At 46.0% G+C, this 115,343-nt stretch carries 100 protein-coding genes (1 of these 100 running past the window's edge); 15 read left to right on the top strand and 85 right to left on the bottom strand.

The window, feature by feature from the left end; genetic code table 11:
* The 17 genes from C0033_RS11610 to C0033_RS11530 all read right to left on the bottom strand — a co-directional run.
* Positions 1 to 1,287, bottom strand: the 5' portion of a protein-coding gene (locus tag C0033_RS11610) for a cell wall-binding protein (RefSeq protein WP_103228042.1). Its footprint begins 174 nt before the window's first position; the window shows 1,287 of its 1,461 coding nt (coding positions 1-1,287); it begins with the start codon at positions 1,285 to 1,287; its stop codon lies beyond the left edge, outside the window.
* A 93-nt stretch (positions 1,288 to 1,380) separates the two neighbouring features.
* Positions 1,381 to 2,619 (bottom strand): HAMP domain-containing sensor histidine kinase, encoded by a 1,239-nt coding sequence (locus tag C0033_RS11605; protein WP_103228041.1) that lies wholly within the window; start codon positions 2,617 to 2,619, stop codon positions 1,381 to 1,383.
* A complete protein-coding gene (locus tag C0033_RS11600; protein WP_103228040.1) occupies positions 2,616 to 3,293 on the bottom strand; it encodes a response regulator transcription factor in 678 nt (225 codons plus the stop codon). Before C0033_RS11600 ends, C0033_RS11605 begins: the two co-directional genes overlap by 4 nt.
* A gap of 170 nt (positions 3,294 to 3,463) precedes the next feature.
* On the bottom strand, positions 3,464 to 6,055 hold the full coding sequence (clpB, locus tag C0033_RS11595; protein ID WP_103228039.1) for an ATP-dependent chaperone ClpB: 2,592 nt from the start codon (positions 6,053 to 6,055) through the stop codon (positions 3,464 to 3,466).
* Between the two features lie 199 nt (positions 6,056 to 6,254).
* The gene (locus tag C0033_RS11590) at positions 6,255 to 6,959 is read right to left on the bottom strand and encodes a hypothetical protein (RefSeq protein WP_103228038.1); all 705 of its coding nucleotides are present in this window, start codon (positions 6,957 to 6,959) and stop codon (positions 6,255 to 6,257) included.
* A gap of 31 nt (positions 6,960 to 6,990) precedes the next feature.
* Positions 6,991 to 8,304, bottom strand: coding sequence for an MATE family efflux transporter (locus C0033_RS11585; protein WP_103228037.1), 1,314 nt, complete (start codon positions 8,302 to 8,304; stop codon positions 6,991 to 6,993).
* A 14-nt stretch (positions 8,305 to 8,318) separates the two neighbouring features.
* The gene (srtB, locus tag C0033_RS11580; RefSeq protein WP_103228036.1) at positions 8,319 to 9,215 is read right to left on the bottom strand and encodes a class B sortase; all 897 of its coding nucleotides are present in this window, start codon (positions 9,213 to 9,215) and stop codon (positions 8,319 to 8,321) included.
* A gap of 107 nt (positions 9,216 to 9,322) precedes the next feature.
* Positions 9,323 to 10,555, bottom strand: coding sequence for a phenylacetate--CoA ligase (locus C0033_RS11575; protein ID WP_103228035.1), 1,233 nt, complete (start codon positions 10,553 to 10,555; stop codon positions 9,323 to 9,325).
* Between the two features lie 9 nt (positions 10,556 to 10,564).
* On the bottom strand, positions 10,565 to 11,158 hold the full coding sequence (locus C0033_RS11570) for an indolepyruvate oxidoreductase subunit beta (protein WP_103228034.1): 594 nt from the start codon (positions 11,156 to 11,158) through the stop codon (positions 10,565 to 10,567).
* 16 nt (positions 11,159 to 11,174) lie between these two features.
* Positions 11,175 to 12,989: an indolepyruvate ferredoxin oxidoreductase subunit alpha gene (gene iorA, locus C0033_RS11565; RefSeq protein WP_103228033.1), complete on the bottom strand. Its 1,815-nt coding sequence runs from the start codon at positions 12,987 to 12,989 to the stop codon at positions 11,175 to 11,177.
* Between the two features lie 19 nt (positions 12,990 to 13,008).
* Positions 13,009 to 13,755, bottom strand: a complete 747-nt coding sequence (locus C0033_RS11560) for an energy-coupling factor transporter transmembrane component T (protein WP_103228032.1) — start codon at positions 13,753 to 13,755, stop codon at positions 13,009 to 13,011.
* Between the two features lie 4 nt (positions 13,756 to 13,759).
* Entirely contained in the window at positions 13,760 to 14,575 is an 816-nt protein-coding gene (locus tag C0033_RS11555) for an energy-coupling factor ABC transporter ATP-binding protein (protein ID WP_103228031.1), read from the bottom strand.
* Positions 14,576 to 14,604: 29 nt separating this feature from the next.
* Positions 14,605 to 15,441, bottom strand: coding sequence for an ABC transporter ATP-binding protein (locus C0033_RS11550; RefSeq protein WP_103228030.1), 837 nt, complete (start codon positions 15,439 to 15,441; stop codon positions 14,605 to 14,607).
* 16 nt (positions 15,442 to 15,457) lie between these two features.
* Entirely contained in the window at positions 15,458 to 15,997 is a 540-nt protein-coding gene (locus tag C0033_RS11545) for a tryptophan transporter (RefSeq protein ID WP_103228029.1), read from the bottom strand.
* A 490-nt stretch (positions 15,998 to 16,487) separates the two neighbouring features.
* Positions 16,488 to 17,981: a tripartite tricarboxylate transporter permease gene (locus C0033_RS11540; RefSeq protein WP_103228028.1), complete on the bottom strand. Its 1,494-nt coding sequence runs from the start codon at positions 17,979 to 17,981 to the stop codon at positions 16,488 to 16,490.
* A gap of 12 nt (positions 17,982 to 17,993) precedes the next feature.
* The gene (locus C0033_RS11535; protein WP_103228027.1) at positions 17,994 to 18,446 is read right to left on the bottom strand and encodes a tripartite tricarboxylate transporter TctB family protein; all 453 of its coding nucleotides are present in this window, start codon (positions 18,444 to 18,446) and stop codon (positions 17,994 to 17,996) included.
* Positions 18,447 to 18,485: 39 nt separating this feature from the next.
* Positions 18,486 to 19,598 (bottom strand): tripartite tricarboxylate transporter substrate binding protein, encoded by a 1,113-nt coding sequence (locus tag C0033_RS11530; protein WP_180994688.1) that lies wholly within the window; start codon positions 19,596 to 19,598, stop codon positions 18,486 to 18,488.
* 381 nt (positions 19,599 to 19,979) lie between these two features.
* On the opposite strand from C0033_RS11530, the gene C0033_RS11525 reads away from it, so the two are divergent.
* From C0033_RS11525 to C0033_RS11515, 3 genes are read left to right on the top strand one after another with little or no spacing between them, the layout of a single operon-like run.
* A complete protein-coding gene (locus C0033_RS11525; RefSeq protein WP_103228025.1) occupies positions 19,980 to 21,104 on the top strand; it encodes an ROK family transcriptional regulator in 1,125 nt (374 codons plus the stop codon).
* A 36-nt stretch (positions 21,105 to 21,140) separates the two neighbouring features.
* Complete coding sequence (locus C0033_RS11520; RefSeq protein WP_103228024.1) at positions 21,141 to 22,598, top strand: sulfatase-like hydrolase/transferase; 1,458 nt, start codon at positions 21,141 to 21,143, stop codon at positions 22,596 to 22,598.
* 36 nt (positions 22,599 to 22,634) lie between these two features.
* Complete coding sequence (locus C0033_RS11515) at positions 22,635 to 24,161, top strand: sulfatase-like hydrolase/transferase (protein WP_103228023.1); 1,527 nt, start codon at positions 22,635 to 22,637, stop codon at positions 24,159 to 24,161.
* Between the two features lie 144 nt (positions 24,162 to 24,305).
* Here C0033_RS11515 and C0033_RS11510 read toward each other — a convergent pair whose 3' ends face one another.
* The 4 genes from C0033_RS11510 to C0033_RS11495 form a co-directional block, all read right to left on the bottom strand.
* Positions 24,306 to 25,952, bottom strand: coding sequence for a hypothetical protein (locus C0033_RS11510; RefSeq protein ID WP_103228022.1), 1,647 nt, complete (start codon positions 25,950 to 25,952; stop codon positions 24,306 to 24,308).
* Between the two features lie 17 nt (positions 25,953 to 25,969).
* Positions 25,970 to 26,812, bottom strand: a complete 843-nt coding sequence (locus tag C0033_RS11505; RefSeq protein WP_242984480.1) for a TPM domain-containing protein — start codon at positions 26,810 to 26,812, stop codon at positions 25,970 to 25,972.
* A gap of 38 nt (positions 26,813 to 26,850) precedes the next feature.
* Positions 26,851 to 27,909, bottom strand: coding sequence for an ATP-binding protein (locus C0033_RS11500; protein ID WP_103228020.1), 1,059 nt, complete (start codon positions 27,907 to 27,909; stop codon positions 26,851 to 26,853).
* Positions 27,910 to 27,996: 87 nt separating this feature from the next.
* Positions 27,997 to 29,247, bottom strand: a complete 1,251-nt coding sequence (locus C0033_RS11495) for an SPFH domain-containing protein (protein ID WP_103228019.1) — start codon at positions 29,245 to 29,247, stop codon at positions 27,997 to 27,999.
* 1,065 nt (positions 29,248 to 30,312) lie between these two features.
* On the opposite strand from C0033_RS11495, the gene C0033_RS11490 reads away from it, so the two are divergent.
* Positions 30,313 to 31,527 carry an IS256 family transposase gene (locus C0033_RS11490; protein WP_103228018.1) on the top strand — a complete coding sequence of 405 codons (1,215 nt, stop codon included), beginning with the start codon at positions 30,313 to 30,315 and terminating at the stop codon, positions 31,525 to 31,527.
* Between the two features lie 304 nt (positions 31,528 to 31,831).
* On the opposite strand, the gene C0033_RS27040 is transcribed toward C0033_RS11490, so the two are convergent.
* From C0033_RS27040 to C0033_RS11390, 22 genes are all read right to left on the bottom strand, one after another.
* On the bottom strand, positions 31,832 to 31,996 hold the full coding sequence (locus C0033_RS27040; protein WP_180994687.1) for a hypothetical protein: 165 nt from the start codon (positions 31,994 to 31,996) through the stop codon (positions 31,832 to 31,834).
* A 7-nt stretch (positions 31,997 to 32,003) separates the two neighbouring features.
* The gene (locus C0033_RS11485; protein ID WP_103228017.1) at positions 32,004 to 33,095 is read right to left on the bottom strand and encodes a M42 family metallopeptidase; all 1,092 of its coding nucleotides are present in this window, start codon (positions 33,093 to 33,095) and stop codon (positions 32,004 to 32,006) included.
* On the bottom strand, positions 33,088 to 34,074 hold the full coding sequence (locus tag C0033_RS11480; protein ID WP_103228016.1) for an ATP-binding cassette domain-containing protein: 987 nt from the start codon (positions 34,072 to 34,074) through the stop codon (positions 33,088 to 33,090). Before C0033_RS11480 ends, C0033_RS11485 begins: the two co-directional genes overlap by 8 nt.
* A 2-nt stretch (positions 34,075 to 34,076) precedes the next feature.
* Positions 34,077 to 35,144, bottom strand: coding sequence for an ABC transporter ATP-binding protein (locus C0033_RS11475; RefSeq protein WP_207656871.1), 1,068 nt, complete (start codon positions 35,142 to 35,144; stop codon positions 34,077 to 34,079).
* A 10-nt stretch (positions 35,145 to 35,154) separates the two neighbouring features.
* Positions 35,155 to 36,195, bottom strand: coding sequence for an ABC transporter permease (locus C0033_RS11470; RefSeq protein ID WP_103228014.1), 1,041 nt, complete (start codon positions 36,193 to 36,195; stop codon positions 35,155 to 35,157).
* Positions 36,188 to 37,129 (bottom strand): ABC transporter permease, encoded by a 942-nt coding sequence (locus C0033_RS11465; protein ID WP_103228013.1) that lies wholly within the window; start codon positions 37,127 to 37,129, stop codon positions 36,188 to 36,190. Before C0033_RS11465 ends, C0033_RS11470 begins: the two co-directional genes overlap by 8 nt.
* A gap of 76 nt (positions 37,130 to 37,205) precedes the next feature.
* Positions 37,206 to 38,918 (bottom strand): peptide ABC transporter substrate-binding protein, encoded by a 1,713-nt coding sequence (locus tag C0033_RS11460; protein ID WP_103228012.1) that lies wholly within the window; start codon positions 38,916 to 38,918, stop codon positions 37,206 to 37,208.
* Positions 38,919 to 39,269: 351 nt separating this feature from the next.
* Positions 39,270 to 40,166, bottom strand: coding sequence for an ABC transporter permease (locus tag C0033_RS11455; protein ID WP_103228011.1), 897 nt, complete (start codon positions 40,164 to 40,166; stop codon positions 39,270 to 39,272).
* Positions 40,156 to 41,106 (bottom strand): ABC transporter ATP-binding protein, encoded by a 951-nt coding sequence (locus C0033_RS11450; protein WP_103228010.1) that lies wholly within the window; start codon positions 41,104 to 41,106, stop codon positions 40,156 to 40,158. Before C0033_RS11450 ends, C0033_RS11455 begins: the two co-directional genes overlap by 11 nt.
* Positions 41,106 to 43,610, bottom strand: coding sequence for a hypothetical protein (locus C0033_RS11445; RefSeq protein ID WP_146043759.1), 2,505 nt, complete (start codon positions 43,608 to 43,610; stop codon positions 41,106 to 41,108). Before C0033_RS11445 ends, C0033_RS11450 begins: the two co-directional genes overlap by 1 nt.
* A gap of 16 nt (positions 43,611 to 43,626) precedes the next feature.
* Positions 43,627 to 44,727 carry a HAMP domain-containing sensor histidine kinase gene (locus C0033_RS11440; protein WP_347501096.1) on the bottom strand — a complete coding sequence of 367 codons (1,101 nt, stop codon included), beginning with the start codon at positions 44,725 to 44,727 and terminating at the stop codon, positions 43,627 to 43,629.
* 34 nt (positions 44,728 to 44,761) lie between these two features.
* Positions 44,762 to 45,466, bottom strand: coding sequence for a response regulator transcription factor (locus tag C0033_RS11435; protein WP_103228008.1), 705 nt, complete (start codon positions 45,464 to 45,466; stop codon positions 44,762 to 44,764).
* A gap of 286 nt (positions 45,467 to 45,752) precedes the next feature.
* A complete protein-coding gene (locus C0033_RS11430; protein WP_103228007.1) occupies positions 45,753 to 47,888 on the bottom strand; it encodes an RNA degradosome polyphosphate kinase in 2,136 nt (711 codons plus the stop codon).
* Positions 47,889 to 47,891: 3 nt separating this feature from the next.
* Entirely contained in the window at positions 47,892 to 49,412 is a 1,521-nt protein-coding gene (locus C0033_RS11425; RefSeq protein ID WP_103228006.1) for an exopolyphosphatase, read from the bottom strand.
* A 114-nt stretch (positions 49,413 to 49,526) separates the two neighbouring features.
* Entirely contained in the window at positions 49,527 to 50,795 is a 1,269-nt protein-coding gene (locus C0033_RS11420; protein ID WP_180994686.1) for an ATP-binding protein, read from the bottom strand.
* Positions 50,796 to 50,813: 18 nt separating this feature from the next.
* On the bottom strand, positions 50,814 to 51,950 hold the full coding sequence (pheA, locus tag C0033_RS11415) for a prephenate dehydratase (protein WP_103228005.1): 1,137 nt from the start codon (positions 51,948 to 51,950) through the stop codon (positions 50,814 to 50,816).
* Positions 51,947 to 52,684 (bottom strand): lysophospholipid acyltransferase family protein, encoded by a 738-nt coding sequence (locus C0033_RS11410; RefSeq protein ID WP_103228004.1) that lies wholly within the window; start codon positions 52,682 to 52,684, stop codon positions 51,947 to 51,949. Before C0033_RS11410 ends, pheA begins: the two co-directional genes overlap by 4 nt.
* Before the next feature lie 426 nt (positions 52,685 to 53,110).
* Complete coding sequence (locus tag C0033_RS11405; protein ID WP_103228003.1) at positions 53,111 to 53,566, bottom strand: hypothetical protein; 456 nt, start codon at positions 53,564 to 53,566, stop codon at positions 53,111 to 53,113.
* A 620-nt stretch (positions 53,567 to 54,186) separates the two neighbouring features.
* Positions 54,187 to 55,506, bottom strand: coding sequence for a hypothetical protein (locus C0033_RS11400; RefSeq protein WP_146043758.1), 1,320 nt, complete (start codon positions 55,504 to 55,506; stop codon positions 54,187 to 54,189).
* Positions 55,507 to 55,850: 344 nt separating this feature from the next.
* Positions 55,851 to 57,887: a hypothetical protein gene (locus tag C0033_RS11395; RefSeq protein ID WP_103228001.1), complete on the bottom strand. Its 2,037-nt coding sequence runs from the start codon at positions 57,885 to 57,887 to the stop codon at positions 55,851 to 55,853.
* Between the two features lie 409 nt (positions 57,888 to 58,296).
* Positions 58,297 to 58,470: a hypothetical protein gene (locus tag C0033_RS27035; RefSeq protein WP_180994685.1), complete on the bottom strand. Its 174-nt coding sequence runs from the start codon at positions 58,468 to 58,470 to the stop codon at positions 58,297 to 58,299.
* Between the two features lie 43 nt (positions 58,471 to 58,513).
* Entirely contained in the window at positions 58,514 to 58,897 is a 384-nt protein-coding gene (locus tag C0033_RS11390) for a type II toxin-antitoxin system HicB family antitoxin (protein ID WP_103228000.1), read from the bottom strand.
* Positions 58,898 to 59,108: 211 nt separating this feature from the next.
* Here C0033_RS11390 and C0033_RS11385 point away from each other — a divergent pair, with 211 nt between their 5' ends.
* Positions 59,109 to 59,297 (top strand): hypothetical protein, encoded by a 189-nt coding sequence (locus C0033_RS11385; RefSeq protein ID WP_103227999.1) that lies wholly within the window; start codon positions 59,109 to 59,111, stop codon positions 59,295 to 59,297.
* A 519-nt stretch (positions 59,298 to 59,816) separates the two neighbouring features.
* Here C0033_RS11385 and cls read toward each other — a convergent pair.
* The 12 genes from cls to C0033_RS11325 all read right to left on the bottom strand — a co-directional run bounded on the left by cls (position 59,817) and on the right by C0033_RS11325 (position 69,031).
* A complete protein-coding gene (gene cls / locus C0033_RS11380; RefSeq protein ID WP_103227998.1) occupies positions 59,817 to 61,322 on the bottom strand; it encodes a cardiolipin synthase in 1,506 nt (501 codons plus the stop codon).
* 1 nt (position 61,323) lies between these two features.
* Positions 61,324 to 62,820, bottom strand: coding sequence for a GspE/PulE family protein (locus C0033_RS11375; protein WP_103227997.1), 1,497 nt, complete (start codon positions 62,818 to 62,820; stop codon positions 61,324 to 61,326).
* Complete coding sequence (locus C0033_RS11370; RefSeq protein ID WP_103227996.1) at positions 62,817 to 63,380, bottom strand: hypothetical protein; 564 nt, start codon at positions 63,378 to 63,380, stop codon at positions 62,817 to 62,819. The genes C0033_RS11375 and C0033_RS11370 overlap by 4 nt, the downstream gene beginning before the upstream one ends.
* Positions 63,358 to 63,714 carry a prepilin-type N-terminal cleavage/methylation domain-containing protein gene (locus tag C0033_RS11365; protein WP_103227995.1) on the bottom strand — a complete coding sequence of 119 codons (357 nt, stop codon included), beginning with the start codon at positions 63,712 to 63,714 and terminating at the stop codon, positions 63,358 to 63,360. The genes C0033_RS11370 and C0033_RS11365 overlap by 23 nt, the downstream gene beginning before the upstream one ends.
* On the bottom strand, positions 63,692 to 64,189 hold the full coding sequence (locus tag C0033_RS11360) for a hypothetical protein (RefSeq protein ID WP_103227994.1): 498 nt from the start codon (positions 64,187 to 64,189) through the stop codon (positions 63,692 to 63,694). Before C0033_RS11360 ends, C0033_RS11365 begins: the two co-directional genes overlap by 23 nt.
* On the bottom strand, positions 64,186 to 64,752 hold the full coding sequence (locus C0033_RS11355) for a hypothetical protein (RefSeq protein ID WP_103227993.1): 567 nt from the start codon (positions 64,750 to 64,752) through the stop codon (positions 64,186 to 64,188). The genes C0033_RS11360 and C0033_RS11355 overlap by 4 nt, the downstream gene beginning before the upstream one ends.
* Positions 64,749 to 66,185 (bottom strand): pilus assembly protein PilM, encoded by a 1,437-nt coding sequence (pilM, locus tag C0033_RS11350; protein ID WP_103227992.1) that lies wholly within the window; start codon positions 66,183 to 66,185, stop codon positions 64,749 to 64,751. Before pilM ends, C0033_RS11355 begins: the two co-directional genes overlap by 4 nt.
* 21 nt (positions 66,186 to 66,206) lie before the next feature.
* On the bottom strand, positions 66,207 to 67,394 hold the full coding sequence (locus C0033_RS11345; protein WP_103227991.1) for a type II secretion system F family protein: 1,188 nt from the start codon (positions 67,392 to 67,394) through the stop codon (positions 66,207 to 66,209).
* Between the two features lies 1 nt (position 67,395).
* Complete coding sequence (locus tag C0033_RS11340; RefSeq protein WP_180994684.1) at positions 67,396 to 67,860, bottom strand: A24 family peptidase; 465 nt, start codon at positions 67,858 to 67,860, stop codon at positions 67,396 to 67,398.
* A 100-nt stretch (positions 67,861 to 67,960) separates the two neighbouring features.
* Positions 67,961 to 68,356 carry a prepilin-type N-terminal cleavage/methylation domain-containing protein gene (locus tag C0033_RS11335; RefSeq protein ID WP_103227989.1) on the bottom strand — a complete coding sequence of 132 codons (396 nt, stop codon included), beginning with the start codon at positions 68,354 to 68,356 and terminating at the stop codon, positions 67,961 to 67,963.
* A gap of 39 nt (positions 68,357 to 68,395) precedes the next feature.
* Positions 68,396 to 68,836: a prepilin-type N-terminal cleavage/methylation domain-containing protein gene (locus C0033_RS11330; protein WP_103227988.1), complete on the bottom strand. Its 441-nt coding sequence runs from the start codon at positions 68,834 to 68,836 to the stop codon at positions 68,396 to 68,398.
* A 15-nt stretch (positions 68,837 to 68,851) separates the two neighbouring features.
* Positions 68,852 to 69,031, bottom strand: coding sequence for a DUF4250 domain-containing protein (locus C0033_RS11325; RefSeq protein ID WP_103227987.1), 180 nt, complete (start codon positions 69,029 to 69,031; stop codon positions 68,852 to 68,854).
* Between the two features lie 196 nt (positions 69,032 to 69,227).
* Between C0033_RS11325 and C0033_RS11320 the strand changes: the two genes are divergently transcribed.
* The gene (locus tag C0033_RS11320; protein WP_103228129.1) at positions 69,228 to 70,235 is read left to right on the top strand and encodes an asparaginase; all 1,008 of its coding nucleotides are present in this window, start codon (positions 69,228 to 69,230) and stop codon (positions 70,233 to 70,235) included.
* A gap of 84 nt (positions 70,236 to 70,319) precedes the next feature.
* Here the strand turns inward: C0033_RS11320 and C0033_RS11315 are convergent, their stop codons facing one another.
* Both C0033_RS11315 and C0033_RS11310 read right to left on the bottom strand, forming a co-directional pair.
* The gene (locus tag C0033_RS11315; protein ID WP_103227986.1) at positions 70,320 to 72,926 is read right to left on the bottom strand and encodes a cation-translocating P-type ATPase; all 2,607 of its coding nucleotides are present in this window, start codon (positions 72,924 to 72,926) and stop codon (positions 70,320 to 70,322) included.
* Positions 72,927 to 73,242: 316 nt separating this feature from the next.
* Complete coding sequence (locus C0033_RS11310) at positions 73,243 to 74,238, bottom strand: Gfo/Idh/MocA family oxidoreductase (protein ID WP_103227985.1); 996 nt, start codon at positions 74,236 to 74,238, stop codon at positions 73,243 to 73,245.
* A 168-nt stretch (positions 74,239 to 74,406) separates the two neighbouring features.
* Between C0033_RS11310 and C0033_RS11305 the strand changes: the two genes are divergently transcribed.
* Positions 74,407 to 74,889 (top strand): S-ribosylhomocysteine lyase, encoded by a 483-nt coding sequence (locus tag C0033_RS11305; RefSeq protein WP_103227984.1) that lies wholly within the window; start codon positions 74,407 to 74,409, stop codon positions 74,887 to 74,889.
* A gap of 192 nt (positions 74,890 to 75,081) precedes the next feature.
* On the opposite strand, the gene C0033_RS11300 is transcribed toward C0033_RS11305, so the two are convergent.
* Genes C0033_RS11300 through xth form a run of 3 tightly spaced genes read right to left on the bottom strand, consistent with a single transcriptional unit; the run spans position 75,082 to position 79,500 of the window.
* Positions 75,082 to 76,926 carry an alpha amylase C-terminal domain-containing protein gene (locus tag C0033_RS11300; protein WP_103227983.1) on the bottom strand — a complete coding sequence of 615 codons (1,845 nt, stop codon included), beginning with the start codon at positions 76,924 to 76,926 and terminating at the stop codon, positions 75,082 to 75,084.
* A gap of 19 nt (positions 76,927 to 76,945) precedes the next feature.
* Positions 76,946 to 78,748 carry a ribosomal protection-like ABC-F family protein gene (abc-f, locus tag C0033_RS11295; RefSeq protein ID WP_103227982.1) on the bottom strand — a complete coding sequence of 601 codons (1,803 nt, stop codon included), beginning with the start codon at positions 78,746 to 78,748 and terminating at the stop codon, positions 76,946 to 76,948.
* Positions 78,745 to 79,500, bottom strand: a complete 756-nt coding sequence (gene xth / locus C0033_RS11290) for an exodeoxyribonuclease III (protein ID WP_103227981.1) — start codon at positions 79,498 to 79,500, stop codon at positions 78,745 to 78,747. Before xth ends, abc-f begins: the two co-directional genes overlap by 4 nt.
* 264 nt (positions 79,501 to 79,764) lie before the next feature.
* On the opposite strand from xth, the gene C0033_RS11285 reads away from it, so the two are divergent.
* Positions 79,765 to 81,159 (top strand): aspartate ammonia-lyase, encoded by a 1,395-nt coding sequence (locus C0033_RS11285; RefSeq protein ID WP_103227980.1) that lies wholly within the window; start codon positions 79,765 to 79,767, stop codon positions 81,157 to 81,159.
* 355 nt (positions 81,160 to 81,514) lie between these two features.
* Here the strand turns inward: C0033_RS11285 and C0033_RS11280 are convergent, their stop codons facing one another.
* The 6 genes from C0033_RS11280 to C0033_RS11255 all read right to left on the bottom strand — a co-directional run bounded on the left by C0033_RS11280 (position 81,515) and on the right by C0033_RS11255 (position 88,198).
* Positions 81,515 to 82,354: a nucleotidyl transferase AbiEii/AbiGii toxin family protein gene (locus tag C0033_RS11280; RefSeq protein ID WP_103227979.1), complete on the bottom strand. Its 840-nt coding sequence runs from the start codon at positions 82,352 to 82,354 to the stop codon at positions 81,515 to 81,517.
* A complete protein-coding gene (locus tag C0033_RS11275; protein ID WP_103227978.1) occupies positions 82,354 to 82,947 on the bottom strand; it encodes an abortive phage infection protein in 594 nt (197 codons plus the stop codon). The genes C0033_RS11280 and C0033_RS11275 overlap by 1 nt, the downstream gene beginning before the upstream one ends.
* A gap of 305 nt (positions 82,948 to 83,252) precedes the next feature.
* Positions 83,253 to 84,899 carry a glycoside hydrolase family 43 protein gene (locus C0033_RS11270; protein WP_103227977.1) on the bottom strand — a complete coding sequence of 549 codons (1,647 nt, stop codon included), beginning with the start codon at positions 84,897 to 84,899 and terminating at the stop codon, positions 83,253 to 83,255.
* A 27-nt stretch (positions 84,900 to 84,926) separates the two neighbouring features.
* On the bottom strand, positions 84,927 to 85,769 hold the full coding sequence (locus C0033_RS11265; protein ID WP_103227976.1) for a carbohydrate ABC transporter permease: 843 nt from the start codon (positions 85,767 to 85,769) through the stop codon (positions 84,927 to 84,929).
* Positions 85,762 to 86,655 (bottom strand): sugar ABC transporter permease, encoded by an 894-nt coding sequence (locus C0033_RS11260; protein WP_242984479.1) that lies wholly within the window; start codon positions 86,653 to 86,655, stop codon positions 85,762 to 85,764. The genes C0033_RS11265 and C0033_RS11260 overlap by 8 nt, the downstream gene beginning before the upstream one ends.
* Positions 86,656 to 86,767: 112 nt before the next feature.
* The gene (locus tag C0033_RS11255) at positions 86,768 to 88,198 is read right to left on the bottom strand and encodes an extracellular solute-binding protein (RefSeq protein WP_103227975.1); all 1,431 of its coding nucleotides are present in this window, start codon (positions 88,196 to 88,198) and stop codon (positions 86,768 to 86,770) included.
* A 212-nt stretch (positions 88,199 to 88,410) separates the two neighbouring features.
* Here C0033_RS11255 and C0033_RS11250 point away from each other — a divergent pair, with 212 nt between their 5' ends.
* A complete protein-coding gene (locus C0033_RS11250) occupies positions 88,411 to 89,328 on the top strand; it encodes a LysR family transcriptional regulator (RefSeq protein ID WP_103227974.1) in 918 nt (305 codons plus the stop codon).
* A 608-nt stretch (positions 89,329 to 89,936) separates the two neighbouring features.
* Here C0033_RS11250 and C0033_RS11245 read toward each other — a convergent pair.
* The 8 genes from C0033_RS11245 to C0033_RS11210 all read right to left on the bottom strand — a co-directional run bounded on the left by C0033_RS11245 (position 89,937) and on the right by C0033_RS11210 (position 101,185).
* Positions 89,937 to 91,574: an ATP-binding cassette domain-containing protein gene (locus tag C0033_RS11245; RefSeq protein WP_103227973.1), complete on the bottom strand. Its 1,638-nt coding sequence runs from the start codon at positions 91,572 to 91,574 to the stop codon at positions 89,937 to 89,939.
* Between the two features lie 641 nt (positions 91,575 to 92,215).
* The gene (locus C0033_RS11240; RefSeq protein ID WP_103227972.1) at positions 92,216 to 94,744 is read right to left on the bottom strand and encodes an HD domain-containing phosphohydrolase; all 2,529 of its coding nucleotides are present in this window, start codon (positions 94,742 to 94,744) and stop codon (positions 92,216 to 92,218) included.
* The gene (locus C0033_RS11235) at positions 94,741 to 96,378 is read right to left on the bottom strand and encodes a GH3 auxin-responsive promoter family protein (protein WP_242984478.1); all 1,638 of its coding nucleotides are present in this window, start codon (positions 96,376 to 96,378) and stop codon (positions 94,741 to 94,743) included. The genes C0033_RS11240 and C0033_RS11235 overlap by 4 nt, the downstream gene beginning before the upstream one ends.
* Positions 96,379 to 96,392: 14 nt before the next feature.
* Complete coding sequence (locus C0033_RS11230) at positions 96,393 to 96,974, bottom strand: hypothetical protein (protein WP_103227970.1); 582 nt, start codon at positions 96,972 to 96,974, stop codon at positions 96,393 to 96,395.
* 129 nt (positions 96,975 to 97,103) lie between these two features.
* A complete protein-coding gene (locus tag C0033_RS11225) occupies positions 97,104 to 97,865 on the bottom strand; it encodes an amino acid ABC transporter ATP-binding protein (RefSeq protein ID WP_103227969.1) in 762 nt (253 codons plus the stop codon).
* Positions 97,866 to 97,879: 14 nt separating this feature from the next.
* A complete protein-coding gene (locus C0033_RS11220; protein ID WP_242984477.1) occupies positions 97,880 to 98,542 on the bottom strand; it encodes an amino acid ABC transporter permease in 663 nt (220 codons plus the stop codon).
* Between the two features lie 120 nt (positions 98,543 to 98,662).
* On the bottom strand, positions 98,663 to 99,583 hold the full coding sequence (locus C0033_RS11215; RefSeq protein WP_103227968.1) for an amino acid ABC transporter substrate-binding protein: 921 nt from the start codon (positions 99,581 to 99,583) through the stop codon (positions 98,663 to 98,665).
* A 243-nt stretch (positions 99,584 to 99,826) separates the two neighbouring features.
* Positions 99,827 to 101,185 carry a hypothetical protein gene (locus C0033_RS11210; protein ID WP_103227967.1) on the bottom strand — a complete coding sequence of 453 codons (1,359 nt, stop codon included), beginning with the start codon at positions 101,183 to 101,185 and terminating at the stop codon, positions 99,827 to 99,829.
* 312 nt (positions 101,186 to 101,497) lie between these two features.
* On the opposite strand from C0033_RS11210, the gene C0033_RS11205 reads away from it, so the two are divergent.
* From C0033_RS11205 to C0033_RS11185, 5 genes are all read left to right on the top strand, one after another.
* Positions 101,498 to 101,908 carry a VOC family protein gene (locus tag C0033_RS11205; protein WP_103227966.1) on the top strand — a complete coding sequence of 137 codons (411 nt, stop codon included), beginning with the start codon at positions 101,498 to 101,500 and terminating at the stop codon, positions 101,906 to 101,908.
* Between the two features lie 175 nt (positions 101,909 to 102,083).
* Positions 102,084 to 102,716, top strand: a complete 633-nt coding sequence (locus C0033_RS11200) for an HAD family phosphatase (RefSeq protein WP_103227965.1) — start codon at positions 102,084 to 102,086, stop codon at positions 102,714 to 102,716.
* Between the two features lie 185 nt (positions 102,717 to 102,901).
* Entirely contained in the window at positions 102,902 to 103,378 is a 477-nt protein-coding gene (locus tag C0033_RS11195) for a hypothetical protein (protein WP_103227964.1), read from the top strand.
* A gap of 102 nt (positions 103,379 to 103,480) precedes the next feature.
* Positions 103,481 to 103,894 carry a hypothetical protein gene (locus C0033_RS11190; protein WP_103227963.1) on the top strand — a complete coding sequence of 138 codons (414 nt, stop codon included), beginning with the start codon at positions 103,481 to 103,483 and terminating at the stop codon, positions 103,892 to 103,894.
* A gap of 51 nt (positions 103,895 to 103,945) precedes the next feature.
* Positions 103,946 to 104,146 (top strand): hypothetical protein, encoded by a 201-nt coding sequence (locus C0033_RS11185; RefSeq protein ID WP_103227962.1) that lies wholly within the window; start codon positions 103,946 to 103,948, stop codon positions 104,144 to 104,146.
* 109 nt (positions 104,147 to 104,255) lie between these two features.
* Here C0033_RS11185 and C0033_RS11180 read toward each other — a convergent pair whose 3' ends face one another.
* The 11 genes from C0033_RS11180 to C0033_RS11130 all read right to left on the bottom strand — a co-directional run bounded on the left by C0033_RS11180 (position 104,256) and on the right by C0033_RS11130 (position 114,477).
* Positions 104,256 to 104,519 (bottom strand): CD3324 family protein, encoded by a 264-nt coding sequence (locus C0033_RS11180; protein ID WP_103227961.1) that lies wholly within the window; start codon positions 104,517 to 104,519, stop codon positions 104,256 to 104,258.
* 234 nt (positions 104,520 to 104,753) lie between these two features.
* A complete protein-coding gene (gene malQ, locus C0033_RS11175; RefSeq protein ID WP_103227960.1) occupies positions 104,754 to 106,253 on the bottom strand; it encodes a 4-alpha-glucanotransferase in 1,500 nt (499 codons plus the stop codon).
* Positions 106,254 to 106,267: 14 nt separating this feature from the next.
* Positions 106,268 to 106,687 carry an HIT family protein gene (locus C0033_RS11170; RefSeq protein ID WP_103227959.1) on the bottom strand — a complete coding sequence of 140 codons (420 nt, stop codon included), beginning with the start codon at positions 106,685 to 106,687 and terminating at the stop codon, positions 106,268 to 106,270.
* Positions 106,688 to 106,738: 51 nt separating this feature from the next.
* Entirely contained in the window at positions 106,739 to 108,013 is a 1,275-nt protein-coding gene (locus C0033_RS11165) for a dihydroorotase (RefSeq protein ID WP_103227958.1), read from the bottom strand.
* A gap of 19 nt (positions 108,014 to 108,032) precedes the next feature.
* Positions 108,033 to 108,728: an MBL fold metallo-hydrolase gene (locus C0033_RS11160; protein WP_103227957.1), complete on the bottom strand. Its 696-nt coding sequence runs from the start codon at positions 108,726 to 108,728 to the stop codon at positions 108,033 to 108,035.
* 27 nt (positions 108,729 to 108,755) lie between these two features.
* Positions 108,756 to 109,142 (bottom strand): zinc ribbon domain-containing protein, encoded by a 387-nt coding sequence (locus tag C0033_RS11155; protein WP_103227956.1) that lies wholly within the window; start codon positions 109,140 to 109,142, stop codon positions 108,756 to 108,758.
* A gap of 244 nt (positions 109,143 to 109,386) precedes the next feature.
* Complete coding sequence (locus tag C0033_RS11150; protein ID WP_103227955.1) at positions 109,387 to 109,602, bottom strand: DUF378 domain-containing protein; 216 nt, start codon at positions 109,600 to 109,602, stop codon at positions 109,387 to 109,389.
* A gap of 109 nt (positions 109,603 to 109,711) precedes the next feature.
* Entirely contained in the window at positions 109,712 to 111,220 is a 1,509-nt protein-coding gene (locus tag C0033_RS11145; RefSeq protein WP_103227954.1) for an AAA family ATPase, read from the bottom strand.
* 33 nt (positions 111,221 to 111,253) lie between these two features.
* Positions 111,254 to 112,639, bottom strand: coding sequence for a VWA-like domain-containing protein (locus tag C0033_RS11140; protein WP_103227953.1), 1,386 nt, complete (start codon positions 112,637 to 112,639; stop codon positions 111,254 to 111,256).
* Positions 112,636 to 113,523 carry a leucine-rich repeat domain-containing protein gene (locus tag C0033_RS11135; protein WP_103227952.1) on the bottom strand — a complete coding sequence of 296 codons (888 nt, stop codon included), beginning with the start codon at positions 113,521 to 113,523 and terminating at the stop codon, positions 112,636 to 112,638. Before C0033_RS11135 ends, C0033_RS11140 begins: the two co-directional genes overlap by 4 nt.
* A gap of 240 nt (positions 113,524 to 113,763) precedes the next feature.
* Entirely contained in the window at positions 113,764 to 114,477 is a 714-nt protein-coding gene (locus C0033_RS11130) for a hypothetical protein (protein ID WP_103227951.1), read from the bottom strand.
* 595 nt (positions 114,478 to 115,072) lie between these two features.
* Here C0033_RS11130 and C0033_RS27030 point away from each other — a divergent pair.
* On the top strand, positions 115,073 to 115,303 hold the full coding sequence (locus C0033_RS27030; RefSeq protein ID WP_180994683.1) for a hypothetical protein: 231 nt from the start codon (positions 115,073 to 115,075) through the stop codon (positions 115,301 to 115,303).
* Positions 115,304 to 115,343 lie beyond the last annotated feature (40 nt).

The raw sequence follows: 115,343 nt of genomic DNA, 5'->3' as shown, positions 1-115,343 counted from the left end.
GGATTCATTTACCAGATAAAACTTACCGTCCACCTCAAACACCTGGAAATCAGAATCGTCATCCGCTTTCACCAGTTTGCCTTCATAATAGAGATAATTATCTTTTACGCCTGAATATCCGCCTCCTTTATTGCTTCCTGATGTATTAAAATAATAAGTACCCTTTTCGTCATTGCCGTCATAAACAGAGGTCTGTTTCCCAGTTCTCATGACCGCATCGTCCTCAGAGGTGCCAAAATATACCGCATAAACAGTGCCGTCAAAATCCAGTCCGATCAGTCCTGTCTGCATACAGCCGTACTCATCAAAGAAATAAGAAGTACTTCCTACCTTGCCCACCGCTGAAGAAACCGTGGCCGCAGTGGAGGACAAGTATTTTGGCGTGCCGTCGGTATCAAAATAATACCAATATCCATCCCCATCCTCCGGTTTATCCGTGCTGCCTGTTGTCATTTCCTCTGAATCGTCGGAATCTGTGGGATGTTCTGTCAGATACTTCCAGCCTTTTGCCATGGCTCCGTCATTGTCATCGCCAAAATACCTGAATTTGCTGATCCCGGTGGAATCTCCCTCTTCGGCCTCGTCCTCAATAGCCGCCCAGCCGGTCAGCATCACGCCGTTCTCATCAAAATAGTATTTGGAACCGTTAATGGATTTCTGCAAGTAAGAACTGCCGCTGTCCGCAGCCACCATCTTACCGCTGGACTGGAAATAGAACCACTTCGCGTCATCGCCTGCGCTTTCTGCAGTTCCGATATCCCCCTCTTCGGGTTCGTCATCCTCATCGTATTCCAAACAGACCCATCCGGTCTTCCTGCTTCCGTCCTCGCCCAGATAATACACATAATCATCGTCAAAATGCCATCCTGTGTACATTCTTCCGTCATCATCAAAACAATAATACTTCCCGTCGATCAGTTCCCAGCCATCCGTCACCGCTTTTCCGGTGCTGCTCAGGTAAAACCAGCCCTCTTCCTCACTGGACGGAGATTCCTGTCCTTCTTCCATATAGATCCACTGGTTTTTTAGCAAAACACCGTCTTCATTCACATAATAGGTATCGTCAACCCAGCTGTCTGTAACAATATACCCGTCAGATCCCAGATAGTAAGACTGGTCTCCCGACTTCTTCCATTCGTTTGTCACCCTGTTTCCACTGGAATCCAGATAGATCCAGCTGTCTCCTTCACTGCTCCAGCCGGATGCGGCCATTGCCATAACTGTACTTCCCATCGAGATCAATGCTGCAGCGGATAAAACTGCTGCCCATTTATATGTTTTCTTCATAAGATTCACACTCCTTTGTATTTTTTAGGATGATAGAATCTTAACCAATAAACCTTGAATCAACCTTGAAGACGGGAAATTGTATTTTGTATTTTACAGATGGATTATAAAAGAAGCATACGTTGTTTCATCGCTTTTGACTTCCACCTTTCCATGGTGGCGGTCTATGATTTCTTTCGCAATGGAAAGGCCCAGACCGTATCCGTCCGTCTCTCTGCTGTGGGAGGTTTCTTCCCTGTAAAAGCGTTCAAAAACCTGGTCTTTTGCGTTGTTGGCAATGCTGCTGCCGGTATTGTAAACTTCGATGCTAAGGCCCCGCCGCTCCTTTTTTACGGTTATTTCCACTTTTCCACCGGCCCCTGAATATTTAAATGCATTGTCCACAAAGATATGAAGCATTTGGCTCAATGCGTCCTGGTTTCCATGATATGTGATATCCGGGTCCACCAGATAGCCGAATTCTTTCATCTGTTCATATGCCATGCTTTCGTAGGAAAGCAGAATCCGGGTTGCCATTTTGCTGAAATCAAAGGATTGTTTTTCCATCTTCACCTCCGGCCGTTCCATCATAGCCAGTCTCAGCATATCGTTAATCAGACGTCCCATGCGCTCCACCTCCTCCCCAATATAGCCGGTCCACTGGCTTTTTCCGTAAATTCCCTCCAGCACGCTGGTATTGGAAGAAATCACGGCCAGCGGCGTCTTTAATTCATGGCCCGCGTCGGCAATAAATTGTTTCTGCCTTCTGAATCCTTCTTCCACCGGTTTCACCGCCCATGCGGAAAACCGCAGCACCAATACAAACAGCAGAATGATCCCAACCGCTCCGGCGGTCAGGCAGATGACCATCAGACGGTTCATATTACTCTGTTCACGGCTGCAGTCCAAAAATGCGATAATCGTGCCATAAGGCGTCTTTTCGGTCTGATACCTGTGGTTGCGTATCATTCCCTCCGTTTTCGGCCCGCTTCCTATCTGCTTTGCCAGTTCACTGATCTCATCCTCAGTCAGGCTGGAGCTTCCATTATCAATAATTGTCAGAATCTCTCCATTTTGATCCATTTTCACTGCAAACGTCCTCTTGATTCCGGAAATTCTGGCAATCCGTTTTCGGCCCTGGGGATCTTTATTCTCTTTTAGTGATTCAGGCTGGTCTCCATGTTCCGGGATCATCCTTCCATCCTCCCGGATTACCCGTTCCAGTATGGCGGCCGCTTCCCTCTGATTGCTGATATTCATGGAAATGTTGATGACCAGAAGATTCAGCAGAAAGATCGCTCCGACGCATGCCATCGCAATGCAGATAAATTTGCATCTCATTTTCTTTATCATGATCCATCATCTCCTAACAGATATCCCCTTCCGCGGACCGTCCGAATAGCGGCTTTGCTGTTCAGATATGTCATCTTCTTTCTTAAAAATGATATGTATACCTCCACGCTGTTATATTCCGCCTCACAGTCATATCCCCATATTTTTTCCACAAACAGTTCTTTTGTTATAATCTGCTGCCGGTTTGAGATCAGCAGTTCCATAACCTGATATTCCTTTGTTCCTAAGCTGACTTTATTATCGTTACACCTCAGCTCCCCGGTATTTTTATCCAACTCCAAATCCCCAAAAGACAGGATATCTCCCACAAAATTCCCCTGACGCCTTCCCATCGCCCGAACCCGCGCCAGCAGTTCCGGCACTGCAAACGGCTTCGTGAGATAGTCGTCCGCCCCGGCGTCCAGCCCTTTTACCCGGTCATCCAGCTCCGATCTGGCTGTCAAAAGCAGCACCGGAGTTTGGACCATTTCTTTTCTCAGCTCCTTAACCACGGTCAGACCGTCCTTCTTGGGAAGCATAATATCCAAAATGATCACATCATACAGTCCCGTCAAGCCATAATCCAGGCCATCCTCGCCGTCATATACCACATCTACACTATATTTCTGCTGTTTCAGCAACTCTTCCATGGCTGCCGCCAGCCGCATCTCATCCTCTACCAGTAAAATCCGCATCAGAACCTCCTGTTTTGTTTCATTCCATCCTTCTATTCAATCAGAGGTTCTTGAAATTTTGCTGAAAAAAGTATGTTTATTCTGTGAAATATAAAAAGACAAAAAAAGGAGAAGCAGCTTCGGCTAAGTTCCTTACTGCTTCTCCCTTTTCAATAATTCATACATTATTACTATTCCGCATAAGCGATCAGCTGGTTTCCATCTTGTGAAACGTCGATCATAATCGTATTTCCGGTATGAACTCCGTCGCTCAGAATCAGCTTGGCGGCCAATGTTTCCACATGTTTCTGCAGATAACGTTTCAGCGGCCTTGCTCCGTAAACCGGATCATAACCGTGTTCGCATACAAATTCCTTAGCTTCATCCGTCAGAGCAATGGACAGTTCCTTATCGGCCAGACGCTTATTCACATCGGCGATCAGCAAGTTCACAATGCCTCCGATATTCGCCTTTGTAAGCGGTTTGAACAGGATCGTCTCATCCAGACGGTTTAAAAACTCAGGCCTGAAATGCGCCCGCAGATCGTTCATAACCATGGTTTCCGCTTCCGGCCTGATGCTGCCGTTTTCATCAATTCCATCCAGCAGATACTGGGAACCGATGTTGGAAGTCATGATCAGAATTGTATTTTTAAAGTCTACCGTCTTGCCAGTGGAGTCTGTAATACGTCCGTCGTCCAGCACCTGAAGAAGCACATTGAATACATCAGGATGAGCTTTTTCCACTTCATCGAACAGAACTACAGAATAAGGTTTCCTGCGCACCGCCTCAGTCAGCTGGCCACCTTCATCGTATCCCACATATCCTGGCGGAGCTCCGATCAGACGGGATACGGAGTGTTTCTCCATATACTCGCTCATATCAATTCGGACGATATTGGATTCATCGTCAAACAAGCATTCTGCCAAAGCTTTGGCTAGTTCCGTCTTACCTACGCCGGTTGGGCCTAAGAACAGGAAGGAACCGATCGGCTTGCTTGGATCTTTGATTCCGGCTTTGGAACGGATAATGGCTTCTGTCACCTTTTCCACGCCTTCGTCCTGTCCTACCACCCGTTTATGCAGTTCTTCATCCAGATGAAGGGTTTTGCTCTTCTCGCCTTCAGTCAGTTTGGATACCGGAATATTAGTCCATTTGGATACGATTCTGGCGATCTCCTCATCGGTTACGCTTTCATGCACCAGGCTCAGATCCTGGTTCTTCACGCGTTCTTCTTCCTCAGCCAGCTGTTTCTGAAGCGCCGGAAGTTTACCGTACTGAAGTTCAGCCGCTTTGTTCAGATCATACTGCTGCTGAGCTTCCTGAATCTGGCGGTTCAGATTTTCAATCTCTTCACGCAGGGTGGACAAGCGGTCTACGGAAGCTTTTTCATTCTCCCACTGGGCCTTTTGACCTGCAAATTCGTCATGGAGTTCGGCAAGCTCCTGCTGAAGGGCTGCCAGACGCTCTTTGCTCAGATTATCCGTCTCCTTCTTGAGAGCCGCCTCTTCGATCTCCATCTGCATAATCTTTCTGGACAGTTCATCCAGTTCGGTTGGCATAGAATCCAATTCCGTCTTAATGAGTGCGCAGGCTTCATCCACCAGATCGATGGCCTTATCCGGCAGGAAACGGTCTGTGATATACCGGTCGGAAAGTACGGCTGCGGATACCAGGGCGGAGTCCGTAATCTTAACTCCGTGGTAAACCTCATAGCGCTCTTTCAGGCCGCGAAGGATGGAAATCGTGTCTTCCACTGTCGGCTGATCCACTAATACAGGTTGGAAACGGCGTTCCAGCGCAGCGTCTTTTTCAATATATTTTCTATATTCATCCAATGTGGTTGCGCCGATGCAGTGAAGCTCGCCGCGGGCCAGCATCGGTTTTAACATGTTGCCTGCGTCCATGGAGCCTTCCGTTTTGCCGGCTCCGACAATGGTGTGAAGCTCATCGATGAACAGGATAATCCGTCCCTCGCTTTTCTTCACCTCTTCCAATACCGCTTTCAGACGCTCTTCAAATTCACCGCGGTATTTGGCTCCTGCTACCAGAGAACCCATATCAAGGGCAAATAACTTCTTATCTTTCAGCCCTTCCGGCACGTCTCCGCGCACAATACGCTGGGCCAGCCCTTCTACCACTGCGGTTTTACCAACGCCGGGTTCACCGATCAGCACCGGGTTGTTTTTTGTCTTTCTGGAAAGAATTCTGACCACATTCCTGATCTCGCTGTCACGGCCGATTACAGGGTCTAACTTCTGATCCCTGGCCCGTTCTACCAGGTCATATCCATACTTTTCAAGGGTGTCATAAGTCGCTTCCGGGTTATCGCTCACCACCCGCTGATTCCCTCTGACCGTCGATAAGGCCTGTAAAAATGACTCTTTCGTAATCTGATACCGGCGGAAGAGTTCTTTCATATTCTTATCCGGCTGTTTTAGCAGGGACAAAAACAGGTGTTCCACAGAGACGTATTCGTCTCCCATAGCCTTGGCCTCATCCTCGGCATTGATCAGCACTTTGTTCAGATCGTTGCTGACATAAAGCTGCCCGCCGCCGCTCACTTTAGGCAGCCGCTCCACCATCTGCTCCGCTTCGTTGACAAACATCTCTTTCTGTATGTTCATCTTGGTCATCAGTTTTAAGATCAAACTGTCTTCTATTGTCAGCAGGCTGTACAGCAGATGCTCTTGTTCAATCTGCTGATTGCCGTGCTCATACGCCAGTTTTTCACAGTTTTGAACTGCTTCAATTGATTTTTGTGTAAATTTATTAATGTTCATAATACTTACCTCCTAACGGTAATATTAATATCTTATATCTGTTATAGTCGTACTATAACACATGTTGTTAGCACTGTCAATAGATGAGTGCTAAATATTATTGTTTTTTTTAATGAGATGTTTTTCCATAAAAACATATGGGGTAGCCATCCACTGTAAAAGTGGCTGACCGCCCCATACTCTCGTCTGTCCCTTTTGATTATTTGATACTTTCTTCAACAAATACCATATCGATCTGCATTTGTGCCTTCGCAATCGCAAAATCCTCTAAATCATCCAAATATCCATCTATGGACTCTAAATCACTGCCTTGCACAGTTAATGGCAGCGCTTCTATTGTTTTTAGAATATCTTCCTTTAAAGAAGAAAGTTCCGGATAATCAGCACACAGTTCGACAGATTCATTGTACTTCTCTTTAGCCGTTTCATAATATTCAAATCCTTTATTAATATTATTGTATAAATCAGTCCCTGTTAACTGTATCACTAAAGCGAGGTCAGTCTGCGCATTGGCATACTGAAGATTATCCAGAATTTTTACAACCGATTCCTTTCCCTGATACTCTCCGCATCTTTCACAGATTCCAATCTCTGTCGAATGCCCTAATGCCTCCACGCCTGTCTCTTTGCAGACCGTACATATTTCCGGTTCCGTACAAGTTGCCTCCGTATAAGAGTGTCCCAACGGTTCTCCTTCCACGGCCCCGCAGACCTTACATGTTTTCGGTTCCGTACAAGTGGCGTCTGCATAGGTATGCCCCAAGGGTTCCCCTTCTGTAGCCTCACATTTTGTACAGGTTTTTGGTGTTGTGCAGGTTGCATCCGCATAGGTATGCTCATGGCCGCATGCATTCATGCTGGCCGCACACAGAACTGACAATAATAAAATCACAGCTTTCTTCATTTTCCCTCTCCCTTTTCTCATTATTTCTTTGTTATGCTTTAGGCCCTTTCGACCTCCGAAATCTCCATATAAACATAAACGACCGGAAAATCCAGTCAATAAACATCCCATACCAGATCCACATAATACCGCATCCCATCCCCTTAACGAACAGATATGCAAATCCAATCCTGAACAGCCACATGGACGCCACCGATACCATCATAGTATAAGACGCATCGTTGCTGGCTCTCAGATAATAAGGAATGGTAAATGACAGCGGCCAGATAACCATGGCAGCGCTGTGGGCAAAGACCATCTGCCCCGCCGCTTCTGAAGCAGCTCCCGACAAATTATAAATCCCCACCAGATCATGCCGGAAAATGATCATCAAACTGCAGATAACCGCCAATATACAATAATCCAGCACCATCAGTTTTTTCGTATAAGACTTGGCCTCGTCGATCTTTCCTGCCCCCACGCATTGCCCTACAATGGTGATTAAACCCAATCCCAGCGCATTGCCCGGAAGATACTGCAAAGTAACCAGGTTGCTGGCAACCGCATATCCGGCGATCGCCGACGTTCCCAGAGAAGAGACAAGGCTCTGAAGGGTAATTTTACCAAACTGGAACATGCTGTTTTCCAAGCCGTTGGGAATCCCGATCTGCAGAATCTTTTTAATCATGGCGCCGTCAAGCCGCAGCTCTCGAAAGCTCCTGATCCGAATGATATTATTGGGATTCTGGATCAGGAAAAACATCAGCATGGCCGCCACAATCCTGGAGACCAGGGTCGGTATTCCAACGCCTTCCACGCCCATGTGAAGGCCGTAGATACAGATCGCATTTCCGGTGATATTGATCATATTCATCACAATAGACGCCATCATGGACACCTTAGAGTTACCCATGGAACGGAACAGAGCCGCGCATGCATTGTAAAGAGCCAGAAACGGATAGGAAAGGGCTGATAAGAAGAAATACTTCATCGCATCCCTCATGACCGCATCTTCCACCTTACCGAATATCACGCTGAGTAAATGACGGTTTCCTATAAGGGCCGCCGCTGAAATCACAAATGATACCATCAGAGTGATCAAAACCAGCTGGCCTGCCGATTTACATGCCTGTTCCGGCCGTTTCTTGCCCAGATACTGAGCCGATACCACCGCGCCTCCGGTAGCAAGGGCGGCCAAAAGCTGAATGATCAGCACGCTGATGGAATCTACCAAAGAAACGCCGGAAACGGCCGTCTCCCCGACAGCCGCCACCATCATAACATCCACCATGCCCACCAGCACGGCCAACACCTGCTCCACAATCAAAGGAGCTAAAAGTTTAATTAAATCTTTTCTTGTAAACATAATTTGCCTGTCCTTTAGTTTGCCGTACTCTCAGCAGCAGTTTCCGCTGATGTGCTTTCCGTTGACGGAGATTCTAAAAATCCGCCCTGCGGATCTTCCGACGCGATCACATTGCCGTCTTCATCCACTTCAACCGCAAACAAAAAGGTTCTGGCATCATCCACCTCATAACTGCAGGTAACCAAGATAAATAAAGAATCGATATCCACATCCGGAATCTGAGCATAGCTGCAGGGTGCAAGCATCTCCTGTACAAATGCATTATAAGATTCCCTGGTCTTAAATCTGGTCTTTCTCACAATGGGCTGGGCCTTGTCATAGTAGGCCGATACCGCCTTCAGATGTATCGTCCGCTCCGGTGTGTAAATCTCAAAATACGGATGGGCCTCAAAATACTCTTTATCTTTATATTTCACCACGTCCTTAAACATGGTTCCATTTTTCATGTGATGGCCATACAGAATGTTGTTTCTTCCGCTGAAATCAGGGGTGCTGTCCATATCCAGATAGATGGCTCCGGCCTGGCTGCTGTTGCCTTCAAAGTCGGTGTGAAGGTAAGTGTCGTTATCCCCTTCTTTCCATACGATCGGATAGTCCACATTGGTATCCGGGATCTTAATCCATCCTACGGTGTCGGGATTGATCTCTTTAAGAGCTTCAAAGTCAATCGGCGAAACATAGGCCGTTGTCTCTTCCGTCTCCGGTTCTGTTTCCTTGGTCTCCGGCTGGGTGGTCGTTTCCTCTGTGGTCTGCACCATGGAAGCCAGACTTTCATATTTATCCTCAGTCTTTTTTCCGTCCAGATATTCCTTCAGCATTCCCACACAGCTGATAATGATGATAATTACCAGCACTCCGACTATGATCCGGTGGGTCCAGCTGTTTCCTCGTTTTTTCTTTTTTTCGTCCATAATTGCTCCTCATACTGCCGTTTATCAGCCGAAATACCCGGCCGGCGGTCTATTTCAAAAGTCCAAAAATTCTCCCCCGGCATGCCGGGGAAGAATTTGGGCAAAACTTAATATCTGTTATCAAATACTCTTGTTGATTTTTTCTCACTTCTCGGAAGCTCGCCGATCTCCACCAGCTTAACCACAGGAGTCAGACCGATCTTATATTTAAACTGCTCTCCGATCTCGCTTTCCAGAAGATAATGGTTTGTACCCGGATTTGCCTCCACAAACAGAGTCAGAATATCCTTTCCATATAAATGATCCACCATTACCTGATATTCGCTGGAAGCTCCCTTTATATTCTGAAGCATCTCCTCGATCTGGCTTGGGAAGATATTAACGCCTTTCACCTTCAGCATATCGTCGGTACGTCCGATCAGCGTATCGATTCTCGGGTACTGGGAACCACATGGGCATTCGCCGGTCATAATTCTGGAAAGGTCATGGGTTCTGTAGCGGATTAACGGAGCGCCCTCTTTTTTCAGCGTGGTAATTACGATCTCGCCCACTTCGCCGTCAGGAAGAACTTCCCCGGTTTTCGGATCTACGATCTCTATGTACACATAATCATCCCAGTAGTGCATTCCGCACTGGCTGTCACAGCTGATCGCAATGCCCGGTCCGTAAACTTCGGTCAGGCCATAGATATCATACAGGGAAACGCCCAGCTCATGAGCGATACGGGCACGCATTTTCTCGCCCCATCTCTCGGAACCGATAATTCCTTTTCTCAGGTGAATCTTTTCTCCGATTCCTCTCTTATCGATCTCCTCCGCTAAAAGAAGGGCATAAGAGGAAGTTGCGCAGAGCACCGTAGACTCCATATCCATCATCATGCGCAGTTGTTTATCCGTATTGCCCGGCCCCATGGGAATTACCATGGCGCCTAATTTCTCAGCGCCGTTTTGGAAACCGATTCCTGCAGTCCACAGCCCATATCCGGGGGTAATCTGCACACGGTCCCTGTTGGTCACACCCGCCATCTCATAGCAGCGCGCAAACATCAGCGCCCAGTCATCCACATCCTTCTGGGTATAAGGAATGATCACAGGGATTCCCGTAGTTCCTGAAGAAGAATGGATTCTGACAATCTCTTCCTCCGGTACAGCCATCAGCCCAAGTGGATAAGCTTCCCTTAAATCGCCTTTCCAGGTAAATGGAAGTTTTTCAAAATCTTCCTGTGACTGAATGGAATCCACATCAATTCCTTCCAGTTTCTGCTGGTAAAAACACTCTTTGCTCTTCAATTTCTTTAACTGCTCCTTGATAACAAGGAATTGTGACTCTTTCATCTTCATGTGGTTACCTCACCGTTTCATATTTGACACGCTGGCCGCTCCCAGTTGCAGCGCCTTGCGGTTCATATCCTTTAATTTATCCGGAACGCGGTTCATCACCGCATTTTCCATCTCTTCTATGGTAATTCCAAGCATCCCGCCTGCTGCCGCAGCTCCCAGCAGGGCCACATTCAGCACCTTTGGAGAGCCGCATTCCTTACAAATGGACGTTCCATCCACCAATACCAGGGATTTTACATGTTCTTTCAGATATTCCACCGCTTTGGTTCCCGAATACCCGCCGATCCCAAGGGATGCGGTAACCGGTAAAATGGCGTCCGGGCACACGATCATGCTGCCGCCTTCTTTCAGATACGGGATCGCCCGCATCGCTTCTCCCGGCTCAAATGCCATGATAACGTCCGCCTGCCCCATGGGAATTAAAGGGCTGTAAATCTCCTGTCCGAATCTTACATGGCTCACAACGCTTCCGCCTCTCTGGGCCATGCCGATCGTTTCCGCACTTTTTGCTTTCATGCCCTTTTCCATCGCCGCCTGAGCGATCAGTTTGGATGCAAGAACAGTACCCTGGCCGCCTACGCCGCATAATAAGATATTCTTCATCTGTCCTTCCTCCTCCCTAATATTCGATGGCTTCTACAGAGCAGACCTGGGTACACAGGCCGCATCCCGTACAAAGCGCAGAGTCAATGGTTACGTCCCCATCGCTGGAAACAAGAGCCGGGCAGCCGATTTCTTTGATGCATTCCTGACATTTTACACATTTATCCTGATTAATGCGGCATACGTGGTCCGGCTTCTTTGACAGCGCCACACAGGGGTATTTGAAAATAATCGCTTTTACGCCTTTTACGTCAGCCAGACGGCGGACCGTATCGATGGAAGTTTTTAAATCCACCGGATTCACGGTAACCACCTCGGCCACTCCGATTCCTTCCAATACTTTTGTGATATCGATCTTATCCACCACCTGACCCATCATGGTCTTTCCGGTGCCCGGATGAGGCTGATGGCCGGTCATGGCCGTGGTGGAATTATCCAGCACGCAGACGATCAGATTGGCCTGATTGTAAACCGCATTGACGATTCCCATAATTCCCGATGCAAAAAATGTGGAATCGCCTGCAAATGCGAAATACGTCTTATCCGGCTCGATCTTTCCCAGCCCCTGAGCTACGGTGATGCCGCCGCCCATACAAAGGCAGGTGTCCACCATGTCAAGAGGCTTTGCATTGCCCAATGTATAACAGCCGATATCTCCGCAGAACACCGCTTCTCTGCCTTCCATCGCTCTCTTTACCGCATAGAAGGACGCCCTGTGGGAACATCCCGCGCAGAGAACAGGCGGGCGGATCGGAAGATCCGGAGTGGGTGAAAACTGCTGTTCTTTCACCGGCATAGCCGGAATCAGAACGCCTTCCTCCACATCCAGGTAATCGCCGAGCACCTGGCGGACGGATTCCACGCTGTTTTCACCGGCGCACTGCACGTCGCGGGTCATCTTCCCTCTGATCTTAACCGGAAGATGGTATTTGCCGCATAAAAGCAACAGTTCCCGCTCCAGAACCGGATCCAGTTCTTCGATGGCGATGACTTCGTCCAGCCCTTCCAGGAATTGAAGCGCCAGCTTTTCAGGGAACGGATAAGGGGTTGCTACCTTAAATACCTTCACTCCCTCATAGCCGTTCAGCGCTTCTTCCACATATTCGTAGCTGATTCCTCCCGTTATGATTCCTTTGCTGCCGGAACCTTTGATCCGGTTAAAACGGTAGGAAGAAAATTCTTCTGATATATTAGGAGTTCTTTCTAATTCAATTTTTTTATGGTTCTGATAGGACAGTTTTGGGAAAATAACCCATCTGTTCGAATCCTTTATAAATCCTTCCGGAGCCGGATATTCAGGACGTTTTTCCATGTCGATAGTGGCATAACCGTGGCAGACTCTCGTGGTCGGGCGGAACAGCACCGGCGTGGAATATTTTTCCGATATCTCAAATGCATCCCCGATCATCTCATATGCCTCTTCCGGCGAAACCGGATCGAAGACCGGCAGTTTGCTGTAAGATGCAAATGTTCTCGTATCCTGCTCTGTCTGGGATGAGATGGGGCCCGGGTCATCGGCAACCATAATCACCATGCCGCCCTTTACCCCTATGTAAGACAAACTCATCAGCGGATCTGTGGCCACATTCAGCCCCACCTGCTTCATCGTAGCCATGGTTCTGGCTCCGGTATATGCGCCTCCGGCTGCCACTTCCAGACCTGCCTTTTCATTGGCCGACCATTCCACATAGACGTGTCCCGGATTATATTTTGCCACCGCTTCCAAAACCTCGGTGGACGGCGTTCCCGGATAGCCGGAAACCAGCTTGACGCCTGCTTTAATGGCACCCAGCCCAATGGCCTCATTACCCATAATAAATTGTTTACTCATGTGCGAACATCCTCCTAAGCTAAATGAGCGCTGCTGCGGTGATCAGACCCACACAGCAGGCCAGTGTTACGATATCTCTCCGGTGAAACGGGTATCTCTTATACCCCGACTGCCTGGTCCGCAGATCAAACCCGCGTATCTCCACCGACATGGCGCTGGCGTCCGCCTTCCTCACCGAAGTGATTAGCAAAGGCACGCACAGGGGCAGGATCAGTTTCATCTTCCTGATAATATTATTGGTATCAAACTCCACTCCTCTGGCCGTCTGAGCTTCCATGATCCCGTTCATCTCCGCGATAAACATGGGAATGAAGCGTACAGCCGTTGTCAGAGTGAATGCATACTTATAAGGCATATGCACCACATCCACCAGCGCATTGGATAAATCGTTCATCTGGGTCACAGTGAGCACCAGCGCCAACGGTATTGTTGCACCTATTAATCGTAACACAATTTTGCCTGCAAGTAAAATACCAGCATCCGTTATGAACAAAAAAATTTTATTTCCGTCTCTCACGAACAAAAGCTGGAGCACAAATAAGAATAAGCAAACCTTACAAAGCCCTTTTAAAAGGGAAACCGCCTTTGAAAATACGCCGCCGCCGGCTCCGATGGCCAGATCTAAAGCGATAATGCCCAGAAGAAACAAAAGATTGTCACTCATAAAACAGGCCACACAGATTGAAAATGACAACAGAATTTTGGTTACCGGATTCATATGATGCAAAACCGTATGGCCCGGTACATAATCTAAGATTCCCTTCATCGCCCTATTCCGCCTTTCTGATCTCAAATTCAAGAGCGTCAACCATCTCTTCCACCGTATCCGCATAGTAAAACCTGCCGCCCAGCCGGACAGCCAGGCCCGTGATCTGGGGTGGAATCAGGGACGCCCTGCGCATCACCACTTCATTTCGAAAGATTTCTCTCGTCTCTCCATCCGCTAAAAGAGTTCCTCCGGCCATTTCCAGCACCCGGTCCGCATAATCCAGCACCACTTCCATATCATGACACACCATGACCACCGTAACCTGTTTCTGCCGGTTCAGTTCCCTGACCGCATCCATGATCTGCTTGCATTCTTTATAATCAAGTCCTGTGGTGGGTTCATCCAGAATCAGTATCTCAGGCTCCACCACCAAAAGGGATGCCAGCGCCACCCGCTGCCTCTCTCCCCTGCTGAGCCGGAACGGATCGCGTTCACCGTCCAGCCCCAGCTTTAAAAGCACTTCTTCCACTTTTCTGTCTTTTTCTTCTTTTTTAAGATCCGTCACAAGATCCAGGCCGAAAAGCAGTTCTTCCCTCACCGTATTCCTGCAAAGTTGCCGGTCGGGATTCTGAAACAGAAAACCCACATGTTTGGCAATCCGGCTGGTTTTCGTTGTCCTGGTATTCCGGCCCATGACCGTCACATCGCCGGATACAGGCTTTAACAGCCCGTTTATCAGCTTTGAGGTGGTGCTTTTGCCTGCGCCGTTTTCTCCTGCCAGCGCCACGAATTCCCCTTTTTGTATTTCAAAGTTCAGCTGATGGATCATGATATTATCTCTGGAATATCCAAACGAAACATTGTCAAACCGTATCATAATTACCTCTCATTCTATCTGTTTTTGCCTTACATGGACCTGCGGACCATTTCTTCCGCTTCCTTTAAGTTCAGACAGATTCTTCCGTCCCCGTAACCTGCTTCCTTCATGGCATTTGATAAGCTCACCACTCTTGGACACTGGACTCCGATGTCCTCCAAATCCCTGCTGTGTTTCAGAACATCCCTGACCGGGCCGTGATAGACCAGTTTCCCTTTCGACAGCACTCCCAGCTCTTTTACAAATTCGCAGAGCAGCATGATCTTTTGTTCCACCACCACAATTGTCATTCCATACGTTTCATTCAATTCCCGGAGAAGGGAAAAGATCTGCCTGCTGCTCCCCGGGTCCAATTCCCCGGTCGGTTCATCCAACAAAAGGATATCCGGCCTCAATGCGATGATGGCCGCGATTGCCACCTTCTGCTTCTGCCCACCCGAAAGGGAATTGATGTCCCTGTAACGCAGCCCGGTGATTCCCACCATCTCAAGGGCCTCTGCAATCCGTCCTTCGATCTCTTCTCTTGGAACTCCGAAATTCTCCAGCCCGTACAAAATCTCATCTTCCACTATGGATGCGACCATCTGGCTGTCAATATCCTGAAATACGGTTCCCACCGTTTTAGATAAGTCTGTAAGGCTGGTATCAAATGTATCTTTGCCGTCTACCAGCACCGATCCATAATAATCGCCCTTAAAATGATGAGGGATTATTCCATTTACCGCATGGAGCAGTGTGGTTTTTCCTGCGCCGGAGGGACCGATAATTCCTAAAAATCCGCCTTGTGGAATCTCCAGATCAATTCCGTCCAGCACTTTCTTCGTTCCCGCCTCATATGTAAAATGCAGTCCATTTACCCGAATCATATGACACCTTCCTGTTTTATTTTTTAAGAGCCGCCTTTAACGGGATATATAAAATCTGCACGATAATGCAGTTAATAACGGCGGTACAAAGCACAATCGGCACATAGGCAACCAGGCTGGAAGGCGTGGCTCCCATGAAGAGGAACAGGCAGACCGTAAAGCTGCCGCCGCTCACTAAAGTCGCCAAAAATGTGCTCACTAACGGTTTGATATTCAGTTTTCCAAGGCTCATCGGCATCATCACAAGCGCCGCCATGGTAACTGCTCCAAGCAGTTCAGATATAAAATTGATATATGGGCTTCCCGGTAAGAACTGGCATACAGCGCCGGCTAACAATCCGATAACCGCTGCTTCCACTACCTTTGGACGGATGAGTAAAATTGCCAGACAATACATTGCGATAATAAAGTTTGGCTTCATCCCGAAGAAATTAATTACACTGCCTACACACAGTTTAAGAACGGCTCCAGCGGCCAGTAAAACCGCCACCAGAATCAGGTCTGAAATCTGAAGACCCTGTTTTATCGTTACTTCCATCACTCTCTTGTTTTCCATCGTTAAATCCTCGCTTTCTTTGATAAATAATAAGTTATAATGGCACTATTTTTCGTATTCATGAATCTGAGGGGGCCGCCTGTGATATTATGGGTTTTCCATACCGGTCTGGTTTTCCCCTGGTAACGTTTAATTCATTCATTTTATAAAAACAAAAAGACCTGCCCTAACGAAAGGGCAGGTCGAAATAAACGATACCTGCGGTGCCACCTTATCTGATTCACCAAAGAAATACTTTTACGAAAATGCCAACACATTCTCTGCCTTTAACGCAGGCCTACGTTCCGGGTACTTAAACACATAGATTTATATGTCTGTTCACCTTTCCCTCTGCGGTCCATTTACCGTCCAGCTTATCATAGGGCTCTCAGCTACCCCTACTCTCTGTGGATGCTCACTACGGCTTGATCTCCGCTTCATCGGTTTAACGTTATGCTGTTGTGCATCATTGCTGATGTTGTTTTTCATTATAAACGCTTTCAGGCAATTGTCAATATATTTTTTTAATTTTCTCTAAACTTAAAGCCCATAGCCTTTTTACCCACGGAAAGATAATAACAAATATTAATAAACTAAAAATCACTTTCGAGCAAACGGACTGAACAAATATATCTAAACTACCGCCTGACAGCTCCAAAGAGCGGCGAAAATTGCTTTCTATTAACGGTCCAATCACATAAGCGATCATGATCGGCGCTAACGGATAATTCATTCGTTTTAGAAAATAGCATATGATACCGACAGCAAGAGCAATCCAAAGATGTACAAAATTCTTCTTTCCGGCATATGTGCCGATAATCAAAAATACCATGATTACCGGTACCAATACTGATCCGGGCACAGACAATATTCTCGCAAAAAATGGAGTTAAAAGCCTTCCCAGAATATACATAGCTGCAACAGAAAGAAAAAAGCCATAATAAATTCCGTTCAGCAATTCAGGGTCTGTACTAAAAAGGCTTGGTCCTACCTTAATGCCATGGATCATAAAAGCCGACGCGATAATTGCAACCGCTGGAGCTCCCGGGATTCCCAAAGCCAGTTCAGGTATCAATGAACCTGCTACACAAGCATTATTCGCTGATTCAGGAGCAGCAATCCCCTGCGGCTCGCCCTTGCCAAAATTCTCCGGATGTCTGGAAGTTTTTGTTGTAAACAACAGGGACAACCACGATGCTATCGCTCCGCCTAAGCCAGGAAAAATCCCAATCACAGTTCCCATAGTGGCTCCCGACAGAATAGGTTTTGCCACATGGAAATACTCCTTTGCAGAAAGCCTGCTCTTCAACTGCTTCGCATCGGACACATAACGTATGTTAAGGCTTTCGCTCACCATAGAGAGGATCTCAGGAACCGCAAATATTGCCACTGCCATAGAAACGGTATAGATCCCATCTACTAAGCCCGGAATCCCAAGCGTAAACCGGCTGGCACCTGTAAAGCTGTCGGTCCCCACTGTACAAAGCATAAGCCCCAGCAGCACTGAAATCAGACCTTTTAAAATCTGAGTTGAACTTATGGTGATTATGGCAATGATTGCGATCAGCCCCAGCATACAGTAATCAGGCGCATTAAAGCGAAGGGAAAACTCCGCCAAAGGCTTGGTAAGCAGAAGCAGCGCAAATGCACCGAACAGACCGCCGATCGCCGAGGCAAACAGGGAATAATGCAGAGCTTTTCCAGGTTCCCCCTTCTTTGACATGGCATATCCGTCTAACGCGGTGGCTGCTGCCGAAGGAGTTCCCGGAATGCCCAGCGTAATCGAAGAAATTGATCCTCCATATTCCGCTCCCTGGTACGCAGCAAGCAGCATAACAATAGCAGACAGCGCTTTCATCCCATAGGAAAACGGAAGGAGCAGCACAATGGCCAGAGCCGTGCCCAATCCAGGCATGGAACCCACTAAAAGTCCTATGAAGGATCCGATAAATATCAAAGCCAGATTTTCTGCAGTCAGCAGAAGAGAAAAATCGTATTGAAACATAATACTGCCCCCTTATAATTTAATTCTCATCAGCACACCAAAAGCCAGGTAAACAAACACCATAAGAGATGTGCTTATCATCAAATTAAGGCAAATATTTTTTCTGCAAAAGCGCCCTCCCTCATTTCTGTAAGCAAATAAAAGCAGCAGTGAATAAATGCCTCCCCACATGTAAAACAAACCAAATTTCTGCCAGAGAAAAAGGAATCCACATGTAGCCGCCACAGTAACACCAGTCAGAGGAAAATTTGAAATTGTAAACGCTGTATTCTCCTCTCCGATTATAGTCTGAACGAGAACGATCAGACATAAAAGCGCCAGGACACTTCCGATGATTTTGGGAAATTCATAAGGACCAATAAAAACCATCTTATAGGCAGGCGCAGTAAAAGATTTATAGAGATAATAGCAATCCGCTGCCAAAAGTCCTATAACTACCAAAAGATTCATTTTTTTCTCTGTCATGCTGCCGCTCCTTTCAAAATTCAGCTGTCAGACCGCTAATCAGCCGTAAATCTGTTCCATAAGGCCCGTTTCAGTCAACACTTTTTCATAAAATTCATAAGCACTTTTTACTGTTTCCGTAAATTCTTCTCCATTCTGGAATGTTCCGTCTACCCATGCATTAGCATTGGTCAATGCTTCAATTACCTCCGGATCATTAAATACCTTCTCGAATGCAGATTTAAGTTTAGCAGTTACCTCCGGGTCCGTTCCTGCTTTCAAGCAGATCCCCTGGAACGCAACTCCTTTTGAAGTATAACCCAGTTCTCCGAGAGTAGGAATTTCTTCATATCCCTTATACTTGGTATCTGTAGTAAAAGCCAGGATTTTGAAATCTCCACTGTCAATTCCAGCCATACATTCAGAATAGCCCAATACCAGTCCTTCAATATGTTTTCCTAAAAGACCAGCCACAGTTTCAGAAGCATTGCCGTAATTAATCACATTATAATCCATACCGCTTTCCAGTTTCAGACCCTGCAGGCACATATTATGAACCGTAGAAGCCCCCGGTACGCCAAAACGAAATTTTCCCGGATTTTCAGCTACAAAGTCCTTCCACTCTTCAAAAGTACTATAAGGAGCATCCGCGCTCACAACCATAACCTGCGGCTGTGAAAAAACATTATAGAGCATCTCAAAATCAGTATAATCATATGTACAGTCTGAGGAGAATGGAGTCAGACACAAAAATGCTACCGCAAGACTTGCAATACTGTACCCGTCTGCATCCGCAGCCAATACCGGCATCAGCTCATTCATACCTCCCGCACCGCCTGCGTTTTCAATTACAATGTTCTGCCCAAGTTCTTCACTCAGTTTTGGTGCGATAATACGGGCAATGGTATCTGTAACATTACCTGCATCTTGTACGTACCAGGTTATTACCTTTTCAGACGGGTATTTACCGGCGGCCTCCGAATCTTTCTTTTCAGTTTCCGTACGTACCGCATCAGATTCTCCCTTTGATGAACCGGTAGGATTTTGTAATTCTGTTTCTGTTCCTGATTCTGTTTTTGCTGCAGCTCCATCTGCGCCGGAACCGCCGCCACAGGCCGTCAGCCCTGCAGTCATACTGGCTGCCAATAACACAGCAATTATTTTTTTCTTCATATGCATCCTCCTTGATCTTTCGTTAAATGTATTGTTCCTCAAGCTCCTTAATAAATGAAATGCACCTTCTTTCCTTAGCCTAAAACATAAAAGCACTGGTTTTCCTGTTTTTTCTTGTGTTGCCCGCCCTTGCAACTTATATAAATTAACTTTACTAAAGTTCATTTTCAGTATATAGGAAAATGCAAATATTTGTCAATATGTATTTGGTATTTTTTTATAATTCAGACTATATATCGCCTTGATATTCGTCTTTTTATACAAATTAATCAAAAAATATAATTGCTTTTTCCATTTTAGCCTGTTATAATTGCAATCAAGATATATAAAATACATTTACATATCTTCAAAAAACAAACTATCGTAAAGGAACTAATACATATGAAGAAAATGACAGCTTCCGAAATTCGGGATTTTAATCAAAGTCAGATATATAAATTAATATATCAATCAGGACGCATATCACGCCAGGATATTGCCGACAGGCTGCAGCTGAGTATGCCCACCATCTCACAGAATCTGAAACAATTGGAAGAAAAACATTTAATTGAACGCAACGGCATGTTCCAATCAACCGGCGGGCGCAAATCCGTCGCTTATACATGTGTCAGCAATGCCCGGATTGCAATCGGAACACAAATTACCGAAAATCATGTCCGTATTGCTGCCATAGATTTATTCGGCAAAATAATAAAACGGGAACATCATGAACTTAAATATTCAAATCATTCCGCATATTATGAGAAATTTGGAGAGATGGTAAATATTTTCTGTCGTTCTCTTAACCTCTCCGGCCAGCGGATTCTTGGCATCGGTATCGCTATCAAGGGTCTGTTGTCAGCCGACCGCACAACAGTCACGCAAAGTGTCCGGCTGGGAAGCGCAGGTGCCACACTGTCGGATTTTGCTGCCCATCTGGACCATCCCTGCAGTCTGGTTCACGATGCAGAAGCGGCTGCAGAAGCCGAAATTTGGTTTTCACCTCAGACCGACAACGCCCTCTATGTATCATTGAATTATGATCTTGGCGGAGCGCTGATCATGCATGGGCAGATTCACCGGGGCAAAGAATACCGGGGAGGCCTGATTGAACATATGATCCTATTTCCCAATGGCCGGAAATGCTACTGTGGTAATTACGGCTGCGTATCCGGATACTGTTCAGCACGTGTACTGCTCAGCGAAACCTTTCCATCCTATGAAGTTTTTTTCACAAAACTCCGCTCTGGCAATGCAGAGGCCGAAAAACAATGGACGGAGTATCTGAAAAATCTCTCACTTGCCCTGAACAGTATGCATATGATGCTTGACTGCGATATCATACTGGGAGGCAATATCGCGGGATACCTGACGGTTGATGATCTGCGCCTGCTGCAGGCGGAAATCCGCAGTCAGTCCGTATTTTCGCCGGTGTCTGATTTCATACGAATCGGACATACAGAAATTGACGTTTTTTCCTGTGGCGCCGCCCTGCCATATATACGTAACTTTTTAGCTAACTGCTGATTCCCCGGTAAAGACACGGGAAAGGAGGAATTTGATTTGAAACAACCTAATATTCTTTGGTTTTGTACAGACCAGCAGCGGTATGATACCATTGCCTCACTTGGCAATCCGCATATCCATACCCCGAATCTGGACCGTCTCGTCCAGGAAGGCACCGCCTTCACACGCGCCTACTGTCAGAATCCTATCTGCACGCCCAGCCGTTCCAGCTTTATGACAGGAAGGTATCCGCGCACAGTCCGCGCTTCCATCAATGGAAATGAACATTTTTCTAAAGATGAAACACTGGTAACAAAACTGCTGTCAGATGGAGGTTATACCTGCGGCCTGATTGGAAAACTTCATTTAACTTCTCACTATCGTCGCATGGAAGAACGGACAGACGACGGATATACATATATGAGATGGAGCCCTCAGCCCTGTGACGACTGGGCTCCCGGCCTGAATCAATATATAGAATGGCTAAAGCAAAAGGGGGTTGACTGGCATAAAGAATATGATATGCCTTGCGAATGGCCGCCCAGAAATGGTTATAAAATCCCCGAACGAATTCAGGGAATGGCCGAAAAAGATCATCAAACCACTTGGTGCGTAGAAGAAGCCATTGAGTTTATCCGCGGCCACAGTAAAGAGAAGCCTTGGTGCCTCAGCATCAATCCTTTTGATCCTCATCCGCCCTTTGACCCTCCGACAGAGTACAAGGACAAACTTGATATACAAAATATGCCGCTTCCTCTTTGGAAGGAAGGAGAACTCGACAATAAACCTGCCGCACAAAAAGACTGCTATCTCCACGGATCACAAAAAGGCATGGTGCGGGATACTGTTTCTATGACCGATGATGAGAAACGGGAATGCACCCGCGATTACTATGCTGAAATCGAATTAATTGATCACCAGCTGGGCCGTCTTCTGGATTTTTTAGATCAGTCTGATCTGAGAAATGACACCATCATCGTCTTTATGAGCGATCATGGCGAAATGTTGGGAGATCATGGCATTTACTGGAAAGGAGGATATTTTTATGAGGGTCTGATTCATGTCCCGCTGATTTTCTCCTGTCCCGGCCGAATTCTTCAGGGCGTCAAAAGCACTGCGCTGGTCGAATTGGTAGACGTGGCACCTACTCTCCTGGAATTGGCCGGACTTCCCGTACCAGAATATATCCAGGGAAAAAGTCTGTTAAATATATTGACTGGAGAAATGTCTCCGGATTATCATAAGGACCGCATCTACACAGAATTTTATTTTTCCACCATGCTGATGCATAGAATCTACGCCACAATGATGTTTGACGGCCGCTATAAGATAGCCATACACCATGGAGAGGATATCTGCGAGCTGTATGACCTGGAACAGGATCCTGACGAATTTAATAATTTGTGGAACAACAAAGAATTTGCCGGACTGCAGAACCAGTTAACCAGAGAATGCTTTGATCACTCCGTCCTGTGTAATATCGATAAGGTAATGGGCTGCCGCTTTAATTATTGATAACCTTACATACTGCAAAATTTTGGAGGATATTTTATGAGCAAATACGCAAATACGCGCCCCAATATACTGTTGGTTGTAACAGACCAGCAGCGGTTCGACACGCTGGGCTGTTATCAAAATCCATATGTGGATACCCCTAATCTGGATCGTTTTGCCTCAGAAGGCGTGCTGTTTAAGAACGCTTACTGTCAGTCTCCGGTGTGTACCCCCAGCCGGGCATCTTTCCTGACCGGGCGGTATCCCAGAACCACACGGTGCCGTGCTAACGGTCAGTCTATTCCGAAAGAAGAACGTCTCATTTCACGCGTGTTGGCAGACCATGGATATTACTGTTCTTTGTCTGGAAAACTTCATCTGGCGCCTTGCGGCCCAACGGCATGTCCGATCCATGAAAAACGGATTGATGACGGTTTTACGGAATTCCATTGGGCGCACAATCCTTCCGGCATCGGAAACGCCGGACTGCCGGAATCCGGGGGAACCTACTGGAGTGCTAACGAATACAGCCATTGGTTGTTTAAACACGGAAAAAAATATGAATATACAGATTATGATGAGAAAGGCTACGTTAAAACCGGCATGGAGGAAGAATATCATTTCACCAAGTGGTGCATCGGCAATGCTATCGACTGGATTCGTTATTCTGCGGAAGAAAAGCAGCAGATGCCGGACATTGTAAGCCCGCCTTGGTTTTATAATATCAACCTCTTTGATCCGCACCATGCCTTTGATCCCCCTAAACGCCTGTTGGACAAATATTTAGAGCGTGCAGAGGACCTTCCTCTTCCCGGTTATCGGGCCGGTGAATTAGACGGCAAGACCATTTTTCAGAAACTGGATCATCAAAGTGCTTACAACAACACCTCAGTCGCCCATCACTTCTCTTTTGACGAAATGAGCGATTATGAACATAGGATTATCAAAGCCGCTTATTACGCCATGGTGGAGATGATTGATATCCAATTCGGCCTCCTGATGAATGCCTTGGAAGAAACCGGGGAGGATAAAAATACAATCGTAATCTTCACCTCAGATCACGGAGAAATGCTGGGGGATCATGGAATTTACTTAAAAGGTCCCTATTTCTATGAAGCCATGGTACATGTTCCCTTAATTTTCTCCTGGAAGGATCATTTTCCGGGCGGAAGGCAGCTGGACACCCTGACTGAGCTGACCGATCTGACACCTACTATCGAAGAGTTCTGTCTGGGCACAATTGAACCGGGCGTGCAGGGCCGTTCTCTGGCTGCTATCCTGACCGGTGAACAGAATCCTGATACGCATCGCAGCAGCGTATATTCTGAATATTGTGAGGCTATGCCATGGCATACCAAACCGGAAGCATACGGCTCCATGGTATTTGATGGCCGCTATAAGCTTTCCCGGTACTGTTCATCAAAGGAAGGGGAACTTTACGATTTGTTGGAAGACCCTAATGAATTCTGTAATTTGTGGGATTCTGCGTCACATAAAGATATAAAAATACGGATGCTGGAACTATTAGCCGATCGTTTGGAAGAAACCGTCGATCCTCTGCCTTTGCCTACAGATAAATGGTAATATACACATTTTATTAGCTATTCATAATAAAAGCCGGCTTTATAATCGGCACAGAAAAAGACAGCAGCAAAATGTATAACTTCATTTTGCTGCTGTCTCCTAATATAGACTTCCGTCCAACTCCATATAAAACTTTCTCAAAGCTTATCTCTGTTCAAACTCCAGATTATCAAAAACCATAACTGTGCAGATTCCATCTCTGCAGGGCAGACATTCCAGTTTCACCTTATCTCCCGGTTCAGTAAGGGCCAGTTCATTGCTCAGATCATATGCACAAATGAAAATCCTGTCTTTTTCCTCTTCCAGAATCATCTTATATGTCAATCCATCTCCCAACGGCTCACTGGCAATCCTCAGTATCGTTCCGGTCACTGTCTCCGCATTTTCTCCGGTCACAATTCCATCTCCGTTATTGTTAATCACCTGACGGAAATTCCTGAGCGCACTGTTAATAGTCTCTCCGGTACCCACACTTGTATAATTCGCTACAGATACAAACGCATACTGTTTAATCAGTCCCGCATTGTCCTTCAATGTCATAAAATACGTGGGTCTGCCATCCAGATTGATAATCATCGGGAACGAAGCCCTGTATCCAAACTGCTGGACCTTACCTTGTGCGGACTGCATGGCCGCTGTCTCCGTAGCCCCGCTCATCTGGTATTTTCTCACCTCTTTTGTCACCATGTTGATCATCATAAATCCAATGGCGGATTCATCAGAGCCCACGCTGGTAAGACCGGTAAACAAGAAGCAGTCGGAATTATTATATACAATGATGTGTCCCTGGCTGGGCCTGAATTTATCCTGATTAGAGAAGTTCAGGAAACCGTGCACATATTCGCCCTGGTTCTGAATCTGCTGCATGATGAAGTCCTCCGGCTGGACACGGTCCACCCATTCCGGTATATTCTCCTTCTGATAATGGATTCCCTCGCCTGTAGTGGCGTTCACCAGCAGGATTCCGTCGGCCTCCGGCAGAGAAAACAGCCATTTATTCTTATAGCTGGTAAGCACCCAGTACGGATTACCGTCGTCGTCCAGCTCAAAGGAATAATCGGTCAGGCCGCGGAACAGACCTCCGTTGAAGAACCGCACATGGCGGTTTAAATCGTCGAAAATATAAGCATTGGGCTGGTATTTCAGCTTGTGGCTGCTGACCAGCTCCACGTCGTTTAAGTCAGTTGCGGAAACCACGATGTATCCGGCGGAACCGTCCATATTTTTCAGCCATTTAAAGAAACCGGAATGCTGAAGAGGTACTACCCATACCAGCTTGTCATTCACAGTCTGGATCACCGGTTCTCCCAACACCACCTGGCTTCCGAGGCCCGGATTTTCTCCAACCTTTTTATCCGCCAGCTCCCTGGCAAGGGCCTGATCCACGATGGGCAGCTGTGCAAGAGAAAGCGGCTGTACCGTATCGGTAAATTCCGACGTATCTGCATGGCCCAATTGATCCCTATAAGCAGGATAATTGAAAATAGGAGTGGACAGAATCATCACAACTATATACAGCACCCAGATCACCGCCAACAGGGTCACGCCCTTTTTTACCCCTTTGATACTGCTGTCCATGCTGAGATGCATCCTGTGATAAGCGTCTGTTTCCAGGCGCAGACCGCCAAGGGCCAGCAAAAAGTTGAGCCCCACATAGCAGCTCAATATGAAACACCATGCAAATGCCCCGTCTGAATACAATGGATTCAGATTCGGTCCGTTAATAATAATCATCACCAGGAAAAATACTGTCAGCAGTACATTAAATTGTAGCCGTCTCTTTTTAGTCATTTAGCAACCCTCTTTCTTTAAAACTTCCGGCTTCCGCCGCCGTGGCTTCTTCCGCTGGAAGATCTGTGGACACTGCTTCTTCCCGATCCGCCGCTTCTTCCGCTTCCTCCGCCGGATGAAGTATTTCTCGGTATAATCGCCTGTGTCACAAATTTATTGACCAGATTATCGGTCTGATTTCTGAAACTGAAACAGCAGTCCGCCCTGTAGGCCAGATTAAAATTAGCTGCCTGCTTCCGCTCGCTTTTCATCTCATACTTTCTGACAACCGAAAGGCAGGCGGAACACGCCGTAAACAGGGAGACCCCTAAGGCCAAAAGCCATTCATACCAGCGTATGCTTCTGTGAAAGCTTATCCTTCCGGTTTCCACATCATAGATATATTGCCCGGCCTGAATGCCCTTTTTGTAATATTTTAAAGTATCTTTCAAAAACTGATCCACACATCCCTTATAATCGGCGTCAGACGCGTATTCATAGATCCGGTCCAGCATGGATTCCACCCGTTTATCCGTCAGATAACGGCGCATGATTCCGCTGGTGGAGATGGTCAGCTCTCTGTTATCCATATCGATCAAAAACAGCAGGCCGTTATAATCATTCCCGGTTCCAAAGCCGCCGTAATCATAAAAGTCATCCGCATAAGCGACAGCGCTCTTTCCTCCTGAATCCCTTGTGGTGACCACCACCACGTCCATCTTCATCTTCTTCTGAAGTTCTGCAATCTCCGTTTCCATGGACGATATCTGGGAATCCGTAAACAGACCCGCATCATCGAATACCCTTTGGCCATCATCCGCTTTTTCAGCGGCATTTACCACCGCCGTCATGAAAAGGAACGAACAGAGAAATGCTGTCATCCATATACAGATATTTTTTCTTATTTTGCTCCAACTCATCATATAAAATACCCCGCAATCAAGAGAACAGCCAGAATCGGGAAAAATACCTTTGCAAACAGAACGGCCAGCTTGCCTTTATCCGCAGGCAGTTCCCCGCAGATCTTTCCCGTCTGTCCGTTACAAGCAAAATAATAGATCTTATTCTTAGCCTGATCCCTGTATGTCAGAGTCCATACCGGCATCAGCGCGTACTTCCAGCTTTCGTCATCCACATTGATGCGGCAGGACCTGACGTTTAAGGAATCATAGCCCACCACCTGATTTTTCAGGCTGCTCTGGGCATACTGGCGGATTTCCGTGTTGACATCCGCTTCAAAATCCTTACTGTTCATATCCCTGTTTTCCGCTATAAAACCGGAAAGATATCCGAGGGAAAAATCCTTCAGCCCCTTCATTTCAAAAGGCAGCACGCCTTCTACCAGCTGTTTGTTGGCCTTTTTCAGCGCATTACGGGTTACATGCTCCACTTTCATCTGCCCGCTTCTGTCCACCTGGTATTTCTGGGTTTCCGTATACCGGATATTGCCCATCACCCACGTTTTAATCTTCGTCCCCTCAGCCTCCATATCCCCGTCTACCTGGCAGCTGTAAAGCCAGTATGGAAAATAAACGCCGGATATTTTCTCAATCTGGTCCTTGGAGAAAAATGCGTTCGGAACATATTTTTTCTTACCAATCCATTGCGTGAATATCTCCACCGCCTTGTCCCTGTCAATAGCAAATGGTATCACAAAGTCCGGATGATATCCGCCTGTCATCCTGCCTGCCAGCACAACCGGATTGTGGCAGTAATAACAAAAGGATGCCGCAGTCGTCTCGTCTGTCACAATCTCAGCGCCGCAGCTGGGACAGGTATATAAAACCGTCCGGGATTCACTTTCCCCCTCCGGACCGGTTTCCGTTACAATCTGTTCGGCGCTTTCCGCCTTCTGAGCTTCGTCCAGCTCTTCCTGAGTGAATTCAGAAAGGCAGTAATCGCACTTATAATTCTGGGCTTCCGGATCAAATTCCAGGCCGCCGCCGCAGTTTGGACACTTGTATGTAATAACTGACATCGTTTTTAATCCTCTTTTTACGTCATATACCAGGTCATTTAATGTTAAGGGTGAAGGCATTTCACGAAATGCCTTCACCTTTTAATGTTAATCCCTAGGTCTGCCGCATTCGCTGCAGAATTTTCCGTTGTTCACCGTACCGCAGCTGCAGGTCCATGGTCCCGCCGGAGCCGGTTTCGGACTTCCGCACTCGCTGCAGAACTTACCATGATTCACATTCCCGCAACTGCAGACCCACTCTCCCGGAGCCGCAGCGCCCGCCTGTGGAGACGGTGCCGCTCCTGCCATAGCCGGAGCTGGGGCCGGAGCCTGCTGAGGCTGAACCTGAGGCTGGCCGTATGGCTGCTGCATCTGCATCTGCTGCATATTAGCCGCCGACGCCGCTCCCATGAAGTTTCCACCAGCATTCATTCCCATACCCATGCCCATGAATCCGGCAAGGGCGCCGTTTGCATTGGAACCGGCCGCTTCCATTCCGCGCGCCATAGCGCCCTGCACATATCCCTGGCGCACATTGGGATCACCCAGCATGGCGCCTTCATTCCGCATATTGATCAGTTTCATGGAATCCTCGTCATAAGAAATGCTGGCGATACCCACCGCCTGAATCTCCATGCCTCTGGCCCGTCTCCATTCCTCATCCAAAGTGGTAGCCATATACTGTCCCAATTCTCTGCCCTTAGAGGAAACAAACGAGATCCTGGTACCGTCTGCCGACATCTGGTTAATGGATGACTGCAGTGCTTCCAAAAATTCATTCAAATACTGTTCATTGATAGATTCAATCCCCACCCGGCTCTGATTCTTAGGAATAACCTCTGCATAAAACAGAATCGGATCAGTAATCTTAATCGAATAAGTACCATGAGCGCGCAAAAACAGCTCTGCATTATAAAAATTATCAAAATAATTAATCGGATGGCGCGTGCCGAACTTAATTCCCTTTATCTCCTGAAGATTGATAAAATACACCTTCTGGCTAAGCGGCGTCTGCCCTCCGTAACGTACTCTGTTAAATGATTCTTTTAACGTTTCCCCAAATTCCCCGTTAAATAAAGACGGCAGCGTTGAATTATTCACCGTGTAATAGCCTTCTTCCGCCGTATAATCCACTACCTTCCCGCCATCCACCAGCATCATAAACTGGTTCGGGTAAACATGTATAACGGAACCGTTGGAAACCGTATTGTCCGTTCCCTTGGTATTCTGGCCCTTTCTGATTCTCACCCCGCTGGTAAACACAGTCTGTGAATCCATGTCCCCCGCTTCGAAGACGTCCAACCACTGATCCGCCAGTGAACCGCCGATTGCGCTTGTAACTGCCTTAATAATTCCCATAGTATCCTCCAATCACTGATTTAATCATTCTAAGATGCGCCGGACAGACAGCTCCCCTGCCCGAATACAATTTGCTATTAGTTTATCATAATATCCCCAGAAAGTCTTGAACTTTTTCTTACTATAAATAGATTTGCAAATCTTTATTTAGTTAACTAAGAGACGCCGGAAAGAAGGGGAAGCCCAGGTGGGCGGGGGAAGTATTAAGATCAATGGGATTCGGGATTCGCCCCTAAGATGTACTAAGACCCGCGAGGACAAAAAGAGACAGGACCGCGCCCATTCGCAGTGAACTCTTGATGACTTCACTGCTCAAGGGGCGCTTAGAACCTGATTCGGAATTCAGTTTCTACCTGTCTCTTTTTGTCCTCGCGGATCTAAGTACATCTAAGGGGTTCCATACGATCCCATTGATCTTAATACTTCCCCCGCCCACCTGGGCTTCCCCTTCTTTCCGGCTGTTACTTGGCTAGCTAAGGGTAAAAAAGATTTGGTGGAGTAGTGAGTAAGTTTTTACATCAACCGTGAAGGGATTTTCAGAAATGCCTTCATGATTTAATGTAAAGAGTGAAGTCGTTTCGTGAAATGCCTTGACGTTTAAAGTAAAACCTGAAGTCGTTTCTGAAAATCCCTTCACGATCTATGTACGAACTATGTAAATGTAGTGCTACATAAATACCTACGCACCAAAATTGTTTTTAACCAGGCCAGCGAAAACCAGCCCGGAATCGGGAGGCGGAGCCGGGAGACGAAGGTCGGAGGGGCCGTCCGAGCCGGGGAAGGAAGATGCAGACAGATCGGATCGTATGGAACCCCTTTAGAACAACTAAGGCCCGTAAGGGCAGAACGAGGCAGGTAGAAACTGATTTCCGTGTCAGTTTCTAAGGCGCCCTTGAGCAGCGAAGTCATAAAGAGTTCACTGCGAATGGCGCCGGCCTGCCTTGTTCTGTCCTTACGGGCCTTAGTTGTTCTGGTTATGTAACAAATTTTGTGTTTTTGGAAAAAAATGACTTCTTTTTGGTAAGAATTACGATATGACAATTTTTACCAGAAAGGAGTCTTTTTATGGCGATTGCTAAGGAACAAGTTCAACAAATTCTGACACAAAATGATATTCAGAGCGTGTCGGATCTCTATTATTTAATGAGGGAAAGTTTTAAAGACATTCTTCAGGAGCTTCTTGAAGCAGAGATGGATGCTTCTCTCGGCTATAAGAAAAATCAAAAGGGGAAACGGTCCACATCCAATAAACGGAATGGCCATTCTACCAAAATTCTTAAAAGTCAGTTTGGTGAATTCCCTGTTGAAATTCCACGGGACAGGGACAGCGAGTTTCAGCCGGTTCTCATACCCAAATACCAGAGGGATGTGTCTGAAATTGAAGGCAAGGTTATCTCTCTCTACAGCAGAGGCATGAGCACACGGGACATTCATGACCAGCTGCAGGACCTTTATGGAATTGAAATGTCTGCTGAAATGGTCAGCCGGATTACGGACCGGATTCTTCCGGAACTTCAGGAATGGAAATCCCGCCCATTGGAACCGATGTATCCGTTTGTTTTTATGGACTGCATTCATTACAAGGTACGGGATGAGGGCAGAATTGCCAGCCGTGCTGCGTATATCATCCTGGGGGTAAACGTAAGCGGTCATAAAGAACTTCTGAGTGTAACCGTAGGGGTAAATGAAACCTCTAAGTTCTGGATGGGAATGTTAACAGACTTAAAGAACCGTGGAGTTGAGGATGTGTTATTCTTCTGTGTGGATGGACTTCCAGGCTTTAAAGAAGCGATCAACGCGGTGTTTCCTCAGTCTGAGGTTCAGCGCTGCATTGTCCATATGTTGCGTAATTCCTTTAAATATATCAATGATAACGACCGGAAGGAATTTGCCTCAGATTTCAGGAAGGTCTATCAGGCATCCACGGAACAGAATGGCCTGGCAGCACTGGCATCTTTAAAGGAGAAATGGGGAGAGAAATATCCTTATGCAATCTCAAACTGGGAAGAAAACTGGCCGGATTTAAGCGCCTTCTTCCAGTTTTCAAATGAAATACGGAGAATAATGTACACAACCAATGTGATCGAAGGATTAAACCGCCAATTCCGCAAGGCCACCAAAACGAAGAGCGTGTTTCCAAGTGACCGTTCATTGGAAAAAATGCTGTATTTAATAAGTCAAAATGTAACGAAAAAGTGGACACAGCGTTATACGAATTGGGATCTGGTATTAGGTCAATTACTGATCGTATACGAGAAACGTCTGGAACGATATATGTAAAAGGAAATGAGGCTGGCAGGAAAGACATCCTATGCCAGCCTCAAACTAAACTGTATTAGCATTTAGAGTATTACCATTTTCCCGTTATTTAATCAAGAAGCCAAGAGTAGGCATTACATTCAAAAAAATGGTATCCTGAATGCTTATTTGTGATGGAAAAAAATAGAAAAAAATCGTATAAGTTTCAGGAATCGGGTAATACTAATAGTAAGAATAGTAAGGAAGTAAAAACGACACGAATAACCGACACAATTCGCCTTTCCTCATGTACATATCTAATTCTTACCAAACGAAATCATCGGTCTCAGGACACAAAATTATTTACAGTCTCGTTGTTCTTAGGGGCGAATCCCGAATCCGATCTGGCTGCATCTTCCTTCCCCGGCCTGGACGGCTCCTCCGGCCTTCGTCTCCCGGCTCCGAATCCCGATTCCGGGCGTACCCTTTCGCCACACCCGTTAAATAACAATTTAGTGTTACAGCAAATCCTGCCGCATGATGTGAGCGATTTTTTCCGGGTTCAGTCCCCGGATCACCTCTACTGCCATCTTGACGGTTGATTCAATATCCTCTTTTGAGCAGAAATTATAATGGCTGTGCACGTATCTGGAAGGGATTCCCAGAACCAGAACCGGAACTGCCTGATTGGTCAGGCTGATCTTTCCTGCGTCTGTGCTGCCGCCGCGGCGCACCGCATCCTGGTATTTGATTCCGTATTTTTTGCCGATCTCATGAGCGTACTCGATGAATACCGGATTGGATACATAGCTGTTGTCCATATGGCGGATTTGAACGCCTCCGCGCATACAGCATTGTGCGATTCCCACGCGGAAGTAAGAATCGTCTGCCGGAGAACCCTCGAATACGATGGCCATATCCGGTTTTACCTGCTGGGCGGTCACGGTCGCGCCGCGCATTCCCACCTCTTCCTGGGAAGCGAATGCGCCTACTACGTCAACTGCCAGCTGATCCGATTCCTCTTTCAGCGCCTGCATGGTCTCGATGATGCACATGCAGCCCAAGCGGTTATCGAAGGCCTTGCCCATGCAGAGGCCGCGTTCTTCGTCATATTCAAAGGTAACGTCCGGCATAATCGGATCGCCCACCTGGATTCCAAGCTCATTTACCACTTCATCCCTGCTGACAGCGCCCACATCCACCAAGATGTCTTCAATTGCCAGAGAATTATCCGCTTTCTGTGCGGCAGTCATAAAATGCACCGGTTTTGAGGTCGTAATTCCCTTGATCTTTCTTCCGGAAGCGGTTCTTACAATCACGGTATGGGCCGGAAGGCTGGTCATATGAAAACCGCCCAGCGTGATGATACTTAAAAGGCCGTTCTCCTGAATCGCCTGAACCATGAACCCGCATTCATCCGTATGGGCATCCAGCATGAATACCGGACGGCCGCCCTTTTTGCCGGGCATGGATGCGTAAACATTGTTCATCGCGTCATTTTTAAGTTCCAATCCTTCACAGTGCTTCTTAACCTCTTTTAATACTTCCTCTTCAAATCCACTTGGTCCAAATGCATTGGACAAATCTTTGATAATGTTAATATCAGCCATGATAAGCCTCCGAAGTCCATTTTTTGATTTCTTCATCTGTTCCCAGAACATAATGCTGTCCGCCGATCAAATGCTGGGTTCCCACATTATAATCCACTCCTGCGGTACTGTAATCATAGCTGATCGCCGTCCTCGTCTTCTCAACATTGGGGTTGGGATGAGGAATGGCAGACAGAAGGGAAATGGTATACGGATGAACCGGATTGGAAAAGATCTCTTCCGTGGTTCCCGTCTCAACCAGGTGTCCCAGATGTAAAACACCGATTCTGTCTGAAATATATTTTACCATGGACAGGTCGTGGGCAATGAACATGATCGCCGTTCCTGTCTGGCGCTGAATCTCCTTCATCAGGTTCACCACCTGAGCCTGAATGGACACGTCCAATGCGGAAATGGCTTCATCCGCAATGATCAGGTCCGGGTCCATAATGAGGGCGCGGGCGATTCCGATACGCTGCCTCTGTCCTCCCGAAAACTGGTGAGGATAACGGTTAGCGTGTTCTTTCGAAAGACCCACCATCTCAAGAATCTTATAGACCTTTTCCTCCCGTTCCTTAGAATCCTTGTACATATGATGAATATCAAGCCCCTGGGCAATGATGTCCAATACCTTTTTACGGGGATTCAGACATGCCATAGGGTCCTGGAAGATCATCTGCATCTTGGTGCGGAGATGTTTTGTCTGCTCCGGCGTCAGCTTGCCGGATATATCAACTCCGTTAAAATCCAATTTGCCTGCCGTTGGTTCATACAGGCGGATAACGGACCGTCCGATGGTGGATTTTCCGCTTCCCGACTCCCCTACAAGACCATATGTCTCTCCCGGATAAATCTGGAACGAAACTCCATCCACCGCTTTTACCGTGAACTTTTTGCTCACTTTGAAATACTGCTTTAAATTGCTGACAACAAGCAGCGGTTTTTGTTCTCCATGCGCTGCGGAGGTGGTAGCATTTACGTCAACTGCTGTATTTTCCATACTTACTTCGCCTCCCTTAACATTCTTTCAATACGGTGCTTCAGTTCCACAGGCATCTCAACCTTAGGCGCCTTCTCATGGAGAAGCCATGTAGCCGCGTAGTGGGTGTCCGATACCTTAAACATAGGCGGTTCCAAACGGTAATCGATGTTCAGGGCATATGCGTTACGAACCGCAAATGCATCCCCTTCCACCTTCTCAACCAGGTTTGGAGGCGTACCCGGAATGGTGTAAAGCTTCTCGTCGGTGGTTTCCAAATCCGGCATAGCGGATAAAAGTCCCCAGGTGTACGGGTGCTTGGGCTCATAGAAAATCTCTTCGATCAAGCCTTTTTCCACGATTTTTCCGGCATACATAACGGCCACGTAATCCGCAACCTTAGCCACAACTCCAAGATCGTGAGTGATATAGATAACGGAAATACCCGTTTTTTCCTGAATCCGTTTAATCAGTTCCAGAATCTTTGCCTGGATGGTAACGTCTAAAGCAGTAGTCGGCTCGTCGCAGATCAGAATCTCAGGGTCGCAGGCCAGCGCGATGGCGATAACCACACGCTGTCTCATGCCGCCGGATAACTGGTGAGGATAGTTTTTCATTCTCTTTTCCGGCTGTGTGATTCCAACCAGTTCAAGCAGCTTCAAAGCTTTTTTATAAGCTTCCTGCTTGGGCGTCTTATAGTGATACATCATGCCTTCCATAATCTGCATGCCGATGGTCATCGTAGGATTTAAGGATGTCATGGGATCCTGGAACACCATGGCGATCTTCTTTCCGTTAATGCGGCGGCGCATCTCCTTCTTGGAAAGCTTTAAAAGATCCTCACGGACTTCCTCGCCGCCGTTCTGGCTGGTATAAAAGATGGTTCCGCTGTTCACCTTGCCGTTGCCGCTGAGGATTCCCATAATGGCTTTTACCGTTACGGATTTTCCCGAACCGGACTCTCCGACAATGGCCAGCGTTTCCCCTTTGTAGAGATCCAGCTTAACGCCGCGGATCGCATTTACCTCCCCTGCAGATGTCTGAAAGGATATGGACAGATCTCTGATCTCAAGTACTTTATTCTTTTCCATAATTTCCTCCTTACATCTCTTTCATCTTAGGATCAAATGCATCACGCAGGCCGTCTGCCAGCATATTGAAGCTTAGCATGATAACTGCCAGAACGATAACCGGTGAAATGATCATATATGGATGTGTCGTAAATGATTTAAATGCGTCGCTGATTAAAGATCCCAAAGAAGCCAGCGGAGCCGGCACGCCAAGTCCGATAAATGCCAGAAATGCTTCCGTAAAGATCGCATTCGGAATGGAGAACATGGACATAATGATCAGCTGTCCGAAAATATTCGGAAGAATCTCTTTAAATATAACATAGAAATCTCTGGCGCCAAGGGTTTTGGAAGCCAGGATAAATTCCTGCTCTTTTAATTTTAAAACCTGAGCCCGGGCGATCCTGCTCATGCCGATCCAGCCGGTAATTGCCAAAGCCAGGGTAATGGTTGCAAGGCCGGGCTTTAACACCAGCATTAAAAGGGTAACGATAACAAGCGTAGGGATACCGTTTAAAATCTCCGCAAAACGCTGCATTCCATTATCCAGTGCGCCGCCGAAATAACCGCTGATCAATCCGTAACTCATACCAAAGCACATATCCACGATAACGGCTACCAAAGCGATATACAAAGAGATTCTGGTTCCGGCCCATACACGGGTGAAGATATCACGGCCCAGCACGTCGCTTCCAAACCAGTAATACGTATCATCCAGTCCCAGCTTTACATAGTTGTTATTTTCCACTTTGCCGGTGGAGGTGTGCATTGTTTCAGAACCGTCGAAAACTCCCAGCTTTTCAAGGCCCGGCACGCGGGGAGCTAAGTTCTGCTCTGCGATAATCTGGCCGTCATAGGTATAGCCGGACAGATGCGGCCCTATAATTGCCATAATAACCACCAGTATAATTGCGATCAGGCCCACAATGGCGCCTTTATTCTGAATGAAAGTATCCAGTACATCTTTCCAATGCGGTTTGGCTTCATAAACCTTATCAATCTGAATGTTCTTATCTGATGCCAATTCAAAGTCATTGGGGAGAAATTCGTATGTATTCTCGGTATTATTCATGGTCATCCCCCTTTGCAAGCCGTATTCTAGGATCAATGATACCATACAGGATATCTACAACCAGCATGATACCTATATACATCGCACTGTAGATAAATGCGATGGTAATAATAACATTGTAGTCATTGGACTGGATGGCAGTAACTAAAAGGCTTCCGATTCCCGGAATAGAGAAGATCTTTTCCACAACCAGAGAACCTGTCATCAGGCCAACAATCAATGGAGCAAGCACTGTAATAATCGGAATTAAGGCATTTCTAAGGGCATGAACCACAATTAAACGCCCGCTTGAAAGCCCTTTGCTCTCTGCTAATAACATATAATCAGAACCCAGTACATCCAGCATCTCGGTTCTGGTGAAACGTGCAATCGTTGCCACTGTGAACATACATAACGAAATCGTGGGCAGAACGGAGGATTTTACCGCTGCCTCCTGCTGATACAAAAGCGGAAACCATTTTAACTGGAATCCAAGGGTATAGGATAAAGCTAATGCAAATACATAAGATGGAAGGCTGACGCCCAAAACGGAAATAACGGTTGTAATGGTATCAAAAATTGTATTGTGTTTTAAAGCTGCCACGATGCCCAGAATCAAACCAATAATCGTTCCCAACAGCACTGCCTGACCGCCGATGCGGACAGAAATTGGCAGCCTGGTTGCCAGAAGAGTGGTTATGGAAGTATTCTTGGAAATGGTATAGGACACTCCGAAATCACCGGTAAGCATATTTTTCACATAATTAATAAAACGAATAATGACCGGCTTATCCAGACCATACTTTGCGTTCAGAATTGCCACCTGAGCCTCATTCAGCTTCTCATCGTTAAATGGAGAGCCCGGCATAAATTCCAGCATCAAAAACAGGATCAGGAGAATGGCTAACAATGTCAGAACGGATATTCCAAGTCTCTTTGCTACATATTTTTTCACTGTTTTCACTCCTCTTTCAATTAACTGGCTGAGCAGGATATCCTGCTCAGCCAGTATTTATCAGACCGATACTATATTAATTCTTTGTAGTATTCTTGAAGTATCTGTTAATTGCAACAGAATGGTATTCAACATTTTCTACACCGGTTCTCTGCATAACCGCATTGCCCTTCTGATATACAGGACAGATAACAACGTCGTCGATTGCGATCTTTTCTGCTTCGATTAAGGCATCCCATCTCTTCTCTACATCGGTAGCGAGTTCGCCCTTCTGAGCGGACTGGATGATCGCATCATAATCTGCGTTAGACCAGAAACCGTAGTTGTTCGGGCTGTTTGTAATCCACATTCCAAGATATGTCATAGGATCTGCATAGTCAGGTCCCCAGCGTGTTAAGCCAAGTTCATATTCACCCTGCTGTAATCTCTCAACACGTGTCTTTTTCGGCATCTGCTCCAGTTCAATGGTAAGGCCTGGAAGTGTAGTCTGAATCTCAGCCTGAATGAACTGAGCTACGTTGATTGCTGATTCCGTATCCTCAACTGCCATGGTGTAAGTTAACGTATCAACACCCAGTTCCTGTTTTGCTTTTTCCCAATACTCTTTTGCTTTCTCTTTGCCTTCGTTGTAGAAGTCAGATCCTGCATCTTCACGGTAATCCGTTCCTTTTGGACTGGTTGCAAGCAGCTTAGGCACGTTGAAGTAAGCCGGGATGGAACCATCTTTTAAAATGTTGTTGCAGACAGCTTCTCTGTCATATGCAAGAGAAATTGCTTTTCTTAAATTTAAGTTCTCTAAACCTTTTACAGTCTGGTTTGGAGATACATACCATAAATAGCTTCCCATGATGTTCTTGAACTCAGGGTCTGCCTGGAACTGCTCAACCTGCTCGCCGGAAAGGGTTACAAGGTCAAGGTCACCGTTCTGGTATGCCAGCATCGCCTGCTGAGAATCTTTGATAACCTGATATTTAAGGCCTGCCAGCTGAACTTTGTCGGCATCGTAATAATCAGCGTTCTTCTCTAATACGATAGTGGTTGCAGCCGGTTCATAGCTTACCATCTTAAATGCACCGTTGCCAAGGATGGTGTCAGGTGTGCTTGCAAACTGATCGCCGCACTGTGTAAAGAATTCTTCATTAACAGGGTAGAAGGTTGGGAATGCCATCAGTGATTCAAAGAATGGCACCGGCACATCCAGCTCTACCTGAAGTGTCTTATCATCAACTGCAGAGATACCAAGATCTTCTAAAGGCATCTCGCCTGCAGAAATGGCATCTGCGTTTTTAACGCCTGCGATGCCGATAATATATGCATACTCACTTGCTACGTTAGGATCTACCGCTCTTCTCCATGCAAACACGAAGTCGTTTGCAGTTACCGGAGTGCCGTTCCACCATTTCGCATCTTTTAACTTAAAGGTATAGGTCAGTCCGTCTTCGCTCTTCTCTGCGGATTCTACCATGGCTTCTACCGGGTTTCCGTCTCCGTCCAAAGCGTATAATCCGTCGGTAATCGCAGCGATCACTTCAAATGAAGTACCGTCTGTAGCTACCTGAGGATCCATGGAAGCTACTTCCACATCAATATGTACGTTTAAAACGTTGCCGCCGTCGGCCGCTGCCTCTGTTCCTGCTTCTCCTGAAGCCGCTGTCGTTGCCCCCGCTTCTGTTGATGATCCTGCTGCTGTCGTAGGTGATGTTTTAGAACCGCCGCCGCAAGCAGTCAGTGCGCCCACCATAGAAACTACAAGACCAAACGCCATGAACTTTTTCAGTGTTTTTCTCATAATCGTTCTCTCCTCTTTTATTCTTTATAACTTTACCCCTTTAATCAAATAAAGCCTAAGTGATGCGAGCATACACTCAGACGCCTTTGTCAGTAAAGTTATGTTGCCATTTTATTACTAAAATTAAGTTTTGTCAATATAGCAATTACAAATGTCCGTCACAAAAAGATTTTTTCAGCCATTTAAAACCATAAAGTATGGGCTTGGTTTATTTATCAAAGTTGCACCGGCACGCCGGGAAAACGGAAGTTTGGAGATGGGACCAGGCAGGAAGATAAAAGCGTGAAAGAGCGGACCAAAGCCGTACAAAGCCCGGCTCCGGTCCGCTCTTAAAAGCATCCCTTTTGCTTATCATCTTCCCTTTTTCTTAGGAGAAATTGCCTTAATTGCCAGCAGCACCAGCAGCCCTGAAATCGCCAGCTGAATGCCAATGCTGATATAGATCCAGTTTTGCGTGATGAAATTGGCTTCATGGGCTCCAAACCATTGGGTGATATTGTTAACCGCCTGGTTATTGCCCGCCTGCTTGTTGATGGCCGCATAAAATGTGACGGCCGGATTTAAAAGCAGCAGATAAAGGAAACCGCCTGAATTAGCCTGCTGCGTCACACTTCCGATGGTATTGGCATAGCTGTCCACATTCATGCGGGCCATGGCAAGAACAAACGCGTTGATCGCATAAGTGCCTGCCGCCACCAGAATCAAAATTCCATAGGACACCACAGTCGCCAACGTGGACCGTTTGAATATGGCCGACATGCACACGCCCAGACTGCCTGCCAACAGCGCTACGGCCACATAACACAGGAAAAGCATCAGAATATCCGACGGCATCACTCCTCCGTATACAAAAACCAGCGCCAACACCGGAAAACTGGATACGATCAATAAAAACATGGTGCTGATGGAAGCTCCCAGTTTTCCGACCACAATCTGAGCCGGCGTCATCTTCGTAGTCATCATCAGATCCAGAGTCTGACGTTCCCGTTCTCCGCTGATGCTTCCGGAAGTGATGGCCGGAACGATGAACATCAGCAGCACAAATTCAATGGACGCGACAAATACATACAGCTCCAAAAACGAGGAATACTGAATCTCCGCAGTGATCTTAACCTGCTCAATTACGGAATACATATTGAGAAGGGCCACTACGGATAAAATTCCGTTAAATACCAATATAATAAGCGCCAGACGGAAACTTCTCGTGCTCACCTTCGTTTCTCTGCGGTATACCGGATTAATTTTCATGAGCGAGCACCACCTTTTCTACATCGTGATCCGTAATCTGCATGAACAGGGATTCTAGGCTGCCCTGTTCCCTGGCGAATCCGTGAATCAGCACATCCGCATCGATCAGCTGCTGTAAAAGCAGAGCTTCATCGTGCCTGTCCCCGGAAAATCCCACCACAATGTCCTGATCCTTAACCGTAATGGTCTTCACGGAAGGGTGGCTTCGCAGAACGGCCAGGGCCTGCGAAAGATTGCTGTAAACGGAGATAATAATCGGATTGCTGGTATTGATTCTGGCTAAAATCTCTTTCATGCTTCCGTTTAAAACCATCTTTCCCTGCTCGATGATCCCGATATCCGTACAAACCTCAGACAGCTCGGACAGCACATGGGAACTGATCAGAATGGTCTTCCCCTGCTCTCTCAGTTCATTGAGAATCTCCTTGAACTCAAAACGGGTTCTCGGGTCCAAACCTGACGTAGGTTCATCCATAATCAGGATAGAAGGATCATGGATCAGCGCCCGTGCCAGACAAAGCCGCTGCTTCATTCCCCTTGATAAACCGTCCACATAAAAATCCACTTTTTCTTCCAGCCCCACCTGTTCCAGCAGAGCCATATACCGTTTTCTGGCCTTCAGACCGTATATGCCGTAGCAGGATGAGAAAAACTCCATATATTCCATCACTGTCAGATTGTCATATACACCGAAGAAATCCGGGATATATCCGATCTTTTCCTTCAGCTGATCCGTCTTTTTCACCGCGTCAATTCCATCGATCAGAACCGTTCCGCTGTCCGGATACAAAAGGCCTGTCATAATCTTTATGGTCGTCGTCTTTCCGGCGCCGTTAGGGCCTACAAAGCCGTACAGGGCGCCGTCCTTAATCTCCATGTCCAATCCATCAAGGGCGGGGAATTTTTTATAACTTTTTTTCAATCCTTTAATTTCAAGCATTATCGTTCCTCCCCTATCACATTAATCATAGGCAGCAAGATATTCCAGCTGTACTCGCTGGTATTGTCATACAGATATTTTACCGTCAGGGTATTGCTGGGAGACAGATAAGGCGACAAGTCTGACGCAGTATATTCCGTCTTCTGATTATCCAAAAGGTCGAAAACGCCTGTATTATAATTATAAAAATACATATTTCCGGAAAATGCCGTCATATATCCGTATTTCTCATTGCTCAGGAACAGATCGGAAATCATGTTGAGCTTAATCCGGTCCACTTCGATATCATTGCCCAATGAATATTCCAGCACAACCGGATCGATTCCATAGAGGATATTGCTGTCCGGATCATACTGTCCGCTCACAATCTTAGGCCGTTTCATAAGCACCGATCTGGAAACCATCCGGTCCCTGTAGGAATTAACCGGCATAGACGATGTCACAACCGTTAACCCATCGTGCTCATAATCTCTGTCAAGGGTCAGATTCAGGTTGTCTTCCCCCTTTACAAATCCCATCACCCGGGCATCGGATGTATAGGATGTCATATAGTTATTCAGATAGAATATTAACGCATTGGTCTTTTCCAGTGCATCCAGATAATATTCGTCTTCAATATCGGCTTTCTTATACTGATTTCCACCGGAAATGGCTTCTGCCACCACATAGGACTGGCCTACCGGATAACAGATCAGTTCAAGGCCGTCCAGCCTCTTTGTCTCGCCCGGCTGCATATCCCCCAGCATTACCATGTTTCCATACATGATGAGCGCAGCATTTTCCACCGGATAGCCGAAGGAATTGGTCACCGTTCCGCTGATTTTACCGTCGAACAGCTTCACTTCTCCGGTAAAACCGATTTTGCTTTCATTGTACTCACTCTTTTCCAGCTGGAAGTATTTGGGTTCAAATGCAACTACGTTCTGGGCGGAAATCTTCGTTTTATCCTGTCCGTAGTTGATAGCGATGTTGTAGTCCTCCGTTCCTGTAAATCTGGTGGGAGAAGACATCATCTCATAATAATAGCTCCTCGTAACCGGACGTACGGAATAGGACGGGTTTAAGCTGACAGAATAAGGCTTATTATAAGGCGTTCTGATGTTAATAAACGTGGATTCACTTATCACGTCATCAGAAGCATCCAGAAATCTGGCATAATTATAAAACGTATCTTCAAACCTGGTCTTATTCCCCATCAGATAGATAATTCCGGTAAATAATATGGATAATACCACAACTCCCATCCGGTAATACTCTCTTAAATCCCTTTGTTTCAGGAATATATAGAGCCCCGGCCCGACTAACAGAATGTAAATGATGATCTCCATCACATAGAGCGGTATCTCCGGAAGCCTGTCGACATTGCCGGTATTGATCATGCTCTTAACAGACCAATACTGATTGGAATTTCCGCTGTAAACAGACTCTGCCAAACGGTTAATCCTGGATTCTCCCATAAGATTTGTAAATAATTTATCTACATAGGAAGGATTTTCCCGGCAGAATCCCTCGATATCCACAAAATCATAGGCAGCGACTGCAATTATCCCCTTTTCACGGCTGACTGACGACAGAAGCGGCATCTGGTCGTCGGAAAAGATCACATTGCCTCCGCGAAGGGACACATCCACACACGGGATGTCAATGTTGGAATCAAGAGGTCCGCTGGTATCGTATTCAAGGCCCATATTAACCGACATGACAGTGGGAAACTCATAGGAATCATCCAGCAGTTCCGGCGCAAAGCGCCCCAGGGTATCATCCACGCGGTTTCCGGTTCCAAGAATCAGAATACCTCCGTTTTTAACCCATTCCATCAGAATCGTGGTCTGGCGTTCCGACAGGTCCCGTATCCGGTAGTTTGTAATCAGGATCACATCCACCAGATCCAATCCGATCTCGTCTTGAGGAAAATTCTCTTTTGTCAGGTTAAATGTCTTCGTCTTCAGCATGCTGTAGCTCACGCCGATTCCATTTAAATAGCTGAGCCGTTCCGGTTTATCCGACAGCACGCCGATAAACAGTTCCGAAACATCCAGGCTGACATTCAGTTTCAGACGCTTTTCCACCACTTTCTGCCCGTTCCCATTGACCAGCGTGACAAACAGCTGGTCCGCCCTGTTGCCCAAAGGAATATAGACATGTTCTTTTACCGAACTGCCGGCCTCGATGGACACGGGATATTCATACCTGTAAATCTCATAATCCGATTCCATGGAAAGGATCTGGATCTTCCCTTCAAATGCCTGATCCGCGCTGTTGGCAAGATCAATCCAAACCGGCGTATACCTGCCGCCCTTTGCCGTATTGTCATAGCCGTAATTCACTTCCATGGTTATGGCTTCTTCTCCCAATACGTAAGCAGCTGCCTGGGAAGGTTCCATCCCCACAGCAGCTGTTTCCGACGCAGAAACCAAAAAGGTCCCGGCCACAACGAGTGCGGCTGCCAGGCAAAGGGTAACTATCGTCTTCCTCTTTTTCTGCTTATTCATTTGATCGCTCATCTCTGTCTCCATTAAACTATTTCTCACCCGGTATGCCGAAATTTTCTTTATTAACATCAAAATTCACCTTCAGTTTTACAGTGAACACAGTTCCCGTAAGATCGCTGGATACCGTAATAAGTCCGCCGTGCATATCCACAATGTTCTTGGCAATTGCAAGTCCCAGTCCGGTTCCCCCTGTGTTGGTTGACCGCGACTGCTCAACTCTGTAAAACTTGTCAAAAATCAGCGGAAGTTCATCTTTAGGGATCACATATCCATAATTGGTCACGGATACGGTCACCACAGTATTGGTAGCATGGACCTTGACTAATATTCTCTTACCCTCCGCGCCGTACTTGATCGCATTATTGATCAGGTTGTCGAAAAGGCGGGCCAAAAGGTTGCCGTCGGCAGTTATAATCTTGGCCGGAACATTGCTCTGCAGCTCGTAAGCCAGATTTTTCTCCGTAAAGTTAGGATAAAATTCTTCCAGCAGCTGACTGAGAAGCTTCACAATATCCACCGGAGCCGGCTTCATGGAGATCTTGCCGTAATTCAGCTTGGTAAACCCAAACAGATCCTCAATCAGCTTCTCCAGACGTTTCGCCTTGGTATAGGTGATATTTATGTACTTCTTCTGCATCTCCGCCGGGATCGGCGCATTACCTGACAGCAGTTCCAGATATCCTATGATGGATGTAAGAGGGGTTCTCAGATCGTGGGCCACATTGGTGATCAGCTCGTTCTTCGTCCGTTCCGACTCCCTTTCCTTGTCCATCAGCTCCCTGATATCCTCCACCATCTTGTTCAAATTGGCAGCCATAGTGGAAAATTCATCATCTCCCACAATCTCCACCATGGTGTTTAAATCGCCTTCAGAAATGTTCTGAATGGCAGCCGATATCTTGGAAATATACTTCATGGAACGCTCCTGAAGCAAAAGAAACGTGATGGAAAATACGCTGATTCCCAGAAGCACATATAAAAGAATAATCCAAATATCGGAGGATTTAAAAAGAATGATAACGGAATTCGTTCGCCCTGATGTTTCCATGTAATCGGCCAGCATGGCTAAATTGGTCACTACAAAGATCTCCACAAGGCAGGCGACCACCGCACTATATACAATGTTCATAATTACGCGGGTATGGAAACGCCGGTTCATATCGTTATTTTTCAATTTTGTATCCTACCCCCCACACGGTAGTGATGATCTTACTCTGTCTGCTGTCTTCTTTCATCTTACCGCGAAGACGGCGGATATGTACCATAACCGTATTATTGGCTTCATATACTTTCTCATTCCAGACTTTCTCAAAGATCTCATCGGTGCTGAACACCTTGCCCGGATTGGATGCCAGCAGATATAATATGTCAAATTCAATAGGAGTCAGTTTAATCTCCTCGTCATCCACAAGAACCTTATGGTTATCTTTATTGATCACAAGTCCTTTTATAATGATCTCATTCTTCGCGTTCTCATGGGCCGCGCTGTTGGGATTTAACTGAGTGTAGCGTCTCAGCTGTGATTTCACCCGGGCCGTCAATTCCAGAGGATTGAACGGTTTTACCACATAGTCGTCCGCACCGGTTCCAAGACCTAAGATCTTATCTAAATCAGTTGAACGGGCGCTCAGCATGATAATCGGGATGTTGTTTGTTTCCCTGATCTTCTTGCACATCTCAAGTCCATCCATTCCCGGCATCATAATATCAAGAAGCACCAGGTGAATCTCCTCATGCGCTAATATGGACAGCCCCTGTTGGGCGTTCTCAGCTTTAAATACTTTATAACCATCACTAACCAGATAAATTTCAACTAATTCGGCAATCTCTTTTTCATCGTCTACCACCAGAATATTAATCTGTGACATAGCCTTTCCTCCTTTGTCAGCCTGCAGCGCAGACTGGTTGTAGCATTCTCCACTATAGTGTACCACAAGAGTATACGTTTTGCCTTACTTTTTTATTACAAAGACCTAGGGAATTTCTGTCAAAATGCGAAGAAATATGGACAAATTTGTGGTTCGGGATGTTTGACGGAGACAAAAAGCCGGGGCATGAAAAACGGAAGCTGCTGCTGCATCTGCCGTTTTTAACGCCCCGGGCTTAGAGTGGGAATTATCCGTATTATTTTAAATATTAATCAAACTTCGAATATTAGGTATGACTCTCTATCGGGTGAAAGACACGTTTGTTAATAGGTTCGGCTTTTACTCTTTCTGCTTTGACGGCTTGGATGGCTTCCTGGCAGAAGGTATCCTGGGCGCAGATTAATTCTTTGCCGCGTTTGTCTACTTTTTCGTAGGTGCCGTCGGGCTTTAAAAGGTGGGCTTTTACGTTGTCTTTCAGCTGGACGTCCAGAATATGATAAACTTCCTCTTTCAGCTTTTCGTCCATGATCGGGAAGGTGATCTCCACACGGCGGTCCAGGTTGCGGGGCATCCAGTCGGCGCTGCCCATATAGAGTTCCGGGGAACCGTCATTTTCAAAGTAGAAGATGCGGCTGTGCTCCAGGAAATTGCCTACGATGGAACGGACATGGATGTTCTCGCTGAGGCCGGGAACTCCTGCCTTCAGACAGCAGATACCCCGGATGATCATATCGATCTGCACCCCTGCGCAGGACGCCTCGTAAAGGGCCGCAATAATGTCTTTGTCGCATAAGGAATTGACTTTGACGATGATGCGGGCCGGTTTCTTATTCCGGGCATTGTCCGCTTCGCGGCGGATCATGCGCATGAAGCGTTTGCGGAGCCAGATGGGCGCCACGCACAAACGGTTCCAGCTGAGCGGTTCGGAATATCCGGAAAGCATGTTAAATACCGCAGTGGCGTCCTCACCGATCTGGGGATGGCAGGTCAGAATACCGCAGTCCGTGTACAGTTTTGCGGTGGAATCATTGTAGTTTCCGGTTCCCAGATGAACATAACGGCGGATGCCGTCTTCCTCACGTCTCACGATCAGAGTGATCTTGCTGTGGGTTTTTAAGCCCAGCAGGCCATAGATTACATGGCAGCCCGCTTTTTCCAGCTTCTTTGCCCAGATGATGTTATTTTCTTCGTCAAAACGGGCTTTTAGCTCTACCAGCACGGACACCTGTTTTCCGTTGTCCGCCGCCTGGGCCAGGGCAGCTATGATCGGAGAATTGCCGCTGACCCGGTATAATGTCTGTTTAATTGCCAGTACATCCGGGTCCTGGGCCGCTGTTTGAATGAATTCCACCACCGGAGTGAACGTCTCATATGGATGGTGAAGGAGAATATCCCCTTTTCTTATATTGGTAAAAATATCGTCCTCATTCATCAAAGCAGGTACCAGCTGAGGCGTATATGTGGGCGTTTTTAAATGATCAAACCCTTTTAATCCATAAAGCTTCATCAAAAATGTAAGGTCTAAAGGACCGTTGATCTCAAAGATATCGGCAGCCGACAGAGCCAGCTCTTTTCTGAGGATCTTTAACAGGCGTTTATCCACCTTTTCTTCCACTTCCAGACGGATCGCTTCGCCCCACTGACGCTTTTTCAGCTGTTTTTCAATCTCCTGAAGAAGATCTTCCGCTTCCTCTTCGTCAATGGTCAAATCCGCATTTCTCATGATTCGGAATGGGTGGGCGCAGACTATATCATAGTTTAAGAACAGGGACTTGATGTTCCGTTCAATGATCTCCTCCAGGAGAATGATGGTGCGCCCTTCGCCTGTCAGAATCTCCACAATTCTCGGGAGCACGCTGGGCACCTGCACCATGGCAAATTCCAGTTCTCCCTTGCCGCTTTTCTTCTGCACCAAAGCGGCTATATTCAGGGATTTATTATAAATAAGCGGGAACGGGCGGGACGAATCCACCGCCATCGGCGTTACCACCGGATATACATTTTCTTTAAAATACTGGTCAACCCAGGCGGCCTGCTGCTCATCCAGGTCTTCGTGACTGGTAACCAGATGAAGTCCGTTCTGTTTTAAAGCCGGTAAAAGGGATCGGTTATAGGTGGAATACTGAACGCCTACCAGTTCGTGCGTTTTTTCGCTGATCTTTTCCAGCTGTTCCGCCGGTTTTAACCCTGCGATATCCGGCTTTTCATATTTGGCATGCACCATGTCTTTTAAAGATGCCACGCGCACCATAAAAAATTCATCCAGGTTGGATGCCGTAATGCTCAGGAATTTCAGGCGCTCAAACAGCGGCAGGCTTTTATCTCTGGCCTCGCTCAATACCCGGTAGTTGAATTCCAGCCAGCTCAGCTCGCGGTTTACATAATTCTCAGGTTTTAAAAATCTAGCATCTGTTTCAGCCATGGTCTATACCCTCCTTTTCTGTTTCAGCACCGGACGGATGCCCATAATTTCCTCAAAGAAATCCGCTTTTTGGAGAAATGATGTGGCTTCCAGCGTAATATCCTCGCTGTTGTCCGTGGTGATCACCAGCTGGCCGCCTTTCACCGCCATCCGGCAGTCTGAAAGCTTCAGATTATGGCTCCTGTCCAAAGCGTTGGCTAAACGGAGCATAGCGGTCAGCTTTCCGATCAAAATGGTTTCTCCTGACCGGATCTGGTTGTATCCGAATTCTTCCACGTTATAGCGGACCACATTGGCGATAATGGTCCTCTCCGAATGGGATAATCCGATGATCTCCGTGGCCATGATGATATAATATGCGCACTGGCTGGGATTTTTCATGCTGATAAACTTGCCGCAGTCATGAAGTATGGTTGCAATTCTCAAAAGCAGACGCTCCCTCTGTCCCAGTCCGTGAAACCGTTTTGTCGTATCGAAAATATCCAGCACATATTTTTCGATGATCTGGATATGGCTGGTGTGGCATTTGTACCGCTTGGACATGTTGCGGGACGCCACCAGAATATCCTCTTCAAAATTGTGGGATAACTTAACCAGCTTCTTTTCATCGGCGTATTCCGCCACGATTCCGTCGCACAGGCGGATTCCGGGAACCCAGAACATCTCCGCCCCCGTGATCTCCAATATCCGTTTAAAGATAATGGCGCTGGGCAGCAAAAGAGCCGCATATTCTTCATTTACGCCGAAACGCTCCTCCACTTGATCGATGGACAGGCCGATTAACCGGTCATAAAACTTCTGGAATTGTTCTGCGCTGATCCGGGTTGCAGGCTTTTCGCCGTCGCTCCTTTTTGCCAGATAGAGGACGCTCTCACCGATGCCAATGATATTTTTAATATCCCGCTCCTTTAAATACATCTTGCGGAATGTGAACAGCTCGTTATCCACCAATTCCTCGATCAGCTTCTGATGAACCGCCGCCTCGGCCGGTATTGTGGAAAATAATTCCCTGATTCTTAAAACGCCCAGCATCAGGTTCTGAGTGGACACGAGAGCCTCTTTATCGAACAGGGATATCTGCATGCTTCCGAATCCCACGTCCACAATCGCGGTGCCCTTCTGAATCGTTTTATCAAACTCAGCCGCCTTGGAGGCGATGGCTTTATAGCTGATAAACCGCTGCTCCGAGTTGCTGATAATCTTCACCTCAATGCCCGTGCGGACACGGATCTGATCCAGCACGATCTGGTTGTTTTTGGCCTCTCTCATGGCGCTGGTGGCATAGGCGCGGTACTCGGTAACTCCGTATGCCTTCATGACGCCGACGAAATCCTCCAGCACCGCACAGGTCTCATCCGCCAGTTCATAGCTGATTTTCCCCGTATTATAAGTATCCTTACCCAGGGCAATTACATGGCGGAGATGATCTACCTCCCGTATTCCATTTTTCGTAGTGATCTCATAGATGCCCAGTTCCAATTCAAATGAACCCACATCAATTGCTGCAAACATGTGCGCTGCCATAGTAATCCTCCTCCTGGTATCCGGAAATTAACAACCGTATTGCCCTACATCATAACAGATTAGCAAATATGTTTCATTAAATGTATGTAAAATCCATGTAAAATCCTAATAAAATCACAGGTCCATCTTGCCTAAAAGATGGGTGATAAACTGATTCGCGGTTCTTCCCGACAATCCTCCATGGCTCAGCTCCCAGCGGTTCGCTTCTAACAGAAGATCTTCCTCAGGCATCACCACGTTGTATTTTTCAGCCAGGGTCTTTACGATATGCTGGAACTGTTTTTTATCCGGCGCGCCGAAATAGATGCTGACGCCGAATCTGGCGGCCAGGGACAGTTTCTCCTGAACCGTATCATTTTCATGAAGTTCATCCTGGAGTTCTCTCTTGTCGCTGAACTTTTCGCGGATCAGATGGCGGCGGTTGGACGTGGCATAGATCAGCACATTCTTAGGTTTTCTGCCCAATCCTCCCTCAATTATCGCCTTCAAATACTTATATTCCGATTCGCAGTCCTCAAATGATAAATCATCCATATAGACGATAAATTTATAGTTTCTGTCCTTCACCTGCTCCAACACATCGGAAAGCATGCGGAACTGGTGCTTATACACTTCAATGATGCGCAGTCCCTGGTCATAATATTCATTGAGAATGGCCTTGATGCAGGAAGATTTACCTGTTCCGGCGTCTCCGTAAAGCAAAGCATTATTAGCCGCTTTCCCCTTAATAAATGCTTCCGTATTCTCAATCAGCTTTTTCTTCTGAAGCTCGTATCCGATAATATCTTTCAGGTAGACATGTTCCACGTTGGTGATAGGTTCGATATTCACGTCTTTCAGGTTTTCTTCCAGCCGAAACGCCTTGTTGAGGCCAAACTTGCCGACGCCGAACTCCCGGTAAAATTCCGTCACCACCTGTTTGAACACGTCCTCGTCTTCCGCTTCCTCCAGAGAAACGGCCAGCTTAACGATCCGGTCGCGGATTCTCTTGTTGAAAACCTTGCTGTTTCCATTGGCCGCACGGTAAGAGGACATGCTGTTCCAGATTCCGGTTCCTTCCCGGTCGAGACTGCGGATTTCATAATCAAACAGCTGTTTTAATATCTTAAAATCCTGCATTGCCAGGTCATTTAAACTGCCCTGGACCTCGCCCACGATCTCACAGGCCGTGCTGTAGGCGTTTTCGTGATTTGCCATACAGAAAGCCAGAAAGCAGTGCCAAAGATTGCCTTCAAATCCATATGTAGATGCCAGTTCGATCAGCTGGTTTGCGCATACAAACGAATCATTCTGCGCCGGTTCTCCTGCCAAAAGCGCCGCCATGTCGTCAAACAGCTGCTGATGTTTAAAATTGCGATAAATAACCAATTGTTTTGTTTTCATAATTCCTGCCCTTTATCCTTAATAATTGCCTAAAATTCTGAAATAGCTGGCCTCTTCTGAAATCCCTTTCAGCGAATTCTGTACGGAAGCATCGCTTAATTTCCCTTCGATATCCACAAAGAAACGGTATTCCCAATTCTTGCCTATAATCGGCCGGGACTCTATCATCACCATGTTCACGCCGTTATAGATGAAATTGCCCAGCATATTGTAAAGCGTTCCGCTGTGGTGAGGCAGTTCAAAACAGATACTGACTTTCTTGGAATCTTCACGGAAAATCCTGTTTTTACAGAGAACAACGAATCTGGTGGTATTATTCTTATTGTGATTGATGCATTCTTTCAGCACTTGAAGCCCATAGAGTTGTCCGGCTATAACGCTGGCAACAGCAGCCTGGGTCCTATCCTGGTCGTCGATCACCTTTTTCGCCGCCACCGCATTGTTGGGCATACTGATCTGGCGCCATTGGCGGTTGCCGTTCAGATATTCGGAACACTGCATCAGGCTTTGGGGATGGGAATAAACGGTTTGAATATCCTCAATGCCGGCGCCCGGAACGCCTAAAAGCGCATGATTGATCGGAAGCATAATCTCCGCTACAATGGTGTTGTCATATTTAATCATCAGGTCATAGGTGTCGATCACCGCGCCTGCGGATGAATTTTCAATGGGGATCACCGCATAATCGGCTTCGCCGTCCTGAACCGCTTTCATGGCATCCTCAAACATGGGGACATGATAAGCATTCACATCGTCTCCAAAATAGGAAAGCGTGGCCGCATGGCTGTAAGCCCCTTCCAATCCCTGATATACGACGCGGATATCCTCTGACGGAAGTTTTTCCACCTGGGAAAATCCCATCTCAAGCGACTGTCCGTGCTGTTCCAACAGCTGATACTGAAGTCTTCTGCTGATAGTCATAATCTGGGAAAACAGCTCTTCGGCGGCCTTTTTATTAAATTCTCCGTGTGCCATACCGGTCACCGCCGCTATCTTCTGCTGCTCCCTCTCTTTATCAAATACGGCCTTGCCCGTTTCAATCTTAAATTCCGCCACATCTGCACAAAGCTGCATCCGTTTTTCAAACAATTCTATGATCTGGGCGTCGATCACGTCTAACTGGCCCCTTATCTCCTGTAAATTCAACTCTTTCATGCGTTCAGTTCCTTTTCTAACATTTCTTCAATTACGCCTCTCGTATAAGCTCCTGCCCTCTTTCTCTGTTCCGGCTCCAATTCTTTTATCATGATCGGAGCACCAAACTGAATGGTAACATTGGAAGGACGGATAAATGGAAGATGGTTTTCAAATATCTCTGCCGTTCCGGTCAATGCCACCGGAATCACCGGACAGCCTGACTTTTCTGCTATTTTAAGGCTTCCCTCTTTAAATTCCATCATTTCCCGCACATCTTTATTCCTGTTTCTGGTTCCTTCCGGGAAAATCCAGATGGAAATTCCGCTCTTTACCTTTTCAATTCCGGTTAAAATGGTTTTGAGCCCTTCTTTCATATTCTTTCTGTCCAGAAACAGGCAGTTCACATTATTCATCCAATCCGACAACAGCGGATAGCGGAGCATCTCTTTCTTAGCCACAAAACCGGTCAGTCCCGGCACCGTCACATATCCGGTTAAAATATCAAAGTAGCTTCTGTGATTTCCCACATATAAAACCGCCTTATCCTTTGGTATATTATCTAATCCTTTAACAGTAATCCGAACCCCGGCCAGCACCAGGATAAAGCGGAATACTCTCTGTACGATTCTGAGACACTGTTCGTCTCTTTTCTTCGGACTTATCTTTCCAACAACCGCCTCAAACAGGAGAAGCGGGATGCTGAGAATTAAAAATACAATTACGGTAAGCGCCACCAATATAAACCTTATCATTTTCTTCTCTTCCTTCTGTGTAATTTTAAGCATTTATTCACTTTGATTATATGCTGATATCCTTCTTTCGTCAACGATTCTGGCGCTCTGAGTTTTCGTATTTTACGTTGGCGTAACGATTCACTGCCCCAAGGGCCCCGGCAGTATGGCCAGGCTCCGGCGGTTTCCATGGTCTTTCCCGTGACTTTGCAGGGCATTAGCGATTCTTAACGCGCAGAATTTTTCGTTCAAGGGAAATATCCACCTGTTTAAGTGTAACGAGTTTGGATATTTCCCTTGGTTTTTAGAAAAATACTGCACGTTTAGAATCGTTTATGCCCGAAACCGGAACGGGAAAAACCATGGAAACCGCCGGAGCCTGGCCATACCGCCGGGGCCCTTGGGGCAGTGAATCGTTATACATTATCTGCTAACGTTAATCTGAATTTAACCTCCTTTTCTCTTTGTAATCCGTTCAAACAGCAGACCTGTCCCAAACCACAGCGGCGCAAAATCCAATCGGATTAGCCCATGGATATTGGTATGACGTCCCGTATAATCCCAAGGGCAGATTCCTTTCGCCCTGAGCCAGGACCCCGAAATATACTCCGCCACAAAGATCAGAACCATATAAAACATCCCATGACGCACAGCCCGGTCCGTCGCATTCAGCCCGTCCGCCTGCAAATCGGGAATCCACTTATCCAACAAATTACCTATCGGCCCTAAAAACGCGCCCATTCCGTAAATCGGAAACATCAAAAGCGACGTCTTTCCCATCAACCTCCAATCCCCGGCCATAATCGATTCCACCGAAGTAAATATAACTTCCAGACACCATCCTGCGACCCCGCACTTAAAAAAATTAATCGGCAATTTTTCAATCTCTTTTATTTTTTCCATGCTACATAGTATGCGCTTTAAAACCCCTTGCTTATTCACGTATTCGATCAATTCTTTTTTAGTTAACTAAGAAACGCCGGAAAGAAGGGGAAATCTGGGCGGGCGGCGGAAAGGATAAAAGAATTGGTGGATGGAGTAGTTTTTTACATCAACCGTGAAGGGATTTTCGGAAATGCCTATGCACCAATATTGTTTTTAACCTGGCCAGCGTAAACCAGCCCGGAATCGGGCGGTGAAGCCGGAAGGAGACGATTGAAGGGGGAGCCGGGCTGCCGAAGGAAGATACAGCCAAAGGGGATCGTATGGAACCCCTTTAGAACTACTTAGACCCGGAAGAACAGAACGAGGCAGGTAGAACCTGATTTCGGTGTCAGGTTCTAAAGCGCCGCTGAGCAGCGAAGTCATAAAGAGTTCACTGCGAATGGCGCTGGCCTGCCTCGTTCTGTTCTTACGGGTCTTAGTAGTTCTTAGGGGCAAATCCCGAATCCCCTTTGGCTGTATCTTCCTTCGGCGGCCCGGCTTCCCCCTTCAATCGTCTCCTTCCGGCTTCTCCGCCCGATTCCGGGCGTGCCTTTCGCCCTCCCCGTTAAATAACAACTTTGATGCATCAGTCTATTTAATCAGGCTTGGTAGGAATAGATATTTTCGAGGATTTTAATTATATCTCTATTTTTATTATCTTCAGGCTTGAGGCTTCTGCTGTTCTTGTCCCCAAAATAAACACACAGCCAAAACGCTTTATACAATTCTGTTACTGAAACGCGTTCGCGCACGCAGCTGTCAGAGTGGCCGAGTGCAGAAATTAAGGCGAATGGATCTTCCTTTTCCGGCAGTCTCATTTGTCCCGAATAGTTCTGTGGGATAGCGTTTTCGACGTTTTGGTATGTATTACGGTATTCTTTATGCATTATTTCTTCTATATCCAGCGTTTGATAGGCAACCGTATTATATCCAAAAAAGTCAACTAGTTTTTCTTCCTCCTTGCGGAATGCATTTTGATCCTTAATACTAAATTTGCCCACGTCAAAAATGCCCTTCATAGAAAGCAGAAATGCGAAAGAAGCAAATTGAATGTCAATGCCCTTTATCCCCTGGTGCGCCATCCAATTTCTTGTCAGCCGCATAACTGCATAATATGCAAATTCGTAATAGCTGCTGCTGATTCCATTATTAACTTTGGGCCTTTCTATGCTTTCCCAAATTGAGGAAACCGTATCGACGATATTACCTGCATATATCAATTTGTTTTCTTGGGTTTTCAGGCCTGGAAAGTCGGTAACATTTCTAATGATGTTTTGAAGAAACTGCTTAATCGTTTCTTCTGTTATCGTGCTGTCTTCATCATTATAGATGCGCTGTTTTGCTAAAAAACTGCTGACATTTCCATGAATATTATTTTGCAAAATGCAGCACATATTTATGATTATGCGTTTAGCGATTGTAACGTCGTCCAATCTGGAATCTTTCCATTCTGTAAACAGCCAGCATTTTTTCTGACTTTCATCTGTAGGCTTTTCAAATGCAGGCGGCATTTTTAATCCGATCATCTCAAATTGGTTTCTTACGCTGCAGTATTTCAAGCCTTTCCTTTTTTGTTCCGGAACGCCACTGTTGATTTTTTCCTGGATTGTGTTTAGTTTTTTGATTTCAGAATTGATTTTTTCCGGGGTGAGGCCGGAAATAAGTTCGTCGCAGGTAACAATTCTTAGTTTTTCATCTATTATTTCCAGCTTCTTTTCTACAATACCTTCTTCTGAAAACAAATCCAGGTACCGCGTCTTATACAATGCCTTCTCGCGGCCGGACAGTGGTTCCTCATATTTTACTTTGGTCATTAATTCTTTTAATGTATTAACCGCGCTTAAATCTTCGTCATCGATATTGGCAGAAATGAAAGCGATATTATTCCAGTTGTAACCATAGCGGTATACCAATGCCATGAACAGTAGGATTCCCGACGATGCGTCTTTCATCACGTCGGAATTTGAATATTTTTCAAACATATTTTTCGTTATGATGTCTGCAAAATAGGTTTCATAGATATCGCTTTCAGTCATGACGCTGTCTTCGCTCAAAACAGGGAAACGTATATCTAATAGGACAGCATCGAAATTACTTCGGTTTTCATAATTATCCAGGTATTTTAAAGCGTCCTCCAATGAGTACAGCAATATATTATCTTCAATATCAAAATATTCCTGCCACACCTCCTGCTTATCCCATTGATCTTCACTGTCATCCCCAAAATCTTCCACCCATAGGTATCTCATACGCTTTTGCCCTCCTATGCTCTGTATACTAACCGCCTGTCCAATTTAATACATACAGAATATTGATTCTCTTCCGTTTTGCACACGATTCCTTCCCTTATACTGCTTCCAAAATTGATTTTATCGATTACCTTAGAAAGTGTTTTTATTCCTTTGCCACCTTTTCGGGCTTGACGATTGCTGCAATTATTGGTTTCATATATGGACATGCTTTGGAAATCGCCTGCTAACTCTATTTTGGCATCTCCCATTCCATGCAGTAAGATATTGGTTATCAGTTCAACCATGATTTCTGTCATTTGAGCTGCTGCAAAGCTTTCCTTATCCAATCTCACCGCTTTCCATTCATCAGAAATTTTCAAACTGATGGTCAGAAGGTTTTCATTTACCCATTCCAGCAGTTTTTCATTATCCTTGTCCCTCTTCAAAAATCTTTCCGTGTATTCTTCCCTCAGATCGTCGATATTTTCAAACTTGGAGCGGCATTTTTTCATCCTTCTGCTTGTATCGATATCCTCCATCATTAATCTGAGGATTACCATATCGAGGCTTTCGTACAAAATATGCTCTATGCCGACAATTCCGTCTTCTTTTGGGGAATCTATCACTAAAAATCCTTTTTTAAATTCTTTTCGCACGGTCTCTCTGTCCGCTGAAATCGAATACTGAAGCAGCTGTATTCCATGTTTCAAGGTCTGCTCGCTGTTATATGCCCTTAATAGTTTATTCGCCATGGTGATTGAATCATCATCTTCTTTGCCAAGGAGCGCTTCCGCTACTTCTTTTACGATTTTAGGATAGGATATATGTTTCCAGCTATGTGCATAGTAATCCATCATATCGATTTTCTCTTCATTTAAAGCTTCAATCTCTTTGTTCTTCTGCAGAAGCTCCCGGTTGGATACGAATATCTTATATCTTCCCAAAATGTAATTCTTACTGATTGAATCATATGGAACTGCGGGTAAGTGTAAAAAAGAATACCGATACAATACAGAAGAATCAGCTTGCGGATATGGCAGCACTTCAAATTTAGCATTCTCTTTTCGTTCATCGTCTGAACTTAAAAGCATATATCCGAGTTTTTCATACATGAAAGTTGTGTTTAGGTAAGTATTGCTGCTATTAACCGCACCTTCTGTTAATACTTCTGCGACTTCGCTGAAACAGTCTAACATCTTTGACTGCATCTCGATCATACTATCTGCTACATCATCCGGAAATTCAGTTTGGCCTGGCTGAAGGTTAAATTGGTACTTTTCGCTGCACTCTTTACTAAAATCCATTATCAATTTTACTGCTTGATCGAATCCATACTTATCGCTGATTGCATCATACAGATTATCGACGCCAACCTCATCGATATCCACTTCAAGTTCTTCCAATATCTTCTTTAAATACCACGTTACCATCTGCGTCATGTGATCTTTACCGGAAGTACAGCAAATATAGGGCATAGGGCTTTTATCCATCAGTGGGTAGTTTTTTACTTCCTGAATCGCAAAATCCTTCCACTCGTCCGACAAATTTTCGTAGTATTTCCAAACATTTTCTTCCATCAGATTTGATATATGTTTATCCGTTGCAATCGCATATGTCAGTTCCGACATTCCTTTTACAAACAAATACATGTTTGCAGCAGTGCATTTATCATCTACTTCATACGCCGATTCAAACCATCTGTAATCCTGTGTGGTAATTCCCTTATAGATGCAAAAAACGATGTCTTTATCATCACGCGTGGTAAAAAACGAGTTCAGTCCAAAATCCTTTTTCTGTAAAACAAAATCAAATCCTTCTTCGATATAGTAATTGCAAAATGCAGCTGCCAGCACATAGAAGTCATCTTCATCAAGAATTCTTTTTCCTTCATTAAGGATTTTAATCATTTGCGCATGATCCAACTCCACCCTTTCTATTGGCATAGAGTGGGAACAGTAATCGATTACGCCGAATTCATCTCCTTCACAATTCTCTACCGTAAATTCTTCCGATCTCGCTTCAAATATATCAGTTAATCTATCCACTAATTTCCTGAGTTTTTCGTTCATATCAAGACTCCCCTTACATGAAATGCCGCCATGGTTACCTTTATTCACTAAACGCAGAGATGATACTGGCAATGCCGCCAATCACTTTACAAGTTACTTTTACCACCTTAATTATGCCCATCAGTAACCATCCCTCCTACTCATTATCAAATATCTCTATTACCGCTATCACAGCTCTCGCAATATTTTTAACAATTCTGCTCACATCTTCAAATTCCATTATACATACCTCCTGCCTGCAAAAACTCCCGCCCAACATCATACACATCCAAACTTCCGGCCGGATCAAATATTTCTATTATCATTACCATCCTCCCTCATGCGCAGTCAACCAGCTCTCTAAATACTTTATCAAACACAAAAAGGGAAAATTACACCGGCCCCAATCTCTGACCGGTGTAATTCTGCATTAATCGGAAAACAGCCCCGCAATACTCCCCAGAGCGCCGCCAAGCGTTGCGCCTAAACCGGATGTAACGGGACCGCCAAGCGCTCCAATTGCCGCTCCGATGCTTCCTCCTATCGCGGCCCCAGTTGCTCCGCCTGTCAATACATCTCCACATTTGTCTTTAAAATCTGACATATCCATACCTCCTGAATTGAAATTTAACAGCTCCATAATTGTATTAATTTTCAATTCCCAATTCAGATTTAATCCCCTTTACCAGAGCCGCCGAGTAATTTACTGAATTTTTCTTGGCTAAAATATCTAACCATTCCGGTATTGTTACTGATTTCCTAACATATACTTCCTTGGCCATATTTTTGAAAAACGGCATCCAAACCTGAATGTAAATAACACCCTCCATTAAAAATGATGCTTCAGGCAGCTCACGTTTTTCTTCCAAATATCCAAGAATGCTGATTGCCAATGCCTCCTGCGCTGTTTTCAGCGCCTCGTCTGTCGAAGATGCTTCTGCGATAATTTCCGGGAAATCTAAAAAAGTAATTTCAATATTCCCCTGTTCTGTTTTTGTAAATACTGCCGGATATACGTAATTCTCTTTCATATTCTCTCCAATGCATATTGTAATGCGTATCATTGTTATAATGCGTATTGTAATACGTATTACAGTATTTGTCAATGCTTTTTATCTTTTGTCCGGATTTTTTCTTGATTTTTATAAAATTAAATCCTATACTAGATGTGAATATGCACGATCCGTAAACGTAGTAGAACCTTATTGTAACTATTAACTGTTTACAAAAAGGAGAATGCATATGAATTTTACATCACTTAATAATCTTGTTACAGAAAATGGTTGGACGCTTGTTCGCCAGTTGGGAAATGTTTACCAATACAAAAATAAAGAAACAGAAAAAGTATTTACCCTTTCTGTTTCCTCCACTTCCCCTGTTCCAACAAGCGTAATAAACCGACTATATAAAATAACTGGACTGACTCTATAAAGAGTTAGCCCAGTTATTTTATCTCTTACCAACAATTCTATTTCACCTCATTTTTACATTAACCCTCAAAGCATTTTCAAAAATGCCTTCACCCTTTACTTTAAATCCCTTACTAAGCCAGTACACAGCCAAGCCGGAGGGACGGCGGGATGGATGGAAGCCGGAAGGCCGGAACGGGCGGCGCCGCGGAACGGATGGAATGGCCGCAGAGTGCAGCGGCGGAAAACCATTTGGAGTGATTCGGAAGATGTTAGAGAAAAAAGCGGCTGATTCAGGGATGGGACATGGAATATCATTCCATGTTCCAAAAGCAACGCGGAGGAAAAATTCTTCAGAATTTCTTCCGTAGCTTTGCTTGTGCCCTGAATCAGCCGCTTTTTTCTCTTACATCTTCCCATCACGGAAACTGGTTTTCCGCCGCTGCACTCTGCGGCCATTCCATCCGTTCCGCGGCACCGCCCGTTCCGGCCTTCCGGCTTCCATCCATCCCGCCGTCCCTCCGGCTTGGCGTCCCCACCGCTACAAAAGCGGTGACAGAAGTCTGCTGCACTGCTCCTTCATGCGAATCCAAAGGCTTCTCTGTGCATAAAGCTCCTTCGTCACCTCATTACAATGCATCAGATCGTCAATAAAGAACTGTTCCAGCCGTTCTGTAGTCTCCTCATCATAAATGGTAGCATTCACTTCAAAGTTCAATTCAAAACTCCTGATATCCATATTGGCGGTTCCATAACAGCTCACCCGGCTGTCCACCATCACACCCTTTGCATGAAGAAATCCGTTTTCATACGTATAGCACCGTGCTCCGGCGGCCAGAAGATCGCCCACATAGGAATACGTCGCCCAATAGACAAAGGGGTGGTCAGGTTTGCAGGGAATCATCAGGCGCACATCCACGCCCGACTCCGCCGCAATCCTCAGGGCGGATAATATGGCGTCATCCGGAACAAAGTAAGGGGTCTGGATGTAGATGTGTTTTCTCGCCTTATGAAACAGCTGCAGATAATTGTTGCGGATCTGGCGGTTGGCCGCGTCCGGGCCGCTGGCGATGATCTGGACTCCGATGGGGTCCCTGCCCGGCTTTGGATGTTCCGGGTAGATCATACCGATTCCGTCGCGGAAGCTGTCAAAATAAGCCGCCTTTTTAAACAGATTCTCCTTCGTCGCATAGTTCCAGTCCAGGGCAAAACGGATCTGGAGGCTGAGGACCGATCCGCCGTACAGTTTAAGATGGGTATCTCTCCAATAACCGAATTTGGGATCTTTTGAGATATACTCTTTGCCCACATTGAAGCCGCCCACATATCCCACACTTCCGTCGATTACCACAATCTTTCTGTGGTTTCTGTAATTCATCCTCAGATGGAGACGGCCAAGAAATGCGGGGAAAAATTCCCCTACTTTAATCCCTTCTTTTTTAAGCTCTTCCCATCGGCGTTTGGGCATAAAACGGCCGCCCATTCCGTCGTAAAGGATTCTCACCTCCACGCCTTCCCTCACCTTATCGATCAGGATGGGGACCATGGAATTGAATACCTCGTCATTTTTTATGATGTAATATTGAATATGGATATAATGCCTGGCCTTCTTCATCTCTTCCCTGAGATCGGCGAATTTCTCCACTCCGTCAGTCAATATCTCCACAGAATTGTCCACAGTCAAAACGGCGCCTGAGGTCTCCAAGTTGTAGAGCACCAAATCTTCATAATCTCTGCTCAACGGATCGGATAAGGTCATGGCATAGTTGCGGATTACCTCCTCCTGGGTTTTTACAGAATAGCGGAGGCGGTCCTCCACTTCTTTTACTTTAAACATCTTGCTTTTATGGAAATCCTGGCATAAAAGCAGATAGAACACAAATCCAAAAATCGGGATAAAATAAAGGGCCAAAAGCCACGTCCAGACCGCTTTTGGATCACGTCTCTGGAAAAATACGATGATCACAGAAAGGAGCAAATTGATATAAAGCAGATGTTCCATCATCCACGCCCATACAGTTCCTATTCCATTAATCAGTTCGCTCATATCAAACACCTCCCTGCGTACTGTAATTGACTCTTTCCATCTCCTCCATGCTGATGATTCCCTGTTCAACCAGCTTACGGGCCTCATCCTGCAGCGTTTTCATATGAATTACATTTTTTACATAAGCGTTTAATTCCCCAAAGGATTTTCTGTCTGAGATCAGATTCCGGAAGCCTTCGTCGATTTCCAGAATCTCAAAGATTGCCACTCTGCCCTTGTATCCGGTGTTGTCACAAAAGCTGCATCCTTTTCCTCTGTAGCTTATTATGCCGGAATCAGGGTCCTCATACGGCTCTTTACAGTGGGGACAGATTTTCCGTACCAAGCGCTGTGCCACCACGCCGGTCAGTGCAGCCGACAGCATATAGGGCGGAAGTCCCATGTCTTCCAGCCTGATCACTGAGGATACCGCATTATTGGTATGAAGTGTGGAAAATACAAGATGACCGGTGAGCGCAGCCCTGGCGGAGACTTCCGCAGTCTCCCTGTCTCTGGTTTCACCTACCATTATAATATCCGGGTCCTGTCTTAACAGTGCGCGGAGGCAGGAGCCGAATGTGATTCCGGCCTTTTCATTGATCTGAATCTGATTTATTTTGGAAACATTTTTCTCAATTGGATCTTCAATCGTTGAGATATTGACCGGACGGTTGGCAAGATATTGTAAGATGGAATACAGGGTAGTGGTCTTTCCGCTTCCTGTTGGACCGGTGACATAGATGATGCCGCTTGGATGTTTTAACAAACGCAGCATCTTCTGGTAATTTCCCTCATCCATACCAAATGTATCATTGTGGTCAATCACCGTATTGGTAGTCAGAAATCTGAGAACTCCCTTTTCTCCGTAAGCGGTCGGGATAAATGAGACTCTGACGTTCACCTCATAATTGTTTAATGTGATCTTAAAATGGCCGTCCTGAGGGCGGCGTTTCTCTGCGATATCCATCTGTGCCAGAATCTTGGTTCTGGCAACCAGGCCCTGATGGATGACGGAAGACAGCGTCATATACGGAAGCAGCATTCCGTCTCTTCTCATTCTTACCGTTGTTCCCGTCTCAAACGGTTCCAGGTGAATATCGCTGACATTGGTATTATATGCCCGAATCAGCAAATTATTAAGGAGGCGCACAATAGGCGCCTGGTCATCCAGATTGCCTGTATCCGGCTGGATGAATATATTCTCAGGCGGAACCGCATTCCAAACCGCATGATCGGCGGCAATTCTTAAATCTATTTCCGAATAATATAACTCTATGGCATGGTCGATGTCTTCTTTGTCCGCCTGAACCAGCTTGAGTTCCATATTTGTCACCAGCCTGATATCCTCAATCGCATATAAATTCATGGGATCGCAAACTGCAACCGTAAGGCAGCCTCCGTCGGAAGCGATGGCGATTACGCTGTATTTCTGGGCAATCTGCTTAGGAATCTTCTCCACTGCCAGTTCATCTACGTGATATGCCGGCAAATCTACGCGGTCTATTCTGTACTTCATCATGGTCCTTCCTCCCTATAGCTGATATAAACAGCCTGGTCACTTGAATCCACGTATTTTTTCATATCCCCATTCATTATATAGCGGATTTTACCGCCGCTAATCCCCACGTTGACTAATTTTACCACAATATCGGAGGAATATAAAGACTTCCCTTTCCCGTCTTCCATCTTTATCGTAACCCGGAATACATCCGCCGGCGCGTCATTTTCATTTTCCGGTATGCTGCATACAAGCTTTTTATCATGGTAAAAGCTGTCGTTATAGAGTTCTTCCCCATCCAAAAGAACGTGACCGTTTTCTGAAAACTGGAACACATGGCACTCTTCTTCCGGCTCCACACCAACTGATACATATCTTGCAAATGTGATCTTGTCGGAGATCAGCCTGCACACGGAATCCGTAATCATCTGGTTTTCCGACTGTTCGGCGTATTTCGTGAAGCTGCCGGATGCAGCAAAAAAGACAGCAGTGCCGGCGCCCAGCAATATGAGCGCGATCATAAGGCCGGCCAGCAGTTCTACTGTCGTCATTCCTTCTTTACCTTTCATTTTGTAACTCATCACTTTTCTCCTGAGAACCTTCCCTTTGACGTTCATCCCCGGCTAAAACACGGAGAGGTCCATAACGTTTTATGGTTACGGTAATTCCAAGGTCCGTTCCTCCCGGCCGGTCCAGGCTCAACTGCGCCTGCTCTGTTTCATCGGGAACTTTGCCGTATTCCAGCGACAGCACGGACTGTTCCGTTTCCTGCTTTAATTTTCTCCCTCTTTCCATCATCTTGGCAGACATGGAAAAGCACTGCAGGGTCAAAAGCGCAAGGATCATTAAAACTACTCCGGCCGCCATCACTTCAACCAGAGAACTTCCTCTATTATTCTTCCAGTATTTCCCCATTCCCATTTTCTCCGTTTCTGTATCCCAACAGTCTCCATACGGACTCATCCAAAGAGGAGTTTTCGTCTCCCATAACCCCCTGCCTATGCAAAACCGCTTCTACTGTCTGTTCCTGATTCTTTAAGGTTACAGTTACTTTTAATTCAAGGATATCCTCTTCCTCGTCATATTTAAGGCGCAGAATACAGATTCCCATCTCTTCCGGCAGGCCAAGAATCTCTGTTTCCTCTCCGGTGAAAAGCTGATCCCATACAGCTTTTATAATCCCCGACTCTTCACCGTACACAATTTCATCCGCCAGCGCCGCGGCCACGCTTCTGGCCGTATAAAATGCCTGCTTCCTGTGTTTTTCATTTAAAATTCTGCTGTAATATCCAAACGACATGGTCATCACAGACGTAAGCAAAATCATGAGAACCATCAGCAGAACCATAAAATATCCCAGAACATATCCGTCTTTACCTTTTCCAGTCATTCTAACCTCGATTTCTCTGCCATCATATAACATACAATCTCAATATTAAATGTTTCTTCCCCACCCGTCGGGTTCACGGTAAATGATGTGATGATCAAATCTTTTCTGTCCGCCAGCTCATCCAAAAGATTATTAAATTCCTGAGCATTTCCAGTCACTTTAGCATTTATGGTTCCACTGTAAAATACCGGCTCCTGCGATTTCTCCTTCTCATACACCGGTTTGGCATCCTGGATTATCGCTTCCACCAGATTCAAACCGTTCTTTTCAAAATAATATGATATCTTCCGTTCCAATTCATAACTGTTGAGCACGGGGCCGAACTCTTCCCTCAACTCCATATAATACTGATGATAAGATTCCAACTCCTGTTTTGTATCCTCTGCTTCATTCAGCAGCCGGTCGGCTGTCCTGTATTCTGTCCGGGCCAGCTGGTTGTCCGCTTTGGCCTGAAATAAAGCGGCTTCTGACGGAAGTTCCATCAAATAATATCCTATTCCTGTCAGCAATGCAATGACTGCCAGAAAAATAAGATATTTCTCTCTTACCGTCAGTTTTTTCATAGGCCGCTCCTCTCTGACGTTTTCTTAATTATGCATTCCATATAGAAGCAATAAAGCCCTTTCTTTTCCACTCTATGATAGCCGGCGCGTTCAAAAACGCCGGTTTCTTCTAAACGGGAGGCAAATTCCGCCCCTTCTTCCAGTTCCTCCATCAGCGCAGTAAATGTCAGCTGTCCATTCATATAATGAAAATCACGGAATGATACCCTGCCTTCTCCTGATGCTTCAATCACTTCCATGATGTCTCCGCTGATCCTCGGATATTCTTCCATAACCGCGGATTCGCTTTCCATATACTCTTCAAACTCTTTCCACGCAGCAAGCTCGCTGCTTTCCTCCCTAGCCTCTGCCAGAAGCTCTGCATTTGCCGGATCATCCATAATCCTGTAAATTCCGGCGGTTTCTTTTTGAAGCCGCCTCGTTTCATTCAACCTCACACAGTACCGGCCGATGAACAGGCAGGCGACAGCCAGCAAAACGGCATGGCCAATTGCCCTGTGATATATTTCCTTCATTTCATTCGCACTTTTACGACGTGATGCTGTGATGAGATTCAGACATTTTTTATGATCACGGCTAATCAGATTACCGGATGCAAATAGATAGCTGCTCACATCCTCCCCGATCCCGTCTGCATGAAGTTCCAGACTGGCTGCGCTGACGCCCAAAGAAGTTTTAACCGAGGGATATAAATTCTCCTTTTCCCGATCGGATAATCCGCAAAGGTAAATATGTTCGATTTTGACGTCCTTATTCTGGCTTTCTCCAAACCGTTTTACAACGCCCATCTGTCCCATGATCTCAATACAGATTTCCTCTGTCTCCCGTTCTGAGACCAGTCTCAATCTGCTGGTATAAACATATTTTCCTTTTACATAGAGGGAAGAAATCATATTTCTGCCGTCCAAAACCGCCAGAATATATGTATTTCCCTTTAAAAGAGGAAGGGTTTCTGAAAAAATGGCCACGGAATTTAAGGCGGCGTCAACTGTTTTCACAATCAGGCCGCAATGGCGGAACATTCTGAAATAACCTTCCACTATTTTCCGCTGGACTGCGGCGCAGAGAATACTTTCCTGATTGATTCTTCCGTAATCATAAATCATATCCTCTTCGCCATTTACCAGAAAACTCTTCAATTCCTTTTTGGCAATTTCAAGAAGAGATTTCTCCGACATGGAAGGCACTTTCATCATTTTCGTAATTATTTTATTGCTGCCCAAAACAAGATGGACCCGGCCGGCATAACGGCGGTAAGTCTTTGCAATCATTTTCAGTACATCGGTAAAAGCTTCCTGATCGGTGATAACGTCATTGATCAAAGTACCTTTTGGAAGCTCATAGGTCTTACAGGTCTTGATCCATAGTTGTTTTCTGCATTTTCCAAGCACTACTTTAATATTATCTTCACCCAGATATATGATTAATTTCATTTGTATGTCAAAAAGGGCCTCCTATCCCATCATTTCGTAATATTGATAAATCGGAAGTATAACCGACACCATCACATATCCTGTCATAACTGCAATCAATACGATCATTATGGGTTCGATTAATACGGTCAGGCGCTTGGAGGCCGCTTCAGCTTCATAATCAAAACTGTCCGCCACATGAACCAGCATATCCTCCAGTTCTCCCGATTCCTCTCCAATAAAAATGCCTGTGATAAGTTTTTCATCCAGACCGTTAATTCCGGCCAAAGACGAGGCCAGGGATACTCCGTTGCTCAGATCATCCATCACCGGTTTGAATTGTTTCTCCAAAAACCGGTTGTTCAAAACAAGAAATGCGGAACTTACGGCGGATATCAACGGCACTCCGCTTCCATACAGGGAATTCAGGGTTCTTGCAAATCTGGCCGTATAGATCACTCTCATCAGACGCCCCACAACCGGAGCGGTAAGAATCACCTTATCCCTCCACAAATGAACCTTTTCATCCTGCCACATATAATAAGCAACCGCAAATAATGCCAGGAAAATCAGGATACACATATTCCCATACTGCAAAAGCATTTTGCTCAATCCCATAAGGATACGGGTGGACAGCGGAATTGTCTCCATGGAATCAAACAAGGTAAAGAACCTGGGTAAAATAACGGTAAATATCATAATCACAGATACAATCAGCATCACCATGAGAAATGCAGGATAAATCATGGCGCCTCCCACCGATTTTCTCAGCCGGTCTTCCCTCTCATAATAATCTGCCAGACGGATCACACTGTCGGAAAGCCTTCCACTCTCTTCTCCGGCCCGTATCATGCTCACCATCAAAGCCGGAAATACTCCTGCCTGTTCCTCCATCGCATCGGATAATGACATTCCTCTCGATAAAAGGCAGAAAAGATTCTCATATACCGCAGCAATTCCTGCATTATGTTCCCTTTGTTTCAAAATATTAACTGCAGACAGAATCTGGATTCCGCTTTTCAGCATCACCGCCATCTGTCTGGAGAAATCAGCCAGCTGATAAGAAGACAGCGGACTCTTCCTTACACGTTTCCTGTCTTCTTTCGCCTTCACAAGAAACAAATCTTCTTCCCTGAGATTCCGGTAAAGCTGGTCTTCATCCTCTGCTTCGGCAGTTCCGTTTATATTCCGTCCATCTATGTCCTTCGCCTTATAATGAAAGCACGCCATTTTACCAGCCTCCCTTCAGCACTCCTGTATACCAATCAATAATTCCACTGCCAAATACGTATGAAATCCAGATGCCCAATGCCAAAAACGGGCCAAACGGAATTCTCCTGCTTCTGTTTCTCCTATCCTTTATCAAAAGTGCCACAGCATAACATCCGCCTGTCAGTACCGCGATGAACATGGCTAACAGAATCCCTTTTGCTCCCAGCAGAAAACCGGCAGCCATACACAGTTTTACATCACCGAATCCAAAACAATTTTTAACCGCACAGTTAAGCAGTATCATGGGCACGCTGATCAGAAAGCACCCGGCCGCCCGTTCTGCCATATTCGGTATTCCTTCCGACGCACATGACCAGACGGCTATGAGTGCAACGGCCACTGTCAGTGAATTGGGAATAATCATCCATTTCCAGTCTATCGCAGAGATCATAAGCAGGATTATGGTCAATAATAATAGTTTCACTGGCATTTATCCTCCGTTTCCGGCTTAAACAAAAGCCGCCGCTGACGCGACGGCCTTAATAAGCTTTATCGGCAACTGTTCAGTACCGCTTCAGTTACCTCTAATCTTCATAGGTCACACCTTCCGAATTGATAGTGATCTTCTTCCCACCCTTGGGCGTATATTCAATGCTTAATACCTTTCTGGTTTCCGCATCGATCTCAATATCGCCAATCTCATCTTCTGTAATGTAATTGTCTCCAATCAATTCAACAATCTCTTTCTTCAGATTGTCCGGTTCACCATCTCTTTGTGTATACTCTGTTGCCACTGTCTGTGCTGCAACCAACACGGCTCTGGCCTGCACAGTATGGGATTTCTTTTGAGCATCTTTAATGAATCCGGTCATAGACGGAACGGCAACAGCGGCTAAAACCGCTATAATTACGAGAACGGCCAGCATTTCAACTAACGTGAAACCATCCTCATTCTGTTTCACTTTCTTCATCATCCCCATGCTTTCCCTTCGTTCTGCCGTTCATACGGCTTCATTTCTCTATTTACCAAAATATTTATCTTCTTTTTCTACGATTACTTCATGGTTCAGTTCAATCGATACGATATAGCCATCGATATTGTACTCAATACCGTCAAATTTATCGTACAGAAACATGATGTTGACAATTCTTCCCTTTTTGGTGATACTGCCTTCCAAAACACTGGTCAGCACATTTCTCTTATCCCCAATATCATATCTGGCTATGTCTTCATACAATTTATCATCGGGCACTATGCCATCTATTTCCTCTTCCAGCAAATATTGCTGAACGGCTGTACAGACAATCCTGGCCTCGGCAATGTAGCTGTCACGCTTAGCCTTCTCTACGAATCCTTTCATGGAAGGTACTGCCACTGCGGCTAAAACCGCAACGATTACCAAAACGGCCAGCATCTCAACCAAAGTAAAACCATCTTCATTATTCGTTCGTTTTCTCATCAGTACAAATGGCTCCTATACAAACTGGTTCAGTGCGGCATCATATTCATAATCTATGGTCTTTAACCGGTTTCTGAGCTCTTCCTCCGACAGATTCAGGCTCTTGCAAAGATCCTGAATATCGTCGTAAAAATCTCTTAGCTGAGTATTCAAATAGCTCAGCAGCATGACCGGATCATTCGGAATTTCTGCCATAAAACCATCCTTCTTTCTACGTCTCGGTTAATAACGGGTTTAATTTTATCATATAAATTTCAGTAAGACAATAATAACCAAATATGGATAATGATTTACAATAAATTGTTGTTTAGCAAATTGTTATCCTGTAAAATGCATGGTATAATAAACCTGAAAATCATACTAAAAATGCCACTGACGGAGGATATAAATGATGAAAAAGATTCTTATGATAGGAACGGGCGGCACCATCGCCTGCAAACGGAGTGACGACGGGCTGAAGCCTGTAATGTCATCCGACGAACTTTTATCCTATGTTCCCACAGCCAATGAATTCTGCCGGGCGGACAGCCTGCAGATCCTCAATATAGACAGCACCAATATGCAGCCTCAGCACTGGGTTCTGATTTCGGATACTCTGGAACGTTACTATGACAGCTATGACGGATTCGTCATCTGCCACGGAACGGATACCATGGCCTATACTGCCGCAGCCCTGTCCTATCTGGTGCAGAATTCCCCGAAACCGATCGTAATCACCGGAGCCCAGCGTCCCATCGATATGGACAACACGGATGCCCGGATCAATCTGTTAGACAGCCTGCGCTTTGCCGCCTGCGACCGGGCTCACGGCGTCAATATTGTCTTTGACGGAAAGGTGATCGCCGGAACCAGGGGAAAAAAGGAACGGACTAAAAGCTATAATGCGTTTTCAAGCATCAACTTTCCTTACATAGCTGCCATCCATGACGAACATATCCTGTTCTATCTGGATGATAAGGATCTGCTTGAAAAACCGGTGACCTTTTACCATACCCTTAATTCCAACGTGGCTCTGCTCAAACTGATCCCTTCCATGGACGCATCGGTTCTGGACTATATGGCAGAACATTACGATGCCGTCATCATCGAATCCTTCGGGGTCGGCGGCCTTCCTTCCTATGAATCGGGAGATTTTCACAATGCGATCGAACGCTGGACCTCTCTTGGAAAGGTGGTTGTCATGACCACTCAGGTGACCAACGAGGGAAGCAACATGTCCGTCTACGAAGTGGGCCGCTCCATCAAACTGCAGTTCGGCCTGCTGGAATCCTACGATATGACCTTAGAGGCCACTGTGACTAAACTCATGTGGATTCTGGGGCAGACAAACGACAGCAGCCGGATTAAGGACATGTTCTATAAGACCGTCAACAGGGATATTCTCTGGAAACAGTATTAGTTTTTTTGATTTTAGGTTTACTTTGACCGGAAATACAGCTCGAAAGAGCGGGCCGCCGCGGCCCGCTCTTTTTAGTATCTCTCACTAATGCATCGCTTCCCGAATTGTTTTCCATGCCTGGATAATTGTGGTCGGCACCGCCGCGAATACGACGATAGTAAGCAACTGCCTCACAGTCAAATCGGCTACGGAGAACAGGGTCTGAAGTCCGGGCACAAACAGCACTGCGGCCAGGAGAACTACGCCGGCTTCAAATGCCATCACGCTGTAAAGGTTTGTCTTGAATCCCAACCGGATGATGGAATGGGTGCTTCTGCAGTTAAATCCGTGGAACAGTCTGGCTAAGGTCAGGGTGCTGAACGCCATGGTGCTGGCTACGGCAGCCCCTCCGGTGGCTAAACCGGTATGGTATGCCATCATGGTACAGACTGCGATCAAACCGCCCTGTACAAACAGAGTGCCAAGGAATCTGGATGTGAGAATTCCTTCTTTTGGATCTCTGGGCTTCTGCTCCAAAAGGTCTTCCTCCGACGGCTCCATGCCGATTGCGATGGCCGGCAGGGAATCAGTCAGCAGGTTGATGAACAGCAAATGAACCGGGGCAAATGGAATCGGCAGCGCCAACAGGGAGGTGTACAGCACGCTTAAAATTCCTGCCATGTTGCCGGACAGAAGGAACTGGATGGCATTTTTTATGTTTCTGTATACATTTCTGCCGTTCTCCACGGCTTTTATGATGGTTGCAAAGTTATCGTCCGCCAGGATCATGGATGCGGCGTCCTTCGATACCTCCGTTCCAGTAATTCCCATGGCAACTCCGATATCCGCTTTCTTCAGCGCTGGGGCGTCATTTACACCGTCTCCTGTCATGGCGACGATGTTGCCGCGCCTCTGCCACGCTTCTACGATGCGGATTTTATGTTCCGGCGACACTCTGGCATATACGGAAATCCGCTCCAGTTTCTGTCCCAGTTCCTGATCGTTCATCTCATCCAGTTCAATTCCCGTCACCGCAATATCATTTTTGCCCATAATGCCGATCTTTTCCGCAATAGCGGAAGCCGTCACTTTATGGTCTCCGGTTATCATCACCGGTTTAATTCCGGCCCGTACCGCATTCTGCACCGCCCGTTTGGATTCCGGTCTCGGAGGGTCCATCATGGAAATCAAGCCCAGGAATGTGTATCCCTGTTCGCTTTCTAAGCTCATCGCCTCCATTTCACCACACTCCCGGTAAGCAAATGCCAACACCCTGAGGCCCTGTTCCGAAAAGCGCTGGTTCTGGTCTAAGATGGCAGAGCGGTCCGACTGTGTCATAACCCTTGGCCCTCTGCCAGTCAGCATCCGGTCACTCCGGTCCAGCAAAACATCAATTGCACCTTTGGTAAACAAAATTGTCGTTCCGTCAATGTTGTGTTTTGTGCTCATCAGCTTACGGTCTGAATCAAACGGAATCTCATCCAGCCTTGGTATCTGGCTTCTGACCCTCGACGCCTCGATTCCCTGACGTTTTCCCAATTCCAAAAGCGCAAATTCCGTAGGATCGCCGATAGCTTTTCCATCGCTCCACACCGCGTCGTTATCCAAAAGCGCCGCGTAGATCAGATACCGGTGCACCTGGTCTGTAATGTCCAGGTGGGTGGCCTGATAGAGTTTATGTTCTGCAAATACCTGCTGAACCGTCATCTTATTCTGAGTCAAGGTACCGGTCTTATCCGAACAGATTACGGAAACGCAGCCCAGACTTTCCACTGCCTTTAAATCTTTTATAATCGCATGTTCCTTGGCCATCTTCTGCGTACCCATGGCCTGAACAATGGTAACGATGGAACTGAGCGCTTCCGGAATGGCCGCCACCGCCAGCGCTACTGCGAACATGAGAGAATCCAGCACCGGCATTTTCCGGTAAATGCTGAGCACAAATACCAGGGCACAGATAATCATGATCACCGCCGCCAGTTTTCCGCTGAACTGGTCAAGGCTGATCTGAAGCGGCGTTTTTTTCTCTTTCGTCGCATTCATAAGGGAAGCGATTTTACCGATTTCCGTATCCATTCCGATGGCCGTTACTGCGATGACCGCCCTTCCTCCTGTCACGAGAGAGCTGGAAAATACCATATTGTACTGCTCGGCTAAAGGAACCTGCTTTTCTCTTATGGGAGATTCCCGTTTTTCCACATTGGCGGACTCTCCTGTCAGAGAGCTTTCATTGACCAGAAGCGAATAGTTTTCGATAATTCTTCCATCCGCCACCACCAGGTCTCCTGCCTCTAAAAGCAGAATATCTCCGGGAACCACCTGGTCGGACGGAATCTCCACTTTTCTGCCGTCCCGCATGACTTTTGCAACGGGCGCAGACAGTGATTTTAAACTGTCCAGCGATTTTTCCGCTTTTTGATGCTGTACGGTTCCTAAAATAGCATTCAGAATAATAACTGCAAAAATTACAACCGTGCTCTCCACATTATCGGAAACCATGGAAATCAATGCTGCGATGATCAGGATGATTACCAGCAAATCCTTAAATTGTTCTAAAAATACCTGCCAGGTTTTCTTTCTCCCCGCTTCCATAAGCGCATTTTTTCCAAATTCTTTCCGACGCTTATCCACCTGATCCATATTCAGCCCGCGCGTTGTCGCCTTCAGCTGATTTAGTACCTCTTCCTTCGATAACTGAAACCATTCGTTCATTGCAGACTCTCCTCTCCCATACCTAATGGTATGAACAAAAAAAGACTTTTAATGCATCGAATCACATAAACCTGTAAGATTTATGGAAACAGATGCATTAAAAGTCTCGTAACCCGATAGGTATGCACCGCCAGACTATAATCAGCCGCGTATGTTGACAATGCATTAAAACTACTCCCTCTTAACTGCGTGGTATCTATGCAGACACCAGTTAAAATATTCATTTACTAAATTATAAAATGCCGGGTTCCCTTTGTCAATCGCTCCCCTCATCCTTTAACGCTTTATTAACAGCTCCCTATTGTTCACTGCTCCGTTACTGTTCACTCCCCCGTTCCGAGTCATAATACATTCCCCATTCTTTTCTGATCCCTGTCATGATGTCCATCACGTCAATGGAATACGGCAGGAACATGGTGCTGCCGGAACGGATGGCCGCTTCCATATCTTCCAGCTCATATTTAAGAGCCATATCGTGACTTCCGGCCTCAATGACTTCCCGCTCTCCGGTCTGGGTGTGGACGATCACAGCGCTTTCCGCCCGCGGATATTCCATGATTTCAATATATGCGTATTCACATGCAATGACCACCCGTTTCGGCTGCTTTGCGTGAAGAGTCAGAGAAATAACGGCCATCTCTCCCTGGCCGTTCATCATCAGAATGCCGGACTGCTCGTCCGCCCCGCTGGGCGCATACTTCACCTGTGACAGCACCTGATCCGGCTTGGAGGTCATAAAATATCTGGCTAAAGAGATGGCATAAACGCCGATATCCAGCAGAGCTCCGCCCGCCAAATCCTTGTTAAAGAAGCGGTTTGTCATATCATATTCCTTAAAGCTTCCGAAGTTCAGCTGGATCATCCTCACCGGCCCCAGCCTGCCGGAATCCACGATCTCACGCAGTTTCTTATAGAGGGGCATATGATAGATGGTCATGGCTTCCGCCAGCACAAGCCCCTTCTCACGCGCCAGATCCACCGCCCGTTTCAATTCCTCACTGTTTAATGTGATCGACTTTTCACACATCACATGCTTTCCATTGGAAAGCGCCTGAATCATGAAATCGATGTGGGTATTATGAGGTGTGGTCAGATAGATTACGTCCACATCTTCGTCGGTAAACATCTCATGAAAATCATCATAAACCTTCCCGATTCCGTATTTTTTGGCAAATTCAACCGCTTTTTCATGGGTTCTGTTTCCTACCGCATACACGCTTCTTCCCCCGCTTTTAAGCGCCTGCGCCATCTCATTGGCAATCACTCCCGTGCCCAGAACCGCCCATCTGATCTCTCTGTTTTCCAGTGACATTCCGCTTATCCTCCTTTAACTGTTTGTGGTGAATTATATTTTACTATTCCATGGCTGTCAGCACGACGTCTTATGTCAGCGCCGGCTCCCTTCCATTATCTCCCCTTGCTTTATTTCCCCGTATTCGATATACTGGGTAGAGATATTTGCAAAAGGAGATTATGTACTGTGGAAAAGATAACTAGTTTTACAATCAATCATTTGAATCTGCTTCCGGGCGTTTACGTATCGAGAAAAGACCAGGCGGGCTATGCTGCCATCACCACCTTTGACATCCGCATGACCAGGCCGAATTTTGAGCCGGTTATGAATACGGCGGAGATGCATACCATTGAGCATCTGGCCGCTACGTTTTTAAGAAATCACCCGCAATGGAAAGAACGCATCCTGTATTTTGGACCGATGGGATGCCGCACCGGTTTTTACCTTCTGATGACCGGAGATTACCAGTCCCGTGAAATCATTCCACTCATGATTGAACTGTTTGAATTTATCCGGGATTTCAAAGACGAGGTGCCTGGTGCCGCTGCCAAAGACTGCGGAAACTATCTGGATATGAACCTCCCTATGGCAAATTACTTGGCCAATAAGTTCTTAAACGAAGTCCTTTATCAGATTGACGACGATCACTTGATTTATCCGGAAAGCTGATAACGTTATTGATACAGCCTTAATTATTATTTCCCTTACTCCCGATAAAAGCAGTGAAAAAGGGTGAACCTGGAAGGATGGCGTGATCCGGGGATGCGGTTTGGCTGCAGCCAAGCCGCGTCTCCAAAACGCCGCCATTCTCTCCGGTTCACCCTTTTATGTTTCGATTCCACAGGTTAAAATACAATTCTGTCACGCCTTTCCGATAAAGACCACAATCGTCCTTGCTTCCACCATAATCTGTTTCTGATTCTCAGCCGGCACTTCCAAGCCTTCCTCATATACCCCATTTACTTCCTTGGCATCCGTATTCAGCGCAATCCGCCATTTCATCTTTTTCGGCAGATTGGGGAGCGCAAATTCATGGGGCTCCCAGTGCATATTATAGGCGACGAAGAAATAGTCGTCCGGTTTTCCGTCCTCTTTCTGCGCATACAGCCCGCAGTACATGATTCCCATCTGGCGGCGGAAATTCTCAAATTCCGGGCACCAGGCTTTTACTCCGTGATAGGACACGTCCGGATGTCCGCAGGACAGATAATCCATCACCATCGGCTCTTTTGCCATATGAAAAACGGGATGCTTTTTCCTGAATGCGATTGCGGCCTTTACAAACTCGAATAAATCCCGGTTTGTTCTCAACTGGTTCCAGTTCAGCCAGGACGTCTCATTATCCTGGCAATAGGTGTTGTTATTTCCGTTCTTTGTATTGCCAAATTCGTCTCCCGACAGAAGCAGCGGGGTTCCCTGGCTCAGCATGACCAGTAAAACCGCATTACGAATCTGTTTTTTCCTCAAATCCAGAAGTTTCTTTCTTCTGGTCGGGCCTTCGATGCCGCAGTTCCAGCTGTAATTATAGGAATTGCCGTCCTGGTTGTTCTCGCCGTTGGCCTCATTGTGCTTCATATCATAAGAAACCATGTCCATCATGGTAAATCCGTTGGTATTGGCAATGTAATTGATCACGCCATGATCTTTGGGATTGCGTTTGGTGCGGAATATCAGATTGTTCATCTGATCCTCGTCCCCTTTTAACAGCCGCCTCATATCCACAAGAAAACCGTCGTTATATTCCGCAAGATGTTTTGTTCTCCCGCCGGAAATCCCGTCCCATGTGGTTGACATCAGCTTTGTCCTGCTCAGATATGGATCATTTCCCAAAAGTCCCGTGGGTGCAAATCCAACCAAATGAATTCCGTCCACATGAAATTCCTGAATCCAATACCGCACCACATCCATCACAAATACAGGGCTTTCGGCGCCGGAAAAATACAATTCCGGTATGATCTCGATCCCCGCTTTGTGAAGTTCTTTCACCAGCATTCTGAACTCCCATTCAGGGCTCTTTTCCCGCCCCGATGCATAGGACGCCTTCACTGCAAAATAAAATCCCGGCGCATAGCCCCAGTAATTAAGCTTTCCCGTGGGCTGATCCATTCCGTAAGGATTTCCCACAACGGACGGAGGCATCATGATCTCGTCGAATTCATTGACCGGCATCACTTCCAGGGTTGTGATTCCCAGTTCCTTCAGATATGGAATCTTATCCAAAACCGCCCGGAACGTGCCTTTATCGTGAGTTTTGGAGGATGGATGGCGGGTAAATCCACGCACATGAATCCGGTACATCACCATATCTTCATAAGGAATCTGTAACGTTGTATCCCCTTCCCAATCAAAATTCTCTTCCTCTGCCCGGCTCTTCAAAAGTTTACCGGCATTTTCCAGATCGCCCCATGTCTCTCTACCCACAAAGGACCTGCCATAGGGATCGGGAAACAGGGCTCCGGCCGATTGGAAACAATAGAGACGGCCCTTCATATCAATTCCGCTTATGTCCATGCTCCAGACGTCTCCCATACGTCCTTCTTCTGGAAATGGGATCAGCAGATCAGGTTCCTCCTGTCCTTCCCGAAACAATACCAGGCTGCAGTCGTCTCCGGAAGCCTCGGCAGATACGTGGATTCCTCCTTCTGTAACCGTGAGTCCCATTGGAAATATTCTGTTATCATCTGCAACCACCTTATATTCTTCCATACTAACTCACATCTCCTCACTATCCCTGATTGGCAATCTTCTCAGCCAGTTCGTTCAGATATATCCAGCGCTCCATCTTTTCATCCAGAAGCGCTTCTTTTTGCCCTTTTTTCTCCATCAGCTCGTTCAGTTTGCTGTAATCGCTGGCAGATTCTTCAATCTGGTGATCCAGCTCTTCTATCTCCTGTTCAAGCCCGGCAATGTCCTCCTCTATGGTGTCCCATTCCCGCTGTTCTTTATAAGAAAACTTTAGTTTTTTATCGCGCTCTTTCCATGTATTCTCTGATTTTTTCTCTTTTTTATCCGTCTGTGTCACAGGCTGGCTTTCCAATTGTTTCTGTTCGCATGTGGCCTGATAATCGGTAAATCCGCCTTCATACTGCACCACCCGTCCGTCGCCTTCAAATGCAAAGATTCTCTGCACCACCCGGTCCTGAAAATAGCGGTCATGGGAAACCGTGATAACGATTCCGGCAAAGCTGTCCAGATAATCTTCTAATATGGTAAGCGTCCGGATATCCAGGTCATTGGTGGGCTCATCCAGCAAAAGCACGTTAGGAGCTTCCATCAGAATCCGAAGCAGATACAGCCTGCGCTTCTCTCCGCCCGATAATTTGGATATCACCGTATACTGAACGCTGGACGGGAATAAAAACCGTTCCAGCATCTGAGATGCGCTGATGCTTCCATCCTTTGTTTTTACGTATTCTCCGGCATCCTTAATATAATCGATCACTTTCATGGACTCGTCCATGGCTTCATTTTCCTGGGAAAAATATCCCATCTTCACGGTCTGGCCGATATCGATGGTTCCCGAATCCGGCTCCACCCATCCTGCAATCATCTTCATCAGCGTGGATTTTCCGCTGCCGTTAGGTCCGATGATTCCAATCCTGTCATTTTTAAGGAAAATGTATGTGAAGTCTTTTATCAAGACCTTGTCGCCATATGCTTTGCACAGATCATTTACCTCTACGGTTGTACGCCCCAGGCGGCTGTATACAGAATCCAGCTCCACCTCTTTATCCGCCTCAGGCCCTTTCTGGTCCCGAAGCGCTTCATATCTCTGAATATGGCCTTTCTGCTTGGTGGAACGGGCTCTGGCGCCTCTCTGCATCCACTCCAGTTCCACCCTCAATATGGACTGGCGCTTTCTCTCAGAGGCCTGCTCCATATCCAGGCGCTCCGCCTTTAATTCTATATATCCCTCGTATCCGGTCTGGTAATTATATAATTTTCCTTTATCAAGTTCCACAATCCGGTTGGTCACGCTGTCCAGAAAATACCTGTCATGTGTGATCATGAGAAGCGCTCCCTTAAAGCTTTTCAGGTAATCTTCCAGCCATTCCGCCATGCTGCTGTCCAAATGGTTGGTAGGCTCGTCCAGGATCAATAGATCGGCCTTTGATAAAAGCACTCCTGCCAGCGCCACGCGCTTTCTCTGTCCGCCGGAAAGCAGTTTCGCCTTTTTATCAAAATCGAAGATTCCAAGTTTGGTCAGCATGGTCTTTGCCTGGCTTTCGATGTCCCACACATGCTCATGGCCTTCGTTTGCCCGCAAAATGCTTCCCAACACCGTGTCTTCCTCTTCAAATACAGGATTCTGCGGCAGATACCGGATATCCAGGTTCCTGCTCCGGGTCACGGTGCCTTCATCCGGCTCTTCCAGCCCCGCCACAATTTTAAGCAGCGTGGACTTACCGGTTCCGTTGATTCCGATGATCCCCACCTTGTCGCCTTCATTCATGCTGAAGCTGGTATCGTCGAATAAAAGGCGCTCTGTATATGATTTCGTCAAATGTTCTATCGTCACTAAATTCATGAGATCACCAACTCTACCGGACAATGGTCTGATCCCATAACTTCCGTATGGATGGACGCGCTGACAAGCCTGTCCTTCAAACTTTCGGACGCGCAGAAATAATCAATGCGCCACCCGGCGTTCTTGGCTCTCGCGCTGAAACGGTAAGACCACCAGGAATAGATTCCTTCCTGGTCCGGATAAAAATAACGGAAGGTATCGATAAAACCAGCTTCAGTCACCTTCGTAAAATCTTCTCTTTCTTCATCGCTGAAACCGGCATTTTTCCGGTTCGTCTTAGGATTTTTAAGGTCAATCTCTTTATGCGCCACATTTAAATCACCGCAAAAGATCACCGGTTTCTTTTCTTCCAGTTTCTTGCAGTAGGCTAAGAAATCTTCATTCCATTTTCTTCTGTAAGGAAGGCGCGCTAAACCGTCCTGGGAGTTAGGGGTATAACATGTGATCACGTAATATTCCGGAAATTCAGCTGTTATCACTCGGCCTTCCTGGTCATGCTCTTCGATCCCAAGCCCATAAGCCACGCTGACCGGTTCCTCTTTTGTAAATAATGCAGTTCCAGAATAACCTTTCTTTACTGCATAATTCCAGTATTGGTGATATCCCTCCAGTTCAAGGTCAATCTGGCCTTCCTGGAGCTTTGTTTCCTGCAGACAAAAAATATCTGCCTGTGCTTCATTAAAATAATCCATAAATCCTTTTCCCATGCAGGCACGAAGTCCATTTACGTTCCAGGATATCATTTTTTTCATAACAGTTTCTCCTTGCTTATAAAGATATTAGTAGTATAACATTATATCCTATAATTGTCGATGTAGATGGTTTCTTAATATTATAAATAAAACACATACCAAAACTTTATTTTATTAAGTTTTTTATTAATATTCTTAATAATTGTCAAAAATAATAAACTCTATTTACCTCCAAACACAAAAGTGATATGCTCCAACTGTGAGAACTTGATTTTAGGGTTCAAGGTTGAGCAGTTATGACACAATAATCAAAGGAGAAGTATTATGTTAACCAGATTAGAAGCAGATTCCATAGGCACTATGGAAGTTCCGGCCAAAGCCTATTTCGGCGTACAGACCTTACGTGCAAAGCACAATTTCAACATCACGGGAAGGCCGCTGCATCCTGTATTCATCAACAATTTAGCCAGAATTAAGAAGGCCGCCGCCTATACCAACATGGCAGCGCATGTTCTGGACGAAAAGATCGGCAATGCCATCGTAGAAGCTTGTGACGAGATCATTTCAGGAAAGCTTCACAGCCAGTTTATCGTAGACGCTATTCAGGGCGGCGCCGGCACTTCGGCTAATATGAATGCCAACGAAGTAATTGCCAACCGCGCAATCGAGATTCTGGGGGGAACAAAAGGCGATTATTCCATCGTCCATCCCAACGACCATGTGAATATGGCCCAATCCACCAACGATGTGATCCCAAGCGCCGGTAAACTTACCATTATGGAATTGATGCCGGGTTTAATCAATGAATTAGAGCGCCTGCACAAAGCGCTTACAGATAAAGCAGTAGAATTTGACGATGTGGTAAAGATGGGGCGCACGCAGCTTCAGGATGCGGTTCCGATCCGTTTAGGCCAGTCGTTCGAAGCATACGCAGCAGTTATCAGCCGCGATATCCACCGTTTATACAAAGTTGAGGCGGAGATGCGGGTACTTAATATCGGCGCGACCGCGGTTGGAACCGCCATTAACGTCAATCCGATTTACTTATTCCATATTATCAAAAACCTGAACCAGGTATGCGGCACCAACTGTGTTCAGGCCGAGGATCTGTTTGATGCCACTCAGAATCTGGACGGCTTCGTGTTCACCTCCGGCGTATTGAAAACATGCGCGGTGAACTTATCCAAGATCTGCAACGATTTAAGGCTCCTTTCCAGCGGCCCCAAGACGGGAATCGGAGAGATCAACCTGCCGCCTAAGCAAAATGGCTCTTCCATCATGCCGGGCAAGATCAATCCGGTTATCCCGGAAGTGGTAACCCAGGTTGCATTTAACGTCATCGGCAACGATACGACCATCACTTTGGCAGCAGAAGCCGGACAGCTGGAACTGAACGCATTTGAGCCGGTTGTATTCTATAATATTTTCGAATCCATCGACACCATGACCGGTGCGGTGAAAACGTTGATTGACAACTGTATTTTGGGAATTACCGCCAACCGCGACCGGTGCGAGGATCTGGTGGAATCCAGCGTTGGGCTGGCTACCGCTTTATGTCCGTATGTGGGGTATAAAAAGGCGGCGGAGATCGCTAAGCAGTCATTGGCTACCGGGGTATCGGTGAGGGAACTGGCGATGCAGTCGGGGCTTTTGACGGAGGAGCAGCTGAAGCAGGGGCTGGATTTGGTGGCGATGACACAGCCGGGGCATCAGTTTTAGATAGGGGTTAGCCAAAATACAGTAGATATAACAAAGCTCTAATCCGATGTCGTTGAATTTTGACGCCAGGCGCTTAGCTAAACGGAACAAAAAATAGCATCTAACTTTGAACGGTGGGATGCTATTTTTTATTGTATTTGTTGTCTATGTATGAAAATTCCGCAAATATAGCAAGCAATAAGGTTAAAACTTCCATTATGCTCATGGGCAACGCCCTCTCTTTCTTTTACTAGAGGGCGCACTGAATATTACGAATTTTGATACAACCGCTCATGATAACACCTTGCTACAATATTAGCGCATATCGGATTCGATATAGATGTCCTTAATTACTTTCTTGATTTTATACATTTCCTTACTTCACAATATCAACTAAGCAGCTGACCGATTCCATCACGTCAGCCCACAGTACATCGGCGGCATAATCAAATTTGCGTTGATAATTTTTCCAACGGTCGATCAGTACGGTGCTTTCAGCTACTTCCTTCAAAATCAAATGTACGTCAGACAACAACCCAATTGAGCCGCGTTTCGCACTGGTGTTGATAAACGCCTCCTTGAGTGTGGCGTTATCAATGTTGTGATCCTGTGTGTTGGTAAGTACATAAATATCGTAAAAATCTCTCATTCTGGTATTGGCTGTGCCGCGGGCAAGAAGGGTTTCTAACTTTTCCGCCAGAACCGTTTCCAGATTATACGCAAGAATGGAGATAGTACGTTCCTCAAACAGCAGCCGGAATGAATAGGACACTTCACGCGGTGTTATTACGTCACCGGTGGAAAAGTCGATTTTTAGCGGGGTATGCATCGTTTCAATAGCTGTATCAAGCATAATACGAATGCCGGGATAATCTGCCTCGTCCATAATCGGCGTCACGCTTTTGATTTCAAAAATCATACCGTCCTCAATGTGTATTGCGGTAATTTCCTCGACAATCTTCCTTGCGCTATCTTCGTTCAGCGGCAGATTTTTTAGCGTGGCGTCTATATCCATAGTTGAACGATTGTCCAATCCAACCATAGCGGCTACCAGAGTACCACCCTTTAAAATCATAATGTTTCTGTATTGTGAGAGGGAAAGTCGTTCCAGAAAACGCTCCATTACATAATTGCGGAGGATAACCTGTGCCTTGCCACTGTCTCCTTTGGAGATGTTGCGGACAAGAGCTTTCAATTGGCGCGATGTGTGTATCATTATAAAAGCACCTCCAAATACTGACGAACAGTTTTCTCCACTGAAAAGGCTTTAGCGTAGCGCATAAGCAATGGGATATTCTTTTCCTTCAAACGGATATATGTTTTAACTCCCTCTTGCAGATCTTGAATTTCAATATACCGGCGGCTGCGAAACAAATCGCAGATTGTGCGTTCGGCATTATAAGCCCTTACTGTGTGACCCGATGGTGAGCGCACTTCCACAATACCTTCCCCGAAAAGCTCCTCTTTTACTTTATAAACCTTGATACCCTGCTTCGATAATCCTGCCGAGTTTGTGCCTGTTTTCAAAGTAACAGAAAATGGCGAGGGTTCACGGCTGCCAAGATTCAGAAGGTAAAGAGCTGTTTCGTGAGAGAATACCGCTTTTGGATAGCGCACCTGAATTACATATAGTCCATCTTCCCAAACGTCTTGGGACATATATAAGCCGTGGGCAACACGTTCAAGCCCATATTTACACACAAAATCTCCGAGAACAGTTCTCGAAACTCCGGCGGCCACCGCATCCGACGTTTTTAAATATCCATTATTTTCTTGAAGCAGCTTATTTAATGTTTCTGTGCTGGTCATAGTATCACCTTACTTTCGTGCTCTTATTGTAATTCGTTTGGGCGTAAAAGTAAAGAATGTTTTTGAAGTTTCACCCGAATACTCAATCGTTTCATTAAAGTAGTTTAAGTGTGTTTTAGGGAAGTGCAATTTTTTTGATTGAAAATAAGTGGAAAAAGAATAAAGACAAATCGCTCAAACCCTTGATTTTTCGGGGCTTTTCCGATTTGTCTTTATTATACTGTATGGGCGCAGCTCACCGGAATGCCAACTGCTTCTTCGTTTACTCCATCATCACTTGTAACCAAAACACTTTTCTGCGCCGTCTACTCTTCAATTATCTCATATCTAAACCAATCAAAATCCGCAAAATTATCCGATTCCTCCCCACAGGAAGAAGCATACATCCCCAGATAAGAGCCAATAAATCCATCAGCCACCACTGTACTGAGTATAGAACCATCCTCTCCCAAAGCCAGCGGCTCCATATGTCTCTCGCTACGGCCATAATAGAAGTCATAAACCCCTTCGCCACCTTCTATAAACAGATAAACTCTGCCAGCTTCCGCTTCCACAGAACGGATCAATTTTCTAACGCCGTTAACCACTTTATAACATCCAATTATAGTTTTTCCCTCTGTCATCCGCTTCAGCAGCAGCAATGAAAACCGTTCATTTTGGGTCACGATCATTCCGGCCTCTTCACCGTTTTTCCGTGGTTCAAACTCCATGGCTATAGCCGCCTGAAAATTATAATGCTGCTGGCGTCTTACCAGCATAGCCGGGGTCTGTACATCCTCGGCCGGAACGGGCAGAAGTTTCATTCTCAAATATCCCGGACGCTCTTTTAATGAATAAAAAGGCTCTTTTACAGGACGTCTCATGCACCAGATCATGTCCAGTTTATCTTCCTCAAAATTATCAACTCGGCTGTGAAGAGGCGGGCGGTAAGAGGGAAGATCCGGCTTGCGCTCTTCCAAATTTACCATTCCATTGTGATTATCCGCCAAAAGCCAGCCGTCATAGTCCCAGGCGATCGGGATGAGGAATACTTCTCTGCCCAGATTGAATTGGGCATTTTTGTTTCTGTCCGGAGTACGAATCCATTTTCTCGGCTGGAAGCACTCGTAATCCTCAATTTCGTGCTCATATGGGCGGATTCCTAAAAGGGCCATATACCATTCCCCATTCTGGGTCTGAACCAAATCCCCGTGTCCTGTGACCGCCACTCCCAGCTGGTTAATCAGGCGCAGGTTGCGGTTTGTGACCACAGGATTTCTGGGACACGGCTCGTATGGGCCGAGCAGGCTGCCGCTTCGCGCGATATTGACGCAGTGGTTGGTCTGGGTTCCTCCGCAAGCAGTCAGAAGGTAATAAACTCCGTCAATCCGATAGATGTGAGGGCCTTCCATATACTGACTCAAATCCGCATTTCCGTCATAAATAATGCGGCGTTCGCCGATGAACTGAAATGTCTCCCGGTCCAGTTCACAGAGATAGATCATCCTGTGGGCCGGATATTTGGGGTCATCGGGTATCATATTGCCGCAGTACCACATTTTTCCCTCTTCATCGAAATACAGAGAGGGGTCAATTCCGTCCGCGCCTTCAATAATTACAGCATCAGACCATTCCCCGGCAGGATCTTTGGCCGTAAGGATAAAATTATACCGGTTGGCACGCCCGTTGACATCCAAAGTATTTACAATATAAAATGTGCCCTTATCATATCGGATCGTCGCCGCCCACAGCCCCTCAGAACTGTCGCAGTCCCTGAAATCCAGCTGCTCCGGCCTGGATACCGCATTCCCGATTTGCTCCCAGTGAATCAGGTCAAGACTTTTAAACACCGGAAGTCCCGGGAAATAAGAAAATGACGACGTCACCATGTAGTAGGTATCCCCCACTCTGCATATGGATGGGTCCGGGTATCCGCCTTTAATAACGGGATTGTGGAATTTGTTGCTCTTCATAATTTCCTCCATTTGGTCGTTTAATAATTATTCCTTAACCGCGCCGGCCGTCATGCCTGCAATCAGGTATTTCTGCATTATCACGAATACGGACAGCGTCGGCACACTGGATATAATGGCCGCACACATCAGATAATTCCACTGCACCTTATATGCATCCGCCATGGTGCTGATGGCGTAGGTAATGGTTTTCTTTTCATCAGCGGACATGAGCACGGAAGCAAACATGTATTCATTCCAGTTCTGCAAAAATGCATAGATAACCGTGGCAACTACTCCGGGCAGGGCGATTGGAAGGATAATTCTGTAAAATGTATGAAATGCGCTGCTCCCATCCACCCTGGCCGCCTCGTCCAGCCCGGTCGGAATACTTTTAAAATAGCCATACATCATCCAGGTACAAAATGGAATGCTGAACGATGCATAAACCACCAGAAGCCCAATTCTCGTATTATTCAGATGAAGGGATACAAGGATTTTATAGTAAGGAATAATCTTCATCACCGCCGGGAACATCTGCGTAACCAGCAAAAAACTGAGTAAAAATGCTTTCCCCTTAAAATCATATCGTGACAGCCCGTAACCGCACAGCGCCGCGCACACAACTCCAAATACGGTTGAGCCGCCAACGGCGATCAAACTGTTTTTTATGTAAGCTGCAATGGGATAATCCTTCCATATATTCACGTAGTTTTCCAGCGTGGGCCCTGAGGGAAACAGCTTCAGCCCCTTTGAAAGCGTGATATCCGCCATGGATTTTAAAGAGGTTATCACCATCCAGGACAGTGGAAGCAGGACGCAGAGACAGCCCACGCATAAAACCAGATAACTCAATGATAAAACCGCTCTATTTTTGCCTTTTTTAGTCATCGCGCAATAACCTCCTAAACACTACTCCGATCAGGTAACAGATAACAAGGATATAAACCGACTGAGCCGATGCAAAGCCATATTTGAAATAAGAAAATGCATTTTTATAGATCTCAATTGCAGAAACCATGGTTGAACTTCCCGGCCCGCCTGAGGTCATCAGCCAGATCAATGTAAACTGCTTAAATACCCATACGGTATCCAGAATCAAAATCGTTGTGAGAATCGGCTTTAAAGCCGGAATCGTAATATAACGGAACTTCTGCCAAACATTTGCCCCGTCAATCTGGGCCGCCTCATACATGTCTGCAGAAATAGTCTGTATTCCAGCCAGCACCTGTACCATAACAAGCGGATAGCCTTTCCAGATACTGACCAGAATCACGCAGGGAAATGCGGTTGCAGATGTGCTCAGCCACCCCACCGGATTGGAAATCAGGTTAAAATGCATCAGCAGTTCATTGACGATGCCGCCCTGTGTATTCAGTATCCATTTAAAAAGATACGCAATCACCACATCAGGAAAAAGCCATGGAAGAATCAGAATTCCCCGAAACAGGGTGCGTCCTTTGATATCCAGATTGAGAATGGAAGCGAAGATAAATCCTAAGATAAAGTGTCCGCCTACTACGGATACGGTAAATACCATTGTCTTCCAGAGGCTGTGCAGAAAAGATGAATCTGTCAGCGCCTGAAGATAATAATGAAGACCTACAAATTTCCATTTGTTCACCAGGTTTGTATCAAAAAAGCTGATATAGATTCCATAAAGAATGGGGTAAACCACCAGCAGCAGTATGGTAAGCGATGCCGGGGAGATAAAGCCATATGGAATAAGCGCTGATTTTATTTTGTTTCTGCTCACGCTCTGGGTTCGGTTTTTCACTGTTTCTCCTCCTTACATAAAGGGTGAAGGCATTTCGTGAAATGCCTTCACGTTTTTACTTTAAAGGCGAAGGCATTTTCGAAAATGCCTTCACCCTTCATGTAAAAAAACACTACTTGCTATAAGATTTCGCCACGTCTTCCGCCTTAGCCGCCGCAGCCGCCACCGCATCGTCTATGGACGCGCCTTCCGCAACAACGGTCTGCCAGCACTCGCCGCAGGCATCTCTAAGTTCCGCCAGCCCTGCAAACGCCGGATAGATAACCGCGCTGTCAGATGCATCCGCAAATCCTGAATAGGCTTCGTCAGCCTCGCAGATTGCAGTAAGCGCATCTTTTACCACCGGAAGACGGCAGGTAGCCTGGTTCCATGTAACGCTGTTGTCCACGCTTGTCATATATTTCAGGAAATCAGCCGCAACCTCAGGGTTTTTACAGGTGTTGCTGATGGTCATACCTACGCTTGAAAATGAAGTTACAGGGTCTACGCCTTCGGCCGTCGGCATCGGGAAGCTCCCCATCTTGCCTTTCATATCGGGATTCGCATTGTAAATGCCTCCGAGCACATTGGATGCGCTGAAAAACATGCAGGCCTGGTCCGCCGCGATCATGGTGTAAGCTTCTGAATAACCGGTTTCAATAAATCCAGGAGGTGTCACGCCTTCATTGGCAGCCATGTTTACAAATGAAGTCATCGCATTTTTAAATTCCTCTGTTCCAAAGCCGGAAGTAAATGTGCCGTCTCCGTTGTCCGTTACAAAATCACAGCCATAGGTGAGTGCAAATGTCTGGAATCTGGATTCTGCGGAATCATTTCTGGTTCCGGCAAATGCGGCGCCGTACCGGTCTGTCTTACCGTCTCCGTCAAGATCCTCTGTCAAGGTTTTCGCTGCTTCCAGGAATTCATCCCAGGTCTTAGGAATTTCGATTCCTTTTTCTTCGAAAAGGTCTTTTCTATATACCATAGCCGTAATATTGTTCTGCCATGGCATATAAACCAGCGTTCCGTCAACCGTTGCATTATCAACTGCGGCTTCCATCAGTCCATTTAAATACTCGTCACCCAAAAGCTCCGCCATATTGTCCACGCTCATGCCCATCTCAAGGCAGTTGGCAGAATATGCTTCCGTCATGGTGAAAATGTCGGGAAGGGTGCCCGCTGTAGCCTGAGTGATCAAAGTCGTATATAAATCGTTCATGGAACATTCTACCGGGTTCAGCTTAACATTGGGATACATGGCCATATAATCATCCATAACGCCTCTTAAATATGGGCCTCCGTCTGAATCCCCCAGCGATGTTATCATCACATCCAGCGCCACATCACCTGCGCCGGCTACATCAAAGGTGCTGATGTAATTTAATTCTTTCGCCGGAGCATTGGTTTCCCCAACAGATGTTTCTGCCTGTGATGCGGCTGTTTCTGTCGGCGCTGCAGTGGAAGCTGCCGTTGTTCCACCGGTTCCTCCGCCCCCGCATCCCGTAAGTGCCGAGCCAATCGTAAGCATTGCCGCCAACGCGGCCGCCATTCCTCTTCTTCTCATAATTCATTTCCTCCTTTTGTGTTAAATGTTTAAATTCTTTGTATTTTCCCTTGTTTTTTGTATGTTTTTATTATATAAATAAGGTATATGAAAAGCAACTTAATTAAAATAAACTGTTGTTTAGTTTTTCTAAAGTTTATTGTGCACAATATCCAACTATAACAAAGGATCAGGAAATCTAAATACCATTTAATACAAAGGAGTTTTCTGTCATGGAAACTAAGATAATCGAATATATTCTGACAATCGCCAAGCACAGAAGCATTTCCAAAGCTGCCGACGAACTGTATGTAACTCAGTCGGCTTTAAACCAGCAGCTGCTGAAACTGGAAAAAGAACTTGGCGCCCCCCTCTTCATCCGCACCCGGAATCATTGGGAACTGACCGATATTGGAAAATTATATATAGAAAATGCAGAGCGCATTCTTCTGATTAAAAAACAGACCTACAATCAGATTCAGGATATGGCGCAGAAATGGAAAGGCACGATCACCATCGGCCTTACGCCGGAACGCGGAATCCAGATGTTTACCGCCATCTATCCAAAGATGCATGCCAAATATCCCAGCACCACATTTCAACCCATTGAGGCGGATGTGGAAACCCAGGTTAAGATGCTGGATACCAATGAGCTGGACATCAGTTTTCAAACCATTTACGAAAGGAAATACAAACATCTTGTTTACACGGAAATTCTCCGGGAACCATTTTATCTGTGTATCCCCAAGTCTCACCCTTTGGCCTACAAGGAAAAACTGGAACCGGATCAATATCCGGAAATCTCCCTCACGGAATTTTCCGGCAATCTGTTCACGCTCGTAAAAAAGACTTCCACCATGCGTGCGGTGATCGACAACCTCTTTGAAAAAGCCGGTTTCAAGCCAAAACTACTGTTTGAATCCACCAGCATGCGAACCATGCAACGTTTAACCGAAAACGGCCAATGCTGTTCCATCATCCCCCGCTGCTATGCCCTCCCCAGCGACTATATCTCCTATTTTTCCCTGGGCGAAATCGCCAGCTGGGAACTAACCGCCGCCTATGCCCCAAGCCACTACATAAACAATGCCGCCAAAGATTTCATCACCATGGCCACCGACTATTGGAGAGCCCATCCATATATTGAATAAACTTGTTATTTAAGGGGGTTGGCGAAAGGTACGCACAGAACCGGGAGGCGGAGCCGGAAGGAGACGAAGCGGAGGGGGAACCGGACCGGTTAAAAACAATGTTATTGCATCGGTATTTACGTAAAACTAAATTTACATGGATCGTTATACATAGCTCGTCAAAGCATTTACCGAAATGACTTCACGTTTTACATTAAATCCTCAAGGCATTTCCGAAAAAGCCTTCACCCTTGATGTAAAAATTACTCCATCCGTAAAATCTTTTTTATCCTCAGCCAGCCAAGCAACAGCCGGAAAGAAGGGAACACCCGGGCGGCCGGCAGAAATGAAAAGACATAGGGGATCGTTTGCAGACCCTTAGTGATACTTGGTCGTCAAGAGCGGAAAAAGGCAGACAAATACTGAATTCCGAATCAGTATTTGAGGCGCCACTGAACGATGAAGTCATAAAGAGTTCATCGTGAATGGCGCCACGCTGCCTTTTTCTGCTCTTGACGGCCTAGTATCACTTAGGGTCGAAACTCGAATCCCCTATGTCTTTTCATTTCTGCCGGCCGCCCGGGTGTTCCCTTCTTTCCGGCGTTTCTTTCTAAACTAAATAAAAAAGTTTAATCACAATCTTCCTGGGACTCGGAGAGGGTGAAGACTTGTCTCTTACGAGCCATCTCGTCGCTTTCCAGGTACTCGTCGTAGGTTGTAATCTTATCGATCAGCTGTCCATTGACTATTTCCATAATCCGGTTGGCGGTTGTCTGTACGATCTGGTGGTCTCTGGAGGAGAAGATCAGAACGCCCGGGAACTTCACAAGTCCGTTGTTTAAAGCCGTGATGGATTCCATGTCCAAATGGTCCGTAGGCTCATCCAGCATCAGCACGTTGGCGCCGGAAATCATCAGTTTGGAAAGCATACAGCGCACTTTCTCTCCACCGGAAAGAATACGCACTTTTTTCACTCCGTCTTCACCGGCAAACAGCATACGTCCAAGGAAACCGCGGACATAAGTCACGTCCTTTTCCGGTGAATACTGGGTCAGCCAGTCGACGATGGTGTCGTCGTTGTCGAATTCCGCTGTGTTGTCTTTTGGGAAATAGGACTGGCTTGTGGTCAGGCCCCATTTGTAGCTTCCTGAATCCGGTTCCATCTCTCCTGCAAGAATCTGGAATAAAATGGTTTTAGCGTGTTCATTTGGTCCTACCAGTGCGACCTTATCTTCTCTGTTTAAAGTGAAGGAAAGGTTATCCAAAACTTTAACGCCGTCGATTGTCTTAGTAAGGCCTTCCACAGTCAGAACCTCGTTTCCGATCTCACGGGCCGGACGGAAATCGATGTATGGGTATTTACGGCTGGACGGTTTAATGTCATCCAGTTCGATCTTTTCAAGAGCGCGCTTACGGGAAGTCGCCTGCTTGGATTTTGACGCGTTAGCGGAGAACCGCTGGATAAATTCCTGTAATTCCTTGATCTTCTCCTCTTTCTTGCGGTTCTGCTCCTTCATCTGTTTTACCATCAGCTGACTGGATTCATACCAGAAATCATAGTTTCCGGCATACAGCTGAATCTTGCCATAGTCGATGTCCGCAGTATGCGTACATACTTTATTCAGGAAATAACGGTCATGGGATACCACGATTACCGTATTTTCAAAATTGATCAAGAATTCTTCCAGCCAAGCGATCGCATCCAGATCCAAATGGTTGGTCGGCTCGTCCAAAAGCAGAATGTCCGGGTTGCCGAATAAAGCCTGTGCCAGCAATACTTTAACCTTCTGTGCGCCGGTTAATTCCTTTAAAAGGCTGTAATGGAGTTCTGTCTCGATTCCAAGTCCGTTCAGCATGTTAGCGGCGTCTGACTCCGCTTCCCATCCGTTCATCTCAGCGAATTCACTTTCCAGCTCTGCTGCTTTGATGCCGTCTTCATCGGAAAAATCTTCCTTCATGTAGATCGCATCTTTTTCTTTCATAATCTGGTACAGTCTGGCATTTCCCATAATTACGGTGTCCAGAACCTGAAATTCATCGTATTTAAAATGATCCTGCTGCAGGAAAGAAAGTCTCTGACCGGCGGAAATAACGATATCACCGGTGGTAGGCTCCAGCTGCCCGGATAAAATTTTTAAAAATGTAGACTTTCCGGCGCCGTTTGCACCGATCAGACCATAACAGTTACCTTCTGTAAATTTAATATTTACATCTTCGAATAATGCTTTTTTACCAACTCTCAGTGTGACATTATTTGCGCTAATCATATCCTATACCTTTCTATTATCTGCTTCGCTTCCATAAAATAGTTTTCATAAAAAGAAGGGTCAGTACCTGGCCCCATCTTATGCATCAATATCATTGTACAGTAAAATCTTTATTTTGCAAGTGTTTTTCAACGTCTTTGCGTATTTTTTCCTAAAAATCAGTTACTATTCACAGCCCCGGCGGTTTCTGCCGTCTGTGCCGGCTTTGGCGGTATGCAGGAACTTTCCAGTTCCGGTTTCGGGCATAATCACTTCTAAACGTGCAGGATTTTTCTAAAAACCAAGGGAAATGCCCAAACTCGCTCACGCTCAAACAGGTGGACATTTCCCTTGAACGAAAAATTCTGCGCGTTAAGAATTGCTAATGCCCTGCAAAGTCACAGGAAAGTTCCTGCATACCGCCAAAGCCGGCACAGACGGCAGAAACCGCCGGGGCTGTGAATAGTAACAAAAATCACGCCATTTTGCAAAAATCTTTGTGCACACTCATAATCGACTTCTTTTTGCAGGTGTGATATTATAATTAACGTAAACCCCCCCAATACATTATATAGTTTTTGCTACACCCCATAAGAAACGAAATACCTTCTCCTAAAAAGACCAGCTACCCCGGCTGGTCTTTTTGTTTCTCATATTTTCGGTTATTTCTGCTCCAATTCAGGCACCTTTATGGTTCCGTTCTTGATTAATTCCAAAAATACCGGCACCAGCATGGGATCAAACTGACGTCCCGACTGGCTGATCAGTTCCTGACAGGCAAAATCCACCGAATAAGCCGCTTTATAACTTCTGGCCGATGTCATCGCGTCAAATGCATCCGCAATCGCTAAGCACCTGGCGCCGATCGGCAGATCCTCGCCGGCAATTCCTCTCGGATAACCGCGTCCATCCCACCTTTCATGATGGCCCACAACGGCCGGGATCACATAATCCAGGCTGGGCAGATGGCGGATGATCGCAATGGAGTGCTCCACGTGGCTTTTCATAATATCATATTCATTGTCGTCAAGCTTGCCGGGTTTTCTTAAAATCTGTTCCGGAATGGCGATCTTACCGATGTCGTGAAGAAGAGCCGCTTCGTGGATAATGCGGGTATGCTCATCATTTAACCCGGCCGCCTTAGCAAGGGCGGTGGCATAATCGGCCACATTTTGACTGTGTTGGAACGTGTAGTGGTCTTTCGCATCGATGGCCGCTGTCAGAGCATAAACGGTTGCGGCATATTCTTCATAGTTGCTTTCCATGATATTGGACGCAGTGCCGGTATCCCCCACACTCTTTTCGCCCATCGTGTACTGGCAGATCTTATTTTTACCGCTTCTCTTGGCGTTATACACAGCCATATCCGTATTTTCCAGCAGTTCCTTTACAGTGGACGCGCAGTAAGGCGCCACGCAGATTCCGCCGCAGACGGTAACCGTTTTAAGCCTGGCTCCATCCGAATTTTTATCGATTTTAGAAATCTGGCTCCGTATATTTTCAGCCAGGTTCATGGTCTGCAAAGCGTTGTACCCGGGAAGGCAGACTGCAAATTCCTTGCCTCCGTAGCGGCAGGCCGTCCCGTTGCTTCCCACGGTGCTGCCGATAATCTGCGCAATTCTCTGAAGGGTCTTGTCCCCTTCATACGTTCCGTACAACTGGTTGAACAGTTTAAAATCATCCAGATTCAAGATAAGAAGGGCCAGGGAATCCTGTCTCTTGGCCTCATATTCCTCCTGAAGAACCTGCATAAATGATTTCCGGTTCAGAAGACCGGTCAGCTGATCCGTAGTCGCCTCCCGCTTCGCCCTGGCGTAAAGGCTGGCGTTTTTAACGGCCACAGAAGCGATGGACTGAACCGATTCCAGAAACGAAATATCGTCAAACGTGAAGTCGCTTCCCCTCTCCTTCTCTCCTAAAAGGACTATGCCAACCAGAATTCCATCGCTTTTCAGCGGTATGATACAGCTGGCCTTCAAATCGGTGATCAGCCTTTTTTCCTCTTCCCACATGGATTTATAGGTAGCGGAACGTTTAAACTCCCGGACCATCATCACAGTATCACGGTCCTTAAACCAGGTAATGCACGGATTATCCACCGAAATGGAAAATCCCTTAACATCCAGGGGAGCGGCAGACTGCACAGGCTTGAAATGGTGTCCCGTCTCATCCAGCAGGCAAACATACGCCTTTTTCACATGAATGGCCGAACAGATCACCTCCACCAGCAGAGCCAGCACTTCCCCAATATCCAGGCTGTTGGATACCGCCATGGTAAATTCCTTCAGCAAATCATTTTGTACCTGCTCCTCTTTCAAAAAAAGATTGTTAAATATCATCTGCATAATCTGATAGATCAGCATCATAAAAACAGCAAAAAAAATGGCGATGATCAGGATTGTATACTTCTCAACCTGAGGATAATAGCGAAGCAGTATATCTTCCATAGGGTTGATCAGATATGCCCCCATTACCGAACACAATAACATGGCCTCGGCCATTACCACGCCTCTGGACACCAAAAGGGTCATCCGAAACAGCCTTTTTCTGTACAGTGCGTAAAACAAAAGACAGGCATTCAAAATACCGGAAAGCGTATCCCATGGAAAATAGTTGCCCGGGATAATAGAAACCAGATTTCCCACCGCCATGATGGGAAGCCCGATCATAATCGGCATGAGGCTGCTTAGCGGAACCTCCCGCTCCTTCACCCCATATGCCGCCATTCCGATTCCGTGAATCATCATCAGAACCAGAAATACGGTGGGAATCCCAATTGTCCACGTGGTATGATAGACGAATACTGCCCGTCCGTCGGAAAGCTGTACCAGTTCCGGCACCTTCAAAAACAGCTGAAAATGAGTCAGCACCAGCATAACGACGGTTCCCACCGTCCAGATCTTTTTTGCATATCTGTCGCTGGACTCCACAAAATGATAGACAAACTGATAAGCAATCAAAGGGATCGCAAACAACGCCAGAATTGAAACTTCATACCACACCTGATATCCGGGATAAACCTGAAGGCGCATCAGCATGGAGCCGCCGGTCCAGATAAGACAGCAGGCCAAAAGCCGGATAAATGCCTGGATGACATTATTTTTCTTCGCCGAAAGCATGGCTATCATCAGAAACAGATAGCAGGCAACTGCAAGGATCGGCACCCAGATAAACGGAATATTCACATTCATTGCCTGCACCTCCATTCAGCGCCATCCGGCTGACTGTCAAATTTCATAAATTCAGAAAGCTCAAATGCCGACGGATTCAGCCGTCTCAGCTTCTTGCCCGTTCGTTTCGCATACTCATCCACAGTACCGCATTTCAATATGGTGATCTGCAGAGGTTCGATTCCCAGCATCTTTTTTAAATCCCTGTAATCCGTATCAAAATATGTAAAATACACTTCCAAATGTTCCTTTAATATTTGTTTGCTGATAGCGATATGATCCAGCTCTTTCTCATCCATTTCCACATAAAGATGGAGAAACGGACGTCTCTTGCCGTCAAATTCCTTCCTTGCAATCCAATGTTTCACGGCCAGTCCGGAAAGCTCAATCACCTCTTCAATGGAGTGTTCCGTAATCCTTGTAAAACCGGCGATATCGATCACAGTGGGCACCCGGTCCAAAAATACCAGCTGGGGCAGAGATGTGCTCTTATCCCCTCCGTTGCTGATACACCGGAACATGTCCCCGATTCTGTACCGGGCAAATGCTCCGCCCTTCAATACGCTGATCACAAGCTCATAATTATGGTCAGGAACCAGTTCGTTCATAAGCACCGTAGCCGGCTGGTACGAAGGGTCTGCCAGTTCCTTATAAAATTCGTCTTCAGGGATAAATTCGTAAAAACAGTTGTCCGGGAAAAATACCATTCCATTGCGGGTCTGAGTTTCCGTAGCCGCCATGGACACCTCGGTTCCCGCAAAGATTTCAAGAGGTTTGATTCCCCATGCGTCTCTCAGCGCTTCCTTATAAGAAGCCGTATCCGTTCCCGCGCACACAAGAGATTTCAATTTAAATAAATCCTTGGGCTTGATCTCACGCCCTTCCTTGCTGCACTGGAATTTGGCCCTCAAATAGCGGTAGATCATCTTAGGCCTCATATGAACGGCTTTTTTCAGCATGCTGCCGGAGGAATTGCTCTTAATGGAGTCCGAAAAGTTCTCAGTCACATAGTATATTACACTGCTCAGCCCAAAAAACAGGTCGATCCCCTGCTGCATTGCCAGAGAAAAACCTTTCCTGTTCCTCTCGCCAAAGGACATGCTGAGCGCTTCCTTAACAGGAGGCAGGAATTTAAAGTCCACTTCCTCTGCAAATATCACAGGAAACAGACCGGTCACATACGGAAGAGGCGCCAGTCCGAACAGCACCCGGTCGCCGTTCTGCTGCCTGGTCTTCTGGGTCTCGCCGCAGGAACCCAGCACGGTAACCGCCAGCAGATTGCTTTTAAATACATCCAGCATGGCTCTGGTATAAGGCGCCACCTTAATGGGATGTTTTCCGCCCTCCCATGTGGTCTGAAGCCAGATTACCGGTTCCCCGGGCAGCATATCCGTCTGCTTGCCCAGCAAAACGTCAGCGTAATCCCCATAGGTTGTCAAAGGAACCACTCGTCTGAAATCCTCCACCGTCTGAGGCTTTTTCCCGTTCAAAAACATCTGCCCCAGCCCGCTGGCCGTCCAGACCTTAATCTGTTCCTCCATAAGCCTGTATTGAATTCCCATATACTCGTCGATTGACAAGTCTAAAAATCCGCAGTATTCCTGCCAAATCTCCTTATACTGCTGCTTTTTAACCTTCTGTCCGTAATTTAACACGGTTCTTCCCCCCATTATTTTCTTCCGTACCTGCGGCTCAGATCTCTTTTGCACTTTTTCACACTGTCCCTGTCAGGGATCAAAAAAGGCGCTTCCTTCCGGTACTCCTCATATCCGTCAAATAATGCCGGAAAGATATAAGTATCCTGAATCCACACATATAAGAGGTTCAGCACCGTAAAACACAAACCAGCGAGAAGCATCACCGGGCGGCCAAGCGCCAGCCCTAAAAACAGGTAAAAGCCGGCCAGAAAAATCACCCCCGGATGACGGCACAGCGCATATACCCCTTCTTTGCAGATCTTCTGTTTCGAACCCTCTACATAAGCCTCCTGAAACGGAATTGCAAAAAACAACGTGTATACCAGCAAAAGCAGATTCAGCCCTGCCAGCAAATAAAAAACAGCAACAGTAAGAAAGGCAACTGAATAGTCGCTATCATAAACTGTCGCTGAAAGTTTTAAGGTCACTGAAAATAAAATAATAGAACCAACGAAAAACAGCGGTTTGAAAAATTTGCTATTAGACTTAATCTGATTCATATCATAAAGAATAAACAACGGGAAACTAATACAGCCAATGCATATCAACATCATGGCCTTTTCTCCTTCTGCGCGCTATTTCAGTAAAATTATCGGTTATTCACTACATCATTGTAGCAAATTGGAGAAATAAACACAACAGTTTTTCCCTATATATTAAATATTATTTTTTCTCAGTGTAAATTACTGCTGCAAATAACGTCCCAAAAAGCTCTTTGTCCGCTCATTATCCGATGCAAAAACCTTTTCCGGTTTTCCCTCTTCCACGATCACGCCGTCGGACATAAAGATCACCCGGTCTGAAATCTCTCTGGCAAATGCCATCTCATGCGTCACGATCACCATCGCAATGTCCAGATCCGCCAATGATTTAATCACCTTCAAGACCTCTCCGGTCAGTTCCGGGTCAAGAGCTGAAGTGGGTTCGTCGAAAAATAGTATTTTCGGATTTAACGCCAGGGCCCGGGCAATGGCTACACGCTGGCACTGGCCGCCCGACAGCTGGCATGGATAAGCATTTTCTTTATCTTCCAGGCCCATTTTTTTAAGAAGCGCCCGGGCTTCCTCATATACTTCTTCCTTTTTCCGTTTCTGCACCGCTATGGGCGCGTCCGTAATATTCTTCATCACGGAATAGTGGGGAAACAGGTTGAAATTCTGAAATACCAGCCCGTACTGGCTCTGAATCTTCTTCAGCTGGCTTTTCTTCGCATAAACGGCTTTCCCGTCCGAACCGGTCCACGCCGCCTTTTCCCCGAGATAGACGATCTCTCCGCTGTCCATCTCCTCCAACATGGTGGCGCACCGCAAAAGCGTGGATTTGCCTGAGCCGGAAGGCCCGATCACAGACACGATCTCCCCTTCCTGAACCCCCAAAGAAATGTCCCGGAGCACGCCAAGTCCGTCAAATGATTTTTTAATATGGTTCATCTGCAATAAATACATCCCTGTTCTCCCTCCTACTGGTAATAAGACAATTTCTTTTCCGCGTATTCCATTATGCCTGCTACAATCAGGTTAAACAGATAATAAAAAAGCCCTGCCGCCACAAACGGAACAAGACTGACCTGGGAAGAGGCCAGCGACTTGGCGATCGTAAACATTTCCAATACGCTGATGGTAAAGGCCAGCGAAGTGTCCTTCACAAGCGTTATCACTTCATTGGTCACCGAAGGAAGAATTCTCTTAACCACCTGGGGCAGGATAATCCGGAAAAATGTCATCGTTTTTCCATATCCCAGCAGCTTTGCCGCCTCATACTGCCCCACCGGCATGGACTGAATACCGCTTCTGTAAATCTCGGCAAAATAAGCCGCATAATTGATCACGAATCCGATAAACGCCGCCCACAGACGGTAGCTGTTGTTAATCTTGATTCCGAACAGATAGTAAGGCCCGTAATAAACAACCATGAGCTGAAGCATCAGAGGCGTTCCCCTCATAACCGAAATATAAAATTTGACAATTGTGGATATGATCTTATTTTTAGACATGCGCCCAAATGCCACGATTAATCCAAGCGGCAGGGAAAACACCAGCGTCACCGCAAAAATCTGGATGCTCACCCACATTCCGGACACCATCTGCCCCCCTGTACTCAATAGCTGTGATGCCAACCCCATCTTCGTTCTCCTCCATTCGTGTAATTTTCATCCGGCCCTAACGCCGAAAAAAGCCGCTGCAAAATGCCGGGATCTATCATCCGTCTATTAACCGCATTCTGCAGCAGCCCGTTTTACTATTTATTTGCCAATGGTGGTAATGTCCCTGCCGAACCATTTTTCAGAAACCGATTTTAAGGTGCCGTCTTCTGCCATTGCATCGAGTTCCGCCTGAACAGCATCTCTTAAAGCCGTATTTCCCTTTTTAAAACCGATCGCATACTCTTCTTCCGACAACTGATCGTCAAGTATCACGAACTCATCGCTGTTCTTCTTTTCAAGCTGGTAACCTGCCACGATCACGTCCATGGCGATGGCATCCACCGCTCCCATCTCCAGATCGCGGAATGCCGTATTATAATCAGGTGTTGTCTGCAAGGTGCCGAATGTGGCCGCTAAATCCGGATCTTCTTTTAATGCGGCTTCTGCAGAGGAATCAGCCTGAACGGTCACGATCTTTCCGGCCAGTCCTTCCAGGTTCGTAATGCCGGAATCCTTGGTAACTACAAATACCTGGCTGTTCTTCATATACGGTTCGGACCATGTATAGCCGTCTTCTCTGCCGGTCATGGTAAATCCGTTCCAGATACAGTCAATAGTCTCTGAATTCAGCTCCATATCCTTGGAATCCCATGCAATCGGCTGGGGAACAAATTCCACGCCAAGGCGTTTTGCCACCTCTTCGGCCAGTTCCAGATCAAATCCTGTATATTCACCGTCGTCTCCTACAAATCCCATTGGCGGGAAGTCCTGGTCAAAACCTACAGTAAACGTTCCGTCTAATCCGGAATCCTGCGCTTCTTTGGCATCTGCCTGTGAAGCTTCCGTCTCTGCGGCCGCTTTTTCTGTCGTTTCGGCCATTTCAGTTGTTTCAGCCTTCGCTGATGTTTCAGCTGCCGTCGTTGTTTCAGGCGCTTTGGACTCTTCCGGTTTAGAACCGCAGGCGGTAAGGCTCAATACCATTCCCGCTGTTAATAATATACTCACTAATGATTTTTTCATATTTACCTCTCTTTTCCGCCGCTTTGGCGGCCTAAATTCATGGAGTTTGGACTGCTTTTTCCAAACTCTGCGTGGGAAGGAACTTCCCGCTGCCCTCCATCTCGTATGGGGCAGCCATACACTCATTCTCCCTGTGACTGCACTTCTTTGGCGGCAATCACGTTACCATGGTAGCATAGTAAAGTGTTCTTGTCAACTGTGGTTTGAGGAAAAGTGAGGATTAGGAGTAACTGTTCAGCCTGGTTAAGAGATAATGACCGATTCCGGAGAGGAAGCGATTTTCAAGTAGTTTTTGACGGTCTCTCTTACCAATTTGTCTGCGGTATCCCGGTTAAAGGGCATAACCCGTCCATGATAAGGGTAATATACAAGATTCGACCAAAGGACCTCGTAGCCGCCTTTGTCGTACTCTTCTGCAGTAGGCAGATAGCTGTTGCAGCCATTGGTATAACCGTTGAAAAACAGGAGAGGATCTTGGGCTGATTTTTGGATATTTAATGCAATCCGGCACATGGCTTCATTGGCAATTCCGCAGAAACATCCGTTGTTTATAATGAAATATTGTATTTCGATGTCCGACCATTGGTGTCTGATCCCATTATTATGAAGACGTTTTACTTCGTCAAGCCATCCTCTGCCGTCTATTCCCGCCTCTCTTTCAGCTTCCTCTGCAATGATTTCAGCCTGTTTTATGGATGGAACATCGGCAGTAAAGCGTTGAAATACGGATTTTGTTTTTATATATGTGACGGGTTTTACATCAGTACTGTTAATCACAGCGCTTACAGAATCGGAAATGCTGACGGCAGTCTTATACAACGCTTCCCGGCTTTGGGCCGTGTATTTTTTCCGGTACTCATCTGAGTATTTCTTATTGGCCTTTTCGGCTGCTTCATAGCAGTGGACTTCCAGGTATTCCGTATTATCCTGATGGTATCTGGGGCGGATATCGCCTGATGCGCCTTGTACCATCATCACTTTACAGTTGTATTTTTTCTCCAGGAGTTCTCTCGTCACTCCAAAATAGTCGGAAGATATGCGGTAATTGTCGCTGGAAAGGATATTTGCATGGGCGGTTACACGTAACAGGAGTAATTTAAGAGACCGGCTTCCGGCCTCTGTTACTTTTAAGATTCCTAAACGGCGGTCCATGCTGGCAGGGTCATTTCTGCGGTTTATTCCGACTTCATTTTCTCCGGTACCCCAGGCAGCAAACGCTGGGAATAAATTGGCCTTCGCCTGTTTCACACACTCCTCTGCCTGTTGGCATACGGATTCGAAGTATTCCGGCTCATTGGCTGCGTTGGGAGCGGAATGGGTGTGGGAAAAACAGAGCATTACGTGATCCCTTGGGGCAGGGAGGAGAGCGGCGGCTCTGTCCCTTAGAAGGTTGGATAACTCTACCGTGAAGCCTAAACTGTCGATTGTGATGAGGCAGGCGATGTCCTCCTTGTGCTTCCATATCATTACCTGTAGTTTCAAAGGATGAAGGATTCCTTGGGACTGATTATCGGGGCGAAAAAAGCCGGCTAGTTCTACAGGTTTTGTGGGAGTGATAAATGCTTCTGCGAAGCCCATTTGGGCGGTGTTGGGTTGATTCATATTGGGGAACCTCTTTTCTTTGTTCTTTGTTTTTTGGTTTGATATCAGGATACTGGAAATTGGAGGGATTCTCAAGATACGGATTGGGGCTGTTTTGTTTTTTATATCAGTGATTTACACCAAAGATTTACATCAAGGGTGAAGGCATTTCGCGAAATGCCTTCACCCTTGATGTAAAAAAACAGGGTTTCTCAGTCCGTGCACTATTTCCACGCCCTTGGATATGTGGTAGACTAAAGATACAGAACAATAAAATAGGAATTATTGCACCATTGACGAATAAAGCCAACAATCAAAGAGAGGATAATAATAATGAACGGACGGAATGTACGGATAGGCGCAAGCCTATTAGCAGGCGACATGGACCGTATGGTTCGGTTCTACAGAGATACTTTGGGATTTCATACAGACTGGAACGGTGGAGATTTTGCGGAATTCGAAACAGCAAGCGGGGCTCTGTCCCTATTCATGTACAGCAGAAAAGAATTTGTAAAGGCAATCGGAGAGGACTACATGCCTCCAAAGGGAATCAATCAGACGTTTGAACTTGCCCTCTGGCTGCCCAGCTTTGCCGATGTGGATAAGGAATATGAACGGTTATCAAAGCTGGGCTTACGATTTCCTACTGGAGAACCTATCACCTATCCTTTCGGCATCCGTAACTTTTATGTTGCCGACCCGGAAGGTAATTTGCTTGAAATCGGCAGTACGAATGAAACGTAATAAAAAATAGTGTTTTTACCAGCTGGTTGAGGACGCCTGCTTAACCGCAAATGCGCGTGGGTGCTGGTTTTATAAGAAGCAGGTCATGGGCCGGATGAGAAAATGGCGCCTTGTTTGGTGCCCTCTCTGACGGAGAAGACGCACCACAGGTTAAATAAATTATGTGAGGTTTTTTATGACAACAAAAACTGTTTGTTTTGACTTAGACGATACTCTAATCAGAGAAATTCATTCTGTTATGCTGCCTTGTATATTGAACGGAAAAGAGAAAGAGCACTCTGTCATACAAGAAAAAGAGGAAACAGGTGAACTTGATTACATAACTGCTGACCACCTTAGAGCGGAGCTTTTTTTAGGACTTGATGAGGCTGTAATAGCAGAACGATTTTTAGAAGTAGCCAAGCCCTTAAAAAATATTTCCGAAACAATTAATACTCTGCACAGCTACGGTATCAAATGTTTATTAATTACCGTAGGACCTTTGCAAGTGGCAAAGGTTGTGGCGTCTATATACGGATTTGATCAATATTACGGAAGCGATTATGAGGTTGTATGCGGAAAATTTACAGGTAAAATAGTTAAATACATAGAAGCAGAAAATAAAGTCAATTGCTTAAAAGATTTTTGCCGGATAAACAATATTGCTGCTTGTGACTGCATAGCAGTAGGCGATGGTTCAACAGATATACCTGTTTTCAAGTATTGCGGAAAATCTATTGCAATCAATGCTTCTGACAAAGTGAAAAGTAAGTCAACATATTCTGTTGACACTGATAATCTATTGGATATTTTGAGCTATATATTATAAGCATTTGACATAGTACGCCTTTGTAGACTTCTGGCGTTCCGTGTGTACCCGCTGAAAAAGAAAATTTGTGGTGCCCCAAATGGTGCCCGACTGCTTCAAATTCCACGAAAGAAGATTTAAGCTGTTTTTAGGCATTCAGGCAATAAAAAATAGAATTATTTTTAGAATCGAAATTGGAGGAATACATGAATGACTTAACTCATTTATATCAAAAACTATTGGAAATAGACTATAAAAATATGTATGAGATTGAATCAGATTTTTTCATGAAATTGTACTATGACTTTTCCGAAAAACAATTGCCTTGGATTACCGCTTTTTTGACAATTTCAACTTGGTTTGGAACATCGATGAGAAGCGGAGTTTGGACTTTTTATGAAGTCGGCAATATTCAAGAAATGAAAACCACTATCCAATATTTAAGAATAGGCGGAGATAATGAACTGGCAGATATTTTTGAAATGGGAATGCATGATTACCAAAATCCCAAATATGCCAAAAATTATGATTATCCGGAAGAATGGTTAGAGGAAGCAGACGAGATAGACGAGTGGATTTCAGAGCATGAAGACTTGTTGTGGAAGTGGGAATATGATATTTTAGTTATGAACAGAGACAGCATTTTGGACAGGCAGCTTCCTGTTTGCAGGGAATTGAACTAAGCGGGAAATTGGAAGTTTCCGATATTCCCATCTATAAAATTAGGCTCAATGTAGTTTAATTTGCTCCCATTAAATATAGCGCTGGCTAAGAAAGGAATTGTAATGAAAATAAATAGTAAGAAAAATTATCCATCTCATATTTTTATCTTTTTCATTATGCTTCTTTTTGCTGCCAGCTTCACTATGAATGTGTTTTTTTGTAGTAATTATAATCTATATAAATTGATAGATGAGGCAACTGTAACTGAGACGAAGGTAATTTCGGAAGATATCATTTCCAATGAAGACTGTGATGATACTGCCCATTTAAATGTTTCATTTTTGAGCGAAAATAATTCTCATACTGAAACTATAACAAATAATATATCTCCAATCTCCATAATTACAGCTATCCCAAAAGGATTCAGCATTCTTCTTTTTCTTATTATAACCTTTCTCTATTTCTTTTCGGCCTTATTTAGATTGTTGCCTGATAAATGGACGTTAATTAATCAAAAGGTACGTCTGGACGATTAAATCCACTCCTTTTCAAATCATTTCAAATATGATTGAATTGGAGGCATATGAATGAAAGAAAAGATATATAAATTATTTCTCATCTTAATGGTGAGTCTGTCTTTGGGTTCGGGGTCCCTAGCCCAAAATGAGATACGCAAGCTGCTTGAATCTCTTTCGGAAACAGGTGATGTACAGATAATTCAAGAACTTGATGAAAAAGAGAAACAAAAAGAGTCCGAAGAAATAAGAAAGAGGAAGAAATTCAGTTAAAACATGTGCGTACACACACACCATGCTATCTGTACCTTTCCCCCACCTAATAAGAGGGCCACGCTATGCCGCGGCCCTCTTGTTCATCACCACTAATAAGATGATTTTTCTACTTTCTATAAACAATCTTCCGAATCGCATGAACAGATAGATAATATCTGTCAGCCAATTCATCCAATCCCACCCCATTCCGGTATTCCTCAATGATCCTTGCATTGCGGTTTTCCAGCTCTTTCTTAAATCCGCTCTTCTCTCCCCAAGATCGGTGATGATCCGCTTTCGCCGGAATGTAGATATACCCGGCCTGGACATATTTTTGCAGTTCCTCGATCAACCGATCCGGCAGGACTGTCTTTGCATTCGTGTATTTCATGTCAGCTCACTCCTTGATTATAATAATTAATAATTCAAGCAGCAAAGCCGGCATTTTCTTACAGCGGCTTCATTTACTCCATGCAGACGCCGCTGTTTTTACCGGCCTTGCATGGAGCAAAACATTGTTGTTTTTCTTTTTGTTGACACACATGATATGATCGATGCGCATGATAACCCCCTATTTTTTACATGAAGGGTGAAGGCATTTCGCGAAATGCCTTCACCCTTTACTTTAAAAACGGCCGAACGTGTCTACCAGCCATGACAGATGTCCGATTTCGTTATCACCCAGCTGTCCCGGCTTCATCCGCCATCTCCAGTTATTTCCCACCGTCCCCGGCGTATTCATTCTGGCCCAGTTGCCTAATTTCAGCACATCCTGCACCTGGAAAAGCACCACGCTTGCCACCGAAGCATAGGCCGTAAACAGAGCCCGGTCCACCAGCTGCTCCTTATGAGCCACGCCCATATAATCCACTATGTACTGAAGCTCCCACCACTCCCTTTTGCTCTCGTTAAAATATCCCACAAGAGTCTCATTGTCATGGGTTCCTCCGTAAACAACGGAATTGGGCGAATAATTATATGGAAGGTGTTCATTGCGTCTGTCCCCGCTGAACGCGAATTCCAGAATCTTCATCCCGGGATATCCGGTTTCTTCCAGCAGTTTCTTCACATCCGGGTTAAAGACGCCCAAGTCCTCCGCAATGATCTTGGTATCCCCGATCACGCTGTCAATGGCATCCGTCAGCTTTTTCCCAGGCCCTTTCAGCCATTCTCCCGTTTTTCCATCCTTTGCCCCTCCGGGAATGGCATAATATTCCACCACTCCGATGAAATGATCGATTCTCACCACATCATACAGCCGCGCGGAGGATTTCATACGGGCTTTCCACCATGCAAATTCCTGCTTTTCGATGATTTCCCAGTTGTAAAGAGGATTTCCCCACAGCTGTCCGTCATCGGAAAATGCATCCGGCGGCACTCCGGCCACTTTTAACGGCTCCAAAGTCTCCTGATCCAACTGGAACAGTTCAGGATGGGTCCACACATCCGCGCTGTCCAGCGCCACATAGATCGGAATATCGCCGATGATGCTGATTCCCTGCTCATGGGCGTATTCCTTTAATTTGTTCCACTGTTCAAAGAATTTGTACTGCAGAAACTTCCAGTATTCCATGTCCTCAGCCAGCTCATTTGTATATCTTAAAACCGCCTCAGGCTTACGGAATTTGATATCCTCTTCCCATGCCTGCCATTCCTGATTTTCAAAATGGTATTTGCAGGCCATGTAGAGGCTGTAATCCTCCAGCCAGCTCTTTTCGTCCTGACAGAACTTCAAAAACTCTTGATCCTCACTGCATTTACTTCTGTCAAATGCCTTGCGAAGGAGAGGAAAACGGTAGTAAAAGACCGCATCATAAAGCACCTGATCCTCTTGGTTGCTCCAATGGCAGGCATTGATCTCATCCTGCGTCAGAAGCCCTTCCTCTTTCAAAGTATCGAGATCGATAAAATAAGGATTACCCGCAAAAGCTGAAAATGACTGGTATGGACTGTCGCCATAGCTGGTGGGTCCTAAAGGAAGCACCTGCCAGTACTGCTGTCTGGCCCGTTTCAAAAGATCCACGAACTCATAAGCCGCCCGCCCAAATGTTCCGATCCCGTAAGGGGATGGTAAACTTGACACCGGCATCAACAGGCCGGCGCCGCGCCGCAGCATTGTTTTCATAATACAAACTCCTTCTACAATGCAGCTCTTAATTGCTCAGCCATTGTCTCATATTCGTCGTCGGTCAGATAAACCTTATCCGGGTTCATCTGGAATGTGCCGCCCCATTCATCACCGCCGTTGTATTTCGGCACGATATGCATATGAAGATGGCATCCGGTATCCCCGTAAGCGCCATAATTCACCTTATCCGGGTTAAATACTTTGTGCACCGCTCTCGCAGCTTTTGCCACATCGTTGAAAAATGCGGCCCTCTCTTCATCGCTGATATCGATCATCTCGCTCACATGATCCTTATACGCTAAAATCACGCGTCCCGGTTTGCTCTGCTCCTTAAAAATGTACAGAAACCCGGTATCCATCTCACATACCGGATAAGCGAATTTTGCCACTAATTCTCCCTGCATACAATATGCACAATTCTGATCTTTCATTATTCTCTCCTATCCGCCGCCTAAGCGGCCTGTCATGATTTTCTAACTATTCTATTCCTGATCTTTGTATACAATACATCCGTCACAAATGGTGTATTTCACCTTGCCCTGCAGGGTTCTGCCCACAAACGGTGTGTTGGAGGATTTAGATGCAAATGTTTCCGGCACCGTCCATTCCTCATTTTCATCAAAGATCACCAGGTCCGCCGCAGCGCCTGCCCGGATGTAACCCTTGTCCAGACGGTAAAGTTTCGCCGGATTCAGGCTCATCTTTTCCATCAGCTGAAGCGTTGTGATATATCCTTTTTTCACCAGTTCGGTAATTCCGAGAGCCAGCGCCGTCTCAAGCCCTATGATTCCGCTTGGGGCCTCTGTCAGAGGTTTCGCCTTTTCTTCCGCGCTGTGAGGCGCATGATCCGTAGCAATGATATCAATGGTGCCGTCCTGGATTCCTTCCAGAATCGCCTGTCTGTCCGCTTCCGTCCTGAGAGGCGGATTCATCTTGGCTAATGCGCCATGTTCCAGCACAGCCTGTTCCGTCAGCGTGAAATGATGAGGGGTCACCTCAGCAGCCACATCGGCGCCCAGTTCCTTTGCCAGCTTAATCATCTTAACCGCATTTTTAGAGCTCATATGCTGGATGTTAACAGTTGCTTTGGTGTGAAGCGCGATCATACAGTCCCGGGCTACCAGGGAATCCTCCGCCAGAGCCGGTGAACCGGTGATGCCAAGTTTTGCGGCTGCTTCTCCCGCATTAATTCCGTTATTGACGATAAATTCCGGATCTTCTTCATGGAAGCTCAAAGGCACGTCCAGTTTTGCGGCCTCTTCCATGGCCTTTTTAACAAGCGAACCGTCCATAAGAGGGATTCCGTCATCCGTAAATCCCACGGCTCCGGCCGCTTTTAATGCAGCCATATCCGTCAGCTCTTTGCCCTTCATCCCCACGGAAACGCAGGCCGAAGTCAGCACGTGAACCGGCGCCTTTTTTCCCTCTTCGATCACATACCGGAGAGTTTCCACATTGTCCACAGGCGGTTTTGTATTGGCCATGCAGACCACGCTGGTGAATCCGCCCTTTGCCGCAGACGCCGCTCCGGTCTGGATATCCTCCTTATAGGTGAGTCCCGGATCACGGAAATGAACATGCACATCGATCAGTCCCGGCGCAACCACCATGCCAGAAGCGTCGATCACAGTATCACAGCCTTCTTCGGAAAGTCCTGCCCGCACATTGCGGATACGGTCTCCTTCAATTAAAAGGTCCATCACACTGTCCATTCCGCTTTTCGGATCGATGATCCGGCCATTTTTAATTAAAATCATCTGAATGAATCTCCTTTTCTTAGATTTCGAAACATTCTCCCTGCTCACGGATAACGGTTATCCGGTCCTTATATTCCTGGGCGCAGGGCAGTTCCTTTAACTGGTTCATCACCGTATAATCTTCCCAGAAATGCATTGGGAATACCTTTTTAGCGCCCACCTTTTTCATAAAATCGTCAACGCCTAAGTAAAACATCTGAGCCAGCCTCGGATCAAGGGGTACAAATGCCAGATCGATCTTCGTTCCCGCCATCTTGTCCAGCTCTTCATGATAATGAATGGCCATCTGCTTATTCCAGCCCTCATCTTCCCCGATCCAGGTCCAGTTATTCAAATCACCGGCATGGTAGATACAAGTCTCGTCTTCCCGGATCAAAAACGCCACGCCTTCATCCGTGGACTTATATGCCTTTACTTTAAGCCCTGCTGCCTCCAGCTCTTCTCCCGGCCCGATAAACTGGATCTTTGAAAATAATTCCTGCGGAACCCGTTTCTCCCATATATCATCTGAAATCACATATTCCGTCTTGGGATAATCCTCGGACAATTTAAAAATCTCCGGTGAAAAATGATCCTCGTGGCGGTGGCTTACAAATACCACCAACTGTTTTTCCGGATTCATCTTTGGAATATCCCCTTTAAAATAATCAAACAGCAGGTAATGCTTCTCTGTTTCCACTAAAAAAGAGCTGTGAAAAATATAAGTGACCTTCATAACTTACCTCCTTTTCCAAAACACATCTTAAAACCGGCGTCCGCATTTGGGACAAAATTCAAAGTCCTCCGCGGTCTCATATCCGCAGTTTTCACACACCTTCGCCCCTGCGGTTCCGTAATACGGTTTATTGCCCGCCTGGACTAATCTCAGATCCCGTTCCGTGATCTCGGCCTGCTCTCCCCTAAGCAGACGCTTTCCCACTTCACTGTCCAGTTCATATACCGTACCGCAGCAGGACATCTTAACATAAAACTTCTTATTCCATTTGAACAAAGGAATGAAGAAAAAGCTGAAATACATATAGGTCATGAACACCTGGTAACGGCCATAGCTGCCGCAGTGGCTGCAGATAACCGTCTTTATGTATTCAATCGCCTTTGTGCCGGAACTGATACCTCCTATAAAAATCATAATTGCCTCCATTTGCCTGAAAAACTCTGGTTCTTAGTATACCATAAAAAAGGATGGCGCACAATCTCACAGGCTTCCAGATTCCTTTTTTTACACTTGATCGGTTACTATTCACGGCTCCGGGAACCTCTGCTGTCTGGTCTGGCTCCGGCGGTTTATATGGCTTTTCCGGTTTCGGCATGATTAGAAAAAACCGGTTTCCAAGGATAGGTCCTTAAAAACCGGTTTCTACACATTTTTACAATTATACAGATGTTGAAGTCTGGCTTGCACGTCCGTAAAACGTGATAAGATACAGACCGCAAAGTCCTACCAGACCGTAGACAATTCTGGACAGCCAGGTCATGTCTCCTAACAGGAATGATACCAGGTTGAAACGGAACAGGCCTACTAAGCCCCAGTTAACAGCTCCGATAATTGCAATTGTCAATGCAGTACAATCAAGTGCTCTGTTTCCCATATATTTCTGCCTCCTTTTCATGAGCAACCCATAACGAATTATGGAGTTCATATGGCTATTATGAACCAGAATTGGAGATTTATACATATTAATAGCCCAAAGCCGGAAATTACTTCCCAATCTTATTCAATATATCCGCTTCCTGCTGGTCAAACAGCAGATTTTTATTATACTCATAATATCTCTTACAATCATAAGACTGCAGAAAATGAACGCTGTAATAGCTGGTATTCAGCTCCGTTATAAAGATTACCATCTCCTGACTTTCCCCAAATGCCGCTTCCATGAAATCAAATGCATGCTCCAGCATCTGTCCGCCGTCTTCAAACAGTTCTTCATACCGGTCGCTCTCTTCTGAAAACAGCTGCCGCAGCCGTTCCCAAGCCCCCGCCCCATCGTCCAAATGCTCTGCTCTCAGAACCTGAAGGCATCGGTCCATCCGGTCGATAACGGAAAGATATCTGTGATTTTCTTTCCTGGATAAAAGCTTGGCTGTCTTTTTCTCCCTGTGCGCCGCCTTTAATTCCTCTGTCAGCGTTTCAAACAGAGCCTGCGCTCTACCAGTTTGTCCGAGGGATTCGGCGCGTTGGTTAAATGCCTTCAGATATTTCATGAAAAGTTCCATGAACCGTTCTTTTTCCTGTATTTCATAAAACCGCTGTCCCAGCTTCGATAAAAGCAGTCCGATCACGCTCAGCCGCTCGTCAAACGGCGCCCGGGCCAGTTTATCGCACATGGATTCCCGGATCGTCCCGGAGAGAATCTCATCCACCTGATAATCATTTTGATATTTATAATAAAGTTCCAGATAATTAGCAAAATCCCTGGCTATTTTTCCATGCTGGATATACTGGAACACCACATCCCTGTCCACAAGTTTTTTAATCTTTTCATACACTTCAATCAGACGTGACAGATCTTCCCATCCTCTCGGCGTTGCAAACACAGGCCCGTCTACGGTTGTTTCAATCTGGCAAAAATACTGCTTTTTCACGCCCAGATAAGAAATTATGGCAGGATGGATATTCACCTTATAAGCATATTCCTTCCACACGTCAAAATCCGCTTCCACGTGGATCATCTTTATCCTGTCCAGAGTAACGATATCAAAATCCCTCACGGATTTATTAAATTCCGGCGGATTTCCCGCCGCAGCTATCATCCACCCTTCCGGTATGGCGTGATTTCCAAATGTCTTGCACTGCAAAAACTGAAGCATGGTCGGCGCCAGCGTTTCAGATACGCAGTTAATCTCATCAATAAATAGAATCCCTTCTTTTAACCCGGTTTTCTCGATCATATCGTAAATCGAAGCCACGATCTCGCTCATGGTATATTCGGTAACAGCATACTCCCTGCCTCCGTATGACTTTTTTTCTATCATCGGAAGGCCCACCGCGCTCTGCCTGGTGTGATGGGTTATGGTATAGGCCACCAGCCCGATCTGGCATTCCTGCGCAATCTGCTCCATAATCTGAGTCTTACCAACTCCCGGAGGCCCGATTAAAAGCACCGGACGCTGACGGATGGACGGAATGGCGTATTCTCCGTATTCATCCTTTAATAAATAAGCTTCTATGGTGTTTTTTATCTCTTCTTTTGCCCGTTTAATGTTCATAACTTCCTCTTTCTACTGCCGCTTTAGCGGCACTTAAATCTCATTCTCATTTCCAATATCGTCAATATCCAAAATCAGTTTAATCGCCCAAGCCGGAACGGAAACATCCGAATAATGATCCTGGACAAACACAAATGCCGTATCATAAACCGGCTTTTTCACCGGATAAATCCCCTGTCCGTCCGTAAAATAAATGAGTCCCCGCAGACTTTTAAACCGTCCCAAAGCCATCAGCTGATTCACATATTCAAAAGCCGGCCTGAAATCCGTTCCGCCCTGGCCTTTGACCGTAAATTCCCTTCTGTAGGCTTCCATCTCTTCCCTACTTGTTATCACCTGATCCGACTGGATCTTGTCGTCGCACTGAATGATGTGGATATTGATCTTCCTGAAATAACTTTCCGATTCACATAAAACAGAGTAGGTCTCTTCTAAAAACTTCAGCACCAACTCCCCGGAACAGGACATAGAGGTATCAATTACGATAACAAAATCCTCGATCCGGTAGATTTCCTTGGATTCCAACGGCTCGATCAACGGCATATTTCCATACAAAGAAAGGCCGTAAGTATAGAATGCGTAGTCAAAGGAATCCTCATCCACCTGAAGCTCTTCCTTCAACACCGAAAATTTCTTTAAAAACAGCTTATAATCGTACCGCTCCCTGTTTTCCACCTGAACCTGATCCATAATGCTTTTGGAATCTTCCGCTTCCTGATCTCCCAAGGATTCCATCTCGGTCTGCATCTTCTCCCGGTTGTCATTCCACTGGTTCTGCCTCTGAATCCGGCTCTCCGGCGGTGTTTCTTCCAGCCAATAGGTATGATCATCAAACCGAAATTCATTTACCAGGCTTTTATAATACTTTTCAGGCGGATTCATTTTCAAAAGCTCCTTGTAAATGCCCTCGGCCGTCAGGACTTTTAACCGTTTCCGAAACCTCAGGTAAGTCTCTCTTCTGAGGGGCGAAGGCGGAATATGGACGCATTTTTTATATAAATCATCGATTACCGATTCCATGGCAATATCACAGGCCAGATTCCAGTAATCCAGCTTATCCGGTTTGCTCGATCCTGTTTCCCCATCCTTTTCTTCCTGCTCCACAGCGCCTGCAATCAAATGCGTGTGGTACATATGGCAAAACAGACAGTGAAGAACCAGGTGCAGATATGTTCTGTTCACCAAAACGCGGCCCTTCCTGTACAAATCCAGCAAATACCCGGGATTGTAATAAATGATCCTGCCATCCGTACCCATCCCATGACACCCCGGGTCCGCCTCAAACCCAAGAGAGCTGAGAGACACATCCAAAAAGCGCATATTCAGATACAGCTCGTTTCTCGCAGTATTTAAAATCTGGACACAGAGCTCCACCTCGTTCAATTCCTGAAGCTGCCTGTGCCTGGTTGGATCGATCATAATTCAAACTTCCTTCTTCTTGGTTTCTCATCAGAGAATCTGGTGTGGCGGACATCCATCATATAACTGGTCGCCGCCGTATTTCCCGTTCTTCTGGCTTCTTCTGCCATCAAATCCGCAATTTTAATATCGTTTACATAGTTCCTTGTCAGCCATCTGAGACGCTCCATCTGACCGTCCTGAGGCCACTCTTTTCCGGCCGCAATTCTGCCGGCTGTTTCCATATGGGCCGCCAGATATTCTTCATATTCCGCCTTATGTTCCGGCATCAGCCCCAAAGGATACTGCAGACGCCCCATCACCAGTTCCGCCACCAGTTCCTCCTCTTCCTGCACTTTCACATGGGGAAACAGGGAATCATAATCGCGGAACTGGAATTCCGTATTCAAAAAGCAGTACCGGTACCGGTGTCCGCAGCCATGAGTCTGGTTTCCCGTAATCCTGGCCGGTGTATTTTCAATTGATTCTTCATAAAATTCAGGAAAAATAAGGCGTGCTTCCTGTTCTCCGCGGTATCTCACATAGAGGGTCTGCCTTAGTTCAGACAGCACCTCTTTCAGGCATGATTTTTCACCCGGTACAATTGTCACATCCATCACCCTGACACCTGTACACCCGGTAAAAACACCTGCACCGATATCATTTATAGCGCTGTAAAATGATATCGTTTCCAGATATTCGCAATTATATAAAGCATACGCTCCAATTGTCCTGATCCCGGACGGGAGCTGCAGCGTTTTTAATTTGTGGCCGGAAAGCGCATATTTTCCAAGTTCGGCAACAGTTTTTCCGTCAATGGTTTCAGGAATTGTCACGACGGTATCCTCTGTCAGGCATTTAGTGATCCTTATCCACTCTCCGGACTGTTCGTATTCAAATTCCATATCATTTTCCCTTTTCTAATGTAATCATTCGGGTGTCAAATTTTCTTTCCCAGTATACCTCAGACAAAAGGGAAACTCAAGGGAGGCTGGTGATAATAATTTATCTCTTTTCATAATTGTCCGGTACCCTCACAATTACGAGCAAAAATCCATGCGAAATCACCTGCGCGATGGGATTTTTGCCCGCTTTTCCACGCTTTATTACGGTCAGCGCAGTAAATGCGCAGACCTATGGAACAGTTATCTCTTTTCCAATCTATCGGCATATATTTTATTATCTTCCACTACTTCGCCGTCCCATTCAATCCAGATCTCGTCTCCGCCCTCAATTCCGCTTATATCCAAATCCCCATAATAAACACAGTACACGCCCGGCATTATGTCCGCTTTGGAAGATATGAGCAGATAATTTTCCTCAATCTCCTTTACGGCTGCAGTTATACTCATCCGTTCCATTCTTTCCGGTTCCTGTAACGTGAATACGGAACCATCCGTCACTCCCATTCCGATTCTGGGATCAGTAAGAGTGATCTCTGAGGATTCATCCTGTATAAATATAAACTGTTCATTATCCTCTTTGAATACATAGTGTTTAAGGCCGTCTTCTGTCTCCGCAATCAGCTTTCCATCCTTCCGCTCATACGTTCCATAATTATAATACGAGCTCAGAGCATCATAAGAAAGGCCAAAATGACCGTCCTCAAAAAGAGTAAGCGACGGCACCAGGTAGGATGCTTTATCAGTTTTCATATAATAAGTTTTGGCTACTGATTCCTGTTCTATCGATTCGTTTGTTTCAACTGCCATCGCTTTTGGGCCGGTAGTTTCTTCAATACTGGTTTCTTCAGTTTGTGTTTCCGGTGACTGTCCGATACGGGCAGTTTTTGCACAGCCGGTCAGAAGAAAGCTTACAAGGGTTACGGTTATTATCGCTGTTTTACAGTATCTTTTCATGGTTTTACCGCCTTTCCTGAACTTTTATTGAGTGGATTAATTGATCGGTTTTAAATGAATCTCTTTGTGATTAAACAATAACACATCTCATTAAATCTTGTTTTACTTTTTATTTACAATTCATTTTCCATAAAGAGAATGCGGTAAATCTTTATTTAACTGAGAAAGAAACGCCGGAAAGAAGGGGGAACCTGGGCGGGCAGCGGACATAGAGAACGACAGGGGATTCGGGTTTCGACCCTAAGTAATAACTAGGCCGCCAAGAGCGGAAAAAGGCAGCGCGGCGCCATTCACGATGAACTCTTTATGACTTCATCGTTCAAGGGCGCCTCAAACACTGATTCGGAATTCAGTATTTGTCTGCCTTTTTCCGCTCTTGCCGGCCAAGTATCACTAAGGGTCTGCACACGATCCCCTGTCGTTCTCTATGTCCGCTGCCCGCCCAGGTTCCTCCTTCTTTCCGGCTGTTGCTTGGCTAGCTGAGGAAAAAAAGATTTGCCGGATGGGAGAGTAAGTTTTTATATCAACCATTAAGGCTTTTTCAGTAATGCCTTCACCATTTAATGTAAAGGGTGAGGTCATTTTGCGAAATGACTTGACGTTTAAAGTAAAACCCGAAGGCATTTCTGAAAATCCCTTGAAGATCTATGTAAATGCGGTTCTATACAACTACCTAAGCACATCTATTGTTTTTAACCAGGCTAGCGAAAACCAGCCCGGAATCGAGATGCGGGGAAGGGAGAGGCAGTCTTTACGGGAACCCGGGCGGGGGGAGAATGAAAAAAGGACAATTGGGATCGTATGGAACCCCTTTAGTGATTCTTAGACACGCAAGTACAGAAAGAGACAGGTAGAAACTGAATTCC

The sequence above is a fragment of the Clostridium sp. chh4-2 genome (genome assembly GCF_002899675.1).
Classification (GTDB): Bacteria; Bacillota; Clostridia; order Lachnospirales; family Lachnospiraceae; genus CHH4-2.
Note: the sequence above shows the minus strand (reverse complement) of the source record. Positions and strands in the feature narration are given on the sequence as shown.

Bases quoted from the DNA above. Each gene is read 5' to 3' on its own strand.
- clpB (WP_103228039.1), bottom strand. From the start codon at position 6,055: ATGAACATTAATAAATTTACACAAAAATCAATTGAAGCAGTTCAAAAC.
- C0033_RS11160 (WP_103227957.1), bottom strand. From the start codon at position 108,728: ATGAAGGTCACTTATATTTTTCACAGCTCTTTTTTAGTGGAAACAGAG.
- C0033_RS11495 (WP_103228019.1), bottom strand. From the start codon at position 29,247: ATGGGAATTATTAAGGCAGTTACAAGCGCAATCGGCGGTTCACTGGCG.
- C0033_RS11385 (WP_103227999.1), top strand. From the start codon at position 59,109: ATGAATTTTACATCACTTAATAATCTTGTTACAGAAAATGGTTGGACG.
- C0033_RS11185 (WP_103227962.1), top strand. From the start codon at position 103,946: ATGAAAGAAAAGATATATAAATTATTTCTCATCTTAATGGTGAGTCTG.
- C0033_RS11410 (WP_103228004.1), bottom strand. From the start codon at position 52,684: ATGATAAGGTTTATATTGGTGGCGCTTACCGTAATTGTATTTTTAATT.
- C0033_RS11355 (WP_103227993.1), bottom strand. From the start codon at position 64,752: ATGAAAAAACTGACGGTAAGAGAGAAATATCTTATTTTTCTGGCAGTC.
- abc-f (WP_103227982.1), bottom strand. From the start codon at position 78,748: ATGAATTTAGTGACGATAGAACATTTGACGAAATCATATACAGAGCGC.
- C0033_RS11540 (WP_103228028.1), bottom strand. From the start codon at position 17,981: ATGTTTCAATACGATTTTTCTCTTCTGCTGACTGCAGAAAATCTGGCT.
- C0033_RS11180 (WP_103227961.1), bottom strand. From the start codon at position 104,519: ATGAAATACACGAATGCAAAGACAGTCCTGCCGGATCGGTTGATCGAG.
- C0033_RS11255 (WP_103227975.1), bottom strand. From the start codon at position 88,198: ATGAGAAGAAGAGGAATGGCGGCCGCGTTGGCGGCAATGCTTACGATT.
- C0033_RS11375 (WP_103227997.1), bottom strand. From the start codon at position 62,820: ATGATGAAGTACAGAATAGACCGCGTAGATTTGCCGGCATATCACGTA.
- C0033_RS11535 (WP_103228027.1), bottom strand. From the start codon at position 18,446: ATGACAGAGAAAAAAATGAATCTTTTGGTAGTTATAGGACTTTTGGCA.
- C0033_RS11515 (WP_103228023.1), top strand. From the start codon at position 22,635: ATGAGCAAATACGCAAATACGCGCCCCAATATACTGTTGGTTGTAACA.
- C0033_RS11285 (WP_103227980.1), top strand. From the start codon at position 79,765: ATGTTAACCAGATTAGAAGCAGATTCCATAGGCACTATGGAAGTTCCG.
- C0033_RS11550 (WP_103228030.1), bottom strand. From the start codon at position 15,441: ATGATTCGGGTAAATGGACTGCATTTTACATATGAGGCGGGAACGAAG.
- C0033_RS11420 (WP_180994686.1), bottom strand. From the start codon at position 50,795: ATGAAAACAAAACAATTGGTTATTTATCGCAATTTTAAACATCAGCAG.
- C0033_RS11390 (WP_103228000.1), bottom strand. From the start codon at position 58,897: ATGAAAGAGAATTACGTATATCCGGCAGTATTTACAAAAACAGAACAG.
- C0033_RS11555 (WP_103228031.1), bottom strand. From the start codon at position 14,575: ATGATACGGTTTGACAATGTTTCGTTTGGATATTCCAGAGATAATATC.
- C0033_RS11210 (WP_103227967.1), bottom strand. From the start codon at position 101,185: ATGAATCAACCCAACACCGCCCAAATGGGCTTCGCAGAAGCATTTATC.
- C0033_RS11335 (WP_103227989.1), bottom strand. From the start codon at position 68,356: ATGGGGATGATGAAGAAAGTGAAACAGAATGAGGATGGTTTCACGTTA.
- C0033_RS11505 (WP_242984480.1), bottom strand. From the start codon at position 26,812: ATGACAGCATTTCTCTGTTCGTTCCTTTTCATGACGGCGGTGGTAAAT.
- C0033_RS11370 (WP_103227996.1), bottom strand. From the start codon at position 63,380: ATGAGTTACAAAATGAAAGGTAAAGAAGGAATGACGACAGTAGAACTG.
- cls (WP_103227998.1), bottom strand. From the start codon at position 61,322: ATGAGCGAACTGATTAATGGAATAGGAACTGTATGGGCGTGGATGATG.
- C0033_RS11400 (WP_146043758.1), bottom strand. From the start codon at position 55,506: ATGGCATTGGTATACCGCTATGGTTACAACTGGAATAATATCGCTTTC.
- C0033_RS11265 (WP_103227976.1), bottom strand. From the start codon at position 85,769: ATGACTAAAAAAGGCAAAAATAGAGCGGTTTTATCATTGAGTTATCTG.
- C0033_RS11475 (WP_207656871.1), bottom strand. From the start codon at position 35,144: ATGGAAAAGAATAAAGTACTTGAGATCAGAGATCTGTCCATATCCTTT.
- C0033_RS11155 (WP_103227956.1), bottom strand. From the start codon at position 109,142: ATGATTTTTATAGGAGGTATCAGTTCCGGCACAAAGGCGATTGAATAC.
- C0033_RS11130 (WP_103227951.1), bottom strand. From the start codon at position 114,477: ATGAAAAGATACTGTAAAACAGCGATAATAACCGTAACCCTTGTAAGC.
- C0033_RS11310 (WP_103227985.1), bottom strand. From the start codon at position 74,238: ATGTCACTGGAAAACAGAGAGATCAGATGGGCGGTTCTGGGCACGGGA.
- C0033_RS11315 (WP_103227986.1), bottom strand. From the start codon at position 72,926: ATGAACGAATGGTTTCAGTTATCGAAGGAAGAGGTACTAAATCAGCTG.
- C0033_RS11605 (WP_103228041.1), bottom strand. From the start codon at position 2,619: ATGATAAAGAAAATGAGATGCAAATTTATCTGCATTGCGATGGCATGC.
- C0033_RS11220 (WP_242984477.1), bottom strand. From the start codon at position 98,542: ATGGGGTTGGCATCACAGCTATTGAGTACAGGGGGGCAGATGGTGTCC.
- C0033_RS27035 (WP_180994685.1), bottom strand. From the start codon at position 58,470: ATGTCAGATTTTAAAGACAAATGTGGAGATGTATTGACAGGCGGAGCA.
- C0033_RS11320 (WP_103228129.1), top strand. From the start codon at position 69,228: ATGAAAAAGATTCTTATGATAGGAACGGGCGGCACCATCGCCTGCAAA.
- C0033_RS11365 (WP_103227995.1), bottom strand. From the start codon at position 63,714: ATGGGGAAATACTGGAAGAATAATAGAGGAAGTTCTCTGGTTGAAGTG.
- malQ (WP_103227960.1), bottom strand. From the start codon at position 106,253: ATGAAAACAATGCTGCGGCGCGGCGCCGGCCTGTTGATGCCGGTGTCA.
- C0033_RS11470 (WP_103228014.1), bottom strand. From the start codon at position 36,195: ATGAATAATACCGAGAATACATACGAATTTCTCCCCAATGACTTTGAA.
- C0033_RS11200 (WP_103227965.1), top strand. From the start codon at position 102,084: ATGACAACAAAAACTGTTTGTTTTGACTTAGACGATACTCTAATCAGA.
- C0033_RS11275 (WP_103227978.1), bottom strand. From the start codon at position 82,947: ATGACCAGCACAGAAACATTAAATAAGCTGCTTCAAGAAAATAATGGA.
- C0033_RS11570 (WP_103228034.1), bottom strand. From the start codon at position 11,158: ATGAAGAATATCTTATTATGCGGCGTAGGCGGCCAGGGTACTGTTCTT.
- C0033_RS11440 (WP_347501096.1), bottom strand. From the start codon at position 44,727: ATGAACATTGTATATAGTGCGGTGGTCGCCTGCCTTGTGGAGATCTTT.
- C0033_RS11575 (WP_103228035.1), bottom strand. From the start codon at position 10,555: ATGAAGATGAAAGAGTCACAATTCCTTGTTATCAAGGAGCAGTTAAAG.
- C0033_RS11150 (WP_103227955.1), bottom strand. From the start codon at position 109,602: ATGGGAAACAGAGCACTTGATTGTACTGCATTGACAATTGCAATTATC.
- C0033_RS11445 (WP_146043759.1), bottom strand. From the start codon at position 43,610: ATGAGCGATCAAATGAATAAGCAGAAAAAGAGGAAGACGATAGTTACC.
- C0033_RS11360 (WP_103227994.1), bottom strand. From the start codon at position 64,189: ATGACTGGAAAAGGTAAAGACGGATATGTTCTGGGATATTTTATGGTT.
- C0033_RS11215 (WP_103227968.1), bottom strand. From the start codon at position 99,583: ATGAAAAAATCATTAGTGAGTATATTATTAACAGCGGGAATGGTATTG.
- C0033_RS11165 (WP_103227958.1), bottom strand. From the start codon at position 108,013: ATGATTTTAATTAAAAATGGCCGGATCATCGATCCGAAAAGCGGAATG.
- C0033_RS11230 (WP_103227970.1), bottom strand. From the start codon at position 96,974: ATGATGTTGATATGCATTGGCTGTATTAGTTTCCCGTTGTTTATTCTT.
- srtB (WP_103228036.1), bottom strand. From the start codon at position 9,215: ATGGACGAAAAAAAGAAAAAACGAGGAAACAGCTGGACCCACCGGATC.
- C0033_RS11485 (WP_103228017.1), bottom strand. From the start codon at position 33,095: ATGGCTGATATTAACATTATCAAAGATTTGTCCAATGCATTTGGACCA.
- C0033_RS11405 (WP_103228003.1), bottom strand. From the start codon at position 53,566: ATGGAAAAAATAAAAGAGATTGAAAAATTGCCGATTAATTTTTTTAAG.
- C0033_RS11195 (WP_103227964.1), top strand. From the start codon at position 102,902: ATGAATGACTTAACTCATTTATATCAAAAACTATTGGAAATAGACTAT.
- C0033_RS11460 (WP_103228012.1), bottom strand. From the start codon at position 38,918: ATGAGAAAAACACTGAAAAAGTTCATGGCGTTTGGTCTTGTAGTTTCT.
- C0033_RS11140 (WP_103227953.1), bottom strand. From the start codon at position 112,639: ATGATCGATCCAACCAGGCACAGGCAGCTTCAGGAATTGAACGAGGTG.
- C0033_RS11545 (WP_103228029.1), bottom strand. From the start codon at position 15,997: ATGGAAAACAAGAGAGTGATGGAAGTAACGATAAAACAGGGTCTTCAG.
- C0033_RS11490 (WP_103228018.1), top strand. From the start codon at position 30,313: ATGGCGATTGCTAAGGAACAAGTTCAACAAATTCTGACACAAAATGAT.
- C0033_RS11245 (WP_103227973.1), bottom strand. From the start codon at position 91,574: ATGATTAGCGCAAATAATGTCACACTGAGAGTTGGTAAAAAAGCATTA.
- C0033_RS11455 (WP_103228011.1), bottom strand. From the start codon at position 40,166: ATGAAAATTAATCCGGTATACCGCAGAGAAACGAAGGTGAGCACGAGA.
- C0033_RS11250 (WP_103227974.1), top strand. From the start codon at position 88,411: ATGGAAACTAAGATAATCGAATATATTCTGACAATCGCCAAGCACAGA.
- C0033_RS11600 (WP_103228040.1), bottom strand. From the start codon at position 3,293: ATGCGGATTTTACTGGTAGAGGATGAGATGCGGCTGGCGGCAGCCATG.
- C0033_RS11225 (WP_103227969.1), bottom strand. From the start codon at position 97,865: ATGTATTTATTGCAGATGAACCATATTAAAAAATCATTTGACGGACTT.
- pheA (WP_103228005.1), bottom strand. From the start codon at position 51,950: ATGAAAGAGTTGAATTTACAGGAGATAAGGGGCCAGTTAGACGTGATC.
- C0033_RS11590 (WP_103228038.1), bottom strand. From the start codon at position 6,959: ATGAAGAAAGCTGTGATTTTATTATTGTCAGTTCTGTGTGCGGCCAGC.
- C0033_RS11500 (WP_103228020.1), bottom strand. From the start codon at position 27,909: ATGTCAGTTATTACATACAAGTGTCCAAACTGCGGCGGCGGCCTGGAA.
- C0033_RS11450 (WP_103228010.1), bottom strand. From the start codon at position 41,106: ATGCTTGAAATTAAAGGATTGAAAAAAAGTTATAAAAAATTCCCCGCC.
- C0033_RS11585 (WP_103228037.1), bottom strand. From the start codon at position 8,304: ATGTTTACAAGAAAAGATTTAATTAAACTTTTAGCTCCTTTGATTGTG.
- C0033_RS11300 (WP_103227983.1), bottom strand. From the start codon at position 76,926: ATGGAAGAATATAAGGTGGTTGCAGATGATAACAGAATATTTCCAATG.
- C0033_RS11170 (WP_103227959.1), bottom strand. From the start codon at position 106,687: ATGAAAGATCAGAATTGTGCATATTGTATGCAGGGAGAATTAGTGGCA.
- xth (WP_103227981.1), bottom strand. From the start codon at position 79,500: ATGAAAAAAATGATATCCTGGAACGTAAATGGACTTCGTGCCTGCATG.
- C0033_RS11430 (WP_103228007.1), bottom strand. From the start codon at position 47,888: ATGGCTGAAACAGATGCTAGATTTTTAAAACCTGAGAATTATGTAAAC.
- C0033_RS11345 (WP_103227991.1), bottom strand. From the start codon at position 67,394: ATGGCGTGCTTTCATTATAAGGCGAAGGACATAGATGGACGGAATATA.
- C0033_RS11135 (WP_103227952.1), bottom strand. From the start codon at position 113,523: ATGGAATTTGAATACGAACAGTCCGGAGAGTGGATAAGGATCACTAAA.
- C0033_RS11425 (WP_103228006.1), bottom strand. From the start codon at position 49,412: ATGGCAGCGCACATGTTTGCAGCAATTGATGTGGGTTCATTTGAATTG.
- C0033_RS11560 (WP_103228032.1), bottom strand. From the start codon at position 13,755: ATGAAGGGAATCTTAGATTATGTACCGGGCCATACGGTTTTGCATCAT.
- C0033_RS11480 (WP_103228016.1), bottom strand. From the start codon at position 34,074: ATGGAAAATACAGCAGTTGACGTAAATGCTACCACCTCCGCAGCGCAT.
- C0033_RS11280 (WP_103227979.1), bottom strand. From the start codon at position 82,354: ATGATACACACATCGCGCCAATTGAAAGCTCTTGTCCGCAACATCTCC.
- C0033_RS11240 (WP_103227972.1), bottom strand. From the start codon at position 94,744: ATGAATGTGAATATTCCGTTTATCTGGGTGCCGATCCTTGCAGTTGCC.
- C0033_RS11145 (WP_103227954.1), bottom strand. From the start codon at position 111,220: ATGAACATTAAACGGGCAAAAGAAGAGATAAAAAACACCATAGAAGCT.
- C0033_RS11510 (WP_103228022.1), bottom strand. From the start codon at position 25,952: ATGACTAAAAAGAGACGGCTACAATTTAATGTACTGCTGACAGTATTT.
- pilM (WP_103227992.1), bottom strand. From the start codon at position 66,185: ATGAAATTAATCATATATCTGGGTGAAGATAATATTAAAGTAGTGCTT.
- C0033_RS11330 (WP_103227988.1), bottom strand. From the start codon at position 68,836: ATGAGAAAACGAACGAATAATGAAGATGGTTTTACTTTGGTTGAGATG.
- C0033_RS11395 (WP_103228001.1), bottom strand. From the start codon at position 57,887: ATGAACGAAAAACTCAGGAAATTAGTGGATAGATTAACTGATATATTT.
- C0033_RS11530 (WP_180994688.1), bottom strand. From the start codon at position 19,598: ATGAAGAAAAAAATAATTGCTGTGTTATTGGCAGCCAGTATGACTGCA.
- C0033_RS11270 (WP_103227977.1), bottom strand. From the start codon at position 84,899: ATGAAGAGCAACAAATTCCACAATCCCGTTATTAAAGGCGGATACCCG.
- C0033_RS11205 (WP_103227966.1), top strand. From the start codon at position 101,498: ATGAACGGACGGAATGTACGGATAGGCGCAAGCCTATTAGCAGGCGAC.
- C0033_RS11325 (WP_103227987.1), bottom strand. From the start codon at position 69,031: ATGGCAGAAATTCCGAATGATCCGGTCATGCTGCTGAGCTATTTGAAT.
- C0033_RS11525 (WP_103228025.1), top strand. From the start codon at position 19,980: ATGAAGAAAATGACAGCTTCCGAAATTCGGGATTTTAATCAAAGTCAG.
- C0033_RS11435 (WP_103228008.1), bottom strand. From the start codon at position 45,466: ATGTCACAGATTAATATTCTGGTGGTAGACGATGAAAAAGAGATTGCC.
- iorA (WP_103228033.1), bottom strand. From the start codon at position 12,989: ATGAGTAAACAATTTATTATGGGTAATGAGGCCATTGGGCTGGGTGCC.
- C0033_RS11190 (WP_103227963.1), top strand. From the start codon at position 103,481: ATGAAAATAAATAGTAAGAAAAATTATCCATCTCATATTTTTATCTTT.